Consider the following 89099-nt stretch of genomic DNA (forward strand, 5'->3'; position numbering starts at 1 on the left):
AATGCGCCCTATGTGTCAATCACCATCGGGCTTTACTCCCTATTACATACAATAAAGTTATCTCTCTTTTTATTGTTCCGCTATGTATTTAGCATACTAAGTACTGAAGAGCCATCATTATTTGATAAGATTACAAAAGCTAAATATAGATTATTTGCATTGTTTGCAGGCAGTGCAATAATTTTCTATAGTTTAGCAGGTTTTAAAATTATTGACCCCTTTATTTTTTTGCCTTCAAATAAACCTGATAATATTAATTCGAGAAATAATTCAGAAAGTTCAATTAGCGCTCTTACTCCTAAGCCAAAAATAGAGTCTGTACAGGTAAGTAAGCCTGAGGAATTAAAGTCTTCAGTTGCTAATCTGTCAAATGGCAATTATCTGCTTTGTAGCCAGAGTAATACTTCTGATGAAGATGAATTAGGTTTTTGTTTTCGGTTTCATAAAATAGGGAATCGAGTCATTGGCAACTTCTACGCAGCTGATTACACAGAGGGCTATTATGTATGTATCGATGGTACAGTTAATAGCAGTACCGTCAAGGGTAAAGGAATGGCATATACTGTAATGGATGAGCCTATAAGTAATCACAATAAAATTGAGCATCAAGATAAGCTTGTTAACGGTGATGAAAGTGGTCTTCTGAAGGTTGGCTTAGTCAGGGCTAGGAATACTGGTTTTAGTGATGAGAGTGGTGGAATGGAAGGATATTCTGTTGAGTTTTACTATGGGAAAGTTGTGCTTAATTTGAATAGTGTTTATCGTTACAAGGTAGGAGCTACACCTCCACCTCAAAGATGTAAACGCATTCCTTGAAAATTAGCGACCGTCAATCAGTTATAACTAACTAACTATCGCTTTATACTGCATTAAGAAATAAAATTGTCTAAGAAGAAGTTTCGGAAGTTTTGATAGTATTCAACAACAAATTATCAAGCATCATCAAAAATGGCTAACGAGCAGAAAAATTGATAGTGCAGGTAAGGCTAACAAATGCGATTGATGAAGAGTTAGTAAATCGCGGACTGCTTAACCCAAATTTATTGCGCGTGTATGAAACACAAGCACTTGTAGATACTGGCGCTACACGCACTGTGCTACCTATGGATATAGTGCAGCACCTTGGTTTAAGGATTATGAGTCAACAGGTAGCTAAATATGCTGATGGTAGAGAGGAAGCAGTCGGGCTGACAGGGCCTGTCATCATTGAAATAGAAGGTCGTCAGACTATCGAAGCAACAATGGTGACAGGGAATCAAGTGTTGATAGGTCAGACTGTATTGGAGACGTTAGATTTACTTGTAGATTGTAAAAATCAGCGCCTAGTTCCAAATCCCGCACATCCTGACTATCCAGTGTTGCGAGTATAGCAATTAATTAATAGGTGTAAGATAAGAGCGATCGCATCCACGTATAGTTAAAATACGCTTAAAATGCTGCTTACTGTAAATTGACTATGCCTATCGACGCACCTCTTCCCGTCGGGTCAGTTCTAGAAAACCGCTATTGTGTCGTGCGAGAATTGGGGCAAGGTGGCTTTGGACGTACCTATCTTGCAGAAGATACCAATCGGTACAGTGAGCATTGCGTACTTAAAGAATTTTTACCACAAGTTCAAGGCAGCAAGGAATTACAAAAAGCTGAAGAGTTATTTATGCGGGAAGCTGGGGTTCTTTATCAGCTGCAACACCCGCAGATTCCTCGTTTCCGAGAATTGATCCGAGTCAATCTTGGCGGTACGGAATCCCTATTTTTGGTGCAAGAGTATGTAGAGGGGCAAACCTACTGCGATTTGTTAAAAGCAGGGAAGCCGTTTGACGAGGCCCAAGTAGTTCAACTGCTGCGGCAAATTCTACCAGTATTGGACTACATCCATTCGCTAGGGGTGGTGCATCGAGATATATCCCCTGATAACTTGATTCAGAGGAGTTCCGATAAGTTGCCAGTTTTAATTGACTTTGGTGGCGTTAAGCAAGTAGCAGTAAATGCTGCCTCCCAGTTTAGCGGACAGATGCCCGCTACTCGGTTAGGTAAGGAAGGTTACGCACCAGAGGAACAAATACGCCAAGGAAATGCTTTTCCTTGTAGCGATTTGTACGCTTTGGCAGTTACAGTTTTGGTGTTGCTAACTTGCAAAGAACCCCAGAAACTTTTCGATAGTTTTCAGGCAACTTGGCGGTGGCGACAAGAGGCGAAGGTTAGTCCTATGTTAGCGATTATTTTGGATAAAATGTTAGCTTATTATCCGGGCGATCGCTATCAGTCAGCTAGAGAAGTTCTCCAAGCCCTCCCGTCTGGAAATCCCCTTTTTTCTCAAGTTCCTACTATGAACGTTGTAGGTAGCCCCGCCTATCAAATTCCTCCAACAACTATCAGTCAAAAAAGTAAAAGTCCCAGTGTTTCCATTCCTAACCCAATTCACAAGCTGACTTGGTTAAAATTTTGGAAAACAGGAATTAGTGTAAGTCTGATTTTGGCAGTCGGAGTCGGGGCTTGGACTTTAATAAAATCCCGTTTATCCTCCTTTCCTCCAGCAATATCTTCGCCATTACCTGCCGATGGTTCGCTAAGTAAAAAAGAGCAGGATTTTGTAGCTGAAATAACTAAGCGTCGCCAAGCTTTGAAGATTTCCGAAACGGTTTTTATTCGTCAAGTTGATGAAATTTTTTATCAGAAGTATCCAGAATTAAAGCAACGCAGTTTGACAACTAAGCCAGAAGATGCACGTTTCCGAATTGATTGGTACCAAATTGCTAATGACGAACTAAATAAGTTAGAAAAAGGCGCTCAATTATAGCAGTCCTATTTGAGTTGCGAAAGGCGTAGAAACAGGGTTTCTGCCTAATAGGAATCACAACTCAAACAGGATTGCTATGTGATGCAATTTAGTTCGCTAAGATTGTTTTTAACTGTCAAGCCAAAATTTTTATTAAGGAAAGTCAGGAATCACCCATTGGGGAGGCTGCATAGCTTTTTTTCTGCGCGCTTCGTCAGCAATTTCCAGCATTCTATCTAAAGAAGTCTCTTTGATGAAGTTTGACGCAGACGCTGCATTTTCCTTATTGGGGCATTTGTCACCCAAAATGCAGCCGTTAACGCAGGCTTCAGCGCAGTTTACTGTAGCTTCCATTGTGTTTGCTCTCTCTCATGGTCTTTGATGCTAGGCAGACTGATTCAAGCTTTGTCACTTTCAAAGCGAAAACGTCTACTTAAATTCTCCTTCTACAAATTGTACGGATATCTGTGAAAATTTCCAGCGTCTTGAGCGATCGCTTTCTTTACCGTTGCTATCAAACTGAATTAGCCCAATTTTTCGCCCAGTCTAAGGTCTGATAAACCTGCTTGAGAGTTGGTGCTTCGCAGTACAGTCGCAAAACGGGTTCCGTACCGCTGAAGCGAATCATCAACCAACTGTCATTGGCTAAACGGAACTTATAACCATCAATTGTCAGACAGTCTGTTACTGACTGACCCGCAATTTCAGTTAAAGGCGATTTTTGCAGTTGTTCGAGTAAACGCGATCGCACGTTCATACTCGCTAAAGGTAAGTCAATCCGATCGTAAGCTGAGGTAAAACTTGTTTTCTCCTGCAAGCGTTGGTAAAGTTCGCTTAAGTCTAGCCCCGACTGGGCGATCGCTTCCAACAAATACAGTGCTGACAGCAGCCCATCCCGCTCTGGGATATGATTGCCGTAGCCAATGCCTCCAGACTCTTCGCCGCCTACTAACACCTGAGTTGATAACATCCGGTCGGCGATGTACTTATAGCCTATCGGTGTCTCATACACTGGCAGATTGTACAGAGACGCTACGCGGGGAAACAAATCGGAACCGCTGACTGTTTTTACCACTTCGCCCGTCAGTCCCCGCCGCGATGCCATGTGTTCAATTAAAATCGGGATGAGTATTTGGGAACTGAGGAAATTTCCTTGCCCATCGACAGCAGCAATGCGATCGCTATCTCCATCAAACACAAATCCTACTGCCAACCCCTCACCACTGCTGCGGCGGTGAGTCCGCATCTGCCGGAACATCTGGGAAAGGTAACGCGGTAAAGGTTCCGGCGCACTTCCACCAAATAAAGGATCGCGAGAACTATTAATTTCCTGAATTGGCGTTGCCAACAGTTTTTCAAGTCCGGATGCCGCCGCACCGTGCATCACATCGGCAAAAACACTGAGTTTCTTTTGCGCGATCGCATCCTGAATGCAGCCAATATCCACTTTAGCCCGTAGCTCTTCACAATAATTAGACCACGGGTCGAACCTCTCCAAACTTCCAGGCTTTCCTTGGACTGGCGACGATTCCTTAGCCAACAGTGCTTCTATCTTTTGCGTAATTTCTGGGGGAACCGAACCCCCAAATGCTCCCTTGACTTTTAACCCCGAATATGGGCCTGGATTATGACTTGCCGTAATCACCAAAGCCCCTAGAGCCTTTTGTTGATAAGCCGCCCAGCTAAATGCTGGTGTTGGGGCATAACTATCGCTCAACAGCACATCAAATCCCGCAGCTTGCACTGCAAGAGCCGTCTCAAAAGCAAAAGTTTCCGACATAAAGCGCCGATCGTAGCCCACAATGATCGTGCGCTGACTTGTCGTCTCACCATAGACATCTGCCAGGACTTGTGCCGCCAACGGTGCCACAAGCGTTAAACGCTCGAAGGTGAAATCTGCGGCGATGATACCTCGCCAGCCATCTGTACCAAACTTAATCGGATTAACAGCAAGCGGCATAAAAGCAGGGGGTGTTGCAATGATAACGGTCGGATCTTAACATTTGTGGAGTCATTAGTCACTTAAGAGTTGTCAAGTTGAAACCCTCCCTAGCCAACGCTTAAAAACTAAGGACTACCGCCATCGTCCTCTTGAGAGCCTGACTCGTGCTTGACAGTTGGGGAATTGCCATTTGAAGCTGACAGATGTTCGAGAAGCGATCGCAGCCTCATGCGCTCAATGTAAGGCCAGCCGCCAGCTTCTTCCATATCTTTCAACAGATTGTATAGAGCTTGACGATTATCCGGTAAAGAAGTCTGAAATACACCTTCCCGAATCTCGCGGTGCAAATCCTCTAACGCGCGAAGCATTGCCAACAAAGCCAGAGTATCTCCCTGACAAGTCTTTGCCAAAGACCGAACAGAAATAGCGATCGCTTCCAATTCTGACCCAAAAAGCCCCGACTCAACATCTTTGTTACTGTTCATGCGGGTGATTTGTCTGTCCATGCTGTTTTCAACTTTAACGGAGTGTTTTCTTAACTAGAGCGATCGCTGCACAATCGACCTATTGGTAAATTGGTGTGGTGTGTAAGCACGGCATGGGTCTAAATCCCTATTAGGGATGGAAATAAAGGGATTGAAATAATTTACCCGCAGCTTCAGGATAAAGGCAACACAAAGCCTTGTAAAATTCACTTTAGAGATTCTAAGCCGAACGATTCCGAGCAAAATTAAGAATTTCACTTTTGTCCCTTGTCACTTAAACCCCACCCCAGATTTTACTGGTAGGGATTCCTAAATTAGATATTGAGGTTGACCATGAGGTATCGCGCTTTCATTGTTGCCTTCCTGGCATTATGCTTGGGGGTACTAACTGCTTGTAGTGAAGGTCCAGCCAACGCGACTTCCGCTCCAACTCCACTCACCTACGACCAGATCCGAGGCACGGGTCTAGCAAATAGCTGCCCTCAACTCTCTGAAACGACTCGCAGTTCTATTCCCATCGATCCTAGCCAGACATACAAAGTTACTAACCTGTGCTTACAGCCGACCAGCTTCTTTGTCAAAGAAGAATCTGCCAACAAACGGCAAGCCGCCCAATTCGTTCCCGGCAAGTTGTTGACACGGTATACATCTAGCATCGACCAGGTGCTAGGTGAACTGAAAGTAGATGAAAATAACCGTCTAAGCTTGGTTGAAGAGGATGGTCTCGACTTCCAAGCCACAACTGTTCAGCTGCCTGGTGGCGAACGAGTACCCTTCCTGTTCACAATTAAAAACCTGGTTGCCAAAAGTCAGCCCGGAATGGACAGCATTAACACCTCGACCGACTTTGAGGGCGAGTTTAACGTTCCCTCCTATCGGGGGGCAACTTTCCTCGATCCCAAAGGTCGCGGTGTAGCGAGTGGCTATGATAATGCAGTAGGACTCCCAGCCCAATCCGATTCTCAGGAACTGACTCGTGCTAATGTCAAGCGTGTAGACACCCTGAAGGGTAACATTTCTCTGCAAGTCGCCAAGGTGGATAACGTCACCGGTGAAATTGCCGGAACCTTTGAAAGCGAACAGCCTTCCGATACTGATCTAGGAGCTGGCGAAGTTAAAGAAGTTAAAATTCGCGGCATTTTTTATGCGCGGGTTGCACCAGATCAGGCTTAAATCTGCTACTTAGCACTGATTGCTTAATTTAGCGGATCGGGAAAAGGGGCTGGTGAAGCCCCTTTTTTTATGCCTTAGAAGTCAAAAGTTAAAAGTGAGGACTTATAAGGGTTACTCATTTAAAGCTTTTAACTACACACTGACAGTGCTTGTTTCCGGTAGAAAATCATTTCTCCGTGAAAATGCTATTGTAATTAACTGGCCAAAAAGAATAAACTTATGATCAAGCCTGAAAAAGCAGGTAATTAGGAAAATTTACCAAAAATGCTTGATTAGTTTTACTTTTCTGAAGGGCAGTTCCCCGGAGCCTACTTAATAGCTCGATCCTCCAGCGTCTATGTTTTAAATCACAGCATCTACTTAAAAAGCAGAATAAAACCAAAATTAGCGTCTCTACTGGGGACAATCTACCAAGCGAACTTCTTTATGTATACCAACGTCACTCCCGAAATTAAACTGGAGAGCTTGCAACTGTTACGAGAGTACCAGCACAATCGTACAGATGCTGTCCGGAATCATCTGGTAAAACTGAATTTTGGACTGGTGAGAAAAGAAGCACATCACTGGGTTAATCAGTGTACTGAGAACTATGAGGACTTGCTTCAGGTTGGCTGTTTAGGATTAATTCGAGCTATTGAACGCTTTGACCTGTCCAAGGGACACGCCTTCAGTTCCTTCGCCATCCCCTACATTCGCGGCGAAATTCAGCACTATCTACGAGATAAAGGCTGCTCGTTCCGCCTACCTCGGCGCTGGCAGACTCTGCGGTATCAGGCAGCCTCTGTAACGCGGGAGTTTCAACAGAAATACAACCGACCACCTACCCATTCAGAGGTGGCAGCGGCGCTGGAAATTTCTGCTTCAGAATGGCAGGAAATCCAGTTAGCGTTTCAAAACCGAGAATTGCTAAGTTTAGATTTACCAGTGGGAGATGCTGAGGAAGGTTCGACTTGCTTAGGCGAACTTGTACCAGACCCCCAATATCGCAGTTTTCAGTTAGCCCAAGAAGACCAGATTCGCCTACAATTGGCTCTGGTGCAACTAGAAAAGCGCACTCGCGAAATTCTAGAATTCGTTTTTTTACACGATTTAACGCAAAAAGAGGTCGCAGAACGCTTAGACATCAGTGTGGTGACTGTCTCCAGGCGTGTTAAAAAAGGATTAGACTCGCTCAAAAAGCTAATGGTAGGGCCGGAGAATTAACCAAGAAGTTCTTGGGAAGGGAAGAGGAGTTAAATTGAAACATTGGCAAGGTGCGAGAACCTTCCCCCATCCAACCTTCTTTTCGTCAACCGGCAACGGACAAAAAACTAAAAATTGAATAAAGTAACACAAATGCTACGCTTTCATCTATATATTTTAAACTTGTAATAGAGGGGTGCGATCGCATCCATCTATTCAAGGTATAACCCGCCTCAAAGAAATTTGAACAGAAAATCTCTTGTGGCGGATGCTATTAAGGGATTTGGGAACTGCAAAATGCGTCAACATTCATGGATTGCGTTTGTCGGGATATTTGCTCTGGTAGCGGCTGGCTGTGCGCCAGCAGAGGATACTGCTATAGCTCCTAGTCCTGTTGTTTCTCCGCCGGCTGATCCGGCGGCGGTTCCGACTACTTCACCAATAGCAAAGGCACCCCCAGGGTTTCCTACGCCAACTGTTCCTCCACGAACAGCGAACGTTCCGGGAGTTCCCGGCTTGATTCCATCCACAAACTCGGATGTGCGATCGCGTAATATTCCTAAAGGTAGACAAGACCCCTTTGAGAATGTTCCCCTGAACCCGCAAGTGACTGTGGTGCCTCCAGAGCCTGGTTCGGTTCCTCCGCCTCCGATTCCAGTTTCTCCGGCTCCGGGTGTAGCACCGCAGCGTTCCATCCCAGTGCCGCCGCCTCTGCCCCAAGTACGCAATCCCGGAGTAAGAGCAAACAACGGTGGTAGAGCAGTTCCCCGCACAAGGTATACACCGCCGCGTCCCCCCCAGGTTAGAACAACAACACCGAGAAATCAGGCACCTAGAACCGCACCAAATTCAGCTCCTATTGCTAGAACAAATACGGTGCCCCCTGCTCCCCTGCTGCCAAAACTGCCACCTCTACCAGAACCAACTCTGGCGAGAAATGTAGAAGTTACAGGAGTGGTGCAAGTAGGTAGGGAGCCTCAAGCAATTGTAAAAGTGCCGAATGAGCCGAGCCGCTACGTAGGAGTTGGGCAACGTTTATCTAATGGGCAGGTGCTAGTTAAGCGGATTGAAGTGAATAATGGTGGCAGTCCGATTGTGATTTTAGAGCAATATGGCAGAGAGGTTGCCAGACGAATTGGAGAAAAACCAGAGGCGAATCCTGCTGGCGCACCTACGGCTGCTGCTCCTGGTTCTCCTCAAGCCTAGATACGATTTGTTGTAGGGAGTTTAAAGAGTGCAGACTACTGGAGGAGAACCGCTGCGAATTGAAATAAGCTTGCCTAGGTTGCCCTTGGCAATTTATCGGGAATTAGCTGCCCATTTGCGGCAGGTAGAAGGAGTGGAAGCGGATCTGATTCCCCAAAATTCGCAGCAGTTTGACTACCATCAAAGCCAGGTCGGGGGCTTGTGGATTCAATATGTACAAGATGCCAATCCAGCTAGTCGGCAACAAGTAGACCGGATTTTAGAGTATTATAGTCAGCGCTACAGCCCCTAGTAGGAAATCTTTCCACCGTAATATTCGGTGGGGGCTTTTTGGCAATCTGGCAAAAGCTAACAAAAATTCATGGGCATCATTCAAGCTTTACGGGGAACGCGGGACATTCTGCCCGAAGAAGTTGGCTATTGGCAATGGGTAGAATCGGTAGCGCGAGACATTCTTAACGTAGCCGCTTATCAAGAAATTCGTACTCCGATTTTTGAGCTGACTGCACTATTTGAGCGGGGAATTGGCGAAGCTACAGACGTGGTGGGGAAGGAAATGTACACCTTCAACAGCCGGGGGGAAAACCCTTATTCCATCACTCTACGTCCTGAGGGTACAGCGGGTGTGGTGCGCTCTTACATTGAAAACCATCTTGATGTAAAAGGTGGGATTCAGCGCCTTTGGTATATGGGGCCGATGTTTCGTTACGAAGCTCCCCAGGCGGGGCGACAGCGGCAATTTCACCAACTGGGCGTAGAAGTGTTAGGTAGTGCTGACTCCAGGGCCGATACGGAGTTGATTGCAATCGCTACCGACATCCTGCAAACCCTCGGTCTGAAAAATCTGCACCTCTACATTAACTCCGTGGGTTCCCCAGAGGATCGACAGCGTTATCGACAAGCATTGGTGGACTATCTGACTCCCTATAAAGAAGAGTTAGATCCAGACTCGCAGGTGCGTTTGGATCGCAATCCCTTACGAATATTGGATAGCAAGGATAAGCGGACGCAGGCAATTGTTAAAGATGCCCCCAGCATTTTAAATTATCTGGGTGCAGAGTCACGCGATTACTTTGAGCAAGTAAAAGCAAGGCTGACTGATTTGGGAATTGCTTACGAACTAAATCCGCGTCTGGTGCGCGGTTTGGATTATTATACTCATCTGGCCTTTGAAATTGTCTCTGACGACTTAGGAGCGCAGGCAACTGTCTGTGGCGGCGGTCGTTATGATGGGCTAGTAGCAGAATTGGGCGGGCCAAGTACGCCTGCTGTGGGTTGGGCGATGGGTTTGGAGCGCTTGATTATTTTGCTACAACAGCTGCAACAGCCACCAGCAAAGGCGCTGGATTTCTACGTAGTTTCACGGGGGGAAGCAGCAGAGGGTCAAGCACTTAAACTGGCTACGCAACTGCGAAGAATTGGGTTTAGTGTGGAGTTAGATTTGAGTGGCAGTGCGTTTAAAAAGCAGTTCGCCAGAGCAGATAAGAGCGGTGCCGTTGCTTGCTTGATTTTAGGGGATGAGGAGGCAGCAAACCAAACCGTCAAGCTCAAGTGGATGGCAACCAAAGAGCAAAATGCGATCGCTCAAGTGGAATTATTGGCTAAAACAGACGAACTGCGTCGCCAGTTAGATACCGCAGGGAGTTATAAGTTATGAATTATGAGTTTTAAATTAATTCATAACTTATAACTCAAAATTCAAAATTTTTCCTAGCCGCCGATGGAATACTGGGAATTTCTGATCCAAAAAGAAGGCGATCGCTCTTGGCTCTCTCTAAAGAAGCCAAGTTTGGAAATCTTAGAAGGTCGGTATCGGGTGGTTGCTCACTCAAACCGACCAAACACTGATGTGGAAATTCGCATCACGCATGACAGCACCGAGGAAGTTCCCCCCAGGCGGCGCTCTCAGAAGCGATCGCGTCGCACCAATGCCCAAGGGTTAATGGTGGTGATTCCCTTTACCTACTTTAAGCCGGGGATATGGGATTTGCGTTGCTCTGGGGATATCATGTCCGATTTCCTGGGCAATACTTGGCAGCAAACGATTAAGTTTCAGGTTTTACCACAAGCCGCAGAAACTTCCACAGATAGCGATTCAGCGGAAGAAGATATTTCGCCGGAAATTTTTCATCCCCATTCAGCAGAGATGCCGGAAACGTCTCTACCTCCAACGGAGGCTGAGTCCCAAAGGTGGAAGGCGGCGTCAATGCCTGTCAGCGACCTTATGGAACACTCGCTACAGATGGTAGACGAAATTTTACACGAAGTTGTCGATCCACTCTGGCAAGCGTTTGAGCCGATACCTGCTGCGCCACCGCAGCGGTTGTTTACCCTAGACTCAGAGCTGCCAAGAGAGGAATTGCCTGAGTTTCAGAGTGCTATTGATTCACCAGATATTGCAACAGATATCACCCAACCGCAAGTAGAGGCAACTCCTGAAACGTTTCTAAGGCTGATTCTCGACCAGGAAAATTTTGTAGCGCGTCGGGGAGAGCCGATTATTTTTTCTGGGGAAGTTGAAGTTTTGGACACTTCCAGTTCTCACAACTGTGTCCAGGGTGGAACGCTGAGAGTGGAAATGCGCGATCCGCAAAACTCAAAAATTCTGGTAGATGTAGAGCAACCGCTACCCGAACAGGTGTCAAGCTTTGCCTTTAGGTGTAATCTTGAGCTGCCTGAAGAGTGCAAAACTCGGTTAATTTTGGGAGAAGTCACGCTAATAGACGAAACGCAGACAGTCTTGGCGACTCAATCATTTACTGTAACAGCAGATTTAGAAGATTTACTGGGCGCGATCGCTAACGATAGAGAAGCTGAAAATTTATTGCACCCGCCGTTAGGATCTCTTTTGGCAGAGACACCACCTCTAGATTCATCTTTTCTGGATTTGGTGCAACAACCGAAAGACAATCAATCCCTACGTCTAGAACCGTTACCAAATCAGCCTTTACCTCCGCAAATTACCCGAAGCAATCCGGCAAAGGAGGCAGCACTTAAAGCTCCCAAACTGCCTGCGATCGCTTCTGATACAGATGCAACCGATAGCGAGGGCAAAACATCTGTTACTCCTCCACCCCCGCCGTTGGGATCTCTACCACCCAAAATTTATCGCCCCGATCCGGCCAATCCAGTTAATAAAACGCTCAAACTCCCTCTAATTTCAGGCTCTGCTCCTGTTACAGAGGTAGAAGCAATAATCGATTCTTCCTCTAGCGAGCTTGAACCTCCCACGGTGGAGAACGCTGCTCAAGAGCAGGCTGCATCAGAGGTGGAGCAGTTAGTTGATAATTTGTTGAATAACTTAGCTGATAGCTGGCAGCGTCCAGAGATACCATCAGCTGAAGATGACAGCGAAGATGCTGATACAACGGCTAATGAGGATGTAGCTGTCGAAGAACCTTCTGACACTCCAGAATCAGACAATCCTGCTGAAGATAGCGATCCCACATCGACTGTAGACACCGCCTTTGCTACCCTGAAGCTGAAAGACCGTTTTTTGTCCCGGTTAAACGACCTGGCAAACGATGAGGAATTGGCTCAATTGCTACAACCTGAGGAAGAGTTGCCTGCTACCGAGCCAGAGTTAATAGAATCAGAGTTGTCTGCACCAGACGTGGCCCAGGAAGATAGTGAAAATACTGGTGTGGTTGATGGAACTGAAACGGCGGCAATACAACAGTCGTCGGAAACCGACTCTGAAGCCCCGCCAGAGAGTATGTCAACAGATTGGGAGTTATTGGCTCAACTGCTAGATCAACAACCCCCGCTACCAGAATTTGACGAAGAAGATGCCGCTATTTCCAGCGACGCGCCCAGTAATTCTCAAGTGGCGGCAGAAAGTCCCCTGACTATTACTCAAAATCCTACCAATGGGTTCTCGACAAGAAATTCCGGTGGAAATTGGGCAGATCAAGAGATTGTTGTGGACGATGACCCCTTTGAGGAGCCTCTGGGCAGAAGCGATCGCATATCCCCTTTCCCTCCTAGCCATTATCCCCAACCGCAGCCATCAGCGCTAGACGAGGAGCCTGTGCCAGCACCTGAGTTGGTGTTGCCAGAAGGCGAACTGATTGCAGGGCAACTGCTCTTGCTCCGCGTGAAATTAAACTCCGAGTTGAGCCGCATCTATGTCAAGCTGTGGGTTCACGATCGACAAACGCGATCGCTGCTGGATGGTCCTCGTTGGCTTGTAGATTTTTCGCCCAATGCCTTTGGTGTCTTGGAAACAATGACTCAGTTAACTGTGCCGTTTGGGAGTATGTCCATCCGATTTGAAGCGGTTACAGTAGATACTTATACCCAAAGAGAGAGCCATAAAGTGACACTTGACCGTACTGTCATTCCCCCTGACTTGCCCAACTGGTCGCTGGATGAGTTTGGGGATTGATTAGTTGTTAAAAATTTTTATAATTCGGATCTTTGCGCCAAATTCACTGTAGATTCGATTAGAAGAATTGTTTCATAACAATAGGAAATTTAGCGATGGCAGCTTCATTCTTACCTTCAATTTTGGTCCCTCTAACTGGCTTGGTCTTCCCAGCTATAGCAATGGCTTTCCTCTTTCTTTACATTGAACATGAAGACCCAACTGGGATTTAATAGCTACAAATTAAAAACCCGCCCTTCCGGTTAGGACGGGCGGTTTTTCTAAAGGATGTAGAAGCTTCTACATCCTTCTTTGTTTATGCTTACAAAGAGGAGCCTAAACCAGCATAGGCACCATAGAAGAAAGTACCTAATACGGCGATAATACCTAAACCAGCGACTGTCGCTACAATCCACAATGGGATTCTTCCACTTCCAGACACAGCTTTTTCCTCCTAATTAAACTCGAACTAGCTTTATTTAATCAAACTCAGTTAGGCGAAGCACTCACTGTTATAGGGCTTTCGCACTATGACAGAAGCTTCCAGTTTCACTCGCCGTTGCCTCCCTATACGAATGTATAGTGTGGTTTTACACAGCGTCCGGAGGTTTTGCTTAGGTTTCCCTAGCACTGACTCCCGTACTACTTGCGTAGTACCCTGGCAGACACCCGCCTCCCGCAGGCACAATTTCTGTTGTTACACCGCTTGGTTTTCGCTTATCCCGAAGAGCCGCTATACCTAGCTGGTATAGCGGAATTCTGCGATTTTAGTTAAAGAAATAACTGGAAAACAAAATTCCCAAAACGAAGACAAGTAGCAATCCTAAGAACAGAGAAGTCCTGTTTAACTCAACTGGCTGATTATTAGGATTGGGAAGACGATCCGGCATCGGTTTCTCCTATCGTTGAATAAATTGCATGGAAGCGATCGCGCCCAAGAAAAAGACTGTAGGCACAGCCAGAGTGTGGACAGCAAGCCATCTAACGGTAAAAATCGGATAAGAAACTGGTTGATTTGCTGGAGTATTGCTAGTCATGATTTGCCACTACTTTTAAACTACTTACTTGATAAATTGCTCTATTTGATCTTTTGATTCAACACGATCTTGCACAATTGGCACTTCCGTCCGATTTGGAGTGAAATACTCATTGGGGCGGGGTGTTCCAAACGCATCGTATGCCAATCCAGTTTGAACAAATAGCCAACCAGCAATAAACAATGCTGGGATAGTGATGCTGTGAATCACCCAGTAACGTACGCTCGTAATAATGTCCCCAAACGGACGCTCTCCAGTAGTACCAGCCATTCAGATTCCTCCTCTGACAACAGTTTAAAGCTTTGTTTATATGATACGAAATTCGGTAGATGACAAGCAAGAAAATAGTTGCAAACAGCTTATTTTCTGCTTATTACTACCACCTGACGGCGACGATGCTCTCTTCAAGCCGCAGACGATGAACCCTCGTATTTCAGCAAAACACCACGCTGACCAATAATAAATCCTCGATCGGGCGTTACAAATTTAATTTTGTACAAATTCGAGGGTATATTCTCCATCTCGCGATCTTTTTCCCAGGTTTTACCACCATCTGGACTGCGGAGTAAATTGCCACTTCCCCCCGTCACCCAAATTTCCTCTGGTGTGCGATATGCCAAATCGAGTAAACCCCAACTGGTAGATATCTCTGGATATTGTGCCTCTTGCCACTCATCGTGCTTTTCAGGGTCGCTAAATTGCAGCTGACCGCCCCGTGCGACCATCCACAACCGACCATCTTGTGCAAAACCCATATTTTCAACACGTCGGGAACTATTGCGGTTGTGGGATACCCACGCTTCCTGACCTGGTTCCCAAGTTGAGTAGAAGTTCCCTTTTGCTGAGACTGCTACATATTTACCATCTTCAGAGCGGGAGATGTTGCGGACAACGCCCACTGCTTCTTGCACCATCGCTTTCCAGTTTTGTCCAGCGTCTTGAGTGCGATAAATTGCGCCTACGTTGGTGGTCATCTCAGCGGAGTTGGGCCCTAGTGCCAAAATTGTGTTGGGTGCGCCCGGTAATTTATTACTCAGTGAGATGCGCGTCCAAGATTTTCCGCCATCGGTGGTGTGCAGTAAGATAGCAGGTTCTCCTGTAATCCAACCCTCAGAACCAGCAAAACTCACACCTGTAAAGCGGTATTTCTGATCCCCAAGGGACAAGTTCCGAGGCTCCCAGGTTTTGCCGCCATCGGTTGTTTCCAAAATTGTAGAGTCACTGCCCACAAGCCAGCCGCGATCGCGGTCGTCGGTAAAGGCAATATCCTGAATATTAGCTGTTGTTGGCAGCTCAATGACTTGCCAAGGGTTGTTGCTCACCGAAGGGACGCTACTACAACTGGCACAAAACAGGGCGACTACCAGCAATATTACAATTTGTTTCAGTGTTCTCACAAAAAAGTTCATAACGTCCAGCACTGGTGGATAGAATCTGACCTACGGCAGGTATCAAGAGCCGAGTTTCGTTTTAATGCAAACTGTAAAGACTCAGAAAAAACAAAAAACCTAAAGCCAAGGCACCAAAAATGAGCAGATTCTTCTGTCCTGGGGTTAAAGTGTTTACCCCCAGACCAAAACCCAGATTTTCCTTAAATCCAGACGGCGCACCTGCAACGCCAATATTTTGAAACTGCGTTTTCCGCACTCCACAGACGGGACAGCGCCAAGAGAGCGGTAATTCTTCAAACGATGTTCCTGCGGGGATATCACCCTTACTATCGCCCTTAAGTGGCTCATAAACATAGCCACAGGCGCGACATTCGTGGCGATCCATGATGGCATCAACGGCTTGATCGCTCATAGCTCAGAAAGTAGTTGAGAAGCCAACCTTAAAATCTATGTTAAAAATTATGCCATAAGTGTAGGACTTCCTTAACATTTTCTAGTTCTGGTGGGCGCAAAGGGCGATCGCTAGATATAAAATTTGTTTAGTTCGACTTATGTGTGCTATACGTAATCGCTCTCGAAAGCCGCCAGCGTTACGCTGTAAAGGTAGTCACTCTATAATGTATATGTAAAGAAGTAATAACTCGCGTTGTTTCATCTGAGTGGTAGTTAACTATCGTGTTTGTCCTTAGTGGGTATGAGTATTTTTTAGGATTCCTACTGGCTTGCAGCTTGGTGCCTTTTCTAGCACTGTCTGCTGCTAAGCTTCTGCGCCCCAGCGGTAGTAGTCCAGAGCGACGCACCACCTATGAATCTGGTATGGAGCCGATTGGGGGAGCTTGGATTCAGTTCAACATCCGCTACTATATGTTTGCGCTTGTCTTCGTGATTTTTGATGTTGAAACTGTTTTCTTGTTTCCGTGGGCTGTTGCCTTCCATCGCTTAGGAGTTTTGGCTTTCATAGAAGCCCTGATCTTTATTGCAATTCTTGTGGTTGCTCTTGTTTACGCTTGGCGCAAAGGAGCTTTGGAATGGTCATGAAATCTAACCAGGCAAATGAATATGCTGCCCTAGAACAGCAGCAGAAAGAACGCATTCTTAGTCCAATTGAGCGGCCCAAGGTCACTCAAGAGCTTTCGGAAAACGTCATCCTGACCACAGTTGATGACCTGTACAACTGGGCGCGGCTTTCCAGCGTATGGCCTTTGTTGTTTGGCACCGCCTGCTGCTTCATTGAAGTTGCGGCGATGATTGGTTCGCGGTTTGACTTTGACCGATTTGGACTGGTTCCCCGTTCCAGCCCCAGACAAGCAGATTTAATCATTACTGCTGGAACCATCACTATGAAGATGGCACCTGCTTTGGTACGTCTTTATGAACAGATGCCAGACCCCAAGTATGTGATTGCGATGGGAGCTTGCACAATCACTGGCGGGATGTTCAGTGCTGACTCCCCGACAGCGGTACGCGGAGTGGATAAGTTGATTCCTGTGGATGTATACCTGCCTGGATGTCCACCACGTCCAGAAGCGATCATGGATGCGATCATTAAACTCCGGAAGAAAATCGCTAATGATTCGATTCAGGAACGCGATCAAATGAAGCAAACGCATCGCTACTACAGCACCACCCACAAACTCAAAGGTGTAGACCCCATCCTGACAGGGAAATATCTACAGTCAGGCACTCGCCAAAGCCCACCGCCAGAGTTGGCAGCAGCTATGGGTATGCCTGTATCCCCAGCCCTGTTGACGGCTCAAAAACAGGAGGAAGGTCGTGGCTGAAGCAGAATCCCAAATCGTAGCCAGTAAGATTTCTGGGTGGTTGACGGAAAACGACTTTGAGCATGAGGCTCTAGAGCAAGATCATCAAGGCGTTGAGATCATAAAAGTTGACCGGGACTTTTTGATTCCTATCGCCACAGCCCTCTATGCTTATGGGTTTAATTACTTGCAATGTCAAGGTGGCTATGATGCAGGGCCGGGTGAGGATTTGGTCAGCTTCTATCATCTGATTAAGCTGAGTGACAATGCTGACCGACCGGAAGAAGTGCGTCTGAAGGTGTTTTTGCCGCGAGATGACGCTAGAGTGCCTTCGCTGTACTGGATTTGGAAGACAGCAGATTGGCAAGAGCGGGAATCCTACGATATGTTCGGTATTGTCTACGAAGGACACCCGAACTTGAAGCGTCTTTTGATGCCGGAAGATTGGGTAGGCTACCCTTTGCGGAAGGATTATATTTCGCCTGATTTCTACGAGTTGCAGGATGCTTTTTGATTAAGAAGCATTGCCCTTAATCAGGAAATTTTGCCTGAAAGCACTCACTTGTTTTAAGTGGGTGCTTATTTTTTTTAGATAGCTTTTGCTAGAAAATAAATTGTCCTCACAATCGATTTTGTTTGAATTTTAGCTAGTAGCTTGTGTCTTGGGAACGAAACCCAACTTACGACTTATGAGATAAGTTCAGGAAACTTCTGATTAACTCAAAACTCATAACTTATAACTATTTATTCATCCCGGTTTAGGGTTAATTTAATCATTCCATAGGGAGGTCGCGGATCGCAGTACACTTTTATTTTAGAATCTGCATCTGATACAAATGCGGTGTCCCAAAGTCGATTTTCAGCTGCAAAGGAAACTTCTGCCATTTGCGGGAAGCGTTGTAGTAGGCGCACACCCATCTCATAAACGAGATGTTGGATTGATTTGCTGACAAATTCATGAAAGACAACTTGCACGAAATCGCGCACTTGTTCAGCAGGGATGTAATGTGATAAATCAGACGCGATCGCATTCTCTACGTCAGCGTATTTCCAGTAAACATCGAGATAAATAAATAAGGGGCGATCGCTCATTTCTGGTAGCGTGGTATACTCATCGCGAGCAAAGTTGGCAAACAAGCTACCAGTAACTTTGATTAGCTGAAATCCTACTCTTCCACAACTATGAGCGACGATTTTTGTACCATCTCCCTCACGCTCAAAATCCAGCACTGTAACTGCATAGTCATTGCGCGAACGGCTGAATAAAACTTCGCTATTGGTATTTCCCCCATCGGGGTGAGGTAAATGTGCCGCAGCAAATGGTTGTTCTCTACCTGTAACTCGCAGCGATCGCATTTGGGGATAAGTATTTAAAAACTCCTGTCCCAGGAAATTTATAAAACCTTCTAAGGTTGAGCCATCGAATGTGATCGCTTTCTTCAAAACAAAGTTTTTCATGGTGTCGGTAGCCACCACATCTGTATTGATTCCCTCAGTGTAGGCGGCGATAAAATTGTTACCGAATACCTCAACATCAACATCAACCGCAAACAGGATGTTTTCTCTACCACTAAACTCTGATTCTGGAATTTCTGTCAAACCCAACATCGGTTTTGCATATGTGCGGTACAGGGTAATATTTCCTTTACCATAGCTAATTTCTGCGCTCACGCCTTGCTCCTTATCCTACTATTTTTGGTTTTGTATTGAGGAAACCTTGTTATTAGCCATTTTTATAAATTTTAGGGTTGCATTATTCAAGGAAACTTACAATCACATTATTAGTCTCTCGTTACGTTGGCGAAACTCTGTGCAAGGCTCGAATTATATTCGCCAGTATTTCTATATACACATTTTTTTAGAAAGTGCCGGAAGCGGAACGTTTTTGAAACTGACCTTTACCTTTGTTGCCCAGCCAGCGATCGCCATCTACAATCAACTCCCCGCGTAAGAAAACTTTCTCTACTTTCCCAGTAATAAAACGCCCTTCAAATAAGCTGTAGTCTACGTTAGAATGATGAGTTGCCGCACTCAAAATATGTTCTTTATTTGGGTCAAATAAAACTATATCGGCATCGCTTCCCACAGCAATTGTTCCTTTTTTAGGAAACAATCCAAACATTTTAGCGGGAGCAGTTGCAGTTAACTGTACAAACCTATTCAGCGAAATTTTACCCGTTCTAACACCGCCATCATATAGTAAAGTCAACCGCAATTCTACGCCAGGCGCACCATTAGGAATTTTAGAGAAATCCTCTTTTCCAACTTGTTTAGAACGGTGCCAACCAGAGGAATTTTCTTTGAAACAAAATGGACAATGATCGGTAGCAACTATCTGGAGATCGTCAAACTTTAACCCCCGCCACAATGCCTGTTGACACTGATGTTCTCGTAACGGTGGGGTCATCACATATTTAGCCGCTTCAAAACCTGGTTTGTCATACTCCTCAATGTTTAAGAAAAGGTAATGAGGACAAGTTTCTGCAAAGGCATAAATACCGCGATCGCGTGCTTCAACTACTACATCTAATGCTTCTTTTGCTGACAGATGAACGATATATACAGGGATTTCCGCCAACTCTGCAATCCGAATTGCTCTGTGAGTAGCTTCTGCCTCCATAATTGTTGGTCTTGTTAAAGCATGATATTTTGGAGAAGTATTTCCCTGAGCCAATGCTTCTTCAATTAATACTTGAATTACGCTACCATTTTCTGCGTGTAAATTCACCATACCGCCATGAGAACCTACCGCCCGCATCGTTTTAAATATAGAGGCATCATCTACCATTAAAATTTCTGGATAAGCCATGAACATTTTAAAGCTAGATACCCCATCGTAATTAATTAAATCGGGTAATTCTTTTAAAACTTCTGGGTTAATATCTGTCAGAATCAGGTGAAAACTATAATCTACACAAGCTTGCGGTTCTGCCAATGCTAGACGATTATCAAGTGCAAATATTGCGCTTTCTCCTTTGCTTTGTTGAGCATAATCGATAATAGTAGTCGTGCCACCAAAGGCAGCGGATCGCGTTCCTGACTCATACGTATCGCAAGTTTCGGCAATGCCTTGACGGGACTCCATGTGGGTGTGAACGTCAACACCACCAGGCAATACAAGTAATCCTGAAGCTTGATATTTTTGGGCTGATGGTACTTCTAATTTTCGAGCGATCGCTTCAATTTTTCCATCGCGAATTAGAATATCTCCTACATAGTCATCGACTGCTGTAACAATTCGTCCGCCAGTTATTAGTACGTCTGTCATTTTTACTGATTAAAATGTGATAAAACAAACCACTCTAGGCACCGATAACCCAGAGATGTAGAGACGTTGTATACAATGGCTGGAAAACGAAATAACCTTACTTTTTGAGCTGGGTTGGGGTATCTGCACAACTTAAGTAGAAGCTTGTTTATAAGCTGCCCAACCTCCAAGATGAGAAATATCAGCCCATTGATATTTTTCTACCAATTCACGCGGATAAAGCATAGCAGTAACTTCCTCTCCATCTTCTAAAACTACGTTTTTAGGATACAAGTTAGGCGGTTCTGTAGACAGTAAATATTCATATTGTTCAGCAGTCAACTCGTAAACTTCACCCGGAATAGCAATACCTCCGGATGCAACTTCATAGATACCTGGATGCCAGCCATTCTCTACAGAGTACATTCGATAATTGGGACGAGTAACTGCCTCTTTAATGAATTTTGCTGATTGCAGATTCTTGTGATCCGGTTGCCCTCGTAAGGCAGAACCGCAAATAAAAAATTGCTTTGATTCTGATTTACTTTCCATCTTTTATCGCTCTTTCAAATTGTAAATACTCTATCTTATCAAAAACTAAATTTTGCTATAGCTTGCCTCAAATTTTACCTAAAAATTAAAATTTTAATTTTCTATTCATAATTATGTATAAAATTTCATAAAAAATAAAAAAATACCGTAACGATTGTTACTGAATTTTAGCGCTGGCTAACCGCTAATAAAGCAATATACAACTTTAAAGGTTAAAAGTCCGTACTTGTGGGTGGCATGGAAGGATGAAGTATAAGCTGTCTGAACTGAACCAAATGAGTCAGGAAGCTTTTGTAGATGCTTTGGGGTGGGTTTTTGAGGATTCGCCTTGGGTAGCGCAAAAGACGTGGATGAAGCGACCTTTTGCCGACGTTACATCATTGCATGAAACTATGATAAAAGTGGTTCAAGAAGCCAGCTTGGATAAACAACTTGCCTTAATTTGCGCTCATCCCGACTTAGCAACCAAGGTGAAAATGAGCGCATCCTCCGTTCAAGAACAGGCGGCGGCAGGATTATATCAGCTTACCTCTGAGGAGTGCGATCGCTTTCACTTTCTTAACCAAGCATACAAAGAGAAATTTAATTTTCCCTTCATCATCGCCGTTAAAAATCACACTAAAGAAAGCATTCTCAAAGCCTTCGACAATCGGCTAAAAAACACCCTAGAAGAAGAATTAAGGCTTTCCCTATCCGAAATTACTCAGATAGCCTGGTTCCGCCTCCTAGAAATCCGTATAACTTAAAAACGAATACTTCTCTCTCGACTCCTTCTTTCCTCTTTTCCACTTCTCTCTTGTCTTTGCGGTTCGTTTTAAAATGGATTTACCTAACATCGAAGCTTACTTACAACCCACGAACTTAGACTCTGTAAAAAACTGGCAACAAGGATGGGCTTGGTTAGCTGGCGGAACTTGGATATTTTCCCAACCAGAACCAAACTTAAAAGTCCTCGTAGACTTGGAAAAATTAGGCTGGTCACAAATAGAAATTACCCCGGAAGGATTAGCCATCGGTGCCACATCTACAATGGATAAATTATCCAATTTTGCCTTTCCTGAAACATGGACCTCAGCTAAAGCACTTTTAAGCGCCGTAGCGGAATTAGCATCATTTAAAGTTAGCAATATTGCTACTGTGGGAGGCAATCTTTGCCTAGCATTACCTGCGAGTACCTTTGCTCCGGTAATGATAGCACTGGGAGCAACTTATGAAATTGGAAGTCCAAATTCTCCATATCGCCAAGTTCCCGCCTTAGATTTTCAAATTGGGGCGCAACAAACCATACTACAACCGGGTGAAGTTTTGCAAAAAATTTGGATTCATGAAAGTAACTTAGAATGGCTAGTTTACTTTAAGCGAATCTGCGTACAAACTTCTGGTTATGCAGTATCAATTGTAGTAACAGCATACAACCCTAAAACAAATCAAGTGCGATTTGGATTAGGCGCTTGCGTTCCTGCCCCGCGTCTAATTGAATTTGTCTATGTTCCCACTCCAAAGGAAATTTCGGAAGCATTAGACGCGCAATTGCCTGTAGATTGTTTTATAGAAGATGAAAGGGCAAGTGCAGCTTATCGCCAACACGTTACCAAAATTTTAATGCAGCGATCGCTATCGGAATTTTAGATTTTATATTTTAAAATTTATCGTGTTTATGCAAGAAACTCTAAATTTTCAAGTAAATGGCAACACCTATTCAGAAACTTGTCCCCCTGGAACAAGCTTACTAAGTTTATTGCGAAGTTTGGGCTGGGTTGGCGTGCATCGAGTGTGCGAATCTGGTGATTGTGGTAGCTGTACTGTCTGGGTAGATAACGCGGCAATTCATAGCTGTATTTATCCCGCTATGAAAATTGATGGTCAAGCTGTCACCACGATTGAAGGATTGGCAATTGATGGCGAATTGGCACCAATGCAAAAAGCATTTTTGGAGTGCCAAGGTTTTCAGTGTGGGTTCTGTACTCCCGGCATGATTATGAGTGCGGAAAAGATTAAATATGATACTGAAGAAGGCCTCCGCAAAGCCTTAGAAGGAAATTTATGTCGCTGCACTGGTTATCAGGGAATTATTGATAGTATTCTCTTTCGTCATACAGAAATTAAAATTCAAGAAAATTTAACCCCAAATTCAAAATTAGAAATTCAAAGTCCGGTAGGACAAAGTATTCCCAAACAGGATGGGCCAACACTCGTTACAGGTAAACCAGCATATACTGCCGACTGGTCGCCACCTGGATTATTGCATCTTAAGGTAGTGCGATCGCCTCATCCCCACGCCCATATCCGCCAGATCAACACAGACAAAGCAAAAGCCTTTCCCGGCGTTCATGCCATTTTTACCCATGAAGATGTGCCGCGCATCCCCTACAGCACTGCGGGTCATGCAGAACCAATTCCCGACCCTCTCGACCACTACTTATTAGATAATAAGGTGCGTTTTGTAGGCGATCGCGTCGCCGCTGTCGTAGCAGAATCTCCGGGTATTGCAGAATTAGCCTGCCAACTAATCGAAGTGGATTATGAAATTTTACCTCACCTTATCGATCCAGTTGCGGCAATGAAGGGCGATATCCTCATTCATGATGAGCCAGAATCATCTCAAATTTATGACGTTCACCACAATATTGCTGGTAAAGTTCTATTAGAAAATGGCGACCTAGAAGAAGGATTTGCCGCCTCAGATTTAATTGTTGAAAACACTTATCATCTGCCAGCAGTTCAGCACGTTCACTTAGAACCTCATGTTAGTGTAAGTTGGCTGGATGAAGACGGAAATTTAGTAGTTCGTTCCAGCACTCAAGTCCCATTTCACTGTCAAAATTTACTTTCTAAACTTTTCTATTTACCCAAAGACAAAATTCGAGTTTATAAAGCCCAAATTGGCGGCGGATTTGGTAATAAACAAGAAATTCTCTCCGAAGATTTGTGCGCCTTAGCAACACTCCGCACCGGGAAACCCGTGCAATGGGAGTTTACGCGAGAAGAGGAATTTACTGCAACTAATAGCCGCCATGCGATGAAAATTCGCTTGAAAACTGGGATCAAAGCTGATGGTACGCTGGTAGCTCAGGAAATGGAAGCAATTTCTAACACCGGAGCTTATGGAAATCACGCTCAAACTGTGGTTTTTCTCACGGGTTGCTTTCCCCTTGGCTTGTACAATTGCCCGCATCAACGATTTCTCGGTTTAGGCGTTTATACTAACACCATGCCCGCTGGAGCTTTTCGGGGATATGGCGCGACTCAAGGCAACTTTACTGTTGAATCTCAATTAGATGAAATTGCCCAAGCACTCAATTTAGACCCGATTCAATTGCGTCTGAAAAATATTATTTCTCCTGAGCATATCATTAAATTAGGACGCACCGGAAGTAAAGACCATTTCCACTTAATTGGCAGTTATGGCTTACAAGAATGTTTTGAAAAAGCTACCTCAGCCCTTGGTTATGTTCCGGGAATGCAACCCGTATTAGATGGACATTTGCGGCGAGGTTTTGGATTTGCCGCTTCAATGCAAGGAAGCGGTTTGGCGAAAATTCATAGTGCTGGAGTCAGGTTATCGCTAACAGCTTCCGGTAAGTATGAACTAAGAACTGGTTCAGTTGATGTTGGTACTGGTTCAGATACTACTTTGCGGCAAATTGCGGCTGATATTCTTGGGGTAGAAGTTGCTGATATTGACCTGATTGCAGGTGATACCCACCGCACTCCGTATGATTCTGGCTCTTATGCTTCGGCTACTGTTTATATATCAGGACAAGCTGTGAAAAAAGCCGCGCAAATAATGCGATCGCGTCTTTTGGAATTAGCAGCCCAACTCTTGCCTAATCAACCCGAAGAAACCATTTTTACAGATAAAACTGTCTTACAACAACTAGCAGCAGCCGCTCAAGAACAACAGGTATTTCTATCAGTAGAGGTAGAACATTCAGCAGATGAATCTTCCCTAAGTTTTGCAGTTCTGGGTGTGGAAGTAGAAGTTGATATTGAGACAGGGAAAATCAAAGTTTTACGATGCGTTCAAGCCCTTGATATCGGCAAAGCAATTAATCCTAGAATTTGTCACGGACAAGCCACTGGCGGAATTGTGATGGGATTAGGATATGCTCTTGCGGAAGAACTCATAATCAACGAACAAGGGCGAATTCTTAATTCTTGGATGCGTACTTATCGCATCCCTTCTGCCAAAGATGTACCGCCGATGGAAATCATTTTAATCGAGAAAGCTGACCCCCACGGCCCGTTTGGAGCAAAAGGCATCGGAGAGATTGGAACCAATTGTACGGCACCTGCGATCGCTAATGCTGTCGCCCATGCCACAGGCATCAGATTAACTCAACTTCCCATGACACCAGAACGAGTCTGGAAAGCATTAAATCAGTAATTTGTATTAATTTGTAGGTTAGGGCTTGGTACTCCTTGGAACTCACCTTACATCGGTTTAAGCAATCGTAAGTTATTTGGTTGAAAAATAGTGAAACTCAACAAATATTTTAAAGTAAGTTTTATTCTACGCCACAACTATTTAAACATCCGAAAGGTATGCTTTATTTTTATCACCAACTAGCGCAAGCTTTGCAACAAAGCCCAGTAGTTATTGCCACACTAACCAGCATCAAAGGTTCTGTTCCAAGAGAAGTGGGAGCAAAAATGATTGTTTTCCCCAACGGACAAATTATTGGGACAATTGGCGGCGGTGCAGGGGAAGCTAAAGTCATAAAACAAGCCTTAAAGGTGCTAGAAACGGGTGAAAAACAATTGGTAGCAATTGACTTATCTGGCGCACCGCATCGGGAAACTCAAGGAGTTTGTGGTGGAATAATGCAGGTATGGCTAGAACGTTGGTCAGGAACATCTACTATTACACTGGTAAACAAGATTATCAAAGTGCTGAAATCCGGCAATTCTGGAGCGCTGGTCACCCCGTTTGATGTTGCGAAATTTCCTTATCTAATTCACCCATATTCAGTAACAGCCGCAGAGTTAGAAGTTAGTGAAACTGTCTTCATTGAGCCTTTACTTTATCCACCAACTCTATTAATTATTGGCGCTGGTCACGTTGCCTTGCCGCTGGCGAAAATTGCACATTTAGTAGGGTTCCAAATCGTTGTTCAGGACGATAGAGCGGAATTTGCCTGTGTGGAAAGATTCCCCCAAGCAACAGCGATTCTGGCTCAGCCTATAGGCGAGGCAATATTAAATTTACCTCAGACTTCGCAATTGTATGCAGCGCTAGTTACAAGAGGATATGCACAGGATTTGGCAGCACTGCGAATTCTATTGCAGCGACAGGTAAAATATATTGGAATGATTGGGAGTGAAAGGCGTGTTAGAACTGTTTATAAATTGTTGCAAAATGAAGGAATTTCGCTGAAATTGCTACACAAAGTTTACGCTCCTATTGGTTTGGATATTGGCGCTTTAACTCCAGAGGAAATAGCTGTTAGCATTTGTGCGGAATTAATCAAAGTTCGTCGGGGCGGAAGTGGGTTATCTTTCTCTGAGATAATGGGAGCTGCTTCAGCAGAAAACTCTCCTTTAATTCAAAAGTGTTTCTAAATTGGTAATTGATAACTAGTGATTAACAACTTTGCTATAGTTTTGGCAGCAGGCGCGTCTACCCGGATGAACTCTTGCAAAACTTCTTTAATGTGGCGCGATCGCAAAAATTTGTTATCTTATCAAGTAGAAGAATTTCTGCTTGCAGGTATTACACCTATAGTAGTTCTTGGCCCTCACAATTGGGAGCGACGTGCAGATTGCTTGCCGGGAAGTATAGCCGTTATTAATAACCAGCCCAGTGATGGGAAAACCAGTTCTATATTAATAGGTTTAAAGCATCTACCTAGAGACTTTCATACTTTAGCTATTTCAGCATTAGACCAACCTCGATCTGCGTGGATTTACCAAAAATTACTACAAGCAAGCGAATCTTCTGATGCACCTATTACTGCACCCATTTATCAAGGTAGAATGGGTCATCCTTTGTTTTTCTCGCCCAAAGTTCTGCCTAACCTAGAAAATTTGCGCGAAGAAAGTTTTGGTTTGCGGCAAGTAGTTCAAGATTTCCATCCCAATATTCAGCAATTGAAATTTGACACAAGTGATGTTTTGATGGATTTAAATACGCAGGAAAGTTATCAAGCTGAATTTCTCAAACTACCATCTATACCCACCCTCAATTATTCCTAAAATTCTCTTTTCTCTCTTGCTCAGCGTCCTCAGCGGTTCGTTAATAGTCACCAATTAAATCAGATTGCCATATAACAACGTGTTAATAAAAAAGTACAGTTATTTTTAGTCTGAGTTTGGAAAAAATATAGAAGACCTGTCTCTTATTAAGGCTGCTGAAAGATGTTATATAACTTACATTTAGCGCTATTATCAACAATCGGAGGCAGAGCCTCCAAAACTTCTTTACCAGACTGAGCCAGAATACGAGAAAATTGAATAAAGGGAGTTTCTATATGACATTTATTTCCCCGCTGGCGGTGAATAGCGATCGCCTCAACCGCAGCATCGCCAACCTCGCAGAAATTGGCAAACTCCCTAACAGCGGCGTGCGCCGTCTTGCTTACTCTCAGGAAGATTTACAAGCGCGTCAGCTGATGCAAGGCTGGATGATTGAGGCAGGTATGACAGTTCGCATAGATGCCGCTGGTAACATCATTGGCACTTATCCGGGTCAGCAGCAAGCACCAGCATTAGCTACAGGTTCCCACATTGATACAGTACCCTCTGGCGGACGCTACGACGGCGTTTTGGGGGTGTTGGCGGGAATTGAAGCTGTGCGACTATTGCACGAAAACCGTATCGCACTAACTCATCCGGTGGAAGTAATTGTATTTGCGGACGAAGAAGGCACAATGATAGGTGCTAAGGCGATGTCGGGTAGTGTTGTAAAAGACCCAGAATATTATAGTCGCCGCGATCGCGCCTCAATTCAAACTTGTTTACAACTCATTGGTGGAAATTGGGATAAAATTGCCACAGCAAAACGCACTCGCTCTGATATCGCTGCCTACGTCGAATTACACGTCGAACAGGGAGGAGTGCTGGAGAGTTTGGGTAGGGAAATAGGTGTTGTCGAAGGCATTGTTAGCCAGCATCGGTATAAAATTACCATCACAGGTTGCCCAAATCACGCTGGAACTACCCCAATGCACCAGCGACAGGATGCTTTAGTAGCAGGCGCTCAAGTAATTTTAGCTGTAAATGATCTAGCTAAGAATACTCCCGGTCAACAAGTGGGAACAGTGGGAGCCTTGAATGTCTTTCCCAATGCTGCCAATATTGTACCGGGACGAGTTGAGATGACGGTAGATATCCGCGACTTATCTCAAACTCATGTTGAGGGAATAGCAGCGCAGTTGGAAGAAAGATTGAAAGCGATCGCTAGTGCAACGAAAACTGAGATGGCGATCGCCCCGATTTTACAAACTATACCAACTCTCGCAACACCACAGATTCAACAGGCAATTGTTCAAGCTTGCTTCTCATTGAAACTTACCCATTGTACAATGCCTAGCCGTGCCAGTCACGATGCACAAGAAATAGGACATTTCACCGATATGGGCATGATTTTTGTCCCCAGCAAAGCAGGTATCAGTCACGCAGAAAATGAATATACCTCGCCAGAACAATGTACTCAAGGCGCAAATGTGCTGTTACAAACTTTGTTACATCTAGACCAAATTTACACAGCGCGATCGCGCTTTCCAAGCTAGAGGTAACTCAAAAAACTACGATGAGGAACTTTTATTCTTGGGGACTCAGGGGAGTTTCGGGGATGTATTCTTGCACCAAAACGTAAGGCGACACGATCAGCGCGTTGAATCGCTTTTTGTGGTTGACGTTCCAATCTTGCTTCTCTTCTGGGGAAGGCTTGTAAATTAGCTGTTCGACAATCCAATGCTGCACCGAGGAAACATCATCAGACGCGATCGCTACCCCCACATCCAGCAAATCCAAACCTTTATCCACAACAACCACAGCATCGCGTTCAGCATGAGGCATCAGCCAATTCCACTCGGCCTCATCCAGCAACTCTGCTAGTTCTGCTCTTAAATCCGACATTTTTTTATCCTCTTTTATTTTAGTTTACTAGGCTGTAGCTAATAGCATCAACCCTACCTTAAAGGTATTTTACCCAATAGATGAAAATTTAAAATACGCTGGTACTTTATCTATACTTCGGCTTTCATTTCGTCAATCTCAAACAAGCTTACTATTACCCCAGTAATAGGAATCGAAATAAATATACCCAATAATCCTGCTACTCTTGCACCTACTAACAAGGCAAAAAATACCACTACTGGATTAATATTGAGCGAATTTTGCATAATCCGAGGGGAGATCAAGTTATCTTGTAGCTGCTGAAGTACAATACACGCTGCTACTACTTGAATTGCTAACCAAACATTTTGAGATAGCAAAATAATAAAAACTATCCCCACTCCTAAAGTCGCTCCAATCCCAGGAATCAAGTCAAATAATCCTGTAATTATTGCTAAAAGCAATGCAAAAGGTACGTTTAAAACTAAAAATACAATAAAACTAGAAGTAGTCAGAAACAAACTTAACAATAATTGTCCTCTAAAAAAGCCTAAAAACTTCCGTTTTATTACAAGTGTAACTCTGTTTTGTAGGTGATTGGGAACAAATTTAATTAGTAAATTCCAAAGTCTGTCCCCATCTAAAAGCATGAAAAAAGAAACAACCGCAATTAATATCAAGTTCAGAAAGTTTGCAAAAAATATTTGAATTGTTGCCAGACTGTAACCAAGCCCTATTCCAAGCCCAGCGAGTAACTGCTCTCTAAACTGCTCTTCGATAAGATTTAAGTTTACTTGTATATTTCGTTGTCGAAGGTAGTTTTCTAATCGCTCTAGTAGCGGCAACATAGAATTGAAAAACGTAGTCAAACTTTCAATTAATTGTTGCCCTTGGGATACAACTGAGATCCCCACTGTAACCGTCAGACCAACGATCAAAGTCATGCCGAAAATAAAAACTACAGTTACAGCTACGCCGTGAGGCACAAAACGATGTAGCGATCGCACCGGATAGCTCAACAAAAAAGCTACAATTGCTGCAAACGTAAAAATGACAATAACCGTCTCAAAATATTCTAAAATTTCTACCGCAGCCCAGCCACAGGCAAACAATAGCAGAAATCTCACTAAAGCCGAGTTGTTGAGTCGTTCCCACAAACTTTTGCCTAATGGTTCGCTCATCTTTTCAGCGCCCTAAGTCGTGCAGGGCATGAATCGCCGCCGCACATTTTTGAGTTATTTCCTGCAACTCGTCCCTATCTGTCGAACTAGGAGCATCAATTACCTGACCAATCCGCACCGTCACAGGCACCGGACGCGGTACAGGCGAACCTTTCCTAAAAATCGCCTCCGTACCCCACAAACTAACTGGAAGTAGCGGGGCTTTCGCCTTAGCCGCAATCAGCGCCGCCCCAAGTTTGGGGTCTGTAATCCGGGCATCTAGTGTCCGCGTCCCTTGCAAAAATAGACCAACAGCCCATCCTTCCTCCAGCAGAGACAGCGCCGAACGAATCGCACTCCGGTCTGCCGAACCACGCTTCACCGGATAAGCACCGTATAACTGAATTGCCTGCTTCAAAACCGGAACCTTAAACAGTTCCTCCTTCGCCATATATGCCACAGGTCGCCGCACACAGCAGGACAAAATCGGCGGGTCAAAGTCACTAGCATGATTGCTCACCACCACCAATGGCCCCGTAGCAGGCACCTGTTCCGACCCATAGATGCGCCCCCGCAGGTATCCGTGCAGCACAGGACTTACCACCGACCATTTGAAGACATGATACAGAACTAAACTCGAAACAGGTTCGCGATCTTTGCCCATAGAGGGTAGGGGTGATAAGGATTTTTTCTCGTTCCCAGGCACTGCATTGGAATGCCTTCTGTATTAGCGAAGCTTCGCTAACACACAATTAGTTGTTGCATCACACGAGGCAGAGCCTCTTTGAGAGTCGTTCCCAGTCTCCGACTGGAAGTAAGTTTATTTTGCTGTTGGTAATTCGGCAACGTTACCAACATTCTGCAAAATGACATCGGGACAGGTGCGCTTAATCAGACCAGTCAAAACTTTGCCGGGGCCAATTTCCACTACCCGCGAAATCCCTTCTAATGGCAATTGTAGGGAAATTTCTCGCCACCGCACCGATCCTGTCATTTGCCGAATCAGGCGATCCTTCAAAACATCCGCCTCTACAGCAGGAATGGGTTCCACATTCGACAGCACAGGCACTTGGGCCGAGTTAAATGGTACAGACTCCAAAACTTGCTGGAACTCAGCAGCAGCTTGAACCATTAACGGGGAGTGAAAAGCACCAGACACATTCAAGCGGACAATACGCTTGGCTTTTACTTGAGATAGTAGTGCCTCTGTTGCTTCTACTGTTCCAGAAATGACAACTTGAGCAGAACTGTTGTCATTAGCCATTACAACGTCGGGAGTTTCCTGAATTAGTTGTTCCAGCTTGGTGCGGTCAAACCCAATCAAGGCAGCCATCATCCCTTCAAAGGCATTATCCATCAATTCAGCGCGGCGCTTGACCAAGTTTAAACCAGCTTCAAAGTCAAACACACCAGCAACGTAGAGAGCAACGTATTCTCCCAAACTGTGACCAGCAACCAAGTCGGGTTGGTGTCCTGAAGAGCGCATCATATCCGCCAAAATACTTTCTACCACGTACAAACAAGGCTGAGTGTAGAAAGTACGCGATACCTTATCTTCCTGGCTTTGACAAATTTCCGGAACAGACCAGCCTAAAATTTGCTCTGCTTGCTCAAATTTAGCCTTAGCATCTGGCAAGTCTAATAAATCCGTTCCCATTCCAATTGCTTGCGAACCCTGTCCCGGAAATACCCATGCGGTTTTTGTCATTGTCAGTTGTCAGTTGTTAGTTGAAAAAAGTTAGGAGGCGAGGAGTTAGAAGTTATTAATTAAAAATTCATAACATTCCCAATCCAAAATCAAGAGCATCCAAAATCGAATTATCTTCCCCATTGGAAAATCGCCGCGCCCCAAGTTAGCCCAGCCCCAAAACCAGAAGTAGCAATTACATCACCCTGTTTAATCTTTCCTTCTCGCACTGCTTCATCCAGCGCTAAAGGGATGCTTGCAGCAGAAGTATTGCCGTAGTTGGCAAGATTGCTGATGACTTTATCAGCAGGAATATTCAGCCGTTGGGCGACAGCATCAAGAATGCGTTGATTGGCTTGATGCAAGATCAACCAGTCAATTTGGTCAACGCTCATGTTTGCTCTAAACAGGGCTTTCTCTATCACTTCCGGCACTTTTTGGACGGCAAAGCGGTAAATTTCTTTGCCATTCATCGTGATGGGTTGGTAGGAGCCTTCTTGGACAGTGACATCGGCAACAAGTTCTTTAGGCTGTGGTTTGTATCCTAGGTTCAGAGACTGGTGTTGAGTGCCATCACTCTTGAGTTCAAAACCCAGGAGGCGATCGCTAGTCGAAGCCTGCATTACGACAGCACCCGCACCATCCCCAAATAATACGCAGGTTTTCCGGTCTGACCAATCTACCCAGCGCGAGAGAATATCAGCCCCAATCACTAAGACGTTTTGATATACGCCAGTGCGGATAAATTGCGATGCCGTCGCCAAAGCAAAGACAAACCCAGAGCAAGCGGCTGTTAAATCAAAGGCTACCGCTTTTGTTGCCCCTAACCGAAACTGAATTGATGAGGCACTGCCAAACAAATCGTCAGCAGTTGAGGTTGCCAGAATAATCAAATCCAGGTCAGTTGGAGAAATTCCCGCCATAGCGATCGCATTTTGAGCCGCAACCGTAGCGAGATCGCTTACCGACTCAGTAGCCGCTATCCGCCGCTCACGTATGCCAGTGCGCGATGTTATCCACTCATCGTTCGTTTCCACCAACTCACACAGTTGGTGATTATCCAGGGAAACTGTCGGTATCGCGGAACCGCTCCCTGTAATGGCGACACCGACACCTAATTGCTGTATCATTACACTCCATCAATCGTTGTTTGCTAATGGCTAATGGCTATGGCTAATGGCTAATGAACAATTAGCAATCAGCAATCCTGACCTTAGCTGTTCCCCAATTAGCCATTAACAGACTTCACACTTCTTCCTGACCGCTAACTGCTGATTGCTGACTAATCCGACCTTGAGACTGAATTCGCTCCAGTACCTGATTATCAATAGCTTCTTTCGCCAAGCGAACCGCATTAAAAATCGAGGGAGCTTGGGAGCTACCGTGGCTGATAACGCAAATTCCTGCCACTCCCAGTAATAGGCAACCTCCGTGTTCCGCATGGTCTACGCGCTGCTTAATGCGCTTCAGATTCGGTTTTAGCAAAGCCGTGCCTATCTGTCCGTGCAGTCCTTGAGGCAACTCCTCCTTGAGGATATGCAACACCGCCTCACCAACCGCTTCGGCAAATTTCAACAAAACATTGCCTACAAAACCATCACAAACAATTACATCAAAGCGTCCCGTGAGGACATCTCGACCTTCAGCATTGCCGATAAAGGAAATTTGCGAATTTTCTTGCAGCTTTTGGTGAGTCCGAATTGCCAATTCGTTACCTTTACATTCTTCTTCCCCAATGTTGAGCAGTCCTACCTTGGGTTCATCAACACCCAGCACATACTGGCTATAAATTGACCCCATCAGTGCGAACTGTTCTAAGAACTTAGGACGACAATCGACATTTGCGCCGACATCAAGAATTAGCACCGACTTACTTGCTACCATTGTCGGCAAAACTGCACCAATTGCCGGACGGTCGATGCCCCGCAGTCGTCCCAGTCGCAGCAGTGCGGATGCCATAGCGGCTCCTGAGTGTCCTGCTGAAACCACTGCATCCGCCTGCTTTTGTTTTACCAAATCCATAGCCACGTTAATCGAAGCCTTGGGCTTGCGTTTTAACCCGCTTAGAGGCTCCTCGTGCATTTCAATTGTGCCTTCTGAAGGCACAATTTGAGGAAGATGAGAACTGGTGTGTTGCTTGAGAGTGGCTTCAATCTGATGAGGATCGCCCACCAGCAAAACCTCTACGCCCAATTCTTCCTGTGCTCTAAGCGCCCCTGCAACGATTTCGGCGGGGGCGTGGTCGCCACCCATAGCGTCAATTGCGATCCGTGCGCGAGTCGATCCCATTGATCAAAATGATAGAAACCTTAAAAATTCTACCAGTACCGATGACCGATGAAGAAGGCAATCATGGAAAGGTAAAAAGCAAAAATAAGAGAAACTAGGGGCCAGAGGGCAGGTGTGGGGTAAACTTTTCCCAGTTCCCAATCCCCAAAAATTGGTAAATTCAGGCGGAAGTCGCTTGGGTCGTTCGTCTAATTTTTAGCTTGCACGCTCTTGCAGGCTCTTTGTACTAAGAAAGGAAAGTGAGTAATGCTGGAATTATTTGGCTCTGGATTGGTTACTTTGTGGCTGAATATGGCTGGGTTGAAAACAACTGGAGTCGATACTGCCCAACTAATGGCGTGGCGGGGCGTTCCTTTGTTTGCCCTGAGCAGCGCAACCGATCCCGCAGCTGAAATCGCTATGCGGCAATACTTGAAGGGCTTGTCAGCTAAAGGAGCTGTAACAGCTTCTCAGGGGGTGTGGCTTCAGTCTGGGGCGGTGACGCTGGCAAATCACCAAGGGACTATTCCCATCCCTGCGGCTTCGTTGACTAAGATTGCTACTTCTGTAGCTGCTTTAGAAACTTGGGGGCCAGCTCATCAGTTTGAAACTTTGATCGGTGCCACGGGGCCAATTAAAAATGGGGTGTTGCAGGGAGATTTGGTGATTACTGGTAGTGGCGATCCGTTCTTTGTTTGGGAGGAAGCGATCGCTGTTGGGAATGCCTTAAATAAGCGCGGTATCCGCCAAGTTAACGGCAATTTGGTGATTGTGGGTAATTTCTACATGAATTACCAATCTAACCCCGTCTTGGCTGGTCAAATGCTAAAAGCAGCATTTAACCCCCGCTCTTGGCCCAGAGATGCCCAATATCTCTACAACTTAATGCCGTCAGGAACGCCAAAGCCTCAAATAGCGATCGCTGGTGGTGTGAAAGTGCTAACTCCCCCAAGCCCCGTTAGTCAGGTAAATTTTGGCGGATTCCCGAAACAAATCTTATTGTTGCGCCACCACTCAATGTCTCTGGGTCACATCCTTAAGGAGATGAACATCTACAGCAACAACGAGATGGCAGAGATGCTTTCCAATTCCCTCGGCGGCGCATCAGTTGTAGCCCAGTTGGGAGCTAAATCTGCGGGGGTTCCCCAGCAGGAAATTCAACTTATAAATGGTTCCGGGCTGGGAGTTGAAAATCGCATCTCTCCCCGTGCTGTTTGTGGGATGCTGATGGCAATGGAGCGCTATCTACAACCCCACAATTTAACCGTTGCCGACTTATTCCCCGTAGCGGGACGCGATCGCCGGGGAACGATGGCATATCGCAAACTTCCACCAGGCACAATTATCAAAACTGGCACCCTGCGAGAAGTTAGTGCCTTAGCTGGAGTAGTTCCAACACGCGATCGCGGGCCCGTTTGGTTTGCCATCATCAACAAAGGCGGCAACGTCGATAACTTCCGCACCCAACAAGACATCATCGTGCAAAAGCTTGTCAAGCAGTGGGGAATGGCACCCACCTTACCCGTTGCCCTCGCCCCCAGCCCCGGCACCTCTGATGCCCCCAAGCACCTCGGAGAACCTACCCGTAACGAAATTATCTCCGGTGTCCAGGTGCAATTTTGATTCGCTAATGGCTAATGGCTAATTGTCTGCTCTTCCCAATTAGCCATTAGCCACTAACTAAGGAATAATTTCCGTCACCACTCTGCCGCCGCTGTTAGCACCACCGCCGCCAGTAACGACAACCGTCTGATCCTGTAACCTCCCGGCAGCTTGCGGGCCTGTCAAGTGCAGCGGCGGATTAACTTGTTTATAAGTCACATTACCTACAGCATCAAATTCCTCAGTAGAAATATTCCAACTCACCCGATCGGCTTGAAGTTGGGATTGATTTCGAGTACCAACGCCTCTGACATTTCCACTTAGACGAGCAACTTTTCCCTTCAAATCTACCTGACCCTGATTTCCGGTCAGCGTCACTTGCTGCTGCCGATGGAAAACCTTTAATGGTTCGTTTGACGTTACCATTTCCGTCGTTAAATCCCAGGTGACAGAATTACCAGCTATTTGCATCGGCGGTTCCAAGGAATTTATCTGGACATTCTGCTTCAGCGTTGCCGTCTTTGTGTTCAGGTTTACCTGACCACTGTTGCCGAAAGCTTGGTCTGTCACAGTTTGACCTTTGTAGCGATTAATTTGGAGTGGGCGATCGCCTATAACCATCTTTTGAGGAATCTGCCAAATCAAGTGTTCCGTTCTCACTTGTAATACTGGGTCTTTCGAGGTTCCCACAACCTGACCGATTAATTCCAGTTGCTGCGATCGACTAAAATATCTTCCTTCCTTAGCCGTAGCATCCAGCTGTTTATGAGTTCCTACCAAATTGTCACGAACTATTAACAGGTCTTCCTTGGGTCTCCACTCTAATTGATCTCCCTTCAGCACCGCACCATTACGCGGATCGGTAGCTACAATTTGACCATTGAGAAATACTTTTTTTCCATCCTCCTGAATTTCTCCACTCTTTGCCTTGATCTGCAAAACCAGTTTCCCATCCTGAAACAAATCGCCTGTTGGATTCTGAATGCGGGCAGTTTTCTTATCTTTGGTGTAAACCGCGTTCTTCGCCTGCACTTTCCACAGGGGTCGTCCCTGCTCATCCGCCTGATCTAAAGTTACATCGTTAAATACCAAACTCCCCTCGAAATCTGTCACCGAGGAAGTATCTTTCTGTAACTTTTTTTCTGCACGTTTTTGCGGATTACAACCAACCAATAAAACTGGTAAAAGGCAAAACGCAAAAGGCAAAAGAAATAGTTTTTTACTAACTTGTAAGTTTTTCATTCCTTCTGCCTTTATATCAATTATTTTTTTGTTTTTGAGCTTACCTTTCTTCCTGATCGTCCATAAACCCGATCCCAGAAAGCGGACGGTAAGTGTAGTTTTGTCGGGGCGTTTTTTGGATATCTTCTTTGATACCATCGAGGTCAATGTAACGGTCTGACACATTGATCAAACTGTCACTGGTCATTGAACGCAGACTCACAACCTCGACCCGAACACCCCGATAACTAACAGCATCAACCGCGTAAGCCAGATCGCCATCCCCACTCACGAGAACCGCTGTATCGTAAGACCCCACTAAAGCCATCATATCAACTGCGATTTCCACATCTAGATTGGCTTTCTTAGAGCCATCAGGCAGCTGTACCAAGTCTTTAGCAATGACGCGATACCCATTGCGACGCATCCAAAGCAGAAAGCCTTGTTGCTTTTCATTGGTGCGGTCAACACCAGTGTAGAAAAAAGAGCGCAGCAGCCGAGATCCTGCGGTTAATCGGCACAGCAGCTTCGTGTAGTCAATTTCAATTCCCAGCTGCAACGCTGCATAAAACAGATTTGATCCATCAATAAAAATGGCAACCCGACCCCGATTTTCTAAAACTTGTTCCGGCGTGAATACGGAATCATTACTGGTGAAATTATTCAACATGATTGTTATGCCTCGGTTTTTTATGAAAAAAGTAATTAGCTGTCAGTTGTCATTTGTCATTAGTTAAGCTACAAAAGACAAAAGACAGCAGAAAAAAACTAACAGCTAGTAGCTAAGACGAAACAGCTTGGTGTTGTTCCAGTCTGGCGAAGACTGGTTTAGCTTCCCCCAACTTCTGTCTTGGAGTTAGTGTTCCCCAAGCGCTATGAGTAACGAACGGTTCTGTAACATCTGTTAACGATTTGTTGTTAAAGTCAATTGAAAAGCCTAGCTGTTGGTAGATGTCGTTGCTGATGTTGGGAATAATTGGGGAAAGTAGATAAGCTGCCAGTCTAACAGATTCAAGAACAGCATACAGCACTTGTTCTACTGCCTGCTGTTGTCCCTGCTTGTATAACTTCCAGGGAGCCTGCTCATCAATAAATTTATTACAGGCTCGAATCAAAGTGAAGATGGCTTCACTTGCTTGGCTGAAAGCCAAGGATTCATAAGCTTGAGTAACTTTGTCACCTAGAACAGAGCCAATCGCTTTGAGCTGATTGTCAGAGGGAATGTCTTCTCCTAAGCAATTGGGAACCTCGTTGTTACAATATTTTTTGAACATGTTTAAGGTTCGGTTAAGTAAGTTTCCCAAGTCGTTTGCTAAGTCTGCATTCAGGGTATTGATAAACCGGGTTTCATTAAAATCTCCGTCTTGTCCAAATTCAATCTCCTTGAGAAAGTAGTAACGAATAGCGTCAGCGCTGTAACGGTTTACTAAATCGACCGGATCGACAGTATTACCCAGAGTTTTACTAATCTTCCGCCCGTCTTTGGTGAGAAAGCCATGCCCAAACACCCGGCCGGGTAGAGGCAAACCAGCTGACATTAACATTGCCGGCCAATAAACTGTATGAAACCGCAGAATGTCTTTACCAATCAGGTGCATATTAATCGGCCACCACTTGGATAAAGCATTCTCTAGCGTCGGTTCCATATCAGGATCGAGCAATGCTGTTATATAACCAACCAAGGCATCAAACCAGACATAGATGGTGTGGCTGGTATCGACTGGTACTGGAAAACCCCAGTCTAAATTTACTCGCGAGATAGAGAAATCTTGAAGTCCTTGGCTGACAAAGTTCAAAACTTCGTTGCGGCGGCTTTCTGGCTGGATAAAATCTGGTTGCTTTTGATAAAGTTCTTCCAGCTGGCTTTGGTACTTGGAGAGTCGAAAGAAGTAGTTCTGTTCGTCTCGCCACTCGGCTTCTTTGTTTGGATGCAGAGGGCAACGGTGTCCTTCTAAGAGGTCACGTTCTTCTTTGAATTCCTCGCAAGCAACGCAGTACCAACCTTTTTGTTGACCAAGGTAGATGTCACCTTTCTCCCAGACTCGCTGGAAAAATTCTTTGACTATCGCTTGATGGCGGGAATCTGTAGTGCGGATAAATCGGTCGTACTTGATGTGAAGCTTTTGCCAAAGTGTATTGAAAGTATCAGCAATTTTGTCGCAGTGAGCTTGCGGGGCAAGTCCATTAGTTTCTGCTGTCCGCTGAATTTTCTGTCCATGCTCATCCGTGCCTGTAATCAATAACACAGATTTGCCGCGTAGTCTCTCAAACCGAGCCACGACATCGGCAGCTATGGTTGTATACGCACTACCAATATGGGGTACGTCGTTCACATAATACAGCGGTGTGGTAATAGCAAATGTGCTTTTACTTGTATCGTTAACACTCATAGATATAAAAAACAACTAGATTATTTGCTTTCGATCATATCCAAGGGTACGGTCATTTTGGATTTTTTCGTTACCTTTTCTAGATGTTTTTAAGTAAATTTAGTTAAGTAAGTATAAATTCATACCATTGATAGTTGATGAGTTGCCCAGAATACTTAAACATTGTTGACTGGAAAGTTCTGCCTTAAGAGATTCGTAAACCCCAGGAAAATAAGGTTAATAATTGTATTAAGAAAAGTTAATGAGTTGGCGTTGGGAAAGTAAGGGTTGAGTGCTAAGTGTTGGAAGACGGCAGTGCCGTACCCTGACTGAGCGAGGAAAATGCCTCTAGCCTAAGCACAGCAAGTCTTGCCTGTTAAAGGCGATCGCATCCATCCCTTTTACTATCCGCTAGACTCTTCCTTGCGCCTGTTGATTATTGCTTACATTTAAAGAATGTCTTCAGATAGCCCATTACAAATTTCTCAATTTCTGCTCTCGACTCTCTCGACGCGGATGTATGTATACCATGAGGATCGGGTTCCTCATGACTGTCCTGTACTGGTCGTGAGCAATCACCGCAGTGTTATCGATGCACCCCTACTGATGGGGGCGATCAAACGTCCGATTCGCTTTGCCTGCCATCACTATATGGGGCAAGTGCCTGTGATGCGGGAGATTGTTAATCAGTTGGGGTGTTTTCCTTTAGAAGCCCCTGAACATCGGCAGAAAGGTTTTTTTGAGAAGGCGATTCAACTGTTGCAGCATCGTCAGGTGGTTGGGGTGTTTCCAGAGGGAGCTAAACCGATGGTGCAGGTGACACCGCCTAATAAAATGGGGGATTTCCAACGGGGATTTGCTCATCTGGCAATACGAGCGCCTGTGCAGAATTTAGCCGTTTTGCCAGTGGCGATCGCATCCTTGGAAGAAACCACCAATTCAGCGGTGCCACTGCGTTTGTTAAGTTTCTTTGACCCTTCAGAGCCGCTTTTCGACGGCCCCGGCTGGCACCCGATGGTTATTTATCGTCGGGCTAATGTTTTAATTGGTCGTCCGCGTTGGATTTCTCCCCAAATGCGGGAACAATATCAAGGAAAGCAGGCAAAATCAGTTGTGGCTGATCTGTCTGATTACTGTCATCAGGAAATTGCTGATCTACTGCGTCAGGGTTGTTATTAGTGGAAGAGGGTGGGAGTTGTCCCATAGAATGAGGATAAATACCTACCAGATTGGCTATTCAACAAGCGAGCAATCAGCAACTGATTCTAATTTTTCACAAGTTGTTTTTTAAACGGACGTTAAAAAATGCCAGAAATTAAAAGCCGTCCTTGTTTCCTTACCCCCAGCCGGATGAATCCAGACCACCCACTGTTTGTGTTCCTTCCAGGTATGGATGGTACAGGTCAGCTGCTGCGATCGCAAACGACTGGATTAGAATCAGGCTTTGATATCCGCTGTTTGGCGATCCCCGCCGATGATTTGACCAGCTGGGAAGAACTCACAGAGCAGGTAGTGGCTCTGGTGGAAGCAGAAGTAAAAAAACAACCAAATCGGTCAGTTTACCTGTGCGGCGAGTCATTTGGTGGCTGCTTAGCGATGAAAGTGGCACTGCGATCGCCTAAACTGTTTGACCGGATGATTCTGGTTAACCCAGCTTCTTCTCTTAATCAAAGACCGTGGCTGCGATTGGGATCGCAACTAACTCACTTGGTGCCAGAATTAATTTATCGTTTGGGAGCAGTTTGGCTGTTGCCGTTTTTGGCTCATTTGGAAAGAATTTTACCAAGCGATCGCCAAGCGCTTCTAGATGCCGTCCGGTCAGTACCGCCGAAAACTATTGTTTGGCGAATTTCCTTAGTGAGAGACTTTCACATGGAGGAAAGCAAGCTGCGTAGCCTCGACTTACCTGTACTGGCGATCGCTGGTGGCGCAGACCGCCTGTTGCCTTCTGTAGCTGAGGCTCAACATTTAGCTTCCGTCCTACCCAACGCCAAAATGCTTGTCTTGCCTCGTTGCGGTCACGCCTGCCTTTTGGAAGCAGATGTCAACCTCTACGAAATTATGAAAGCGGAAAATTTCTTAGAAAGTCGGGAAAAAAATCTCGCGAATATTTCATCCTAACTTTCTGAGAATATGTGTTCAATAGCTTGAGAAGTTGAGAAGCGATCGCTTCTCAACCAAAGCAAAAATCAGGCATCAGTCCTTAACGGAAATTATTGGGATTCAGCCGAGGGTTGGATCGTGCGGGTATTCCTCGTCTCAACTGGGTGCCAGTACCGCCGTCAGATGGATCTAAGAAAGGTCGCAGGTTAATATTTTGGGATGGACGATTTCGGGAATTGCCGCCCAGGGAAGACAAACCCAGGTTTAATAAGTCGCTGAGCATCTGAGCATCCCTACCGCCGACAAAAGTATTCACGCCTTGAGTTACCTGTCCGCTGTCGGCGACGCTAATGTTTTGGAAGACGCGATCGCGTGTCTGTTGTGGATCTTGTCCCGGCGGTACTGTCAGCACAATTCGACAATCTGGGTTTTTCTGAGTGGTGATACAAACAACGTTGTAGTTGTTTTCCACAGATGCCTGCATCTCTTGCAAACCATCAGGTCTATAAGATTCTAACCTGCGGCTAATTTCGTTACAGCGTCGCTCTGATGTCCAGCCACCGCCTAAAGGACTGGGAGTTGCCCAAGCATAAGATTGACTTGGTTGGCTCTTGGGATGGTACATCACCGTATACTGACCGCTCATAACCTGACAGGTAAATCGCGACTCGTTGGCAGTTTTGCTATCTGATTCCGCATCCGGTTGGGTTGTGGTAGACTCTTTACTCTCAGGCTTGGTTTCTACCTCAACATCCCCAGGCGATGTCTTCTTTTGGTCTTCTACATCTGGTAGTTGCGCTTGAATCAGAGAACCAGCATTGGCTTCACCGCTACTCAGTAGGATTGTTACGCCAACGGATAAAGCCACACTTTGAAAAACTGAAGACCCAAGCACGAAAGCCAACTTACACAGCCGTGGTGACATATCAACCCTCTTAGGAAGTTTCTTGACTATTGTCAGCATCATTTAAAAAATGAGCTGTTTTCACAAATCTTTATAAATGGACATTTGTAGCGTATACTACGAGGGTGCGACTATAACCTCTATGCCCTGAAAGAAATCCGGGCAAGCGGTAATTGTCTACGGTGTCCCCTAAATACCAATGACGGGAAAAACCGCTCTAAAGTTCCCGCGCAGTCCTTAAATAGAAGATAAAAGGAGAAAAAACCAATGTCGGAGGCACAAAAGCCGCTGACAGTTCCACGCGAATACTTGGAACCGCCAGGAGAGTTCAATCCAACGCTACTCATGTTTTTATCATCCGTAGCGATGCTAGTAGTTTCAAACTTCGGTTACTGGCTGTGGGAGTGGCCTCACTGGTGTTGTTTTACCACTAATACACTTGCCCTGCACATGGCAGGAACGGTGATTCACGATGCCTGCCACAATTCTGCCCATCGTAACCGGGTAGTGAATGCCATCATGGGACATGGCAGTGCGCTGATGTTAGTCTTTGCCTTCCCGGTGTTTACGCGGGTACATTTGCAGCATCATGCTCATGTGAATGACCCGGAAAACGACCCTGATCATTACGTTTCTACGGGAGGGCCCCTGTGGTTAATTCCGGTACGCTTTTTGTACCACGAGATATTTTTCTTTCAACGGCAGCTGTGGCGCAAACATGAACTTTGGGAATGGTTTTTAAGCCGCTTGTTTGTCGGGTCTATTTTCTATATCTCAATTCAGTATCACTTTTTAGGCTACATTCTGAATTTTTGGTTCATACCGGCTGCCGTGGTGGGATTGGCGCTAGGATTGTTTTTTGATTATCTACCGCATCGTCCGCATCAAGAGCGCGATCGCTGGAAAAATGCCAGAGTTTACCCCAATTCAGTTCTCAACGTGCTGATTATGGGGCAGAACTACCATCTAATTCATCATTTGTGGCCTGCTATCCCCTGGTACAACTACCAGAACGCTTATTACGCCACCAAGCCACTGTTAGACGAAAAAGGCTGTCATCAATCCCTAGGACTGCTGCAAGGAAAAGATTTCCGGAGCTTCCTATACGACGTTTTTTTGGGTATCCGCTTTCACAAAAAAAGTGTTAGCTAATGGGGATTGGGGATTGGGAAAAATATTTTCCTATTCACCAATTACCAATTACCAATTACTAACGCCCAATCTGGTCTTAGGGTTTTGGCACCGCGCAGATAGGGATGCTGAATTGGGGGGTGAGAAGCTGGAAGATTGACGTGGATTAAGAACCGGATGCAACGTTCCAGTCCGCCTTCTACGTGCATTTGTTGAACATCTAACAGGGGAACATTGTCCCAGTCAGGACGAGAACGGGCGATCGCTGCGGGAAAGACAGCATCTAAATCACGAGTAACCGAGAACGTAGCACTGATAATCTGATCTGGGTGCAGTTGATTTCCCTTTTCCAATTCATCCAGCAGTTCTGTCACAACTTCTCGCATCGCCTCAACTGTGTTTTCTGAGGCAGTCGTTGCCCCGCGAATCGCTCTAACTCGCCACTCCACGCAAAAGTCCTCCGAATATTAAAATAGTTTTAAGTTTTGAGTTGTTCCAGACGCGATATATCGCGTCTGAGTTTTAATTCACTCAACACTCAACACTCAGCACTAACTATGGTCGATATAGCCACAACGGCTGACCACTGGTAGATAGTTCAAATTCTAACCAGTCTATCCCAGCTGATAGACCAGATACCCCCTGAACTTTACTCGATACCACGCGATTCCAAAAGGGTTTGCGTTCTTCAATAGTGAAACACTTGGTTTTCTCCGGGTCAAGACCCACCAATTCTGTTGCCCAGCGGCGTGCGTCTTCCTCAGTTCCGAGTCTGTCTACGATGCCCAGTTCTAAAGCTTGCGCTCCAGTAAAAATGCGACCATCAGCAAAGCTTTTAACTTTTTCTGTTGCTAATTTTCGCCCCTCAGCAACCGTTTCGACAAACTGCTGATAACTGTTGTCAATCAAATCTTGGAGAATGTTCTTTTCCGGATCTGTGAGTTCCCGGTCAAAAGCCAAAATATCTTTATAGGGGCCGGATTTGATCACCTTGAAAGATACGCCGATTTTTTCTAGCAAACGCTCCAGGTTGTTTCCTCGCAGAATTACACCGATACTGCCAGTAATCGTGCCTGGGTTGGCGACGATATGGTCGGCTCCCATGCCGATGTAGACTCCTCCAGATGCCGAGATATTGCCGAAGCTGGCAACAATCTTGACCTTCTGGCGCAGACGCTTGAGCGCCTCGTAGATTTCTTGCGAATCCCCAACAGTGCCGCCTGGACTATCTATGCGTAGCAGTAAGGCGGGAAAGCGTCGTTCTTCAATGGTTTTCAGAGCTTCCAAAACCCGTTTGCGGGTGGCAGCAGCGATCGCGCCTGTAACTTCAATCCGAGCAATTTGTTTTTGAAATTTGGGCTTAAAAGGCCAGATCATGAGCAGTCAAGCAATGAATCTTGAATAATTGGATGAGCCGAGTTAGGTAAAAGAGCAAATCCTAGAAACAGTAAGCGTTTCCACATAAATGCCGATCCTTTCTCTAGTTTGCACGATCCGCATCTGTTTATGTGGGCTACTGGTGCCTGGGCTTGTTTGTCTATTTCCATTTCTCCTTAACATAGCTGGTGTTTTATAGCAAATATATATTTTTTTGTAATCCTCACAACAATTCATATAAGTTGCTTAACAGAAATACATATTAAGTACAATAAGGGGATTGGGGGCTGGGGACTAGGGACTAGGTAAGACTTTTTCCTCCTCCCCAATCCCCAATCCCCAACCCCCAATCCCCAACCCCCAATTCCCAGCCCTTCTATGCAGCTAAAATTCACAGACTCCAAAATCCCGTTCGCACCGTTGCTACTAATTGCCCCGTTTTTTCTGTGGGGAACAGCTATGGTAGCGATGAAAGGCGTTATCCCAAACACGACACCTTTGTTTATGGCTGGTGTGCGGTTGGTGCCTGCGGGTGTTTTGGTATTGGCAGCAGGCTTTTTGATGGGGAAACCTCAACCAAAAGGTATTAGTGCATGGCTATGGATTAGCTTGTTTGCCCTGGTTGATGGCGCTTTGTTTCAGGGATTTTTGGCGCTGGGATTAGTGAGAACTGGTGCGGGATTGGGATCGGTAATGATTGACTCTCAACCGCTGGCAGTAGCTTTGCTGTCGTGCTGGTTGTTTGGTGAAACCATTGGTTTGTGGGGTTGGCTGGGATTATTAGTGGGAGTGCTGGGTATTAGTTTGATTGGGTTGCCCCAAGAGTGGATTTTCAATCTTTCACACCCAAACGCGATCGCCCAATCGATGGTAGAGACGCTAAATTTAGCGTCTTTGGTGGATCTATTTGAAAATGGGCAGTGGCTAATGCTGTTGGCGGCGCTGTCTATGGCTGTGGGAACGGTGACAATTAGGAAGGTGTGCCAATATGCCGATCCGGTGATGGCAACAGGATGGCACATGATTTTGGGCGGGTTGCCTTTATTTGCGCTGTCTGCTATTGGAGAAACCCAGCATTGGGTGCATTTAGATAGTTTGGGCTGGCTGGCGTTGAGCTATTCGACAGTATTTGGCAGCGCGATCGCTTACGGTTTATTCTTTTACTTTGCCTCTAGTGGCAGTCTTACTAGCCTCAGTTCTCTAACTTTTCTGACACCAGTGTTTGCCCTACTCTTTGGCAACCTGCTGTTGTCGGAAGTTCTGACTCCCCTCCAGTGGGCAGGAGTCAGTCTTACTTTGGTGAGTATATATCTAATTAATCAGCGGGAGACGCTAGCCCAAAAGTGGAGCGATCGCAGCTTCTGGGCTTCCTCTTCGCCATCCACATCTGTTGAGGCTATTGTCTCCGGTGAGGAAACTACCTCTGAGGAGCAAATTCCCCTGTTAGGTGCCGCAGAACAACGCCCCTATGCGTCGCTGCCGATAAAATTGAAAGAATCTGAAGCCGAGATGTGGCAAAATCGGTAGGAATGAAGATGATCGCTCCCAAGCACAAGTTAATATGTGAGAGCAAATTAATAGTTTTTGCTATGATCGGCGCATCATTTTCAATTCCACCAAACGAGCTTTTTCCCAAATATTGTGGGTAAAAAGGTTACTAACTGTATAGAAATTATAATTTCATGCTGGCACTGGAAGCTAAAGAAAAAACTCTTAGCAAAGGATCTTGTCGGGTTTTGATCGCTTAGACAGGTTTCCCCAAAATGATACTCTATCGCTCAACGTTGCTTCTAGTCACATCTGTCACCTGTTTGGGTTTTATCCCCATTTCAGGCAAAAACTTTTCAGGTGTTGAGCAAGCGATCGCCACTTTACCAACCCGTTCGCAATCCCTAGAATTAGCTCAGCTAAGTTCTCCAAACGCCGCAGACGCGGAACCTGTCCTCACAGTTGGCTCTCAAGGCTTGGAAGTAGCCGAATTACAAAAGGCACTCAAGCGTTTGGGACACTACGACGGGGCAGTTGATGGCGTGTATGGGCGAACTACAGCGGTTGCCGTTTCCAAATTTCAAGCATCTGCCGGGTTAGCGGCTGACGGCATTGCTGGCTCAACAACTAGGGAGAATATCAAGACATCTCTAGCTGCACAGCCCAAACCATCCCCTATACAAAAACCGAAAGCGGCAAAACCTCGCCCTAATCCGCTGTTGTGGGCGCTGGGCTTGATTTTAGCGGCTGCTGGGGTAGGATTGACAGTATACTTCTTTTTGTCATGGTTGAGAAAAGCTACCAGGGACGAGGAGGAGCCAGAAGCCTCATCTGATGAACTATCCGATGAAATCAATTATCTAGACTTGGAAGATGCCAGTAATAATGGCATGGATACCCACATTCAACCGCTAGAAAACGACAGCAAAAACGGCTTCCATTCCCCTGTTTTAACCGTTTTAGATAAACGTAATTCAGACGAGGAAATAACTCCCCAGCCGCCTAAAGAAACAACACCGCCAATCAGGGAAACTACTCGCCTGGCTAAAATCGACATTGTTGAGGAATTAGTCAAAGATTTACAGGGAAACGATCTGGCAAAGCGACGCAAAGCAATCTGGGAACTGGCGCAACGGGGAGACTCTAGGGCAGTACAGCCATTAGTGGATCTGTTGATGGATTCAGATTCCCAGCAACGCGGCTTAATATTGGAGGCTCTATCGCAAATTGGCACGCGCACTCTCAAACCTATGAATCGGGCGTTGGCAATTTCGTTGCAAGATGAAAGCCCGGAAGTGCGGAAAAATGCGATTCGCGATTTGACGAGAATCTATGACACGATTTCCCAAGTTAGCCAGCTATTACGCCTTGCTGCTGAGGATCAAAATCCCGATGTTCAGGAAACAGCGCGGTGGGCTATGGGTCAGTTAAATCGGATTCGCACTATCCCTGGTGCTGATAATAAGGCAGCTTTGCCTAATTCCCCTGAAGACAAATCAGACGAGCGATCGCAATAAAGTTTTGATTGAATTAAAATAACTCAGAACTCAACCCAAAACACATTCAAAGCTCTTTGAAACTGTTATTGCTCTCAACCCCAGTTGGCGCTCTTGGCACAGGGCTAGGGGGAGGTGTCGAACTAACGCTGCTTAACGTTGCCCAAGAGATGATCCGCCGGGGTCATAGTCTAAAAATTGTCGCTCCCCAAGGATCTGTCTTGGGGGAGATTCCCATTGTCGAGATTTCTGGAGAACTCCAAACAACGGCTCAGAGTCAGGGACGCAGTACGCCGATTGTCATGCCGGAAAATTCGGTATTAGGCAGTATGTGCGACTATGCGCGGCAAGTGCAGGCTGATTACGATCTGATTTTCAACATTGCCTACGATTGGTTGCCGTTTTACCTGACACCATTTTTTGAGTGCGCGATCGCTCATTTCATCAGTATGGGTTCCCTCTCCGAGGCAATGGATCAAATCGCCGCAAAGGTTGCCGTCGAGTTTCCCGGTACTATTGGTGTCTACACTCGCACCCAGGCAGAAACGTTTCCTTTTGCCCAGGAGTGTCGGATTCTAGGTGGTGGACTAGATCTATCCCTGTATGATTTTGCCAAAGAACCCTCACCCGCCTTAGCTTGGCTGGGTCGAATCGCTCCCGAAAAAGGTTTGGAGGATGCTGTCGCCGCTGCGAATATAACTGGCATCCCCCTAAAAATATTGGGAAAAATGCAGGATGAGGCATACTGGCAGCAGATTTGTCAAGAATATCCAGATGCTCCTGTGGAATATGTGGGATTTTTCCCCACAGCCCAAATGCAGGAAGAATTAGGCAAATGTCGGGCGCTGTTGATGACACCTCGCTGGGTGGAAGCGTTTGGCAATGTGGTAATTGAGGCGTTGGCTTGTGGGGTGCCAGTAATTTCCTACAGTCGAGGTGGCCCTACTGAAATTATCCAAGATGGGAAAACGGGCTTTTTGGTGGAACCGGATAGCGTGGAAGGTTTAGTAGAGGCAATTGGACGATTGGATCAAATTGACCGCCTAGCTTGTCGCCAACAAGCCGAAGCGAAGTATTCGTTGGAGGCTTTGGGCGATCGCTTCTTAAACTGGTTTCAAGACATCATAGAGACATCTATGAATTGCTGAGATGGTGTACCGCTGATCAGCCGCGATCGCAGAATTCAACTTTCAGATGTAGATACTATTTGGTGAGAGCGATCGCGTTTTCTGCGTACATCAAATGCGTAGGATGCGTTAAGCGATTTCTCGTAACGCACCCCAAAAAATTAAAATGAACGATTTTGCATTACGCACTCACAGGAGTTTTTACCTCTTGTGGGAGTTTTTGCACTTTTGCCTCCTCTGCCATAAAATCAGCCAACTGAGCTTCAATCTGCTCTTTGACAATCTGGCGATACTCCACAAAATGCTCGATTTGAGCGCACACAGCTAAATAGCTGCTGATTCCGCCCTTATTGTGCCGATACATACTAAGCAGGTTGCGCCAGAACTTTAAGCGAGTTTTTCGGACAACACCTTGTCGCCAACAAATTGTTAGAAACGCCCGAATTACTACCCAATCTAGTTTCTTTTTGGGACGTTTTCCCTTATTAGGATAAGTTGCTTCTCCTAAAATGCGGAAGTGACGGTAAGTACGGTCTAGAAAACGCTCTGGATCGTAAAGTGTCCAAAAGGCGTTGATATATTCGCGGGCAATTTCTTCTAGGGGACGAGTAGGGACATAGTTCATCAATGTTGTTTGATTGATGTTTGCTGATTCTCCTCGCAGTCGTCCTTCTTTCTTTAGCCGATGCCAGAGGGCGGTATCGGGTAAAGCTTGCAGCATACTAAATATAGCTGTGGGAATTGAGGTTTTCTCGACAAATTGGACAATGCGATCGCCTGCTCCCGGTTTCTCCCCATCAAAGCCAATAATAAACCCTGCCATCACCCGCAGCCCCGAACGCGCGATCGCCTCAACAGAATCGCTCAAAGAATCTCGTGTATTTTGAAACTTCTGCGTTAGCGCTAAACTGTCCTCGTCTGGTGTTTCTATCCCTAAAAACACCGCCCCGAAATTACACTGAACCATCATATCCATTAGTTCTTGATCTTTTGCCAAATCAACTGATGCTTCTGTGGCAAAAGAGAAAGGATACTGATGTTCAACCATCCAAGGTTGCAACTCTTTTAGGAACAACTTGACATTCCGCTTATTCCCAATAAAGTTGTCATCCACCATAAAAATGCTGCGTCGCCAACCCAACTCATAAAGGCGTTCTAATTCAGCTATTAATTGGGCTGGGGCTTTTGTCCGGGGTTTGCGTCCGTAGAGAACAATAATGTCGCAGAATTCGCACTGAAAAGGACACCCGCGAGAAAACTGGACTGACATCTCAGAATAAGCGTCAAACTCCAGTAAATCGAAGCGGGGAATAGGCGTAATGGTGACATCCGGTCTTTCTCCCCCAGACCGTAAAATACCACCAGTGTCGCCCCGTTGAACTGCCTCCACAAACATTGGCAGAGTGATTTCCCCTTCATCCAAAATTAGGAAATCTGCACCAGCCGCTTCTGCTTCTTTGGGTAAAGCTGTTGGATAAGGGCCGCCTACTGCAACAGCTTTACCGCGTCTTTTTGCTTCTTGAATTTGGTCAATAAAATCTTCCTGCTGGACAATCATTGCTGAGAGAATCACCAAATCTGCCCATTCCCACTCAGCTTCAGTTACCTGGCGGATATTTCTATCTACTAGCTTAAACTCCCACTCTTGGGGGAGAATTGCTGCTACAGTTACTAAACCTAAAGGCGGTAGCATAGCTTTGCGATTTAGCAAAGCTAAGGTTTTTTCAAAAGACCAAAAACTTTTGGGAAATAGCGGATATAAAAGTAAAACTCGCATGAAATCTCAATCCTCACTTTCTTTAAAGTCATTATTCATTAGTCATTAGTTCTTAGTTTTTGGTAGGGACACGGCGGCCCGTGTCCCTATAACTAATGGCTACTAACTAATGACTCTTCTTGCTTACTTTTCACCTCAGAAACTTCAGTTTTCTGTTTTGGCTGGGGTGCTAGATATTCAACTAATTGAGCCTCAATTTCGTCGCGAACAATTTGCCGATACTCCATGAAATGCTCATTGTGGGCGCAGAGGGTGAGGTAATGTTCCCATACTGCCGGGTTGTTCTTAATGATGCTAAACAAATGATGCCAGAATTTCCAGCGAGTCTCGCGTTTGAAGCCCTGACGCCAGATTACAATCGAAAGTGCCTTCAAATCTATCAGGCTGGGCATTTTGAAGGGGGCTTTTACTTTTGGTGCGCCTAACATTAGGAAACAGCGATAGATGCGATCCAGATAGCGAGTGGGTTCATACAAATCACTAAATGCCTCGACATATTCTCTGGCGATGTCTTCTACAGGGCGCGTCGGGATAAAATTCATCAAAGTGGTCTGGTTGAGGTTGCCTTCTTTGCCCACCAGTCGCCCTTCTTTCTCTAGTCGGTGCCACAACGCTGTATTGGGGAGAGCTTGCAACATTCCAAAAGTTGTGGTAGGGATAGCAGTCAATTCGGCAAATCGAACAATGCGATCGCCTGCGCCTTTTTTCTCGCCATCAAAGCCAATAATAAACCCAGCCATCGGTCGCAATCCGGCGCGTGTAATCATTTCCACAGCTTCAGCTAGGGAACTGCGCGTATTTTGGAATTTCTTCGTCATCGACAGACTTTCCTCATCCGGCGTTTCAATTCCCAGAAACACAGCATCAAAATAACACTCAACCATCAGCTCTATCAATTCGGGATCTTGCGCCAAATCGATAGAAGCTTCCGTATTAAATTTGAAAGGATATTTGTGTTCAGCTTGCCAGACTTTCAACTCCTTGAGAAATAACTTGACATTGCGCTTATTCCCAATGAAGTTGTCATCCACCATAAACACACCGCGCCGCCATCCCAGTTGGTAGAGGTACTCCAACTCCGCCAAAAGTTGCGCTGGGGTTTTAGTGCGGGGTTTGCGACCGTATAGCACAATGATGTCGCAAAATTCGCACTGGAAGGGACAACCTCGCGAAAACTGCACCGACATCGAATCGTAAGCATCAAATTCTAGCAAATCAAAGCGGGGAACTGGAGTTGTCGTGACATCTGGTTTTTCCCCATTGATGGCGCGGAAAATGCCCGATTTTTCGCCGCGCTCAATTGCTTCGACAAACATCGGCAGCGTAATTTCCCCTTCATCTAAAATCAGGAAATCTATACCCGCCTCTTGGACTTCTTCTGGTACAGAAGTTGGATAAGGGCCACCACAGGCAACCAGTTTACCGCGCCGCTTCGCTTCCCGGATTTGGTCAAGTAAATCTGGCTTTTGGACAATCATGGCGGAGAGAATTACCACATCTGCCCATTCCCACTCTGCGTCTGTCACAGGGCGAATATTTCGGTCTACCAGTTTAAATTCCCACTCTTGAGGTAAGATTGCCGCCACGGTCACTAAACCCAACGGCGGTAGCAAAACCTTACGGTTGACTAATTCCAGAATTTTCTCGTAAGACCAAAATGTTTTAGGAAAAAGAGGATAAACTAATAAAACTCTCATTGAATCTAAACCCTCACACTCTTGTATTTTTTTAGCTATTAGCTAATTCATAGCATAAGAGTTTAGCTGAATCCGGCTAATCTGGTTAATATAATTGTTTTTTTAACGCTCCTGGCAGCAAAGGTACGCCGGAAGGAACACAAAGGGTAGGTTATAGGTTTTTAATCTAATCCTTGTTTTTGTTCGCTAGTTACTAGCCGCCTTTGCGTAAGGGTTGCGGGGCGACAGCACTACCTTTGCCTTAAAAAACCCTTCTTGAGTGTCTACTCGCCTTTAATTGCGGGTGGTTTTCTCTCGACTCCGCTAATTTTCAGCACGTCGGTGAAGGTGGCGCAGTAATTCGGCAGACCAAAGGTAGTCGGATTTACGGGATCTTGGTAGGTGAAATTACGGTAGCGCAAGCAAAATCGATCCCAAGGTGCCATCTGAATGCGGAACAAGACAATCAATAAATCGGCAAGTGAGAGAGTCAAAGGCACGCGGAAATAAATCTTTTTATCCAGATAGGCGCAGACTTCCTCTACGGCTTGATTTGCCGTCAGCGCTTCCTGTCCCAAAACTAACTGTCGTGGTTCTCCAGGTTTTGGGGGATTGTCGATGAGGTGTTGCACCACAGTTGCAATATCCCGCGCATGGATAAAGTGGAAGCTGCCATCGGCTTTGAAAAAGCGAATCATGTCTATCCACTTTGCTACTCCTGGTAAACCGGAGGAAAGGTGGGAGTAAGGTTTGTTGGTATCTCCTCCCAGTACCAGGGTGGGAAACAGGGTGGTGATGCGGGGTGCGATCGCTAGTTTCGATAACCGCTGCAAGCAGTCATACTTAGAACGGATATAGTCTGTCCCCAGTTGTGACGCTTCCTTGAGTGGTTTGTTGGAACGGTCGAGGACGCTAGCGGTGGAAAAGTAAATTACTTGTTTGCACACTGCTGGGTCAAGCAGGTTCAACAACCGGATGGTTTTGATAACGTTAACATCAAACACCTCTTGCGACCCGCCCCAAGCGGTAGCTGCCAAAACTGCAACATCCATTGTCTTGAGCAAATCGCCTATTCGCTCAACTTCTCGCAGGTCATAATGCAGGATGGTAACGCCCGGTCTTGCTTCGTAGTCAATTCCCAGTTTATTTGGGTTTCTGACCAGCAGATACAGCTCGTGTTCTGTGTTTTGAATCAGGCTTTCGCTAATGTAGTGACCAATGCAGCCACTCGCACCAGTCACCAAAATCCGCTTCGGGGTCATAAGGAGTTAGTCATTAGTAAGTTGCTAAGAGCTAAGAGCTAATCGTGAAGCTATTAGCTCTTAGCTATTAGCTCTTAGCTGATTTGGCAGTTTCAAAGAAGAATGCCACGTTTTCTTCGGGGGTGCTGGGTAAAACTCCGTGACCGAGGTTCATGATATGACCTTTTTTCCCGGCTTTGCGAATCGTGTCTAAAATGCGATCGCGTATGAACTCTTTCGAGCCAAATAAGGCGCACGGGTCCATATTTCCCTGCACTCCCATATCTGAGCCAAGTCTTGCCCTTGCTTGAGCCATATCCACCGTCCAGTCTACGCTGACGATATCTACGCCGGATTGTGCCATGCGCTCGAGTATCCCAGCACTGCCATTAATGTATAGGATCAGTGGGGTATCTGGATGATTTGCCTTCACCTGCTTGACAACTTGCTGTTGATATGGTAAAGCAAAAGTTTCGTAGTCTTGAGGACTGAGTTGCCCCGCCCAAGAGTCGAACATCTGAACAACTTGAGCGCCGCAGTCGATTTGGTAGCGGACGTAAGTAGCAATCGAGTCTGCTAATTTGCTCAAAAATTTATGCAGCATTGCTGGTTCTGTGAAAGCCATGCTCTTGATAATCGTGTAGTCTTTCGAGCTTTTGCCTTCAATTGCATACGCCGCCAGCGTCCAAGGCGCACCGACAAAACCTAGCACAGTTGCCTTATTTCCGACTTCTTGACGCAAAGTTTGCAAAATTTCGCGGATGAAAGGCAGAGATTCCTCAGGTTCCAGGGGATGCAGTTTATCGATTTGCTCCAAAGAGCGGATGGGCGGATCGATTACTGGGCCACGACTTTCGATGATATCAAAGGGAATGCCGAGTCCCGGCAGGGGGGTTAAGATATCGGAAAATAAAATTACCCCGTCTGGCTCAAAGGCGCGAAACGGTTGTAGCGAGATTTCGATAGCGAGTTCTGCTTTTTCAGAGCGATCGCGGAACGCGGGATACTTATCTCTTAAATCCCGATAAGCTTTCATATATCTACCCGCCTGCCGCATCATCCACACTGGCGGACGGTCTAAAACTTCTCCACGAGCTGCCCGCAGCAGATACGGTACTTGGGTTGCAACGGTCATCTACACTTCACCTAAAGACTTTATTAAACACATTCGTTTAGCTTATCACTCTCGGATGGACGTTTAGACTATTTCCGCTCTCGACAACCCAAAATCTACAATCTCTATTCGCCACTAGCCTTTGACAGACTAGCAGCTAATCCCCCTTTTTTTTACCTAACCAAGCAGACGCCACCGATTTCCACCGTGCATTGCTGCTGTTTTCTAGCAGCTTCTAGGGTGCGAGAGTTGGGGTTATAGCTGTACTCGCCTGCGGGGAAAACGCGGTTGGGATTGGCACAGTATGTATACGTTTGTCCGCCTTCGAGATAAGACACGACAACTAAAGAAGTCTTTGCAGCCGGACAATTCTCCATAACTGTCAATCCAAAGTCTTTTTCTAGGCGTTGTTTTCTGGTATCTGTGACTGTGGCTTGAGTAGTTGGGTTTTGAGTTGCAACCATTCTTGGTTTTAGCTCAGCGCTGCTAATGTCATAGTTATATTCTCCTGCTTTGACAAAGCGGTTGGGATTGGCACAGTAAGTATACGTTTGACCGCAAAGGTTGTCGCGAGTGTTTGAAAAAACTTACCGGACATTATTTTGTCATCTCCCATTAAGCAAAACTTCTTCATACTGGGATCGTAAGCTTAAAATACCTCTGTCTGCGTCTAGTAAACCGAGTATTCCTATAGGTAGAGCTGCGTTGCAACCATCGTGACCAAAAGGGAGATCGGAGACAATCGGAATGTTGAGAAGAGACAAGCGATCGCGCAAAACTTCCTCAATTGTCAAACTAGGAATATTAGGCGGAGCCTCGCATCGGCTAAAGCGTCCCAAAGCAATTCCTCGAACTTTCTTAAAAGCGCCAGAAAGTCGCCATTGGGTCAGCAATCTGTCGATGCGGTAAGGAACTTCAGTGACATCTTCCAGTGCCAAAATAACGCCATCAAGTTCAGGTTGTATCGGTGTGTTTAAAAAATGCGTCGCTACTGTCAGATTTGCTGGTAGCAAAATGCCACTCACTTTACCACCACCCCAAGCTGTACCTTTCAACGGTTCTACAGAACGCCCTTCCACCAAATCAAATAGTCGCTGTTTTGACCACTCAGGCTCAGCTGCAATCGTCGTCAACAGTGGCCCATGAACGCCTGCAATCCCCTCCTTGCTAAGACTCCATAGCAAGCCTGTAACGTCAGAAAAGCCGATTAACCACTTGGGATTGGGGATTGGGGATTGGGGATTGGGGATTGGGACTTGCTTGTCCCCGGCTTGCCAAGTCCAATCTTCTAATAATCTGGCACTACCGTAACCACCTCTAGCACAGAGGATACCTTTGCATTCTGGGTCATGCCATGCTTTTTGCAACTGGCGACGACGGGTTTCATCTGTTCCAGCAAGGTAGCCATAGCGATCGCTCACATTATCATCTACTTTTACTTGATAGCCACGCGATCGCCATATCTCCACACCCTTTTCAAACGCCTCAACTTCACGCATTGCACCACTGGGGGCAATTACTCGTAGCAAATCCCCTGGTTGTAGGGCTGGTGGCAATTGGCAAAGATTCATAATTGGGATGCCTAGACTCCGAAAAAAACTGTTTTAATCACCGAATAAACATAAGAACTAACGACACCGATACAGTTGATACGGAACCCCGATCCGATAATGTTCAGTTTGCTCAATGTTACAAGTGTATTTATCAGAAAGGGCTAAATCTTGGGGATAATCCCTCCGCTTGAGTCCAGGGGCAACTACCCACAAGTTGAGCGGTTTTTCTAAAGGAGTTTGGATAACAGACAGATTTTGCCAAACTTTATCATAACCAGTTTTTCTGTCTAAGAAAGCAAAATATGCGTTTTCATTTTCAAGCGATCGCTTCAACTCTAAAGCGCCTATATTAGGTGTCCGTATTTTATCGAGTGCTAGTGCAAAGCTTAATCCCAACGCTACATCCTGGGAACTGTCGTATCCCACCACAACCATCAACCCAGCATCAGGTTCTATGTTCATGTTCTGGGCGACTCGCTGCGGGTTGAAGGGTTTTTGAAAGGTTAGGTTAAAAACCACAAACACACAACTTATAAAGGAAACTAAAAAGTAAAATGTAAAGAAGCCATTCGCGTTTCTATATCCTGTTGCCTTTTTAACTTTTACTTTGCTCAGATGAATAGTAAAAATAGCTCCCAAAATAGCGCACATAGCTGGATAATAAACAAAGTTATAACGAGGAGCAATAGTGATATCTTTATCCAAAAGGTAGATAACAGCGAAGAATTGGAGCAGCACCCATAGGCTGAAAATAACAAAAGTTAAAATTGCCCAATAACGACCTGTATTAGTAATGACTTTTGACTCTACCCTGAAAGCATCAAAAATAACGTATTTTAAGAGCCAAACACCAAATAGAAGCATCAGCACTCCATTTGTAACTGCAATCCAGAGGGGTTGATTTTCTACTGGTAGAGAAACTACCATCAACAGCCAACCAGCAAGAGTTTGGTATAGGGGAGCAATATTATGTGGAGCAGGTAGCCAACTGGTTTCTGGACGGTTAAAATGTGCCATTAAAACTTGCAGCCACGGCAGATAGAATAAAAAAGGCAAGCAAGCAAAGGCAAGAGGTAAAAATAAAAGTCTTATATTCTTAGTTTTGCCGCGCCCATCGTTAAAGGAAGTTGGGGATATTCCATGAAGCGTTGTAACTTGCATGAAAATGAGGGCGAAGAGTTGGGCGATGAAAGCGAGGATAAAAAAGTAGTGGACGTAGAAACCAATGCTGTTAAATATTCCCCAGGCTAGACAAACAAGGACTTGTGTTGAAATACCTTTTTCCCGGTTTTGCTGAATTTGAATTAATCCTAAAAGAGCTAAGGTAATTAGTAATACTGGCAAAGTATAGTGTCTTGCTTCTTGGGAAAGGTAAACTCCAAAAGGGGAAACAGCCATTATGGCGGCGGTAATTAAACCAGTGGTTCTGGAGAAAGCGACGCTACCCAGCCAGTAAATTGCCGCGATCGCAACTACTCCAAATATTGCTGGAAGCGATCGCACAGCCCACACCCATGACTTTAAAGCATCGGCATCAACTGAATTTAACCAGGAAAGCCAGCTGTGCATCAAGCAAAAAAATAAGGGAGGATGGGTAGACTGAGTAGCAAGTGTTTGTGCAATTTCCGACCATGTGACTTCTGGGTTAAGGGTAAAAATTTGCTCTAATGTTGAGAGGGGAAAAGCCACATTTAGCGGTACGTCATCATAGGTGCGTCCTAAGCTAAATAAAGCCGTAATTACCTCATCTAACCAAAGAGGTTTTAGATCGAGATGCCAAAACCGCAAAGCAGCTCCCACACCAATTACCGCAGCCAGCGCTAAATAATGTAAAAAGAAATTAATAGATTGATTCATGTTTGTCCGTTGTCCATTGCTAATTGCTCGCTTGTTCAAAAGCTATCAGCCATTAGCCATTAGCCATTAGCCATCCTTCCATGAACGACGATAATCTAATTTCACCCGATGGTACACCCCAGCCGTCTATTGCACCTGTGCGGGAGGAGGCGATGCTGCGACTCCGCGATGGGCTGCGGGAAGGGCAGCAAAGTATGGCTGACTGGCGTTCTGGTCCGTTGGCGGTTTCTGCTGTCCCTGGCGCAGGTAAATCAACGGGGATGGCAGTAGCAGCTGCTTTAGCGATCGCTCGCGAACAGCTGCATACGCGACGCTATTTAGTCATCGTCACCTTTACCCGCTCTGCTGCTGCTAATATCAAAGCAAAAATTCGTCAGTGTCTCCGGGAAGATTTACTGCTACCACAAACAGGTTTTATTGTCCATACTTTACACGGTTTGGCGCTGAATATTGCTACTCGCCATCCAGAGTTATCGGGTTTGAATTTGGAAACGGCGACGGTGGTTTCTCCCAACCAAAGTCATCGGTTAATTCGAGACTGTGTAGAACGATGGATTTCTGCTAATCATGGGCGTTATGGGACGCTGCTAGAAGGCATTCAATTTGATGGGGAAGAAACTGAGCGGTTACGCCGTCAGGCAGTTTTACGGACTGAGGTGCTGCCTAGCATCGCCAACACAGTGATTCACGAAGCGAAAAGCTCTGGACTCTTGCCGCAAGATTTGTGGGCATTGGCAAGGCAGACACCGGATGATTATGGGATTTTGAGCGTAGCAGCTGGATTGTACGAGCAGTATCAAGCATTATTGCGATCGCGTGACTTAATTGACTACGACGAAATGATTTTAGGCGCACTGCGCGTACTGAAAAACGACAGCGCCCGCCAATTGTGGCAAAATCAAGTTTTTGCCGTCTTTGAAGACGAAGCCCAAGACTCCAGCCCCCTCCAAAGTCAGCTGTTAGAAATTCTCGCTACCACAGATTACCCAACCGCCTTAGATTCAAACCCCAGCGATGTATCCCATCTCTACAATCTTAATTTGGTGCGGGTGGGAGATCCTAACCAAGCCATCAACTCCACCTTCACCCCAGCCGACCCAATTTATTTCCGGCGGTTCTGCGAAGATTGTCAGCACCTCAACCGCTTGGCAACAATGGATCAAGCTGGTCGTAGTACCCCCATTGTCATCGCCGCCGCTAACTTTGTTTTAGACTGGGTGAATCAACAATCGGCAGCAGTCAACCGACAACGAACAAGGGACAACAAACAACCAACAGCCGAACTCCCCTTTCGTCAGCAAGAAATTCGCTCCGTTGATGCAGGCGATCCGCAAACTGATGCCAACCCTAGCGCCACAGGTCGGGGACTGGAAATTTATAGTCCCCGCGATGTTTATCATACAGTCGAGTTAATAGGAGAGCGAGTTATTGAATTATTTGGGAAAACCCCAAATAGTCGGGCAGCTGTTTTGGTGCGGGAAAATCGGCAAGCCCGATTTGTTAAAGAGAAACTAGATTATCTGGAACGTCAGCACGATATTAAAGTGTTCGAGGTAGGAGAAAGCGATCGCCACTCCCGCGTTCCTGCTGAAATCCTTGCCATGCTGCAATTTCTCGACCGCCCTCATTCCCCAGACTACTTAAAAGCCGCACTAGAAGTCCTCGTCAAACGCGAACTAATTCCCACCCAAGACCTGAACGCCCTCGCCACCTTTCCAGAGCAATTTCTCTATCCAGGCCCCCTCGACCCAGCACAGACACCACCAGTCCAGCAAGCGGCGCGTTACTGTCGCAGTTTACTTCGCGCCCGCCTAGAACTGCCGCAGTACCAACTGCCAACTTTCCTGGCGCTAACCTTAAAATACGGCCAATCCGAGCTAGCCACAGCAGATAAATTAGCAGAACGAATTGCGATCGCTACCTCTGGCAACAGTTCCATGAGCGCCACACTAGAGGTACTGAGCGAAATTGTAAACTCGGAACGATTTGAACCCGTAGAAACCGAAGACACAGACGCTCGTTATATCCGTTCCGGTCAAGTCACCATCATCACCATGCACAAAGCCAAAGGGCTAGATTGGGATTACGTGTTTATCCCGTTTTTGCACGAGGATAGCATTCCTGGTAGCCCTTGGGTGCCAACAGCTGCCCAGTTTTTGGGTGATTTTACCTTAGCAGAAGTAGCTAGGGCGCAAATTCGCGCCCATCTCCACGGTCAAGTACCGCCAGTAGCACCCCTCGCCTGGGAACAAGCAGGACAACTCAAAGCCGCAGAAGAATTCCGCCTCCTCTATGTAGCCATGACACGGGCAAAGCGCCTACTCTGGATGTCCGCCTCCCAAAAAGGCCCTTTCCGCTGGAACACCTTCAACTGGAGCCATCAAGACAGCTTACAGGAGAAAAAACCTTGCCCGGTTATACCCGCTTTGAAGAGTCAGTTTCCGAAATCGGTTGTCACCTTATCTAGGATGCGGAGTTAATTTGCTTGCGCTTCATTACTTTCGTTGCACCCAAAGCACCAAAGGCTAATAAACCCAACACTGAAGCAGGTTCGGGAACCGGAGTGGTTTGAGTGGCAGCTTGATAAGTCAAGTTGTCAAATCCAACTGAACCTGTGTTGCTGAAATCTATAACTGCCCGTTTTACTGAAGTTCCGCTGTAGGCAAAAGTTTTACCCAGAACAGCCGCTCTTATCGGAGAGGGGAAAATGCCGATTATGTCTTCATCCAGAAGCACCTGCTGGATGCTAATAGAACTTAACGCCTCATTAAAGAGTTCAATAGTAAATGTAGGCATAGGCGGAAATGGAGAATAATTTACTAGGCTTGCCACGTCGAACATAAGTTCTGCCGTCGGTATGGTGAAGTCAAGTGTAAGGATACCAGGGGCATCGGTTGCTAAGACGGGGGGTGATAAATCCAAGTTATAGAGTAGAGTTCCTGGCGGGCGACCTGCTATTTCTGATAGATCCCAAGTTCTTACAACATTGTAGGTGGCAGCAGTTGAGTCTATTCCATCTACCTTGAAATCAAAGGTGACTCCCTTAAAACTTAAATCATCTACTGGTTGAGTCGGTAGCTCATCAAAAGTTAATTTGGTCAATGTAGCAGCCTGCACACTTTCAGGTGCCATCAGCGTAGATAAAGAAACTGAGCAGATTGTGCTGAAGGTTAAGGCTGAAAATGTTTCTCTTAAGGTAGCCATACGAGTTATTTCTCCAAAAGTTATAAGTTGATAAAAGTGCAATGCGATCGCATACGATCAGTCGTTAAGAAGGCTGTTTCTGTTTGCGCTTTAGTGCTGAAGTTGCACTCCATACACCAACCGCCCATAACCCCAACAAGCCAGCAGGCTCCGGAACATCTTTTGGCGGTTCAACTACTATTGGATCGGCGCGAAAAATTCCGCTAGTGCCATTAGCAAGACTGGCAAAAAACGCCACTTGACCGGAATTATTCAACCCTTCTCGGTAAAAACTTAACTCTTGCACTGTCGAACCAAATAGGGTGTCACCAGTAACAATTACCTTATCTTTGAGAGGATTGTTTCCAGTAAAAATGCCACTTCCTCCCACATCTAAGCCTGCCAAAAAAGCTACTGTTCCAAAATCATTAATTGAGGGAGTACCAAAAAAGCTGTTAAAAGCGCCACTGCTATCGGCAATGGTGGTCGTTGTCGTGCCGTTGCCCGTAAAAACTCCGCTACTTCCCGTATCTAGACCCGCAATAAAGGCTACATTGCCTGAATTATTAATGGAGGGAAGGCTAAAACTCCTAAAAATGCCGCTAGTGTCAGCAATGGTCGTGATAATAGGCTCAGAGCCAAATGGGTTATCGTTGCCTGTGAAAATTCCAGTTGCTATATCACTTTCATTATCAGACTGATATACGCCACCTCTAAAGGCTACGGTTCCGGCATCGTTGAGCATAGGAATGCTAATGCTTTCAAAGACTCCAGGTGCAATGGGCTGGCAAAAAACGCCGCCGCAGGAACGGGTGGAAATAGAGCCTCCGTTACTTATGCGAATGCTGGTTTGCACGAAAACCCCTGTAAACTCTTCTAAGAAAGCTACATTTCCAGCGTTATTGATGGAGGGGAAGAAAACAGCCTCTCGGAAGCCAGCAACCACAACCAATTCAAAGTTGGTTTCATCTTCACCCTTAAAAATTATTGGAGTATTAGAGCGACGAAGTCCGGTAGAAAAGGCTACGGTTTTTGCGTCATTAATGGAGAGGGAACTAAAGCTATTAAATAGAGGCTCTCCGCTAGGATTGCCATAGGTGGTATTAGTGTCAACAACGGTGGTAGTTGTTGTGCCGTTGCTCGTGAATATCCCTTCGCCACCCACATCTAGTGCAGCATAAAAGGCGACGGTTCCTGTATTATTAAGGGCAGGGCTACCAAAGAAGTTATCATTGGGGTTACTATTACTAAAGCTGCTAAAAGAACTGTTGGTGTCAGCAATTTTTGTAAAATTGAAACTGGCAGCTTGTGCTTCTCCAGTTCCTAGCAAACCCAGACACAAACCCATCAATGCAGCTGGAAGGCTCAAGTGTAATTTCATGGCTATTTTTCTCCTGCATTTAGGTAACTGTTTATCCGCTATTTCTGTTTGCGCTTCATCACTGAAGTAGCCCCAAAAGTACCAACAGCCAGTAAACCCAACACAGAAGCAGGTTCCGGAACATCTTTTGGCGGTTCAACTACTATTGGATCGGCGCGAAAAATTCCGCCAGTGCCATTAGCAAGACTGGCAAAAAACGCCACCTGACCGGAATTATTCAACCCCTCTCGGTAAAAACTTAACTCTTGCACTGTCGAACCAAATAGGGTGTCACCAGTAACAATTACCTTATCTTTGAGAGGATTGTTTCCAGTGAAAATGCCACTTCCTCCAGCATCTAAGCCTGCCAAAAAAGCTACTGTTCCAAAATCATTAATTGAGGGAGTACCAAAAAAGCTGTTAAAAGCGCCACTGCTATCGGCAATGGTGGTCGTTGTTGTGCCGTTGCCCGTAAAAACTCCGCTAAGTCCCGCATCTAGGACAGCACTAAAGGCTACGGTTCCTGAATTATTAATGGAGGGGTCGCTAAACCTGTTAAAGGCACCATTACTGTCAGCAATGGTGTTGGTGATAATTTCTCCATTATCTCTGGTGCCGTTGCCTGTGAAAATTCCGCTACTTAGGTCATCATAGAAGCTATCAGACTGATATACGTCAGCACTAAAGGCTACGGTTCCTTGATCATTAATCATAGGCGCGCTAATGTTTTCAAAGACACCCGCAGCTGGTGGTTCGGTGTAAAAGCGGGTGGAAGCAATAACATTGTCAACCGATTCTTCACCAGCCAAAATTGTGGTCAGTCCACTAAACCTTGAGATTGCTTGTAAGAAAGCTACAGTTCCGACGTTATTGAGTGAAGGAGAATAAACGTCCGTAAAACTATCTTCTCCAATCGCACCCTCTATTACGTTTTTTAATTCGCTGGTAAAAATTCCTGAAGTTCCAAAATTAGCACTAAAAGCTACGTTCCCTACATCATTTATAGAGAAGGAACCAAGTTCAGTAAGAGTATAGACTTCCGTTGGCCTTTCGCCAAAAAGACTGTTCGTATTGGCAATGCTGGTCGTTGTGGTGCCGTTGCCCGTAAAGATACCTTTACCCCCTGCATCTAGAAAAGCCGAAAAGGCTACAGTTCCTTGATTATTGATAGCGGGAGTGGCAGAAATTGGCTCGTAACCACCAATGCCTTGGCCACGAAAACTGTCAAACAAGCCACTTGTATCAGCAATCTTTGTAAAAGTGAAACTGGCAGCTTGTGCTTCTCCAGTTCCTAGCAACCCCAGACACAATCCCACCAATGCTGCTGGCAGGCTCAAGTTTAATTTCACGGCTGTTTTATCTCCTGCATTTAGGTAACTAACGTCAATTGTTCCCTAATGATTAAATTAGGCAAACATTTACCTTCTGGAAGGCTGGATGTTTGTATGAGAAATGTTCCAAAGCGCGATCGCTACAATTTTCGTGTCAACAGAAACCGTGTATATCTCTGACGTTCAACAAAAGGTATAAATCTTTGCGGAAATTAAATACTCTGACAATCTTGCGGTGATTTGTTTTCAGGGTTACTTCGCATTATCATGAAATCTTCACATATTCTTCAAACAAAATGCTAGTAGTTATACTGAATCTTTATTAAAACAATAAACTTTAAAACGCCCAACGAGGCAAAGAAAAACACCAAAGCCTTTACTGGGGAGGAAATCTAACTCTAAGTGGTTATACTGAGAGTATATGAAGTTGTAGTAAAGCTGAGTCAGGTATGAACTTAAGGTAGATGCGTGAAAGTTAGCTTTTCTTAAGTGGTGGCACACAGAGGAAGTAGCCGATGGCTCGTGTGAAACCTAACTGGTGTGGAAAGTGTCACTTTTGATTTCAGGATATACGTCAAAATAACGATATAAATTTTTTAACGGCTTTAAGGAATAGCGGTGTAACTGGTATTCAAAAACATTTTGAAGATTTAAGAGGTGTTGAGGGGAGACAGATTGTCTACACTGCAAAAATGGGAATAGAAGGATTCATTCGCTTAGTTAATATTCTGATATGACATAAAAAAGGATTGGGGATTAGCAATTGGGAATTGGGAAAAAGTCTTACCCAGTCCCCAATCGCCAATCCCCAACCCTCTATTACTTGTCGGAAACCACATAATAGTGCTAATGTTGTAGATTGTGTCGAATTAAAACAAGGTTATGCCCAAACTGAAAACCCGCAAAGCAGCGGCAAAGCGTTTCAGAGCTACTGGCAGCGGCAAAATAGTACGCCGCAAAGCCTTTAAAAGCCACTTGCTACAGCACAAGTCTTCTGACCGGAAACGGCGGATGTCTAAAATGGCCGTGGTGCATGAACGCGATGAAGAAAATGTACGCTTGATGCTGCCGTATTTGTAAGGAAGCAATTAGTCGCTAGTTTTTAGCTAATAACTAATAACTACTGACTAATAACTACTAACTACTGACTACTGACCCCTAACCACTAACGACTAGCCATGACACGGGTAAAACGCGGTAATGTTGCTCGTAAACGCCGCAACAAAATTCTCAAACTAGCCAAAGGCTTCCGAGGTTCACAATCAACTCTGTTCCGGACAGCCAATCAACAGGTAATGAAGGCGCTGCGTAACGCTTATCGCGATCGCAAGAAGCGCAAGCGCGATTTCCGCAGTCTGTGGATTACGCGCATCAATGCAGCAGCACGTCAGCACGGCATTAGCTATAGCCAATTGATGGGTAAATTGAAAAAAGCTAATGTTCAGATAAATCGTAAGATGCTGGCGCAGATGGCTGTCCTCGATCCATCTAGTTTTGACCAAGTGCTGCAATTAGCTACTAAAGATTAGGGATGAAGGCAAAAGGATGAAGGATAAATTAATTTTGCCTATTGCCTTTTGCCTATTTTCTTTTTCTTTGTGCCTTTTGCAACCCCCCACCCCCTCCGACTCCCGCGCTGGCGGGGGAGAAATCAGAAAAATTTGTTGGTGGGTGGTTGGGGGTATCGCCTCTTCTCATGCCGCTGAACTCAAAGATATTCAGGAGCGTGGCTATCTAATTGTTGCAGTTAAAGACAATGTGCGCCCTTTAGGTTTCACAGATGCCAGTGGCAAACTGCAAGGGTTAGAAATTGACTTGGCTCGGCGTTTGGCGGCGGAAATTCTGGGGAAACTGGATGCGGTGAGGTTGCAGCCAGTGGCAAACCGCGATCGCGTCTCAGTGGTGCTGGAGGGTAAAGTCGATCTGACGATTGCCAGAGTAACGGCAACTTCATCGCGCGATCGCTTAGTTAACTTCAGCCTTCCCTACTATCTGGATGGCACTGCCTTAGTTACCAAGGACGCATCTTTACAGAAGCTAGATGATGTGCAAAATCAAAAGATTGCCGTCCTGAAAGGTTCTGATACGATTTCGCAGGTGCGGTTTATTATACCACAAGTTGAGTTGGTTGGTGTAGATTCTTATGAAGAGGCGCGATCGCTTCTAGAATCAGGTGGTGCCAGTGCCTTTGCCGCCGATGCCAGCGTTCTCACAGGCTGGGTGCAGGAGTATCCTGAGTACCGACTACTAAGTGTGCGACTCTCAGGAGAACCCTTAGCTGTAGTAATGCCCAAGGGATTGCAGTACGATAGTTTGCGGCAGCGGGTGAATGATGCGATCGCCCGTTGGAAGGCAGAAGGATGGCTACAGGAACGGATTAAGTATTGGGGGCTACCTCAGAGCGATACTCCACGGTTCCAGACACGATGAATCGCATCTCATCATAATAAAGTTAGAAGCAAAATTTTAATCTATCTAATGGAAGGGCATGGATAACGAAATTCTGCCAATTTTCTACCTCTCGTTCTTGCTGGTACTGCTTGGTGCTGCTGCTGTGGCAATTGTGCGCCAGATTTTCAAAACTCGCAAAATTGAAAGCGCCCTCTCGCGGCTGCAAAAGAATCTGAAAGATAACCAAGGCACAACTCAAGAGTATTACGAACTGGGCAGCATCTATCTCGATAAAAAATTGTACGTGCAGGCGATAAACCAGTTTCAAAAAGCCCTAAAAGCTGAAGATGCTGAATCAGAAAACCTCGCGCCTGTATACAATGCTCTTGGCTTTGCTAACTTCTCTCAAGAGCAGTATGACGTAGCAATTCGCAACTACAAAGAAGCCTTGAAGCTAGATCCAGATTATGTCACAGCGCTCAATAACCTGGGCCATGTTTATGAGAAGAAGAAATTAACTTCTCAAGCCTTAGAAATGTATGAGGAATCGCTCAAACACGCACCGAACAATCCTACTGCCAAGCGTCGCGCCGAATCCTTACGCAGAAGGTTGGTTCCCTCCAGTTAATTGCAAATATACCCCGCAGAATCTAGCCTGTGGCTACATAAACCAAGCCTACCTACAGAGGCTATAGAAAAAGCCCGCGCAGGCGGGCTTTTTTTGTGTAGATGCGACTTTAGTCGTCAGGCGTTTTTACAAATGGCTAATGACCAATGACTAATCTTCAAGTTCCCATTGATCCTTGCTCATTTCTTCATCCAGAATTTTTTTCGGACGCAGCACCAAGATAACTTGTCCTAAAAGAGGGAAACTGGGAGCATCTGGGAACCACTGAAATTGCAATTCTCCTGACTCTTCAAATAAAAAGTAGCTATCAGCATCCCATTCCTGTTTAGCTCGATCTATCAGCAGCAGGATTGGTTCAGAAGTGCTACTTAATTGATTGGGTAAATAGCTACTATTGCAGAGAATTACTACTGGCTCTTGGGCTTTCAAAACGACTTGCCAACCGGGTAGAGAAACCCAAGATCCATTCCAAGATATCTTCACTAGCTCGAATGGCTTAATTGGTTCGACTAGCGGGATATTTTGCAAGTTAGCGGATTTTAGGGGGAGGACACCCGCTACTGGGATTATGCGGGGTTGTTGCTCGTCTTCGTCCTGCCGATATACGGGTAAAATGGGGGCTTTACGCTTGGAAGTGCCTACAACTTCAGTAAGCAGCTGTTCTATCTGTTGTCGGGCGCTTTGGCTGTGGGCGAACATTAAGCCACGAGCAATAAAACGCGATCGCTCTGCTAAATCCGTTTGTTGTTTTGCCCGTCTCCAATATTGGTAGGCTACCGCATCTCCGGGATGGTTAGAAAATCCCTGCGGTAACGTCCGCATCCGGGAAAGCTCTTTCACGTCTTTTGCGACTTCACGGGCAACATCGGCATCCAGATTTCTGGATAATATAAATTCTGCCGTCGCAACTCGTTCTAGCTGGGTAAGAATACGCAATTCATACAAAATATCGCTACCTTTGCGAAAATAATGCGATCGCGCTTCCAGGGACGCTTCACCATTCACCAATGACGTATAAACTTGAGAGCCGACAATAACTTGATTCTGCTGTATAGGCTCAAAACCAGTTGCCTCAAAAATCGCCTGGGGAGTGTAACCTGCTTTTTGCAATGTGGCACAGGCTTGTCCCCACTCAACCCAGCTGCCTTCTTTGCGCCGAAGACTAAGCAGTAAATCTTCAATATTCTCTTTCGCTTGCTCTGGTTGAGGGTTACGATCGGGAGTGTCTGAGGAGGATGTTTCAGTCATAATTACCGCAAGGAGCTTTCACAAGCTATCAAGTTACAAGCGACGTTCTTCAATGTATCGCGTTCGGGTCACTAATTTAGAAATTGAGAATTTAAAATTGAGAATTGAGAATTGGGAATCCCCAGCCCCCAGTCCCCAGTTCCCAGTTCCCAGTGTCCCTTCGATTAGCCAAAAACCGTAAATTCCTGGTTACATTCTTCGTTACAAAAATGTTACTAATAATTAGCCTCTAGTAAAAAATGATTTGTACGTCCGAATCTGCACCAAGAAGTTGACCAAGAGTTTATTGTATCTTTATGGACAATGCTATTACGGATCTTGATACTATCAGCCGTCAGTTAATGAGTCTAGAGCGACCAAAAAAGCCTAAGATGTTGGTGGTAGACGATGAGCCAGATAATCTCGATCTGCTCTACCGCACTTTCCGCCGAGATTTCAACGTTCTGAGAGCCGAAAGCGGTATTCACGCCCTGGAAGTTTTGTCAGCAGAAGGGGAAGTTGCCGTAATTATCTCTGACCAACGGATGCCAGAAATGAAGGGAACCGAATTTTTGAGCAGAACAGTTCCCAAGTTCCCAGATACGGTGCGAATCATCCTCACGGGTTTTACAGACGTTGAGGATTTGGTAGAAGCGATTAACTCTGGACAAGTTTACAAGTACATCACCAAGCCTTGGGACCCCAATGAACTCAAAGCCGTGGTGCAACGGGCAGCAGATACTTACGATTTGTTGAAGCAACGCACAGAGGAACTGCATCGCGCTCAGGCGCAAACAGCACTTCTAGCAACAATTGTGCAGGTAGCACAGGAGTCCCCCAGCTTAGAAGCGACGCTAGAGCCAATTGCTGATGCTTTTGGCAAGAGCTTTTGGGCAGATGGCTGCATTTTGCAGCTGGTGGAGGGTGAGGCGCTGACTGCGGCTCAAGGAATTTACAGTTCCGCTCTTGACACAGAAAACTGGCTATCTTTAGACCCCAGAGTAGAGGAGGCGATCGCATCCCGACAAGTTCAGGCTTGGGTGAATGCTCCGGGAAATACGGTTCCAGCTGGTATTGACCAATACCAAGCTTCAGGTCTTCAGGCGCATCTAGTTATCCCTATCGTCTATCGGGGTGAAGTGCTGGCGGTGCTATCACTCCAGTGGAAGCGCCCCTGCAAATTGCGAGAAGATGAGCTGAAACTGATTCACTTATCGGCGCAGCAAGTTGGTCTAGTCCTCACCAGTACCCGATACCATAAGTAGTCATTGGTCATTAGTCATTGGCTAATGGCTAATGGCTTTTAAACAATTAGCAATTAGCAACAGACTAATGACTACTGACCAAAAGCAAATTCAAGCCATATTTGACCGCATTGCCCCAGTTTACGACCAGCTTAACGATCGCTTGAGTTTAGGGCAGCATCGCGTCTGGAAGCTGATGACGGTGAAGTGGATTGATTTAAGTATTGGTGATGTTTGCTTGGATGTATGCTGTGGCAGTGGCGATCTAGCCCAGCTAGTGGCGCAGCGCGTCGGAGAAACCGGGCAAGTTTTTGGGGTAGATTTTTCATCAGAGCAGTTAGCGATCGCTCGCCAACGCTCCCAAAATCAACACCCGCCTCTACCCATCACCTGGATCGAAGCAGACGCACTAAATCTCCCCTTTCCCGACAGCCACTTCGACTGCGCCACAATGGGCTACGGACTCCGCAACGTCACTAATATTCCCCGGTGTCTCCAAGAGCTGCACCGCGTCCTCAAGCCTGGTGCCAAAGCCGCTATATTAGACTTCCATCGCCCCAGCAGTCCCCTACTGCGAAGCTTTCAGCAGTGGTATCTGGATAACATCGTCGTCCCAAATGCCAAAGAACTAGGATTGACCGAAGAATACGCCTACATTAGTCCCAGCCTAGATAAATTTCCCATAGGCAGCGAACAAGTTCATTTAGCCCGTCAAGCTGGATTTGACAAAGCTACTCACTATCAAATTGCTAGTGGGATGATGGGCGTTTTAGTCGTAGCCAAAGCCTAATATGGGAATTAGGGGGAGTGGAGAGTTAAGAGTTAAGCGTTATAAATTAGCGCGATATGCAGCTTTTTCTGAGCAGCCGCTTGTAAAGAGGGTTAGAGGGATCGAAACGCTAGACATAAGCGACAATATCCTGCCTAGCCGCCTTTTAAAAGAGGTGAGACAAAGACTGAAAGTTGCACTCGGCGTGAATTAGAGTTAATAAAACTCCTCGCCTACTCACTCCCCTACCCCTAAGCCCTGTCTAACTGGATCGTTACCTTGAATTGGTCTAACTTCTGGCTTTACGTCAGCCCCCCCATAGTTGGTGCAATTATTGGCTATTTCACCAACGATATTGCTATTAAAATGTTATTCCGCCCCTATCGTACTCTTTACATAGGAGGGCGGCGCGTACCTTTCACTCCCGGCTTGATTCCCCGAAATCAAGAGCGCCTAGCTAATCGGGTTTCTGCGACAATTATGGGGTCGCTGCTGACACCACAAGAACTGCAAAACCTGGCGCGGCGGCTGTTGCATACAGAGCGCGTTCAGGCGGCAATTCTCTGGTTGCTCAAACTAGCACTAGAGCAAATTAAACCGGATAAATCGCAGAAAACCAGCAAAGTTCTAGCTGGAATTCTTCGAGATTTGCTCGGTCAGTCCTTACCCCGCATTATTAAAGTTTTAGCTCGCCGCGAAGATTTTCTCGAAGCTCAATTAAACCAAATTTTTGACCAGATTTTACTGGATTTTCAGCTTAGCGAAGACCAAGCTAAAAAGCTTTCTGATTGGATATTGCAGGTGGTACTACCACCAGATGTTTTGCGGCAAACTATAGTAGATTTCTTGACAGATCGCAATATTCAAATTATTGATGAAGGCTTTCGAGAAAAGGCCAGTGGTACTTACTGGGTAGTGGCGAATTTGTTTGGTCTTCGCAATACACTAACCCGCTTGCGGACGTTTTGCCTGGATGAAAAAGAGGCGAGTAATGCACGTCTTGCGGAGTTAATAGTTTCTTTAGCGATTCGACAACGCTTGCAAGAATGGCTGCAAAATCTCTCTTTACAAAATTTGCCAGTTTCAACAGTGCGACAGCTGCGTAAAACTCTACGCGATGGTGTCCGCCAATATGTTCAAGAGCGTGGCACTGAATTAATGCAGGGATTGAGTCAATCTTTAGACTGGGAAAATATTGCCTCGTTGCTGCTTAATCGGTTGCGAACTTCTGCGGCTATAACTAATTCTTTGGGAGTGGTCAGCAAAGAATTGGCTTTGGTTTTAGAGCGTTATTTGGAGCGAGATTTAGAAGATATTGTCGCTCAAGTAATTCCCATTTTGAATATCGATCAGGTAATTATTGACCGAGTGAAGGCGACATCTGCGGCAGAACTGGAAACATCAATTCAAGGAATTGTGAAAAATGAGTTGCAAGCTATTGTGAATTTAGGCGGCATTTTGGGGTTTGTAGTGGGGTTGTTCCAGACGGTTGTGCTGCTGCTGCGCTAGCGTGTGCATTTCAATCCCATCGCATTTTGGTGCATGGAACGGGATTTATCAACCCGGATTAGAAACCCGTTAAATACTACCTTAAACAAGTTAATGATTCTTTCGCCAACGCTTGCGTCATCTGAGGAAATCTTTGGGAGTAGGAATCCAAGTGTTCACAAGCGATCGCATCTGGCAAGATAAGGAGAAGTATCGCATTCACAAAGGTCATCACTTGCTATGCGTTTGAAGCGAATCTTTGGCTTTTTGGTGTTGTGTGTGGGTGTTAGCAGCGTCTTCATCTGGAGAGAGAGCCAATTGGCACCCGTCTCGCAAGCTGAACCTGCACCACTGTCGGAGGAGGTTCTAGCACAGAAAGATGTGCCGTATGTGCCAACGCCTAAAGAGGTGGTAACAAAAATGTTGCAACTGGCGAGTGTTACCAAAGATGATGTCGTCTACGATCTCGGTTCTGGCGATGGAAGACTGGTTATCGAAGCGGCGAAACTCGGCGCGAAGGGTGTTGGTGTAGAGCTTAACACGCGGCTAGTTGTGGAGAGTAGGGAAAATGCTATATCGGCGGGTGTAAGAGATCGCGTCAGGTTTATTGAGCAAGATTTATTCAAAACTGACCTCACCCCAGCTACAGTAATCACACTTTACCTGTTGCCTAAAGTTAATTTGCAGCTGCGACCTACTTTACTCCAACTCAAACCGGGGACGCGCCTTGTCTCCCACCAGTTCGATATGAGGGAATGGAAACCGGATCAAACTGAACTGGTGCAGGTAGGTTCGCGTCCGCACCTGGTTTACTACTGGGTGGTTCCAGCACAAGTATCGGGAACTTGGGAATGGAATATGCCAACGGCTTCTGGTGAAGAACGTTACAAGCTGCAATTAACCCAAGAGTTCCAGCGAGTCAAGGGAACCCTAAGTATAGGCGATCGCATAATCAAGTTAACTGATGCCAAGTTAACAGGTGATCGTCTCAGCTTCAAGACCGTCGAGTCGGTGAATGGAACTGAGGTAACAATGCAGTTTGATGGGAAAATTCAGGAGGATGCGATCGCGGGTAGTGTCGATTTGGGTGGCAATCAAGCACAGCGCCGCGATTGGGTAGCTAAGCGTCAATCATAGGCGCGATTTTTAGTTCAATGCGTCAACCTGTAGGTGTTAAAATTCACCAAAGCTAAAAAATGGCTGAATCCTTCTGTGTGTAAGGATTTAACTGATGCAATCTAATTTTACGGTTGACGCATCTGCTGTATTGCTCTCGTACCAAGCTTTTTAGGCGTTTTCACTAAATGAGATTCTTGCCTAATCCGCGCCAGGATGATAATATTCCACAGGTTGACGCAATTGCACCTCGAAAACTACATACAGTAAGTTTTTCAGATATCGGCAGGCCGGAAAACTCCTAAATCCCTATCAGGGATTGAAACTTCCTGTCGGTTGTGGTTCAGGTTCTCAGGTAGGGCAACTTAGCTGTCTTGAAAGGGATTGGGATTAAGATTGAAGTATGTTTAAGTAGAGGAACTGTATGCCTCGCGTAAAAGGCGTTTCAGCCGCTGGCGATGACAATCTAAAAAAGCGCTGGAACTTCAGCCTCACACAAATAGCGCGGGATGGTATTGGCAGGCTATTCAAATTCTGGGGATATAGTGACGCCTCAGCTTTACTAGAGGCACTGGCTGATGTGCCGCGACACAGTTTTGGACATGGGCGATATAGTGACGCCTCAGCTTTACTAGAGGCACTGGGCAGGGGTGAGATATTCCTTTCGAGGGAGCCGCTCACATTTGCAAGCTTGCTGGTAGCTAAAGACTTGATTGCAGTGGATGAGCTTTCAGATATTCCAGTGCGACGACTTAAGGAATTTCTGGATGGTGCTTTACCAACGGTAAATGAGCTAATGGACTTGGAGAATGCGTTAGGCATCAGCCAAGAGAACCTGATGCAGATTTGCGGTTATCCTGAAAAAAACTTTGATAACCAGGATGAACCGCCAGAAAACTCTTAAATCCCTATCAAGTTTGGTTTCCTAGCGATCGCTGACATCAATTATCCGGGTCTTGATAAAATTCTTGTAGCGCTTGCTGTTGAGTGCGACGGGAAGGACGACGATATTTTTTAGTGTTCAGCCTGGGTTCGTATTGGTTTTGCCCTTTGCCTTTGGTTTTCTCCTTCATGGCGGCATCGGGATCAGATTGTTGGTGGAGATGTTCCCTGCGAGCGATCGCATCTTCCAAAAAATCTAGATAATGCTCGTAACGCTCCCAATCTCCCCTAACTGCACAATTCGGCTCATCGCGGTGCAGACAGTCGCTAAATTGACATCTTCCCACTTCTAGCCGCTTCTGCGCTTCGGGAAAATACTCGACTAACTCCTCTGGCACACAGTCCAAGTCTGGCTGATTGAAACCTGGAGTATCTGCCAGCAGTCCACCAGTCGGTAGTTCAAACAGTTCTACGTGTCGCGTCGTGTGACGACCCCGGCTGAGTTTCCCAGAAACTTCCGCAACTCTCAAATTGACATCTTCAATAAAATAGTTTACGATGCTAGACTTTCCAACTCCAGAAAGTCCAGCAAAGACAGTAATTTTGTCATTGAGCTGGGTTTGCAGTTCGTCCATCCCCATGCGAGTATGCACGCTGATAAAGATAGGTTGGTAGCCCCATCCGTGCAAGCGATCGCGCCACTGCTGGACTTGCTCCTGTGAGACTAAATCGCTTTTATTGAGACAAAGACAGACATCCAAATCCGTAGATTCGGCCTTCACGAGAAATTTACTGAGTTGGTAGGGATCTAGCGGTGGATCTGCCAAAGCAAAAACCAGCAAAATTTGATTAGCATTGGCAATTGGGGGACGATCCAGTTCCGTTTGGCGGGGCAAAACTTGCGAAATCGCGCCTCGTCCGCCAGCCCAATCTGGTTCCTCAACGATTACGCGATCGCCCACCATCACCTTCTGACCAATTTTTTTCAGACGCGATCGCCTAGTACACAGCAATTCCTGAATTGCGTCCCGACTCTCCTCCAACCTCACCTGATAGAAATTTGCCTGCACAGCCAACACAGTACCCAACACAGTGCTGAGTGCTGAGTTTTGAGTGCTGAGTGGTTCTTCTAACTCAGAACTCATAACTCATAACTCATAACTCATGGGGACGACGCACCTTCAGCGCAAAAAAGCCAGCACGGTCTTCAACTTGCTCTACCGTGTAGCCTGCCATTGCTAAACTATCAGGAACTTGCTCTATCGGTTCCCCTGGATCTAGCCACACTTCTAACAAGGCTCCCGGTGCCATTTTTTCCAAACGTAGTTTAGTGCGGACAAAATTAATCGGGCAAGGTGTCCCACGCAAATCCATCTCTTCGTCTGGCAGACCTAGCGAAGCTGTTGGATTGTTCATCCCTTGAAGAATCCTCCCAAGAATCCTTCTATCCCTCCTTTGCCAGTGCGATCACCTTTTATTTTAGCTAATTTCTCCAGCAGTTCCCTTTCCTCAGCCGTAATCCGAGTCGGAATATCAATTCCCACCGTAATCAGTTGATCTCCCCGACTCACCGGGTTTCCTAACTTAGGCACACCGTGGTTTTCCAGCGTCTGCACCGTATTCGGCTGTGTTCCAGACGGAATCGTCAATTCTACTGGCCCATCAACTGTATTAACTTCCAGACGACAACCTAAAATCGCCTGCAAGTAGCTAATCTTAATTTCTGACAGGACGTTAATCCCATCGCGCTGAAACTCTGCGTCTTCCTCGACAAACAAATAAACGTACAAATCTCCCGGAGGGCCACCGCGCAAACCAGCGTCTCCTTCTTTAGAAACTCGCAAGCGAGTTCCATTATCTACTCCCGGAGGGATGGTAATTTTCAGCTTCTTAGTTTCCTGTTTTCTACCGTTGCCACCACACCCTTCACACTTTTCCTCAATCACCTGTCCTTCGCCGTTACAGCTGGGACACACAGAAACTTGAGTAAAGCTACCGAAAGGTGTCCTAGTAGCGCGGCGCACTTGACCGGAACCGGTGCACGTGGGACAGGTTTTGGCTCGCGTTCCCGGTTTAGCACCAACACCATTGCAGACATTACAGGTTTCCAAATGGGGAATCCGAATTTCTTTTTCCCCCCCAAATACAGCTTCCCGGAATTCCAATTTCAGATCCAAGCGCAAGTCGTCACCGCGAACTGGGCCGCTGCGTTTCCTGGTCGCTGTCTGACCCATCCCGCCAGCAAAACCGCTGAAGAAGCTTTCAAAGATATCGGCAAAGTTGCCCATATCGCCTAAATCTGGGCCTGCACCGACACCAGAAGCCACTCCTGCCTCACCAAAGCGGTCGTAGCGGGCGCGTGTCTCTGGTTCCGAAAGGACTTCGTAGGCTCGGTTAATTTCTTTAAAGCGTTCTTCCGCCCCTGGCTCTTTATTTACGTCTGGGTGATACTTTCGAGCCAGACGGCGGTAGGCACGCTTAATTTCTTCTTTATCTGTGTCACGGGAAACCCCGAGAATTTCATAGTAGTCGCGGGCCATAGAACGCTGCTTGGTTGGGGATAGGGGTTGATGAAAGTTAGGAGTTAGGAGTTAGGAGTTATGAGTTATTAATTCCTAGCCCTTAACTCCTAACTCTTTTAGTCAACTGCTTCGTAGTCAGCAGTTACAGTATTGTCATCATCAAAATTGATGAAATCGTCTTCTTCGTTTATTGTGCCGTCAGGCGTGTTTTGGAATGGGGGTATACCACCTTCTACACTCTCGTAATCCTCCACTGACTCGCGTCCGTTGTTAGCTTTCTGGTAAACAGCAGCCCCAATAGCAAACAGCGCCTGTTGAAACTCTTCAATTTGCTGTTTTATTTCCTCAACACTAATCGAGGGATTCGCCAGTGCGGTTCGTGCCTGTATACCCTTTTGATTCACCTGCGTCTTCAAATCCTCGCTAATGAGATCCCCGTTGTCATTTAACGTCGATTCATAGCTGTAGAACAGGCTATCAAGCTGGTTTTTCAACTCAACCACTTGCACCCGACGACGGTCGTCTTCGGCGAAGGTTTCAGCTTCTAGCCGCATCCGTTCAACTTCGGTGGCACTCAAGCCGCCTGTATTGGTAATTCGGATACTCTGCTCTCGCCCAGTACCTTTGTCTTGAGCTAATACTTTGAGAATCCCGTCAACGCCGATTTCAAAGGACACTTCAATTTGGGGTACGCCTCTGGGGGCAGGGGGAATTCCTGCCAGGAGGAATTTCCCCAAACTTTTGTTGTCACGAGCCATTGCCCGTTCACCCTGCAAGACGTGAATTTCCACGCTTGTTTGTCCGTCTGTGGCGGTGGAAAAGACTTGGGATTTTGTGGTGGGAATTGTGGTATTGCGTTCAATAATTTTTGTGAACACTTCTCCCAAAGTTTCGATACCCAAGCTCAGGGGGGCAACGTCTAATAGCAGCAGATCCTCAACTTCGCCGCTTAATACGCCGCCTTGAATTGCTGCTCCCAATGCTACTGCTTCGTCGGGGTTGACTGAGCGATCCGGTGTTTTGCCGCCAAAAAACTTCTTGATAGCATCCTGAACGGCTGGAATCCGGGTGGAACCTCCCACCAGGATAATGCGGTCAATTTCATTTGGCGTTAAACCACTGTCCTTAATCGCTTGACTAACTGGCTCAATTGTGCCTTCTACCAGATAATTTACCAGTTCTTCAAACTGGGCGCGGCTTAGTTCCGTCTCCAAATGTTTTGGCCCGGTGTCATCGGCGGTGATGAAGGGCAAATTTATGGAGGTGCTGCCCATGTTGGAAAGCTCAATTTTGGCTTTTTCAGCGGCTTCTCGCAGCCGCTGGAGAGCCATTTTATCGGTTGCTAGGTCAATTTTCTCTTGCTTTTTGAAGTTTTCTATCATCCAGAGGACGATGCAGTTGTCAAAGTCATCTCCACCTAGATGGTTGTTACCGCTTGTGGCTTTGACTTCAAAAACGCCATCACCGAGTTGCAAAACGGAAACGTCGAAGGTACCGCCGCCTAAGTCAAATACCAGGATGCGCTGTTCTTGATCTTGTTTATCCAGTCCGTAGGCAAGTGCAGCTGCTGTGGGTTCGTTGATGATCCGTAGAACTTCCAGACCGGCAATGGTTCCAGCATCTTTTGTGGCTTGCCGCTGGGCATCTGTAAAGTAGGCAGGTACGGTGATTACTGCCTGATCTACTTGTTCGCCCAGAAAGTTTTCGGCATCCTGCTTGAGTTTTTGCAGGATCATCGCGGAGATTTCCTGAGGGGTGTAGTTGCGTCCCCGAATCTGAACATCAACGGTATCGTCCCGACCTTTAATGCAGGTGTAGGGTACGCGCGATCGCTCTATTTCGGTGTCATCCCAGCGGCGACCGATAAAGCGTTTGATGCTGTAAACTGTGTTTTCCGCATTGGTTACAGCTTGCCGCTTTGCCAGTTGTCCTACTAAGCGATCGCCCCCTTTCCCAAATCCCACCATACTAGGGGTCGTTCTTCCACCTTCTGTGTTAGAGATGACGATCGGTTGACCCCCCTCTAAAACAGCCACGCAACTATTGGTCGTGCCGAGGTCGATGCCAATGACTTTTCCCATAGCTAGCTGTAGTGAAGGTGTGCAAGAAGATTTGTTGAGTAACCGTTAAATTGTTTACCTTGGACGATTCTGACTTCGCCCAAGATTTCCATCAACTTGATTGTAATTACTAATGCCAATAAGCGTCGATCCAGTGCGTCAAAGTCCATTAACTTTCCTGCTCTGACCGATTGCCTTCCTCTGAGGGTACCACGGGGTCACGAGCCGCAGCAACTTTAACTAGGGCGTGGCGCAAGACGCGATCGCCTATAAAGTATCCCCGCACCAGCTGTTCGATCACGGCTCCTTCTGGATATTCATCAGTTGGTTCGCGCATCACCGCTTCGTGGAGATTCGGATCAAATTCTTGTCCTTCCGGACGCATTGGAGATACTCCAATGCGCTTGAGTCCGTCTGCCAGCTGTTTGTATACCCCTTGGTAGCTTTTGTGAATGCTCCATTCTCCGTCTGTTTGGGGTTTGATTTGCGATCGCGCCCTTTCAAAATTATCTACCACTGGCAGTAATTCTGTTATCATGGCGCGTTTTACTTGCACCTCCGAGTCTTCTTTTTCTTTGAGGTTCCGCTTGCGGAAATTTTCAAAATCTGCCGCAATCCTCATATACTGCGTTTTGAAAGACTCGCACTGCTGGGTGCGCTCTTCCAGCTGCGCTCTGGTTGCCTCTAGTTCCCGCTTCAATGCCTCACTAGCAGATGAATCGCCCTCTTGTGCGTTTTGATCGGCTTCGGCTTCCCTTGATGTTGCAGAGGCTTCTGGTACCGCATCAGATACTTGGTCGCCTTCTACTTGCACGTCTAAATCCAGTTCTCCACTCATGTTTCCTGTTTCAGATAATGGTTCATTCCCCATTCCCTCTACCACCATTGGGTCATCAACCCGAAGTGAAGTGTTATCTTGCTGATTTTCTTCCTCGTTCATTCGGCTCTCATCCCAAGTTTTGAGACTGCTCACACTTGCTTGTTTGTTAGTCCTGTCTTGACTATCGCCCGTACCATCTTATGATAAGGAATCTGGGTCAGTGGCCCGCAGCCGGAGTAGATCGGAATAATTGGTAAAAGGGTGCGACAGGAACCTCCTTTTTCTAGAATAGTGTTCCAGGGCATCATGCCAACACTTTTGGACACTGCGATCGCTTTACTTGTCTAAAACTAACAAGTTATGCAACCGATATCAGGGCGCTTTTATTGGCACTTGAGCCAACCTACTCCCTCCGCTGGCATTTGGGCGTAATACGCTAGTATAAACTGGACTTGTGTAACATTAGTGTAACGAATCCGCTTATGCCCATGAATTAAGCGCGCCTACCAGATACGAGAATCTAGACATTCCACTATGGTTTTATTGCAAAATAATATATTAAAACAATCTTGCTCGTAATACTGGGCTTTTGGCTATCATCGAGAATGTTGCATCCCTAGACAAATAAAAGCGTTTGTGCTGACACCAATATTTAAGCCATCCCGGAATCAAAATCCTCCGGCTTGTCTTACATCTTAAACTTACAGCACCGTTCTACAGGTATTACTGCTTACTACTCTTGAAAGCACCATCTGCTTTGAAAGCGGTGCTTTTCCCATAAAAGCACCGTAACCGCTCAAAATGGATGAAGGCATGGTCTTTAATACTGCTGCCTGGAACAGCCCCAACTTGGTTGCCCAACAACAAAGTAGTTTTAACTGAAAAATTGCAATTTTGCTGATCGTTTTGGGAACAATCTGTAATATAAGGTATGATCGCGCCTCTATGACTCAATCTTCACCACGAAATCGCGCCCTTGCTGTCCGCAACGAATTTTCGCCCTTCGGCATGAAGGTGATTCAGCAGGGCTTAGTTGATGCCGACCAGATGCGGCAGGCTATGGTCGAAAGCCGGAAGTCTGGTAGACCCCTAACAGAAGTCCTAGAATCGATTACAGGGCGGGCTTTGCCCCCAGATTTACTGCGCCAATACAAAAAACAACAGCTGTTTGAGCTAAAAATACTTTACGGTGTGGAATCGCTAGATCCGGAAATCAGCCAGATTCCGACTGGGCAGCTGCGCGCTTTGATTGAAACCCTGATTCCAATTGATATTTGTAGTCGCTATCAACTGGTGCCATTATCCAAAAACGACTCCGAGCCGCCCTCTGTGCTAGTGGCAATGGTCGATCCCGATAATCTAGCCGCTCAAGACGACCTTAACCGCATCTTGCGACCTCAAGGAATTGGGTTGCAGCGAATGGTGATTACGCGGGAAGACTATTTGCATCTGATTAACCAATATCGAGATGAAAAAGTAAAAAACGAGGAAGCAGCTCGACTTCAAAAGCAGACTGATGTCTCAGACGTTATTGAAAGTTTTGGCGTTTTAGAAGATGCACCTGATGAAGATGATGGTGACATCAGTAAGGAGCAGGCAGAAGATAAACCGATCATTAACTTGGTCAATAAAATCCTCCTCAAGGCTCTGCAAGAAAAGGTTTCAGACATTCACGTTGAACCCCAAGAAGAATACTTACGCATTCGCTTTCGTAAAGATGGGGTGTTACAGCAAGCCTTCGATCACTTGCCCAAACAAATCATCCCAGCTGTCACTGCCCGCTTCAAAATTATTGCTGAGCTAGACATCGCCGAGCGGCGGATGCCTCAAGATGGTCGTATCCGGCGGGTGTTTGAGGGACGCAAAGTTGACTTTCGGGTGAACACCTTACCTAGTCGCTACGGTGAAAAGGTAGTATTGCGGATTTTGGATAACTCTGCTACTCAGCTGGGTTTGGATAAATTAATTTCCGATCAAGAATCCCTAGATATTGTCAGAGAGATGGCAAGCCGTCCCTTTGGCTTAATTTTGGTGACAGGGCCAACCGGGTCTGGTAAGTCTACCACCTTATACTCAGTTTTGGCAGAACGGAACGATCCGGGAATTAATATCAGTACGGCGGAAGACCCGATCGAGTATGCCTTGCCGGGGATTACTCAGGTGCAGGTGATTCGAGAAAAGGGAATGGACTTTTCTTCGATTTTGCGGGCGTTCATGCGACAAGACCCGGATGTGATTCTGGTGGGCGAGACGCGGGACAAAGAAACGGCAAAAACGGCAATTGAAGCAGCACTTACCGGACACTTGGTACTGACAACGCTACACACCAATGATGCAGCCGGTGCGATCGCTCGCTTAGACGAAATGGGCATCGAGCCATTCATGGTATCCGGTTCCTTGATTGGAGTCTTAGCACAACGTCTGATGAGGCGCGTTTGTAGCGATTGTCGCGATTCCTATACCCCCAGCAAAGCTGAACTGGAGCGATTTGGTCTATCGGCTTCTAACCTTGAAGATATTACCTTCTACAAAGCCAACACCTTAGCACCCGATGAAGCTAAGGAAGCCAAAGCCCAAGGCAACTTATGCCAAAAATGTAATGGTATTGGCTACAAAGGTCGCGTAGGTGTCTATGAAGTCATGCGCGTGACCGAGGAGCTGCAAACCTTAATCAGCCAAGGTGCGCCCACAGAGCGCATAAAAGAACTGGCTGTGGAACAGGGAATGAAGACCTTGTTGGCATACAGCTTACAGCTGGTACGCGAAGGCCATACCACTCTTGAAGAAGTAGAACGGGTAACGTTTACTGATGCCGGTCTGGAGGCAGAACTTAAAGCCAAGCGCAAGAGCGGTCTTGAGTGTAAAACTTGCACTGCTGAGTTAAAACCAGAGTGGTTAGATTGTCCTTACTGTATGACACCTCGCTTTGCAGACTAAACGCACTAAACAAACTAGCAATTAGCAATTAGCAACGGACAAACAAAGGAGACAGCCTAATGGAATTAATGATTGAAGACTTGATGGAGCAACTCATCGAAATGGGTGGCTCAGATATGCACCTCCAAGCAGGAGCGCCAGTATACTTCCGCATCAGTGGGAAATTGACCCCTATCGGTACCGAGCCGCTTCCCCCCCAAGAGTGCCAGAAACTAATTTTTAGTATGCTGAACAACACGCAGCGTAAAGATTTGGAACAAAACTGGGAACTGGATTGCTCTTATGGGGTAAAAGGTTTAGCTCGCTTCCGGGTCAATGTTTACAAAGAACGGGGTTACTACGCAGCGTGTCTGAGAGCTTTGTCTTCTAAAATTCCTAACTTTGATCAACTGGGTTTGCCAGATGTTGTACGGGAATTGACTCACAGACCGAGGGGATTGGTACTGGTGACAGGACAGACGGGTTCCGGGAAAACCACCACTCTCGCTGCGATGATCGACTTGATCAACCGGACGCGGGCGGAACACATCTTAACAGTGGAAGACCCGATTGAATATGTTTTCCCGAACATCAAGAGCTTGTTTCACCAGCGTCAAAAAGGCGAAGATACCAAGAGCTTCGCTAATGCCTTGAAAGCGGCGCTCCGGGAAGACCCAGATATTATTCTGGTGGGGGAAATGCGCGACCTGGAGACGATTTCTCTAGCAGTTTCAGCCGCTGAAACTGGTCACTTGGTGTTCGGTACGTTGCACACCAGCTCAGCAGCTGGCACCATCGACCGGATACTGGACGTGTTTCCTCCAGAGCAACAGCCGCAAATCCGCGCTCAGTTGTCTGGTTCATTGTTGGCAGTCTTCAGCCAATGTTTGGTGCCTAAGCATAACCCGAAAGCCGGTGAATATGGTCGGGTTATGGCTCAGGAAATTATGCTTGTGACACCTGCGATCGCTAACTTGATTCGAGAAGGCAAAACCGCTCAAATTTACTCGGCAATCCAGACCGGAGCAAAATTGGGGATGCAGACGATGGAACAGGCTCTAGCTAACTACGTTAAAGCTGGTTCCATCTCCTTTGAAGCGGCGATGGGCAAATCGTCTAAACCTGACGAACTACAGCGGATCATCGGTGCAGCTCCAGCCGGAGCCAAAGCAGGCGCTCGATAATTAAAGGATGAAGGCTGAGGAATGAAGGCTAAAGAAAGAAAGGAAGAACAAAAAAGAATCAACTCTCAATCAGATTCTTCCATCTAGCTTTATCTTTCCCAATTCTGACCTTCATCCTACCGTAACAGGCGATATGCGATCGCCTTTCATTCTCTCATTAACCTTTCTTCTCTCATCCAGAGGTGAGCTATGCCTACCTACATTGCTGATGTGCGTGACTCTACAGGAGCCGCTAAAAAAGACAAAATTGTTGCCGACTCCGTTGCTAATGCGCGTGATGCCTTTCGCGAAAAGTGGGTTTCTGTTGGAAATATTAGAGAAAGTAAAAGCTTTGACATCAGCAAATTAAGCCTGGAAGACATTAAAACTTCCTTAGCCTCAGTTACAGTCAAGGACAAAGCCGTCTTTTCCCGTCAATTTGCCGCTATGGTGAATGCGGGTGTGGCTATTGTTAGATGTCTGGGCGTTTTATCTGAGCAATGCAGCAATCCTAAGCTGAAAAAAGCTTTAGTGGAAATTAGCGCTGAGGTGCAGCAGGGTGTCAATCTCTCTGATGCCATGCGTAAACATCCGGAGTGCTTCGATAATCTCTACGTCAGTATGGTACAAGCTGGTGAGGTTGGAGGTGTCCTTGATGAGGTACTCAACCGCTTAGCCAAGGTACTAGAGGATATGGCGCGACTGCAAAACCAAATCAAAGGGGCTATGGCTTACCCAATGGCTGTGGGATTTTTGGCAGTCGTTGTATTTATCTGTATGACGGTGTTTTTGATCCCAATTTTTGCAGGCATTTTCCAAGATTTGGGAACAGAATTACCCGCGCTAACTTTGTTCATGCTGTGGATCAGCGGAATTCTTAGAAGTTGGAGGATTATCATTCCCATAGCTGCTGTGATAATTATCTCCATCGTCTACAGATGGTACTACAAGACACCCGTTGGTCGTCTGACTATGGATCGTTTTTTCTTGAAAATGCCGCTGTTGGGTGACTTAAATGAAAAATCATGCGTCGCTCGTTTTTGCCGCATTTTTGGCACCTTGACTCGTTCTGGGGTGCCAATTCTAACTTGTATGGACATTGTTAGAGATACGGCCGGAAACCAGGTAATTGCGAATGCAGTGGATGCAGCTAAGCTGGACATTCAACAGGGTGGCATGATGAGCTTAGCTTTGCAAAAAGAGCAGGTTTTCCCAGTTCTAGCAATTCAAATGATTAGTATTGGGGAAGAAACTGGTCAGTTAGATGCCATGATGATGAAAGTGGCAGACTTCTATGAAGATGAGGTGGAGCAAGCTGTGAAAGCACTCACCAGCATTCTCGAACCTATCATGATGGTAGTGTTAGCCGGGATGGTAGCGGTGATTTTGCTGTCAATGTATCTACCGATGTTTGCAGTGTTTGACAAACTAGGCTAAATAAAAAGGCAAAAGGCAAAAGGCAAAAGAAAGGATGAAGGGTAAAATAGATTTTGATATTTATTTGAAATCCAATATTTCTGATTTTTTGTGTCTTTTGTCTTATGCTTTTTGAGGGACATAATCAAAAATGTTCCGAGATAAAATTCAAAATAAAAATATGTCTGTTAAACAATCCCATTACGAAGCTAGTTTGGCGGAGTACAGTAACCACTCAGGCGCGATCGCATTGCTCAAGCAGTACCGCCCATATCTAGAGATGATTCCTAGTATGCGGCGAGCTGACGAAAGCGCGATCGCTATACCTCTGCCAATAGTGCGTATTCGCCACAACGTACCAAAGGGAGATATCGGCGTTGTCACGCACACAGATGAAGCAATTCGCCTGCCTTCTGATGTCGCAATTTTGATGTGCGATCCAGAGTGGAAAATCAAAATGGGGGTGGAAATATTTATCTTTATCCACCGTCCTCAAGAAGACTTTTCCGACTTGCTGAGTCGCTGGCGGCAAACTCAAGTTTGGCTAGATAAAGATTATGAATGGGTGATGCCTCACCGATATAAGCACATTTTCAGCGAGGGTGCACAAAAGATTTATCCCCTATTCGTAGTCTTTGAAGAAACTCCAGAAAGGATTAAGCGGGGCTTAATGGGGGCAAGCTTCCCCTTTGTCATCCAGACACCAACCTTGGATATTGAAGAGGAGACATCGGAAACCTTCTTGCCGAAAAGTCCACCAGCTTCATAAAGGCAAAAAGTAACAAAAGCTAATTGCTAATGCTAATAAAAAACAATTAGCAATTAGCTTTTTGCCTTTCTATTTTACAAATTGCGGCATGACTTCGGCAGCGGTAAACAAACCGTAGATGCCTCGCCGATGCAACGCTACGCCAGCTTTGAGATAACCGAAGGCAGGTCCGCAAACATTTGCTGCCATACTGGTTTCATCCCCAAGGGTGAAGGTATGGGTGGAAATTTTGCCCTCAAAGGTGCGTCCCGTTACTTGGACATTAGTGCTGAGCGGTTTTTTGGGATTGCGGGTATCAACAACGCCGCCCACTGTGACGCGATCGCGTTCAACAATTCCCGCTAGTTCCAGCATCACATCATCGGCGTGTTCCATATTCTCCAGAGTCAGGATGCCATTGGTTTCATCCAACAACGCTTCCACCTCGCGATCGCTCATCCCTCTGGCGCGTTCCACATCGTAACCTGGTAAATGGGCAATATCCTCGCGGATAGTCGCCCGGTAAGCTTCCCAATTGGCAATTCCTACCCCAAACGTAATTTTGACGCTGTGGATTTCTGAATAACTCTGCGCGGCTAAGGCAGCTGCCGCCGTCAACAAGCCCGGTGTCGCACCGCAGCCAGTCATATAAGTAATACCAGCCGCTTGCAGCTCCTCAGAGAGCGCTAACATCTGTTGGACGGCACTCGTGCGCTTCATAGCATCTACCAGAACACCCCGCCAACCTGACTGGATAAATTGCTGCGCCACAGATGCCATAAAGGTGTTGGGTAAATTTGGCAGGGCCAGAAAATAGCCATCCACGGGGTTTGCTTGTTCAATTAAATCTTGAATGCTCTGGCTGCTGAGGGTGCCTGCTGACTCTAAATAACCAAGCGAACCTTGAGCTTGATAAGTCGCAATGCTGGCATCTGGATCTAACCCTGCGGCAGCGTAGGCATAGCCTTTCTGGTCAGCAGCCGCCACCAAAATCATCTCGCGTTTTGGTGCAAGAACTCTGGCAGCAGCCTGCCCCAGTCCCCCGAAGCCCAGAACGCCCACTCTAATAGGATTAGGGTTTTCCTCCCCTCTCCCTTGATAAGAGAGGGGCTGGGGGTGCAAGCTAGTTGGATTGATGGAAACACTCATAGCGTCTTACCGAAACTGAACAAACTTTAATTATCTAGGCTGATTGACCCAATCCCAAAATCGATCCAAGACCTGAAATTTGTTCATAAAGAACAAACAAATTTTTTCCCTATTCCAACCATGAGGATTTATTCTTACCAACTCCTAAATTCCCAGTCTCATTGACTAGGTATTATTGCTATTCATCTGCCAAGCTCTGGGATCAAGATGCTTGTAAGCTTTTTTACCAGATTTTGAAATAATTCTCTATCTTGACGGAGATGTAAAGTTAAGCGACACTGACAAATAATAAAAGCACGACTCGCTCAAATCATTAAGTTATGTTACCTTTTGCGTCGCTTTGATTCAATCGAACAACATTAATTTAGTGAGATGCCCCTGAGTCAGTCCCTAGAAAGATGTCTTATACGGCAACATCAGCACTATGGTTATTGCCGCCGCCTAACTTCTTGGATTTCTTAAGCAATGAGCATGGAATCATTAGAGTTTGTCATTTATCCGGATGGACGGGTGCAGGAAAAAGTCACGGGAATCATCGGGGCCTCCTGCTCTGAAGTGACTGCCGCCATTGAAGCGCAGCTTGGTGTGGTACTCACTAATGAGCCAACTTCGGAATTTTTTGCCTTAGCTGTTGAGCAAAATGCGGTGGCGACAACCCAAGCCACTTATAGCGAATGGTAATTTTTTTGTTTAATCCATCTTTATTCATTTGAAAAAACCGCCATGTCACACTTTAGCAACATCAAAACTCAAATCCGTAACCTTTCTTCTTTAGAAGCTGCTTTGACAGACTTGGGAATTGACTGGAAATCTGGTCCTAGCACAGTACGAGGCTATCGCGGTCAGACCCGTACTGCCGAAGTTGTCATTGAGCAGGACAATGGTTCTGACCTCGGCTTTAGCTGGAATGGTCAAGAATACGAACTGGTCGCTGACCTACAGTATTGGCAGCAAGTCGGGTCTGTGGATCGTTTTCTTAATAAAATAACTCAGCGTTACGCTTACCATACGGTTATCAAAGAATCTGCTAACCAGGGCTTTCAAGTTGCTGAGCAAAAACAAAATGAAGATGGTTCTATCCGCCTAGTCGTGCAGCGCTGGAGTGCCTAATGTCTGAGGAAGCACCCTCTGGGATAGAGCAGACTCCTGGGCGTTCTGGTCTAGAGCCAGAGTTAGGTGGTATTTGGCGGGATGCACCGGAACGTTCTGGTTTGGAGCCGGAGTTAGGTGGCAACCTGCGACAAAAGGGAGTCTATGTTGACGAAATAGTTTGTATTGGTTGTAAGCACTGCGCCCATGTTGCCCGGAATACATTTTATATTGAGCCAGACTATGGGCGATCGCGTGTAGTTCGCCAGGATGGAGATTCAGAAGAGGTAGTTCAAGAAGCCATTGATACCTGTCCTGTTGATTGCATCCATTGGGTCGATTACACGGAGCTGAAAAAGCTCGAAGAAGAGCGGCAGTATCAAGTCATACCCATCGCTGGATTTCCGATTGACCATGCTGTTACTGCTACCAAAAAGCGGCAGCAAAAGCTCAAGAAAAAGCAAAAGTCAGCTAATTAGCAAAGCTCGCGCACATGGCTGTCTTCCTAAAAAACCCTCAACCGCAGTTGGCTGTTGAGGGTTTTTAGCTTCATAAGCTGTGGTGTCTTTTTGCGGGGTAAGTGGTTGGATAACTGCTATAGCCTCCAACTGAACTAATATTTGAAATTAATCTATGATTAGATAAAATTTTTGAACAGCAATAATTATTAATTAAAGTTTATTGAAAAATGCGATCGCCGTGACAGCTTTTTTAACTTTAGGCAGAAAATTCTCTTTCCCAAAACCTTAAACCATTGGTTTGAGGCGATTTCAAAGATGCGATCGCTGTGCCAGTTTTGTTAGCTGGGCAGCGAAAAAAGTGATATTAGCTACCTATTACTTGCAGCGATCGCCGCGAAAATTGCTTAAATTGGTTAGTGTTAGCGGGTGCGATCGCGTATTTTCCCCATTGTTGAGCATAGTTCTAGATGCCAGGATATTAATACCTTAGGTAACTTTTAGGGCTTTATGCAGACAATCTCCGAATATGAAATCCAATCGGGGTGCGTGTCACCTTCTTGAGAGAAAAATTAGGCTAGGAAAGAAGTCTACCTCCCAAGGATCTGATGACTCCAGAAGAGCAAGCACAACTGCAACAGAGCATTGATACCATTGCTCAGATTCTCTATCGCAATACCCCTGCCGAGCAGTTGCAAACCTGACTGCCTGACACATCTTTGTAGATGCTTGGTAGATCAAGGGTGACAGGTTAATGAACGGATGCGAGAGAACCAAATCTGGTCATAGAAATCATGCTCAGCCCGTTTAGAT

Annotated in this window: 84 protein-coding genes and 1 pseudogene; 43 read left to right on the forward strand and 42 right to left on the reverse strand. The window is 45.9% G+C overall.

The window, feature by feature from the left end:
- The 3 genes from NDI42_RS11995 to NDI42_RS12005 all read left to right on the forward strand — a co-directional run.
- Nucleotides 1-816, forward strand: an 816-nt coding sequence (locus NDI42_RS11995; RefSeq protein ID WP_399316011.1) for a hypothetical protein, incomplete at its 5' end; no start/stop codon positions are given.
- Between the two features lie 158 nt (nucleotides 817-974).
- Nucleotides 975-1370, forward strand: a complete 396-nt coding sequence (locus NDI42_RS12000) for a clan AA aspartic protease (RefSeq protein ID WP_313930739.1) — start codon at nucleotides 975-977, stop codon at nucleotides 1368-1370.
- Between the two features lie 86 nt (nucleotides 1371-1456).
- Entirely contained in the window at nucleotides 1457-2797 is a 1341-nt protein-coding gene (locus NDI42_RS12005; protein ID WP_190451994.1) for a serine/threonine-protein kinase, read from the forward strand.
- Between the two features lie 132 nt (nucleotides 2798-2929).
- Here the strand turns inward: NDI42_RS12005 and NDI42_RS12010 are convergent, their stop codons facing one another.
- The 3 genes from NDI42_RS12010 to NDI42_RS12020 all read right to left on the reverse strand — a co-directional run bounded on the left by NDI42_RS12010 (nucleotide 2930) and on the right by NDI42_RS12020 (nucleotide 5224).
- On the reverse strand, nucleotides 2930-3130 hold the full coding sequence (locus tag NDI42_RS12010; protein ID WP_190440882.1) for a hypothetical protein: 201 nt from the start codon (nucleotides 3128-3130) through the stop codon (nucleotides 2930-2932).
- A gap of 160 nt (nucleotides 3131-3290) precedes the next feature.
- The gene (locus tag NDI42_RS12015) at nucleotides 3291-4736 is read right to left on the reverse strand and encodes a phosphoglucomutase/phosphomannomutase family protein (protein WP_190451996.1); all 1446 of its coding nucleotides are present in this window, start codon (nucleotides 4734-4736) and stop codon (nucleotides 3291-3293) included.
- A 107-nt stretch (nucleotides 4737-4843) separates the two neighbouring features.
- On the reverse strand, nucleotides 4844-5224 hold the full coding sequence (locus NDI42_RS12020) for a hypothetical protein (protein ID WP_242017511.1): 381 nt from the start codon (nucleotides 5222-5224) through the stop codon (nucleotides 4844-4846).
- Nucleotides 5225-5536: 312 nt separating this feature from the next.
- Between NDI42_RS12020 and psbO the strand changes: the two genes are divergently transcribed.
- The 7 genes from psbO (at nucleotide 5537) to psaI (ending at nucleotide 13363) form a co-directional block, all read left to right on the forward strand.
- Complete coding sequence (gene psbO, locus NDI42_RS12025; protein WP_190451997.1) at nucleotides 5537-6376, forward strand: photosystem II manganese-stabilizing polypeptide; 840 nt, start codon at nucleotides 5537-5539, stop codon at nucleotides 6374-6376.
- A gap of 426 nt (nucleotides 6377-6802) precedes the next feature.
- The gene (locus tag NDI42_RS12030; protein WP_190451999.1) at nucleotides 6803-7579 is read left to right on the forward strand and encodes an RNA polymerase sigma factor SigF; all 777 of its coding nucleotides are present in this window, start codon (nucleotides 6803-6805) and stop codon (nucleotides 7577-7579) included.
- A 276-nt stretch (nucleotides 7580-7855) separates the two neighbouring features.
- Nucleotides 7856-8764, forward strand: a complete 909-nt coding sequence (locus NDI42_RS12035; RefSeq protein WP_190452002.1) for a hypothetical protein — start codon at nucleotides 7856-7858, stop codon at nucleotides 8762-8764.
- A 28-nt stretch (nucleotides 8765-8792) separates the two neighbouring features.
- Nucleotides 8793-9056: a hypothetical protein gene (locus tag NDI42_RS12040; RefSeq protein ID WP_190452004.1), complete on the forward strand. Its 264-nt coding sequence runs from the start codon at nucleotides 8793-8795 to the stop codon at nucleotides 9054-9056.
- A 69-nt stretch (nucleotides 9057-9125) separates the two neighbouring features.
- The gene (gene hisS / locus NDI42_RS12045; RefSeq protein WP_190452005.1) at nucleotides 9126-10421 is read left to right on the forward strand and encodes a histidine--tRNA ligase; all 1296 of its coding nucleotides are present in this window, start codon (nucleotides 9126-9128) and stop codon (nucleotides 10419-10421) included.
- A 63-nt stretch (nucleotides 10422-10484) separates the two neighbouring features.
- Nucleotides 10485-13151, forward strand: coding sequence for a hypothetical protein (locus tag NDI42_RS12050; protein WP_190452009.1), 2667 nt, complete (start codon nucleotides 10485-10487; stop codon nucleotides 13149-13151).
- A 95-nt stretch (nucleotides 13152-13246) separates the two neighbouring features.
- Nucleotides 13247-13363, forward strand: a complete 117-nt coding sequence (psaI, locus tag NDI42_RS12055) for a photosystem I reaction center subunit VIII (protein WP_190427178.1) — start codon at nucleotides 13247-13249, stop codon at nucleotides 13361-13363.
- Nucleotides 13364-13452: 89 nt separating this feature from the next.
- On the opposite strand, the gene NDI42_RS12060 is transcribed toward psaI, so the two are convergent.
- The 6 genes from NDI42_RS12060 to NDI42_RS12085 all read right to left on the reverse strand — a co-directional run bounded on the left by NDI42_RS12060 (nucleotide 13453) and on the right by NDI42_RS12085 (nucleotide 15970).
- Nucleotides 13453-13572, reverse strand: a complete 120-nt coding sequence (locus NDI42_RS12060; protein WP_190427175.1) for a photosystem II reaction center protein J — start codon at nucleotides 13570-13572, stop codon at nucleotides 13453-13455.
- A gap of 325 nt (nucleotides 13573-13897) precedes the next feature.
- The gene (psbL, locus tag NDI42_RS12065) at nucleotides 13898-14020 is read right to left on the reverse strand and encodes a photosystem II reaction center protein PsbL (protein ID WP_190427172.1); all 123 of its coding nucleotides are present in this window, start codon (nucleotides 14018-14020) and stop codon (nucleotides 13898-13900) included.
- A gap of 9 nt (nucleotides 14021-14029) precedes the next feature.
- On the reverse strand, nucleotides 14030-14167 hold the full coding sequence (gene psbF / locus NDI42_RS12070; protein ID WP_190427167.1) for a cytochrome b559 subunit beta: 138 nt from the start codon (nucleotides 14165-14167) through the stop codon (nucleotides 14030-14032).
- Between the two features lie 24 nt (nucleotides 14168-14191).
- Complete coding sequence (gene psbE, locus NDI42_RS12075) at nucleotides 14192-14437, reverse strand: cytochrome b559 subunit alpha (RefSeq protein ID WP_190452011.1); 246 nt, start codon at nucleotides 14435-14437, stop codon at nucleotides 14192-14194.
- A gap of 134 nt (nucleotides 14438-14571) precedes the next feature.
- Nucleotides 14572-15576: a photosynthesis system II assembly factor Ycf48 gene (locus NDI42_RS12080; protein WP_190427161.1), complete on the reverse strand. Its 1005-nt coding sequence runs from the start codon at nucleotides 15574-15576 to the stop codon at nucleotides 14572-14574.
- 61 nt (nucleotides 15577-15637) lie between these two features.
- Nucleotides 15638-15970 carry a rubredoxin gene (locus tag NDI42_RS12085; RefSeq protein WP_190427158.1) on the reverse strand — a complete coding sequence of 111 codons (333 nt, stop codon included), beginning with the start codon at nucleotides 15968-15970 and terminating at the stop codon, nucleotides 15638-15640.
- A gap of 263 nt (nucleotides 15971-16233) precedes the next feature.
- Between NDI42_RS12085 and ndhC the strand changes: the two genes are divergently transcribed.
- Genes ndhC through NDI42_RS12100 form a run of 3 tightly spaced genes read left to right on the forward strand, consistent with a single transcriptional unit; the run spans nucleotide 16234 to nucleotide 17832 of the window.
- Entirely contained in the window at nucleotides 16234-16596 is a 363-nt protein-coding gene (gene ndhC, locus NDI42_RS12090) for a photosynthetic/respiratory NAD(P)H-quinone oxidoreductase subunit C (RefSeq protein ID WP_190427156.1), read from the forward strand.
- Entirely contained in the window at nucleotides 16593-17339 is a 747-nt protein-coding gene (locus NDI42_RS12095; RefSeq protein WP_199295034.1) for an NADH dehydrogenase subunit K, read from the forward strand. Before ndhC ends, NDI42_RS12095 begins: the two co-directional genes overlap by 4 nt.
- Nucleotides 17340-17367: 28 nt before the next feature.
- Nucleotides 17368-17832 carry an NAD(P)H-quinone oxidoreductase subunit J gene (locus tag NDI42_RS12100; protein WP_399316065.1) on the forward strand — a complete coding sequence of 155 codons (465 nt, stop codon included), beginning with the start codon at nucleotides 17368-17370 and terminating at the stop codon, nucleotides 17830-17832.
- A 230-nt stretch (nucleotides 17833-18062) separates the two neighbouring features.
- On the opposite strand, the gene pucL is transcribed toward NDI42_RS12100, so the two are convergent.
- From pucL to NDI42_RS12115, 3 genes are all read right to left on the reverse strand, one after another.
- On the reverse strand, nucleotides 18063-18989 hold the full coding sequence (gene pucL, locus NDI42_RS12105; protein ID WP_190452013.1) for a factor-independent urate hydroxylase: 927 nt from the start codon (nucleotides 18987-18989) through the stop codon (nucleotides 18063-18065).
- Nucleotides 18990-19176: 187 nt separating this feature from the next.
- The gene (gene hydA / locus NDI42_RS12110; protein ID WP_190452015.1) at nucleotides 19177-20586 is read right to left on the reverse strand and encodes a dihydropyrimidinase; all 1410 of its coding nucleotides are present in this window, start codon (nucleotides 20584-20586) and stop codon (nucleotides 19177-19179) included.
- Nucleotides 20587-20718: 132 nt separating this feature from the next.
- Nucleotides 20719-21117, reverse strand: coding sequence for an allophanate hydrolase-related protein (locus NDI42_RS12115; RefSeq protein ID WP_190452021.1), 399 nt, complete (start codon nucleotides 21115-21117; stop codon nucleotides 20719-20721).
- Nucleotides 21118-21362: 245 nt separating this feature from the next.
- On the opposite strand from NDI42_RS12115, the gene uraD reads away from it, so the two are divergent.
- The 6 genes from uraD to NDI42_RS12145 all read left to right on the forward strand — a co-directional run bounded on the left by uraD (nucleotide 21363) and on the right by NDI42_RS12145 (nucleotide 28847).
- Complete coding sequence (uraD, locus tag NDI42_RS12120) at nucleotides 21363-21863, forward strand: 2-oxo-4-hydroxy-4-carboxy-5-ureidoimidazoline decarboxylase (protein ID WP_190452023.1); 501 nt, start codon at nucleotides 21363-21365, stop codon at nucleotides 21861-21863.
- Between the two features lie 73 nt (nucleotides 21864-21936).
- On the forward strand, nucleotides 21937-22746 hold the full coding sequence (locus NDI42_RS12125; RefSeq protein WP_190452025.1) for an FAD binding domain-containing protein: 810 nt from the start codon (nucleotides 21937-21939) through the stop codon (nucleotides 22744-22746).
- Between the two features lie 28 nt (nucleotides 22747-22774).
- Nucleotides 22775-25504, forward strand: a complete 2730-nt coding sequence (locus tag NDI42_RS12130; RefSeq protein WP_190452027.1) for a molybdopterin-dependent oxidoreductase — start codon at nucleotides 22775-22777, stop codon at nucleotides 25502-25504.
- Nucleotides 25505-25662: 158 nt separating this feature from the next.
- Nucleotides 25663-26679 carry an XdhC family protein gene (locus tag NDI42_RS12135; RefSeq protein WP_190452030.1) on the forward strand — a complete coding sequence of 339 codons (1017 nt, stop codon included), beginning with the start codon at nucleotides 25663-25665 and terminating at the stop codon, nucleotides 26677-26679.
- 18 nt (nucleotides 26680-26697) lie between these two features.
- Nucleotides 26698-27312, forward strand: a complete 615-nt coding sequence (locus NDI42_RS12140) for a nucleotidyltransferase family protein (RefSeq protein WP_199311013.1) — start codon at nucleotides 26698-26700, stop codon at nucleotides 27310-27312.
- A gap of 275 nt (nucleotides 27313-27587) precedes the next feature.
- Entirely contained in the window at nucleotides 27588-28847 is a 1260-nt protein-coding gene (locus tag NDI42_RS12145) for a Zn-dependent hydrolase (protein WP_190452032.1), read from the forward strand.
- A 31-nt stretch (nucleotides 28848-28878) separates the two neighbouring features.
- Here the strand turns inward: NDI42_RS12145 and NDI42_RS12150 are convergent, their stop codons facing one another.
- From NDI42_RS12150 to plsX, 6 genes are all read right to left on the reverse strand, one after another.
- Nucleotides 28879-29196: a DUF2288 domain-containing protein gene (locus NDI42_RS12150; protein WP_190421528.1), complete on the reverse strand. Its 318-nt coding sequence runs from the start codon at nucleotides 29194-29196 to the stop codon at nucleotides 28879-28881.
- Nucleotides 29197-29306: 110 nt separating this feature from the next.
- Nucleotides 29307-30356 carry an AI-2E family transporter gene (locus NDI42_RS12155; protein WP_190452034.1) on the reverse strand — a complete coding sequence of 350 codons (1050 nt, stop codon included), beginning with the start codon at nucleotides 30354-30356 and terminating at the stop codon, nucleotides 29307-29309.
- 4 nt (nucleotides 30357-30360) lie between these two features.
- Nucleotides 30361-30999, reverse strand: coding sequence for a lysophospholipid acyltransferase family protein (locus tag NDI42_RS12160; RefSeq protein ID WP_190452036.1), 639 nt, complete (start codon nucleotides 30997-30999; stop codon nucleotides 30361-30363).
- A gap of 156 nt (nucleotides 31000-31155) precedes the next feature.
- Entirely contained in the window at nucleotides 31156-32043 is an 888-nt protein-coding gene (gene fabD, locus NDI42_RS12165) for an ACP S-malonyltransferase (RefSeq protein ID WP_190452038.1), read from the reverse strand.
- Between the two features lie 110 nt (nucleotides 32044-32153).
- Nucleotides 32154-33152, reverse strand: a complete 999-nt coding sequence (locus NDI42_RS12170; protein WP_190452039.1) for a beta-ketoacyl-ACP synthase 3 — start codon at nucleotides 33150-33152, stop codon at nucleotides 32154-32156.
- 115 nt (nucleotides 33153-33267) lie between these two features.
- Nucleotides 33268-34311 (reverse strand): phosphate acyltransferase PlsX, encoded by a 1044-nt coding sequence (gene plsX / locus NDI42_RS12175; RefSeq protein ID WP_190452041.1) that lies wholly within the window; start codon nucleotides 34309-34311, stop codon nucleotides 33268-33270.
- A 246-nt stretch (nucleotides 34312-34557) separates the two neighbouring features.
- Here plsX and NDI42_RS12180 point away from each other — a divergent pair, with 246 nt between their 5' ends.
- A complete protein-coding gene (locus NDI42_RS12180) occupies nucleotides 34558-35913 on the forward strand; it encodes a D-alanyl-D-alanine carboxypeptidase (protein ID WP_190452043.1) in 1356 nt (451 codons plus the stop codon).
- A gap of 57 nt (nucleotides 35914-35970) precedes the next feature.
- Here the strand turns inward: NDI42_RS12180 and lptC are convergent, their stop codons facing one another.
- From lptC to metG, 3 genes are all read right to left on the reverse strand, one after another.
- Nucleotides 35971-37134: an LPS export ABC transporter periplasmic protein LptC gene (gene lptC, locus NDI42_RS12185; RefSeq protein ID WP_190452044.1), complete on the reverse strand. Its 1164-nt coding sequence runs from the start codon at nucleotides 37132-37134 to the stop codon at nucleotides 35971-35973.
- Nucleotides 37135-37174: 40 nt separating this feature from the next.
- On the reverse strand, nucleotides 37175-37783 hold the full coding sequence (locus NDI42_RS12190; RefSeq protein WP_190442870.1) for a LabA-like NYN domain-containing protein: 609 nt from the start codon (nucleotides 37781-37783) through the stop codon (nucleotides 37175-37177).
- 112 nt (nucleotides 37784-37895) lie between these two features.
- Complete coding sequence (gene metG / locus NDI42_RS12195; protein WP_190452047.1) at nucleotides 37896-39503, reverse strand: methionine--tRNA ligase; 1608 nt, start codon at nucleotides 39501-39503, stop codon at nucleotides 37896-37898.
- Nucleotides 39504-39938: 435 nt separating this feature from the next.
- Between metG and NDI42_RS12200 the strand changes: the two genes are divergently transcribed.
- Both NDI42_RS12200 and NDI42_RS12205 read left to right on the forward strand, forming a co-directional pair.
- Entirely contained in the window at nucleotides 39939-40661 is a 723-nt protein-coding gene (locus tag NDI42_RS12200; RefSeq protein ID WP_190452049.1) for a lysophospholipid acyltransferase family protein, read from the forward strand.
- Between the two features lie 126 nt (nucleotides 40662-40787).
- Entirely contained in the window at nucleotides 40788-41603 is an 816-nt protein-coding gene (locus NDI42_RS12205) for an alpha/beta fold hydrolase (RefSeq protein WP_190452051.1), read from the forward strand.
- An 82-nt stretch (nucleotides 41604-41685) separates the two neighbouring features.
- On the opposite strand, the gene NDI42_RS12210 is transcribed toward NDI42_RS12205, so the two are convergent.
- Complete coding sequence (locus NDI42_RS12210) at nucleotides 41686-42510, reverse strand: COP23 domain-containing protein (RefSeq protein WP_190452052.1); 825 nt, start codon at nucleotides 42508-42510, stop codon at nucleotides 41686-41688.
- A gap of 246 nt (nucleotides 42511-42756) precedes the next feature.
- On the opposite strand from NDI42_RS12210, the gene crtR reads away from it, so the two are divergent.
- On the forward strand, nucleotides 42757-43641 hold the full coding sequence (crtR, locus tag NDI42_RS12215; protein WP_190452055.1) for a beta-carotene hydroxylase: 885 nt from the start codon (nucleotides 42757-42759) through the stop codon (nucleotides 43639-43641).
- A 41-nt stretch (nucleotides 43642-43682) separates the two neighbouring features.
- Here the strand turns inward: crtR and aroH are convergent, their stop codons facing one another.
- Complete coding sequence (aroH, locus tag NDI42_RS12220; RefSeq protein ID WP_190452058.1) at nucleotides 43683-44069, reverse strand: chorismate mutase; 387 nt, start codon at nucleotides 44067-44069, stop codon at nucleotides 43683-43685.
- 106 nt (nucleotides 44070-44175) lie between these two features.
- On the reverse strand, nucleotides 44176-44997 hold the full coding sequence (gene sppA / locus NDI42_RS12225; RefSeq protein WP_190452060.1) for a signal peptide peptidase SppA: 822 nt from the start codon (nucleotides 44995-44997) through the stop codon (nucleotides 44176-44178).
- A 378-nt stretch (nucleotides 44998-45375) separates the two neighbouring features.
- Between sppA and NDI42_RS12230 the strand changes: the two genes are divergently transcribed.
- From NDI42_RS12230 to NDI42_RS12240, 3 genes are all read left to right on the forward strand, one after another.
- Nucleotides 45376-46524, forward strand: coding sequence for an EamA family transporter (locus NDI42_RS12230; RefSeq protein ID WP_190452061.1), 1149 nt, complete (start codon nucleotides 45376-45378; stop codon nucleotides 46522-46524).
- Between the two features lie 236 nt (nucleotides 46525-46760).
- Nucleotides 46761-48002: a peptidoglycan-binding protein gene (locus NDI42_RS12235; RefSeq protein ID WP_190452064.1), complete on the forward strand. Its 1242-nt coding sequence runs from the start codon at nucleotides 46761-46763 to the stop codon at nucleotides 48000-48002.
- Between the two features lie 56 nt (nucleotides 48003-48058).
- Nucleotides 48059-49129, forward strand: coding sequence for a glycosyltransferase family 4 protein (locus NDI42_RS12240; RefSeq protein WP_199311014.1), 1071 nt, complete (start codon nucleotides 48059-48061; stop codon nucleotides 49127-49129).
- Nucleotides 49130-49289: 160 nt separating this feature from the next.
- On the opposite strand, the gene NDI42_RS12245 is transcribed toward NDI42_RS12240, so the two are convergent.
- The 7 genes from NDI42_RS12245 to NDI42_RS12275 form a co-directional block, all read right to left on the reverse strand.
- Complete coding sequence (locus tag NDI42_RS12245; RefSeq protein ID WP_190452066.1) at nucleotides 49290-50885, reverse strand: B12-binding domain-containing radical SAM protein; 1596 nt, start codon at nucleotides 50883-50885, stop codon at nucleotides 49290-49292.
- 92 nt (nucleotides 50886-50977) lie between these two features.
- Nucleotides 50978-52582: a B12-binding domain-containing radical SAM protein gene (locus NDI42_RS12250; RefSeq protein ID WP_190452068.1), complete on the reverse strand. Its 1605-nt coding sequence runs from the start codon at nucleotides 52580-52582 to the stop codon at nucleotides 50978-50980.
- A gap of 263 nt (nucleotides 52583-52845) precedes the next feature.
- Entirely contained in the window at nucleotides 52846-53823 is a 978-nt protein-coding gene (locus NDI42_RS12255) for an NAD-dependent epimerase/dehydratase family protein (RefSeq protein WP_190452070.1), read from the reverse strand.
- Nucleotides 53824-53890: 67 nt separating this feature from the next.
- Nucleotides 53891-54937, reverse strand: coding sequence for a uroporphyrinogen decarboxylase (gene hemE / locus NDI42_RS12260; RefSeq protein ID WP_190452072.1), 1047 nt, complete (start codon nucleotides 54935-54937; stop codon nucleotides 53891-53893).
- 152 nt (nucleotides 54938-55089) lie between these two features.
- Nucleotides 55090-55380 carry a hypothetical protein gene (locus tag NDI42_RS12265; RefSeq protein WP_190452075.1) on the reverse strand — a complete coding sequence of 97 codons (291 nt, stop codon included), beginning with the start codon at nucleotides 55378-55380 and terminating at the stop codon, nucleotides 55090-55092.
- 141 nt (nucleotides 55381-55521) lie between these two features.
- On the reverse strand, nucleotides 55522-56487 hold the full coding sequence (locus NDI42_RS12270; protein WP_190452082.1) for a S66 peptidase family protein: 966 nt from the start codon (nucleotides 56485-56487) through the stop codon (nucleotides 55522-55524).
- Nucleotides 56488-56544: 57 nt separating this feature from the next.
- Nucleotides 56545-58326, reverse strand: coding sequence for a glycosyltransferase family 39 protein (locus NDI42_RS12275; protein ID WP_190452084.1), 1782 nt, complete (start codon nucleotides 58324-58326; stop codon nucleotides 56545-56547).
- 80 nt (nucleotides 58327-58406) lie between these two features.
- Between NDI42_RS12275 and NDI42_RS12280 the strand changes: the two genes are divergently transcribed.
- Nucleotides 58407-60806: a UvrD-helicase domain-containing protein gene (locus tag NDI42_RS12280; protein ID WP_190452086.1), complete on the forward strand. Its 2400-nt coding sequence runs from the start codon at nucleotides 58407-58409 to the stop codon at nucleotides 60804-60806.
- Here NDI42_RS12280 and NDI42_RS12285 read toward each other — a convergent pair.
- The 3 genes from NDI42_RS12285 to NDI42_RS12295 form a co-directional block, all read right to left on the reverse strand.
- Nucleotides 60790-61530 carry a PEP-CTERM sorting domain-containing protein gene (locus tag NDI42_RS12285; protein ID WP_199311015.1) on the reverse strand — a complete coding sequence of 247 codons (741 nt, stop codon included), beginning with the start codon at nucleotides 61528-61530 and terminating at the stop codon, nucleotides 60790-60792. The genes NDI42_RS12280 and NDI42_RS12285 overlap by 17 nt on opposite strands.
- Before the next feature lie 64 nt (nucleotides 61531-61594).
- On the reverse strand, nucleotides 61595-62890 hold the full coding sequence (locus tag NDI42_RS12290; protein ID WP_190452088.1) for a DUF7453 family protein: 1296 nt from the start codon (nucleotides 62888-62890) through the stop codon (nucleotides 61595-61597).
- 38 nt (nucleotides 62891-62928) lie between these two features.
- Nucleotides 62929-64218 carry a DUF7453 family protein gene (locus NDI42_RS12295; protein WP_190452097.1) on the reverse strand — a complete coding sequence of 430 codons (1290 nt, stop codon included), beginning with the start codon at nucleotides 64216-64218 and terminating at the stop codon, nucleotides 62929-62931.
- Nucleotides 64219-65082: 864 nt separating this feature from the next.
- Here NDI42_RS12295 and rpmI point away from each other — a divergent pair.
- The 4 genes from rpmI to NDI42_RS12315 all read left to right on the forward strand — a co-directional run bounded on the left by rpmI (nucleotide 65083) and on the right by NDI42_RS12315 (nucleotide 67219).
- Nucleotides 65083-65280 (forward strand): 50S ribosomal protein L35, encoded by a 198-nt coding sequence (rpmI, locus tag NDI42_RS12300; RefSeq protein WP_190421580.1) that lies wholly within the window; start codon nucleotides 65083-65085, stop codon nucleotides 65278-65280.
- Between the two features lie 98 nt (nucleotides 65281-65378).
- Nucleotides 65379-65729, forward strand: a complete 351-nt coding sequence (gene rplT, locus NDI42_RS12305) for a 50S ribosomal protein L20 (protein WP_190452099.1) — start codon at nucleotides 65379-65381, stop codon at nucleotides 65727-65729.
- A 16-nt stretch (nucleotides 65730-65745) separates the two neighbouring features.
- Nucleotides 65746-66630 (forward strand): transporter substrate-binding domain-containing protein, encoded by an 885-nt coding sequence (locus NDI42_RS12310; RefSeq protein WP_190452100.1) that lies wholly within the window; start codon nucleotides 65746-65748, stop codon nucleotides 66628-66630.
- Nucleotides 66631-66688: 58 nt separating this feature from the next.
- Nucleotides 66689-67219, forward strand: a complete 531-nt coding sequence (locus NDI42_RS12315) for a tetratricopeptide repeat protein (protein ID WP_190442904.1) — start codon at nucleotides 66689-66691, stop codon at nucleotides 67217-67219.
- A 150-nt stretch (nucleotides 67220-67369) separates the two neighbouring features.
- Here the strand turns inward: NDI42_RS12315 and NDI42_RS12320 are convergent, their stop codons facing one another.
- Nucleotides 67370-68467: a RuBisCO accumulation factor 1 gene (locus NDI42_RS12320; protein WP_190452103.1), complete on the reverse strand. Its 1098-nt coding sequence runs from the start codon at nucleotides 68465-68467 to the stop codon at nucleotides 67370-67372.
- 296 nt (nucleotides 68468-68763) lie between these two features.
- Here NDI42_RS12320 and NDI42_RS12325 point away from each other — a divergent pair, with 296 nt between their 5' ends.
- The 5 genes from NDI42_RS12325 (at nucleotide 68764) to NDI42_RS12345 (ending at nucleotide 73967) form a co-directional block, all read left to right on the forward strand.
- Nucleotides 68764-69711 (forward strand): response regulator, encoded by a 948-nt coding sequence (locus NDI42_RS12325; RefSeq protein ID WP_190442908.1) that lies wholly within the window; start codon nucleotides 68764-68766, stop codon nucleotides 69709-69711.
- A 67-nt stretch (nucleotides 69712-69778) separates the two neighbouring features.
- Nucleotides 69779-70480 carry a bifunctional demethylmenaquinone methyltransferase/2-methoxy-6-polyprenyl-1,4-benzoquinol methylase UbiE gene (gene ubiE / locus NDI42_RS12330; protein ID WP_190452105.1) on the forward strand — a complete coding sequence of 234 codons (702 nt, stop codon included), beginning with the start codon at nucleotides 69779-69781 and terminating at the stop codon, nucleotides 70478-70480.
- A 258-nt stretch (nucleotides 70481-70738) separates the two neighbouring features.
- Complete coding sequence (locus NDI42_RS12335) at nucleotides 70739-71968, forward strand: DUF445 domain-containing protein (RefSeq protein ID WP_190452107.1); 1230 nt, start codon at nucleotides 70739-70741, stop codon at nucleotides 71966-71968.
- Nucleotides 71969-72187: 219 nt separating this feature from the next.
- On the forward strand, nucleotides 72188-73084 hold the full coding sequence (locus NDI42_RS12340; RefSeq protein WP_190452108.1) for a methyltransferase domain-containing protein: 897 nt from the start codon (nucleotides 72188-72190) through the stop codon (nucleotides 73082-73084).
- Nucleotides 73085-73487: 403 nt separating this feature from the next.
- Complete coding sequence (locus NDI42_RS12345; RefSeq protein ID WP_190452111.1) at nucleotides 73488-73967, forward strand: hypothetical protein; 480 nt, start codon at nucleotides 73488-73490, stop codon at nucleotides 73965-73967.
- 37 nt (nucleotides 73968-74004) lie between these two features.
- On the opposite strand, the gene rsgA is transcribed toward NDI42_RS12345, so the two are convergent.
- The 6 genes from rsgA to grpE form a co-directional block, all read right to left on the reverse strand.
- A complete protein-coding gene (gene rsgA, locus NDI42_RS12350; protein ID WP_190452113.1) occupies nucleotides 74005-75090 on the reverse strand; it encodes a small ribosomal subunit biogenesis GTPase RsgA in 1086 nt (361 codons plus the stop codon).
- Between the two features lie 10 nt (nucleotides 75091-75100).
- Nucleotides 75101-75361 carry a sulfurtransferase TusA family protein gene (locus NDI42_RS12355; RefSeq protein ID WP_190421604.1) on the reverse strand — a complete coding sequence of 87 codons (261 nt, stop codon included), beginning with the start codon at nucleotides 75359-75361 and terminating at the stop codon, nucleotides 75101-75103.
- Nucleotides 75358-76485 (reverse strand): molecular chaperone DnaJ, encoded by a 1128-nt coding sequence (gene dnaJ / locus NDI42_RS12360; RefSeq protein WP_190442916.1) that lies wholly within the window; start codon nucleotides 76483-76485, stop codon nucleotides 75358-75360. Before dnaJ ends, NDI42_RS12355 begins: the two co-directional genes overlap by 4 nt.
- Nucleotides 76486-76583: 98 nt before the next feature.
- Nucleotides 76584-78548, reverse strand: coding sequence for a molecular chaperone DnaK (gene dnaK / locus NDI42_RS12365; protein WP_190452120.1), 1965 nt, complete (start codon nucleotides 78546-78548; stop codon nucleotides 76584-76586).
- Nucleotides 78549-78550: 2 nt separating this feature from the next.
- Nucleotides 78551-78697 carry a hypothetical protein gene (locus NDI42_RS12370; protein WP_190421610.1) on the reverse strand — a complete coding sequence of 49 codons (147 nt, stop codon included), beginning with the start codon at nucleotides 78695-78697 and terminating at the stop codon, nucleotides 78551-78553.
- Nucleotides 78697-79467, reverse strand: coding sequence for a nucleotide exchange factor GrpE (grpE, locus tag NDI42_RS12375; protein ID WP_190421671.1), 771 nt, complete (start codon nucleotides 79465-79467; stop codon nucleotides 78697-78699). Before grpE ends, NDI42_RS12370 begins: the two co-directional genes overlap by 1 nt.
- An 825-nt stretch (nucleotides 79468-80292) precedes the next feature.
- Here grpE and NDI42_RS12380 point away from each other — a divergent pair.
- The 4 genes and pseudogenes from NDI42_RS12380 to NDI42_RS12395 all read left to right on the forward strand — a co-directional run bounded on the left by NDI42_RS12380 (nucleotide 80293) and on the right by NDI42_RS12395 (nucleotide 85611).
- Nucleotides 80293-82284: a GspE/PulE family protein gene (locus NDI42_RS12380; RefSeq protein ID WP_190452122.1), complete on the forward strand. Its 1992-nt coding sequence runs from the start codon at nucleotides 80293-80295 to the stop codon at nucleotides 82282-82284.
- A 56-nt stretch (nucleotides 82285-82340) separates the two neighbouring features.
- Nucleotides 82341-83447 (forward strand): annotated as a pseudogene (locus NDI42_RS12385) (type IV pilus twitching motility protein PilT); the annotation flags it as partial.
- A 189-nt stretch (nucleotides 83448-83636) separates the two neighbouring features.
- Nucleotides 83637-84863 carry a type II secretion system F family protein gene (locus tag NDI42_RS12390; RefSeq protein WP_190452124.1) on the forward strand — a complete coding sequence of 409 codons (1227 nt, stop codon included), beginning with the start codon at nucleotides 83637-83639 and terminating at the stop codon, nucleotides 84861-84863.
- Nucleotides 84864-85023: 160 nt separating this feature from the next.
- Nucleotides 85024-85611: a hypothetical protein gene (locus tag NDI42_RS12395; RefSeq protein WP_190452126.1), complete on the forward strand. Its 588-nt coding sequence runs from the start codon at nucleotides 85024-85026 to the stop codon at nucleotides 85609-85611.
- 69 nt (nucleotides 85612-85680) lie between these two features.
- Here NDI42_RS12395 and bioU read toward each other — a convergent pair whose 3' ends face one another.
- On the reverse strand, nucleotides 85681-86739 hold the full coding sequence (gene bioU, locus NDI42_RS12400; protein ID WP_242017513.1) for a (S)-8-amino-7-oxononanoate synthase BioU: 1059 nt from the start codon (nucleotides 86737-86739) through the stop codon (nucleotides 85681-85683).
- A gap of 471 nt (nucleotides 86740-87210) precedes the next feature.
- Between bioU and NDI42_RS12405 the strand changes: the two genes are divergently transcribed.
- From NDI42_RS12405 to NDI42_RS12415, 3 genes are read left to right on the forward strand one after another with little or no spacing between them, the layout of a single operon-like run.
- A complete protein-coding gene (locus tag NDI42_RS12405) occupies nucleotides 87211-87420 on the forward strand; it encodes a DUF2997 domain-containing protein (protein ID WP_190421675.1) in 210 nt (69 codons plus the stop codon).
- A 42-nt stretch (nucleotides 87421-87462) separates the two neighbouring features.
- Nucleotides 87463-87849 carry a DUF1257 domain-containing protein gene (locus NDI42_RS12410; protein ID WP_190421620.1) on the forward strand — a complete coding sequence of 129 codons (387 nt, stop codon included), beginning with the start codon at nucleotides 87463-87465 and terminating at the stop codon, nucleotides 87847-87849.
- Entirely contained in the window at nucleotides 87849-88307 is a 459-nt protein-coding gene (locus NDI42_RS12415; protein WP_190452128.1) for a ferredoxin, read from the forward strand. Before NDI42_RS12410 ends, NDI42_RS12415 begins: the two co-directional genes overlap by 1 nt.
- Nucleotides 88308-89099: the final 792 nt, after the last annotated feature.

The organism is Funiculus sociatus GB2-C1, from assembly GCF_039962115.1.
GTDB classification, from domain to species: Bacteria; Cyanobacteriota; Cyanobacteriia; order Cyanobacteriales; family FACHB-T130; genus Funiculus; species Funiculus sociatus.

Excerpts from the sequence above, each read along its gene's own strand:
- NDI42_RS12005 (WP_190451994.1), top strand. The coding sequence starts at position 1,457 with ATGCCTATCGACGCACCTCTTCCCGTCGGGTCAGTTCTAGAAAACCGC.
- NDI42_RS12010 (WP_190440882.1), bottom strand. The coding sequence starts at position 3,130 with ATGGAAGCTACAGTAAACTGCGCTGAAGCCTGCGTTAACGGCTGCATT.
- NDI42_RS12015 (WP_190451996.1), bottom strand. The coding sequence starts at position 4,736 with ATGCCGCTTGCTGTTAATCCGATTAAGTTTGGTACAGATGGCTGGCGA.
- NDI42_RS12020 (WP_242017511.1), bottom strand. The coding sequence starts at position 5,224 with ATGGACAGACAAATCACCCGCATGAACAGTAACAAAGATGTTGAGTCG.
- psbO (WP_190451997.1), top strand. The coding sequence starts at position 5,537 with ATGAGGTATCGCGCTTTCATTGTTGCCTTCCTGGCATTATGCTTGGGG.
- NDI42_RS12030 (WP_190451999.1), top strand. The coding sequence starts at position 6,803 with ATGTATACCAACGTCACTCCCGAAATTAAACTGGAGAGCTTGCAACTG.
- NDI42_RS12035 (WP_190452002.1), top strand. The coding sequence starts at position 7,856 with ATGCGTCAACATTCATGGATTGCGTTTGTCGGGATATTTGCTCTGGTA.
- hisS (WP_190452005.1), top strand. The coding sequence starts at position 9,126 with ATGGGCATCATTCAAGCTTTACGGGGAACGCGGGACATTCTGCCCGAA.
- NDI42_RS12050 (WP_190452009.1), top strand. The coding sequence starts at position 10,485 with ATGGAATACTGGGAATTTCTGATCCAAAAAGAAGGCGATCGCTCTTGG.
- psaI (WP_190427178.1), top strand. The coding sequence starts at position 13,247 with ATGGCAGCTTCATTCTTACCTTCAATTTTGGTCCCTCTAACTGGCTTG.
- psbL (WP_190427172.1), bottom strand. The coding sequence starts at position 14,020 with ATGCCGGATCGTCTTCCCAATCCTAATAATCAGCCAGTTGAGTTAAAC.
- psbF (WP_190427167.1), bottom strand. The coding sequence starts at position 14,167 with ATGACTAGCAATACTCCAGCAAATCAACCAGTTTCTTATCCGATTTTT.
- psbE (WP_190452011.1), bottom strand. The coding sequence starts at position 14,437 with ATGGCTGGTACTACTGGAGAGCGTCCGTTTGGGGACATTATTACGAGC.
- NDI42_RS12080 (WP_190427161.1), bottom strand. The coding sequence starts at position 15,576 with ATGAACTTTTTTGTGAGAACACTGAAACAAATTGTAATATTGCTGGTA.
- NDI42_RS12085 (WP_190427158.1), bottom strand. The coding sequence starts at position 15,970 with ATGAGCGATCAAGCCGTTGATGCCATCATGGATCGCCACGAATGTCGC.
- NDI42_RS12095 (WP_199295034.1), top strand. The coding sequence starts at position 16,593 with ATGAAATCTAACCAGGCAAATGAATATGCTGCCCTAGAACAGCAGCAG.
- hydA (WP_190452015.1), bottom strand. The coding sequence starts at position 20,586 with ATGACAGACGTACTAATAACTGGCGGACGAATTGTTACAGCAGTCGAT.
- NDI42_RS12115 (WP_190452021.1), bottom strand. The coding sequence starts at position 21,117 with ATGGAAAGTAAATCAGAATCAAAGCAATTTTTTATTTGCGGTTCTGCC.
- uraD (WP_190452023.1), top strand. The coding sequence starts at position 21,363 with ATGAAGTATAAGCTGTCTGAACTGAACCAAATGAGTCAGGAAGCTTTT.
- NDI42_RS12125 (WP_190452025.1), top strand. The coding sequence starts at position 21,937 with ATGGATTTACCTAACATCGAAGCTTACTTACAACCCACGAACTTAGAC.
- NDI42_RS12130 (WP_190452027.1), top strand. The coding sequence starts at position 22,775 with ATGCAAGAAACTCTAAATTTTCAAGTAAATGGCAACACCTATTCAGAA.
- NDI42_RS12135 (WP_190452030.1), top strand. The coding sequence starts at position 25,663 with ATGCTTTATTTTTATCACCAACTAGCGCAAGCTTTGCAACAAAGCCCA.
- NDI42_RS12145 (WP_190452032.1), top strand. The coding sequence starts at position 27,588 with ATGACATTTATTTCCCCGCTGGCGGTGAATAGCGATCGCCTCAACCGC.
- NDI42_RS12150 (WP_190421528.1), bottom strand. The coding sequence starts at position 29,196 with ATGTCGGATTTAAGAGCAGAACTAGCAGAGTTGCTGGATGAGGCCGAG.
- NDI42_RS12155 (WP_190452034.1), bottom strand. The coding sequence starts at position 30,356 with ATGAGCGAACCATTAGGCAAAAGTTTGTGGGAACGACTCAACAACTCG.
- NDI42_RS12160 (WP_190452036.1), bottom strand. The coding sequence starts at position 30,999 with ATGGGCAAAGATCGCGAACCTGTTTCGAGTTTAGTTCTGTATCATGTC.
- fabD (WP_190452038.1), bottom strand. The coding sequence starts at position 32,043 with ATGACAAAAACCGCATGGGTATTTCCGGGACAGGGTTCGCAAGCAATT.
- NDI42_RS12170 (WP_190452039.1), bottom strand. The coding sequence starts at position 33,152 with ATGATACAGCAATTAGGTGTCGGTGTCGCCATTACAGGGAGCGGTTCC.
- plsX (WP_190452041.1), bottom strand. The coding sequence starts at position 34,311 with ATGGGATCGACTCGCGCACGGATCGCAATTGACGCTATGGGTGGCGAC.
- NDI42_RS12180 (WP_190452043.1), top strand. The coding sequence starts at position 34,558 with ATGCTGGAATTATTTGGCTCTGGATTGGTTACTTTGTGGCTGAATATG.
- lptC (WP_190452044.1), bottom strand. The coding sequence starts at position 37,134 with ATGAAAAACTTACAAGTTAGTAAAAAACTATTTCTTTTGCCTTTTGCG.
- NDI42_RS12190 (WP_190442870.1), bottom strand. The coding sequence starts at position 37,783 with ATGTTGAATAATTTCACCAGTAATGATTCCGTATTCACGCCGGAACAA.
- metG (WP_190452047.1), bottom strand. The coding sequence starts at position 39,503 with ATGAGTGTTAACGATACAAGTAAAAGCACATTTGCTATTACCACACCG.
- NDI42_RS12200 (WP_190452049.1), top strand. The coding sequence starts at position 39,939 with ATGTCTTCAGATAGCCCATTACAAATTTCTCAATTTCTGCTCTCGACT.
- NDI42_RS12205 (WP_190452051.1), top strand. The coding sequence starts at position 40,788 with ATGCCAGAAATTAAAAGCCGTCCTTGTTTCCTTACCCCCAGCCGGATG.
- NDI42_RS12210 (WP_190452052.1), bottom strand. The coding sequence starts at position 42,510 with ATGTCACCACGGCTGTGTAAGTTGGCTTTCGTGCTTGGGTCTTCAGTT.
- crtR (WP_190452055.1), top strand. The coding sequence starts at position 42,757 with ATGTCGGAGGCACAAAAGCCGCTGACAGTTCCACGCGAATACTTGGAA.
- sppA (WP_190452060.1), bottom strand. The coding sequence starts at position 44,997 with ATGATCTGGCCTTTTAAGCCCAAATTTCAAAAACAAATTGCTCGGATT.
- NDI42_RS12230 (WP_190452061.1), top strand. The coding sequence starts at position 45,376 with ATGCAGCTAAAATTCACAGACTCCAAAATCCCGTTCGCACCGTTGCTA.
- NDI42_RS12235 (WP_190452064.1), top strand. The coding sequence starts at position 46,761 with ATGATACTCTATCGCTCAACGTTGCTTCTAGTCACATCTGTCACCTGT.
- NDI42_RS12245 (WP_190452066.1), bottom strand. The coding sequence starts at position 50,885 with ATGCGAGTTTTACTTTTATATCCGCTATTTCCCAAAAGTTTTTGGTCT.
- NDI42_RS12250 (WP_190452068.1), bottom strand. The coding sequence starts at position 52,582 with ATGAGAGTTTTATTAGTTTATCCTCTTTTTCCTAAAACATTTTGGTCT.
- NDI42_RS12255 (WP_190452070.1), bottom strand. The coding sequence starts at position 53,823 with ATGACCCCGAAGCGGATTTTGGTGACTGGTGCGAGTGGCTGCATTGGT.
- hemE (WP_190452072.1), bottom strand. The coding sequence starts at position 54,937 with ATGACCGTTGCAACCCAAGTACCGTATCTGCTGCGGGCAGCTCGTGGA.
- NDI42_RS12265 (WP_190452075.1), bottom strand. The coding sequence starts at position 55,380 with ATGGTTGCAACTCAAAACCCAACTACTCAAGCCACAGTCACAGATACC.
- NDI42_RS12270 (WP_190452082.1), bottom strand. The coding sequence starts at position 56,487 with ATGAATCTTTGCCAATTGCCACCAGCCCTACAACCAGGGGATTTGCTA.
- NDI42_RS12275 (WP_190452084.1), bottom strand. The coding sequence starts at position 58,326 with ATGAATCAATCTATTAATTTCTTTTTACATTATTTAGCGCTGGCTGCG.
- NDI42_RS12280 (WP_190452086.1), top strand. The coding sequence starts at position 58,407 with ATGAACGACGATAATCTAATTTCACCCGATGGTACACCCCAGCCGTCT.
- NDI42_RS12285 (WP_199311015.1), bottom strand. The coding sequence starts at position 61,530 with ATGGCTACCTTAAGAGAAACATTTTCAGCCTTAACCTTCAGCACAATC.
- NDI42_RS12290 (WP_190452088.1), bottom strand. The coding sequence starts at position 62,890 with ATGAAATTACACTTGAGCCTTCCAGCTGCATTGATGGGTTTGTGTCTG.
- rpmI (WP_190421580.1), top strand. The coding sequence starts at position 65,083 with ATGCCCAAACTGAAAACCCGCAAAGCAGCGGCAAAGCGTTTCAGAGCT.
- rplT (WP_190452099.1), top strand. The coding sequence starts at position 65,379 with ATGACACGGGTAAAACGCGGTAATGTTGCTCGTAAACGCCGCAACAAA.
- NDI42_RS12310 (WP_190452100.1), top strand. The coding sequence starts at position 65,746 with ATGAAGGATAAATTAATTTTGCCTATTGCCTTTTGCCTATTTTCTTTT.
- NDI42_RS12315 (WP_190442904.1), top strand. The coding sequence starts at position 66,689 with ATGGATAACGAAATTCTGCCAATTTTCTACCTCTCGTTCTTGCTGGTA.
- NDI42_RS12320 (WP_190452103.1), bottom strand. The coding sequence starts at position 68,467 with ATGACTGAAACATCCTCCTCAGACACTCCCGATCGTAACCCTCAACCA.
- NDI42_RS12325 (WP_190442908.1), top strand. The coding sequence starts at position 68,764 with ATGGACAATGCTATTACGGATCTTGATACTATCAGCCGTCAGTTAATG.
- ubiE (WP_190452105.1), top strand. The coding sequence starts at position 69,779 with ATGACTACTGACCAAAAGCAAATTCAAGCCATATTTGACCGCATTGCC.
- NDI42_RS12340 (WP_190452108.1), top strand. The coding sequence starts at position 72,188 with ATGCGTTTGAAGCGAATCTTTGGCTTTTTGGTGTTGTGTGTGGGTGTT.
- NDI42_RS12345 (WP_190452111.1), top strand. The coding sequence starts at position 73,488 with ATGCCTCGCGTAAAAGGCGTTTCAGCCGCTGGCGATGACAATCTAAAA.
- rsgA (WP_190452113.1), bottom strand. The coding sequence starts at position 75,090 with ATGAGTTCTGAGTTAGAAGAACCACTCAGCACTCAAAACTCAGCACTC.
- NDI42_RS12355 (WP_190421604.1), bottom strand. The coding sequence starts at position 75,361 with ATGAACAATCCAACAGCTTCGCTAGGTCTGCCAGACGAAGAGATGGAT.
- dnaJ (WP_190442916.1), bottom strand. The coding sequence starts at position 76,485 with ATGGCCCGCGACTACTATGAAATTCTCGGGGTTTCCCGTGACACAGAT.
- dnaK (WP_190452120.1), bottom strand. The coding sequence starts at position 78,548 with ATGGGAAAAGTCATTGGCATCGACCTCGGCACGACCAATAGTTGCGTG.
- NDI42_RS12370 (WP_190421610.1), bottom strand. The coding sequence starts at position 78,697 with ATGGACTTTGACGCACTGGATCGACGCTTATTGGCATTAGTAATTACA.
- grpE (WP_190421671.1), bottom strand. The coding sequence starts at position 79,467 with ATGAACGAGGAAGAAAATCAGCAAGATAACACTTCACTTCGGGTTGAT.
- NDI42_RS12380 (WP_190452122.1), top strand. The coding sequence starts at position 80,293 with ATGACTCAATCTTCACCACGAAATCGCGCCCTTGCTGTCCGCAACGAA.
- NDI42_RS12390 (WP_190452124.1), top strand. The coding sequence starts at position 83,637 with ATGCCTACCTACATTGCTGATGTGCGTGACTCTACAGGAGCCGCTAAA.
- NDI42_RS12395 (WP_190452126.1), top strand. The coding sequence starts at position 85,024 with ATGTCTGTTAAACAATCCCATTACGAAGCTAGTTTGGCGGAGTACAGT.
- bioU (WP_242017513.1), bottom strand. The coding sequence starts at position 86,739 with ATGAGTGTTTCCATCAATCCAACTAGCTTGCACCCCCAGCCCCTCTCT.
- NDI42_RS12405 (WP_190421675.1), top strand. The coding sequence starts at position 87,211 with ATGGAATCATTAGAGTTTGTCATTTATCCGGATGGACGGGTGCAGGAA.
- NDI42_RS12410 (WP_190421620.1), top strand. The coding sequence starts at position 87,463 with ATGTCACACTTTAGCAACATCAAAACTCAAATCCGTAACCTTTCTTCT.
- NDI42_RS12415 (WP_190452128.1), top strand. The coding sequence starts at position 87,849 with ATGTCTGAGGAAGCACCCTCTGGGATAGAGCAGACTCCTGGGCGTTCT.